The organism is Bacillus stercoris, from assembly GCF_029772985.1.
In the GTDB taxonomy this organism is placed as follows: Bacteria; Bacillota; Bacilli; order Bacillales; family Bacillaceae; genus Bacillus; species Bacillus stercoris.
The window spans coordinates 1,893,229-2,006,816 of record NZ_CP121861.1 but is presented as its reverse complement, the minus strand read 5'-3'; the positions used below and the strand labels follow the sequence as shown (position 1 = coordinate 2,006,816).

At 43.2% G+C, this 113,588-nt stretch carries 127 protein-coding genes, 3 pseudogenes and 2 riboswitches (2 of these 132 only partly in view); of the genes and pseudogenes, 9 read left to right on the top strand and 121 right to left on the bottom strand.

Features of this window, described 5'->3' with window-relative positions; all coding sequences use genetic code 11:
• On the bottom strand, positions 1-950 hold the 5' portion of the coding sequence (locus QA442_RS10590; protein WP_095431529.1) for a DUF2515 domain-containing protein. The gene continues 13 nt to the left of window position 1, outside the view; 950 of the gene's 963 nt are visible here — the first part of the coding sequence; it begins with the start codon at positions 948-950; the stop codon falls past the left edge of the window.
• 40 nt (positions 951-990) lie between these two features.
• On the opposite strand from QA442_RS10590, the gene recU reads away from it, so the two are divergent.
• A complete protein-coding gene (recU, locus tag QA442_RS10585; protein ID WP_014664374.1) occupies positions 991-1,611 on the top strand; it encodes a Holliday junction resolvase RecU in 621 nt (206 codons plus the stop codon).
• Positions 1,612-1,632: 21 nt separating this feature from the next.
• The gene (locus tag QA442_RS10580) at positions 1,633-4,377 is read left to right on the top strand and encodes a PBP1A family penicillin-binding protein (protein WP_095431528.1); all 2,745 of its coding nucleotides are present in this window, start codon (positions 1,633-1,635) and stop codon (positions 4,375-4,377) included.
• A gap of 73 nt (positions 4,378-4,450) precedes the next feature.
• Here QA442_RS10580 and QA442_RS10575 read toward each other — a convergent pair whose 3' ends face one another.
• The 18 genes and pseudogenes from QA442_RS10575 to QA442_RS10490 all read right to left on the bottom strand — a co-directional run bounded on the left by QA442_RS10575 (position 4,451) and on the right by QA442_RS10490 (position 20,669).
• Entirely contained in the window at positions 4,451-4,945 is a 495-nt protein-coding gene (locus QA442_RS10575) for a YpoC family protein (RefSeq protein WP_095431527.1), read from the bottom strand.
• Complete coding sequence (nth, locus tag QA442_RS10570; protein ID WP_014664377.1) at positions 4,942-5,601, bottom strand: endonuclease III; 660 nt, start codon at positions 5,599-5,601, stop codon at positions 4,942-4,944. Before nth ends, QA442_RS10575 begins: the two co-directional genes overlap by 4 nt.
• An 18-nt stretch (positions 5,602-5,619) precedes the next feature.
• Positions 5,620-6,318: a DNA replication protein DnaD gene (dnaD, locus tag QA442_RS10565; RefSeq protein ID WP_014664378.1), complete on the bottom strand. Its 699-nt coding sequence runs from the start codon at positions 6,316-6,318 to the stop codon at positions 5,620-5,622.
• Between the two features lie 92 nt (positions 6,319-6,410).
• Complete coding sequence (gene asnS / locus QA442_RS10560) at positions 6,411-7,703, bottom strand: asparagine--tRNA ligase (protein WP_040083776.1); 1,293 nt, start codon at positions 7,701-7,703, stop codon at positions 6,411-6,413.
• 142 nt (positions 7,704-7,845) lie between these two features.
• Positions 7,846-9,027, bottom strand: coding sequence for an aspartate transaminase AspB (gene aspB, locus QA442_RS10555; protein ID WP_014664380.1), 1,182 nt, complete (start codon positions 9,025-9,027; stop codon positions 7,846-7,848).
• 22 nt (positions 9,028-9,049) lie between these two features.
• Positions 9,050-9,535 carry a cell wall elongation/penicillin-binding protein regulator TseB gene (gene tseB / locus QA442_RS10550; protein ID WP_014664381.1) on the bottom strand — a complete coding sequence of 162 codons (486 nt, stop codon included), beginning with the start codon at positions 9,533-9,535 and terminating at the stop codon, positions 9,050-9,052.
• An 8-nt stretch (positions 9,536-9,543) separates the two neighbouring features.
• Positions 9,544-9,714 (bottom strand): YpmA family protein, encoded by a 171-nt coding sequence (locus tag QA442_RS10545; RefSeq protein ID WP_003225588.1) that lies wholly within the window; start codon positions 9,712-9,714, stop codon positions 9,544-9,546.
• Positions 9,715-9,857: 143 nt separating this feature from the next.
• Positions 9,858-12,653: an ATP-dependent DNA helicase DinG gene (dinG, locus tag QA442_RS10540; protein ID WP_279474341.1), complete on the bottom strand. Its 2,796-nt coding sequence runs from the start codon at positions 12,651-12,653 to the stop codon at positions 9,858-9,860.
• A 125-nt stretch (positions 12,654-12,778) separates the two neighbouring features.
• Positions 12,779-13,162: an aspartate 1-decarboxylase gene (gene panD / locus QA442_RS10535; protein ID WP_003225586.1), complete on the bottom strand. Its 384-nt coding sequence runs from the start codon at positions 13,160-13,162 to the stop codon at positions 12,779-12,781.
• A gap of 1 nt (position 13,163) precedes the next feature.
• Positions 13,164-14,024 carry a pantoate--beta-alanine ligase gene (panC, locus tag QA442_RS10530; RefSeq protein ID WP_024571841.1) on the bottom strand — a complete coding sequence of 287 codons (861 nt, stop codon included), beginning with the start codon at positions 14,022-14,024 and terminating at the stop codon, positions 13,164-13,166.
• A 1-nt stretch (position 14,025) separates the two neighbouring features.
• Positions 14,026-14,859 (bottom strand): 3-methyl-2-oxobutanoate hydroxymethyltransferase, encoded by an 834-nt coding sequence (panB, locus tag QA442_RS10525; RefSeq protein WP_095431525.1) that lies wholly within the window; start codon positions 14,857-14,859, stop codon positions 14,026-14,028.
• Positions 14,860-15,104: 245 nt separating this feature from the next.
• Positions 15,105-16,082, bottom strand: coding sequence for a bifunctional biotin--[acetyl-CoA-carboxylase] synthetase/biotin operon repressor (locus QA442_RS10520; RefSeq protein WP_040082793.1), 978 nt, complete (start codon positions 16,080-16,082; stop codon positions 15,105-15,107).
• A pseudogene (locus QA442_RS10515) lies at positions 16,067-17,252 on the bottom strand (CCA tRNA nucleotidyltransferase). The gene QA442_RS10520 and the pseudogene QA442_RS10515 overlap by 16 nt, the downstream one beginning before the upstream one ends.
• A 4-nt stretch (positions 17,253-17,256) precedes the next feature.
• On the bottom strand, positions 17,257-18,390 hold the full coding sequence (gene bshA, locus QA442_RS10510; RefSeq protein WP_069839233.1) for an N-acetyl-alpha-D-glucosaminyl L-malate synthase BshA: 1,134 nt from the start codon (positions 18,388-18,390) through the stop codon (positions 17,257-17,259).
• The gene (bshB1, locus tag QA442_RS10505; RefSeq protein ID WP_095431524.1) at positions 18,387-19,097 is read right to left on the bottom strand and encodes a bacillithiol biosynthesis deacetylase BshB1; all 711 of its coding nucleotides are present in this window, start codon (positions 19,095-19,097) and stop codon (positions 18,387-18,389) included. The genes bshA and bshB1 overlap by 4 nt, the downstream gene beginning before the upstream one ends.
• Positions 19,090-19,503 carry a methylglyoxal synthase gene (mgsA, locus tag QA442_RS10500; protein WP_014664390.1) on the bottom strand — a complete coding sequence of 138 codons (414 nt, stop codon included), beginning with the start codon at positions 19,501-19,503 and terminating at the stop codon, positions 19,090-19,092. Before mgsA ends, bshB1 begins: the two co-directional genes overlap by 8 nt.
• 15 nt (positions 19,504-19,518) lie before the next feature.
• A complete protein-coding gene (gene dapB, locus QA442_RS10495) occupies positions 19,519-20,322 on the bottom strand; it encodes a 4-hydroxy-tetrahydrodipicolinate reductase (protein ID WP_014664391.1) in 804 nt (267 codons plus the stop codon).
• Positions 20,323-20,333: 11 nt separating this feature from the next.
• Positions 20,334-20,669 (bottom strand): nucleotide pyrophosphohydrolase, encoded by a 336-nt coding sequence (locus QA442_RS10490; RefSeq protein ID WP_014664392.1) that lies wholly within the window; start codon positions 20,667-20,669, stop codon positions 20,334-20,336.
• A 140-nt stretch (positions 20,670-20,809) separates the two neighbouring features.
• On the opposite strand from QA442_RS10490, the gene QA442_RS10485 reads away from it, so the two are divergent.
• Positions 20,810-21,682: a YitT family protein gene (locus QA442_RS10485; protein ID WP_003230635.1), complete on the top strand. Its 873-nt coding sequence runs from the start codon at positions 20,810-20,812 to the stop codon at positions 21,680-21,682.
• Positions 21,683-21,723: 41 nt separating this feature from the next.
• Here QA442_RS10485 and ypjB read toward each other — a convergent pair whose 3' ends face one another.
• The 36 genes from ypjB to QA442_RS10305 all read right to left on the bottom strand — a co-directional run bounded on the left by ypjB (position 21,724) and on the right by QA442_RS10305 (position 53,552).
• A complete protein-coding gene (gene ypjB / locus QA442_RS10480) occupies positions 21,724-22,518 on the bottom strand; it encodes a sporulation protein YpjB (protein ID WP_071578019.1) in 795 nt (264 codons plus the stop codon).
• Between the two features lie 68 nt (positions 22,519-22,586).
• Positions 22,587-23,180 (bottom strand): lipoprotein heptaprenylglyceryl N-acetyltransferase LhaT, encoded by a 594-nt coding sequence (gene lhaT / locus QA442_RS10475; protein ID WP_069839230.1) that lies wholly within the window; start codon positions 23,178-23,180, stop codon positions 22,587-22,589.
• A gap of 110 nt (positions 23,181-23,290) precedes the next feature.
• Complete coding sequence (locus tag QA442_RS10470; RefSeq protein ID WP_014664395.1) at positions 23,291-24,058, bottom strand: menaquinol-cytochrome c reductase cytochrome b/c subunit; 768 nt, start codon at positions 24,056-24,058, stop codon at positions 23,291-23,293.
• A 34-nt stretch (positions 24,059-24,092) separates the two neighbouring features.
• Positions 24,093-24,767 (bottom strand): menaquinol-cytochrome c reductase cytochrome b subunit, encoded by a 675-nt coding sequence (gene qcrB / locus QA442_RS10465; RefSeq protein ID WP_003225560.1) that lies wholly within the window; start codon positions 24,765-24,767, stop codon positions 24,093-24,095.
• 1 nt (position 24,768) lies between these two features.
• Positions 24,769-25,272 (bottom strand): Rieske (2Fe-2S) protein, encoded by a 504-nt coding sequence (locus QA442_RS10460; protein WP_004398062.1) that lies wholly within the window; start codon positions 25,270-25,272, stop codon positions 24,769-24,771.
• A 142-nt stretch (positions 25,273-25,414) separates the two neighbouring features.
• A complete protein-coding gene (locus QA442_RS10455) occupies positions 25,415-25,861 on the bottom strand; it encodes a YpiF family protein (RefSeq protein WP_069839229.1) in 447 nt (148 codons plus the stop codon).
• Between the two features lie 54 nt (positions 25,862-25,915).
• The gene (locus QA442_RS10450) at positions 25,916-26,455 is read right to left on the bottom strand and encodes a ReoY family proteolytic degradation factor (RefSeq protein ID WP_014664397.1); all 540 of its coding nucleotides are present in this window, start codon (positions 26,453-26,455) and stop codon (positions 25,916-25,918) included.
• Positions 26,456-26,526: 71 nt separating this feature from the next.
• Positions 26,527-27,798 (bottom strand): tetratricopeptide repeat protein, encoded by a 1,272-nt coding sequence (locus QA442_RS10445; RefSeq protein ID WP_069149783.1) that lies wholly within the window; start codon positions 27,796-27,798, stop codon positions 26,527-26,529.
• Between the two features lie 349 nt (positions 27,799-28,147).
• Positions 28,148-29,434, bottom strand: a complete 1,287-nt coding sequence (gene aroA, locus QA442_RS10440; protein ID WP_095431523.1) for a 3-phosphoshikimate 1-carboxyvinyltransferase — start codon at positions 29,432-29,434, stop codon at positions 28,148-28,150.
• Between the two features lie 11 nt (positions 29,435-29,445).
• The gene (locus QA442_RS10435; RefSeq protein ID WP_095431522.1) at positions 29,446-30,561 is read right to left on the bottom strand and encodes a prephenate dehydrogenase; all 1,116 of its coding nucleotides are present in this window, start codon (positions 30,559-30,561) and stop codon (positions 29,446-29,448) included.
• Between the two features lie 48 nt (positions 30,562-30,609).
• Positions 30,610-31,692: a histidinol-phosphate transaminase gene (gene hisC, locus QA442_RS10430; protein ID WP_095431521.1), complete on the bottom strand. Its 1,083-nt coding sequence runs from the start codon at positions 31,690-31,692 to the stop codon at positions 30,610-30,612.
• 10 nt (positions 31,693-31,702) lie between these two features.
• On the bottom strand, positions 31,703-32,506 hold the full coding sequence (gene trpA, locus QA442_RS10425) for a tryptophan synthase subunit alpha (RefSeq protein WP_014664403.1): 804 nt from the start codon (positions 32,504-32,506) through the stop codon (positions 31,703-31,705).
• Positions 32,499-33,701 (bottom strand): tryptophan synthase subunit beta, encoded by a 1,203-nt coding sequence (trpB, locus tag QA442_RS10420; RefSeq protein ID WP_095431520.1) that lies wholly within the window; start codon positions 33,699-33,701, stop codon positions 32,499-32,501. Before trpB ends, trpA begins: the two co-directional genes overlap by 8 nt.
• Complete coding sequence (locus QA442_RS10415; RefSeq protein WP_095431519.1) at positions 33,682-34,329, bottom strand: phosphoribosylanthranilate isomerase; 648 nt, start codon at positions 34,327-34,329, stop codon at positions 33,682-33,684. Before QA442_RS10415 ends, trpB begins: the two co-directional genes overlap by 20 nt.
• A gap of 4 nt (positions 34,330-34,333) precedes the next feature.
• Positions 34,334-35,086, bottom strand: coding sequence for an indole-3-glycerol phosphate synthase TrpC (trpC, locus tag QA442_RS10410; RefSeq protein WP_095431518.1), 753 nt, complete (start codon positions 35,084-35,086; stop codon positions 34,334-34,336).
• On the bottom strand, positions 35,079-36,095 hold the full coding sequence (gene trpD, locus QA442_RS10405; protein WP_095431517.1) for an anthranilate phosphoribosyltransferase: 1,017 nt from the start codon (positions 36,093-36,095) through the stop codon (positions 35,079-35,081). Before trpD ends, trpC begins: the two co-directional genes overlap by 8 nt.
• On the bottom strand, positions 36,067-37,614 hold the full coding sequence (gene trpE / locus QA442_RS10400; RefSeq protein ID WP_095431516.1) for an anthranilate synthase component I: 1,548 nt from the start codon (positions 37,612-37,614) through the stop codon (positions 36,067-36,069). The genes trpD and trpE overlap by 29 nt, the downstream gene beginning before the upstream one ends.
• A 216-nt stretch (positions 37,615-37,830) precedes the next feature.
• A complete protein-coding gene (gene aroH / locus QA442_RS10395) occupies positions 37,831-38,214 on the bottom strand; it encodes a chorismate mutase (protein ID WP_014664409.1) in 384 nt (127 codons plus the stop codon).
• Positions 38,211-39,299 (bottom strand): 3-dehydroquinate synthase, encoded by a 1,089-nt coding sequence (gene aroB / locus QA442_RS10390; protein WP_040082766.1) that lies wholly within the window; start codon positions 39,297-39,299, stop codon positions 38,211-38,213. Before aroB ends, aroH begins: the two co-directional genes overlap by 4 nt.
• On the bottom strand, positions 39,299-40,471 hold the full coding sequence (aroC, locus tag QA442_RS10385) for a chorismate synthase (RefSeq protein WP_095431515.1): 1,173 nt from the start codon (positions 40,469-40,471) through the stop codon (positions 39,299-39,301). The genes aroB and aroC overlap by 1 nt, the downstream gene beginning before the upstream one ends.
• 74 nt (positions 40,472-40,545) lie before the next feature.
• Positions 40,546-41,316 carry a protein-glutamate O-methyltransferase CheR gene (gene cheR / locus QA442_RS10380; RefSeq protein ID WP_095431514.1) on the bottom strand — a complete coding sequence of 257 codons (771 nt, stop codon included), beginning with the start codon at positions 41,314-41,316 and terminating at the stop codon, positions 40,546-40,548.
• Between the two features lie 236 nt (positions 41,317-41,552).
• Positions 41,553-42,002, bottom strand: coding sequence for a nucleoside-diphosphate kinase (ndk, locus tag QA442_RS10375; protein ID WP_010886554.1), 450 nt, complete (start codon positions 42,000-42,002; stop codon positions 41,553-41,555).
• A gap of 115 nt (positions 42,003-42,117) precedes the next feature.
• On the bottom strand, positions 42,118-43,080 hold the full coding sequence (gene hepT / locus QA442_RS10370; RefSeq protein WP_176465944.1) for a heptaprenyl diphosphate synthase component II: 963 nt from the start codon (positions 43,078-43,080) through the stop codon (positions 42,118-42,120).
• A gap of 25 nt (positions 43,081-43,105) precedes the next feature.
• Entirely contained in the window at positions 43,106-43,807 is a 702-nt protein-coding gene (gene menG / locus QA442_RS10365; RefSeq protein WP_014664415.1) for a demethylmenaquinone methyltransferase, read from the bottom strand.
• A gap of 6 nt (positions 43,808-43,813) precedes the next feature.
• A complete protein-coding gene (hepS, locus tag QA442_RS10360) occupies positions 43,814-44,569 on the bottom strand; it encodes a heptaprenyl diphosphate synthase component 1 (protein WP_014664416.1) in 756 nt (251 codons plus the stop codon).
• A gap of 163 nt (positions 44,570-44,732) precedes the next feature.
• Entirely contained in the window at positions 44,733-44,960 is a 228-nt protein-coding gene (gene mtrB, locus QA442_RS10355) for a trp RNA-binding attenuation protein MtrB (protein ID WP_003230576.1), read from the bottom strand.
• A 21-nt stretch (positions 44,961-44,981) separates the two neighbouring features.
• On the bottom strand, positions 44,982-45,554 hold the full coding sequence (gene folE, locus QA442_RS10350) for a GTP cyclohydrolase I FolE (protein WP_003225516.1): 573 nt from the start codon (positions 45,552-45,554) through the stop codon (positions 44,982-44,984).
• 187 nt (positions 45,555-45,741) lie between these two features.
• Entirely contained in the window at positions 45,742-46,020 is a 279-nt protein-coding gene (hbs, locus tag QA442_RS10345; protein WP_003153447.1) for a non-specific DNA-binding protein Hbs, read from the bottom strand.
• Positions 46,021-46,394: 374 nt separating this feature from the next.
• Positions 46,395-47,873: a stage IV sporulation protein A gene (spoIVA, locus tag QA442_RS10340; RefSeq protein ID WP_014664418.1), complete on the bottom strand. Its 1,479-nt coding sequence runs from the start codon at positions 47,871-47,873 to the stop codon at positions 46,395-46,397.
• Between the two features lie 182 nt (positions 47,874-48,055).
• Positions 48,056-48,790 (bottom strand): hypothetical protein, encoded by a 735-nt coding sequence (locus tag QA442_RS10335; protein WP_095431512.1) that lies wholly within the window; start codon positions 48,788-48,790, stop codon positions 48,056-48,058.
• Positions 48,791-48,811: 21 nt separating this feature from the next.
• Positions 48,812-49,015, bottom strand: a complete 204-nt coding sequence (locus tag QA442_RS10330) for a DUF2768 domain-containing protein (RefSeq protein ID WP_095431511.1) — start codon at positions 49,013-49,015, stop codon at positions 48,812-48,814.
• A 337-nt stretch (positions 49,016-49,352) separates the two neighbouring features.
• Positions 49,353-50,390, bottom strand: a complete 1,038-nt coding sequence (locus QA442_RS10325; protein WP_095431510.1) for an NAD(P)H-dependent glycerol-3-phosphate dehydrogenase — start codon at positions 50,388-50,390, stop codon at positions 49,353-49,355.
• A gap of 17 nt (positions 50,391-50,407) precedes the next feature.
• Positions 50,408-51,718 (bottom strand): ribosome biogenesis GTPase Der, encoded by a 1,311-nt coding sequence (gene der / locus QA442_RS10320; RefSeq protein WP_014664422.1) that lies wholly within the window; start codon positions 51,716-51,718, stop codon positions 50,408-50,410.
• 153 nt (positions 51,719-51,871) lie between these two features.
• Positions 51,872-52,066 (bottom strand): capping complex subunit for YIEGIA, encoded by a 195-nt coding sequence (locus QA442_RS10315; protein ID WP_004398137.1) that lies wholly within the window; start codon positions 52,064-52,066, stop codon positions 51,872-51,874.
• Complete coding sequence (locus QA442_RS10310) at positions 52,063-52,956, bottom strand: YIEGIA family protein (protein WP_014664423.1); 894 nt, start codon at positions 52,954-52,956, stop codon at positions 52,063-52,065. The genes QA442_RS10315 and QA442_RS10310 overlap by 4 nt, the downstream gene beginning before the upstream one ends.
• Complete coding sequence (locus tag QA442_RS10305; protein ID WP_095431509.1) at positions 52,953-53,552, bottom strand: YphA family membrane protein; 600 nt, start codon at positions 53,550-53,552, stop codon at positions 52,953-52,955. Before QA442_RS10305 ends, QA442_RS10310 begins: the two co-directional genes overlap by 4 nt.
• Positions 53,553-53,632: 80 nt before the next feature.
• Between QA442_RS10305 and QA442_RS10300 the strand changes: the two genes are divergently transcribed.
• Positions 53,633-53,764 carry a YpzI family protein gene (locus QA442_RS10300; protein ID WP_003225499.1) on the top strand — a complete coding sequence of 44 codons (132 nt, stop codon included), beginning with the start codon at positions 53,633-53,635 and terminating at the stop codon, positions 53,762-53,764.
• Positions 53,765-53,806: 42 nt separating this feature from the next.
• On the opposite strand, the gene fni is transcribed toward QA442_RS10300, so the two are convergent.
• The 17 genes from fni to QA442_RS10215 form a co-directional block, all read right to left on the bottom strand.
• Positions 53,807-54,856, bottom strand: coding sequence for a type 2 isopentenyl-diphosphate Delta-isomerase (gene fni, locus QA442_RS10295; protein WP_095431643.1), 1,050 nt, complete (start codon positions 54,854-54,856; stop codon positions 53,807-53,809).
• Positions 54,857-54,868: 12 nt separating this feature from the next.
• Entirely contained in the window at positions 54,869-56,017 is a 1,149-nt protein-coding gene (rpsA, locus tag QA442_RS10290) for a 30S ribosomal protein S1 (RefSeq protein ID WP_014477197.1), read from the bottom strand.
• Positions 56,018-56,249: 232 nt separating this feature from the next.
• The gene (gene cmk, locus QA442_RS10285; protein ID WP_040082757.1) at positions 56,250-56,924 is read right to left on the bottom strand and encodes a (d)CMP kinase; all 675 of its coding nucleotides are present in this window, start codon (positions 56,922-56,924) and stop codon (positions 56,250-56,252) included.
• Between the two features lie 78 nt (positions 56,925-57,002).
• A complete protein-coding gene (locus QA442_RS10280; RefSeq protein ID WP_052438154.1) occupies positions 57,003-57,179 on the bottom strand; it encodes a YpfB family protein in 177 nt (58 codons plus the stop codon).
• A 44-nt stretch (positions 57,180-57,223) separates the two neighbouring features.
• The gene (locus QA442_RS10275) at positions 57,224-57,877 is read right to left on the bottom strand and encodes a cyclic di-GMP receptor DgrA (protein WP_095431508.1); all 654 of its coding nucleotides are present in this window, start codon (positions 57,875-57,877) and stop codon (positions 57,224-57,226) included.
• A gap of 93 nt (positions 57,878-57,970) precedes the next feature.
• Positions 57,971-59,323, bottom strand: a complete 1,353-nt coding sequence (gene ypeB / locus QA442_RS10270; RefSeq protein WP_095431507.1) for a germination protein YpeB — start codon at positions 59,321-59,323, stop codon at positions 57,971-57,973.
• 34 nt (positions 59,324-59,357) lie between these two features.
• Positions 59,358-60,275 carry a spore cortex-lytic enzyme gene (gene sleB, locus QA442_RS10265; protein WP_014664430.1) on the bottom strand — a complete coding sequence of 306 codons (918 nt, stop codon included), beginning with the start codon at positions 60,273-60,275 and terminating at the stop codon, positions 59,358-59,360.
• 152 nt (positions 60,276-60,427) lie between these two features.
• The gene (prsW, locus tag QA442_RS10260; RefSeq protein ID WP_014664431.1) at positions 60,428-61,084 is read right to left on the bottom strand and encodes a glutamic-type intramembrane protease PrsW; all 657 of its coding nucleotides are present in this window, start codon (positions 61,082-61,084) and stop codon (positions 60,428-60,430) included.
• A gap of 119 nt (positions 61,085-61,203) precedes the next feature.
• Complete coding sequence (locus QA442_RS10255) at positions 61,204-62,178, bottom strand: YpdA family putative bacillithiol disulfide reductase (protein WP_095431506.1); 975 nt, start codon at positions 62,176-62,178, stop codon at positions 61,204-61,206.
• A 108-nt stretch (positions 62,179-62,286) separates the two neighbouring features.
• The gene (gene gudB, locus QA442_RS10250) at positions 62,287-63,561 is read right to left on the bottom strand and encodes an NAD-specific glutamate dehydrogenase (protein ID WP_014664433.1); all 1,275 of its coding nucleotides are present in this window, start codon (positions 63,559-63,561) and stop codon (positions 62,287-62,289) included.
• Positions 63,562-63,719: 158 nt separating this feature from the next.
• Positions 63,720-64,304 (bottom strand): genetic competence negative regulator, encoded by a 585-nt coding sequence (locus tag QA442_RS10245; protein ID WP_003230533.1) that lies wholly within the window; start codon positions 64,302-64,304, stop codon positions 63,720-63,722.
• Between the two features lie 158 nt (positions 64,305-64,462).
• The gene (locus tag QA442_RS10240; RefSeq protein WP_095431505.1) at positions 64,463-65,242 is read right to left on the bottom strand and encodes a metallophosphoesterase; all 780 of its coding nucleotides are present in this window, start codon (positions 65,240-65,242) and stop codon (positions 64,463-64,465) included.
• Positions 65,243-65,327: 85 nt separating this feature from the next.
• Positions 65,328-65,771 (bottom strand): YpbF family protein, encoded by a 444-nt coding sequence (locus QA442_RS10235; protein WP_095431504.1) that lies wholly within the window; start codon positions 65,769-65,771, stop codon positions 65,328-65,330.
• Between the two features lie 62 nt (positions 65,772-65,833).
• Complete coding sequence (locus QA442_RS10230; RefSeq protein ID WP_040082752.1) at positions 65,834-66,580, bottom strand: LysM peptidoglycan-binding domain-containing protein; 747 nt, start codon at positions 66,578-66,580, stop codon at positions 65,834-65,836.
• Positions 66,531-67,133: a CPBP family intramembrane glutamic endopeptidase gene (locus QA442_RS10225; protein WP_176465941.1), complete on the bottom strand. Its 603-nt coding sequence runs from the start codon at positions 67,131-67,133 to the stop codon at positions 66,531-66,533. Before QA442_RS10225 ends, QA442_RS10230 begins: the two co-directional genes overlap by 50 nt.
• Positions 67,134-67,159: 26 nt before the next feature.
• Positions 67,160-68,650 carry a RecQ family ATP-dependent DNA helicase gene (locus QA442_RS10220; RefSeq protein ID WP_095431503.1) on the bottom strand — a complete coding sequence of 497 codons (1,491 nt, stop codon included), beginning with the start codon at positions 68,648-68,650 and terminating at the stop codon, positions 67,160-67,162.
• Positions 68,643-69,701 (bottom strand): YpbB family protein, encoded by a 1,059-nt coding sequence (locus QA442_RS10215; protein ID WP_095431641.1) that lies wholly within the window; start codon positions 69,699-69,701, stop codon positions 68,643-68,645. Before QA442_RS10215 ends, QA442_RS10220 begins: the two co-directional genes overlap by 8 nt.
• Positions 69,702-69,967: 266 nt before the next feature.
• Between QA442_RS10215 and QA442_RS10210 the strand changes: the two genes are divergently transcribed.
• Positions 69,968-70,216, top strand: coding sequence for a ferredoxin (locus QA442_RS10210; RefSeq protein ID WP_003225461.1), 249 nt, complete (start codon positions 69,968-69,970; stop codon positions 70,214-70,216).
• Between the two features lie 38 nt (positions 70,217-70,254).
• Here the strand turns inward: QA442_RS10210 and fmnP are convergent, their stop codons facing one another.
• Positions 70,255-70,827 carry a riboflavin transporter FmnP gene (fmnP, locus tag QA442_RS10205; RefSeq protein WP_014664441.1) on the bottom strand — a complete coding sequence of 191 codons (573 nt, stop codon included), beginning with the start codon at positions 70,825-70,827 and terminating at the stop codon, positions 70,255-70,257.
• 153 nt (positions 70,828-70,980) lie between these two features.
• A riboswitch (FMN riboswitch) is annotated at positions 70,981-71,115 on the bottom strand.
• Between the two features lie 208 nt (positions 71,116-71,323).
• Here fmnP and serA point away from each other — a divergent pair.
• Positions 71,324-72,901 (top strand): phosphoglycerate dehydrogenase, encoded by a 1,578-nt coding sequence (gene serA, locus QA442_RS10200; protein ID WP_095431502.1) that lies wholly within the window; start codon positions 71,324-71,326, stop codon positions 72,899-72,901.
• A gap of 40 nt (positions 72,902-72,941) precedes the next feature.
• On the opposite strand, the gene aroD is transcribed toward serA, so the two are convergent.
• From aroD to scpA, 15 genes are all read right to left on the bottom strand, one after another.
• Complete coding sequence (gene aroD / locus QA442_RS10195) at positions 72,942-73,712, bottom strand: type I 3-dehydroquinate dehydratase (RefSeq protein WP_095431501.1); 771 nt, start codon at positions 73,710-73,712, stop codon at positions 72,942-72,944.
• Between the two features lie 110 nt (positions 73,713-73,822).
• Positions 73,823-74,929: a GerMN domain-containing protein gene (locus QA442_RS10190; protein WP_069839197.1), complete on the bottom strand. Its 1,107-nt coding sequence runs from the start codon at positions 74,927-74,929 to the stop codon at positions 73,823-73,825.
• Complete coding sequence (gene sigX / locus QA442_RS10185) at positions 74,865-75,449, bottom strand: RNA polymerase sigma factor SigX (RefSeq protein WP_069149801.1); 585 nt, start codon at positions 75,447-75,449, stop codon at positions 74,865-74,867. Before sigX ends, QA442_RS10190 begins: the two co-directional genes overlap by 65 nt.
• 203 nt (positions 75,450-75,652) lie before the next feature.
• Entirely contained in the window at positions 75,653-77,422 is a 1,770-nt protein-coding gene (resE, locus tag QA442_RS10180; RefSeq protein ID WP_040082745.1) for a sensor histidine kinase ResE, read from the bottom strand.
• Positions 77,419-78,141, bottom strand: a complete 723-nt coding sequence (resD, locus tag QA442_RS10175; RefSeq protein WP_040082743.1) for a DNA-binding response regulator ResD — start codon at positions 78,139-78,141, stop codon at positions 77,419-77,421. The genes resE and resD overlap by 4 nt, the downstream gene beginning before the upstream one ends.
• 80 nt (positions 78,142-78,221) lie before the next feature.
• Positions 78,222-79,397, bottom strand: coding sequence for a cytochrome c biogenesis protein ResC (gene resC / locus QA442_RS10170; RefSeq protein WP_014664450.1), 1,176 nt, complete (start codon positions 79,395-79,397; stop codon positions 78,222-78,224).
• A 19-nt stretch (positions 79,398-79,416) separates the two neighbouring features.
• Complete coding sequence (gene resB, locus QA442_RS10165) at positions 79,417-81,045, bottom strand: cytochrome c biogenesis protein ResB (RefSeq protein WP_095431500.1); 1,629 nt, start codon at positions 81,043-81,045, stop codon at positions 79,417-79,419.
• The gene (resA, locus tag QA442_RS10160; protein ID WP_095431499.1) at positions 81,042-81,581 is read right to left on the bottom strand and encodes a thiol-disulfide oxidoreductase ResA; all 540 of its coding nucleotides are present in this window, start codon (positions 81,579-81,581) and stop codon (positions 81,042-81,044) included. Before resA ends, resB begins: the two co-directional genes overlap by 4 nt.
• A gap of 94 nt (positions 81,582-81,675) precedes the next feature.
• Entirely contained in the window at positions 81,676-82,410 is a 735-nt protein-coding gene (rluB, locus tag QA442_RS10155; RefSeq protein WP_014664454.1) for a 23S rRNA pseudouridine(2605) synthase RluB, read from the bottom strand.
• A gap of 91 nt (positions 82,411-82,501) precedes the next feature.
• Positions 82,502-83,038: a spore maturation protein SpmB gene (gene spmB / locus QA442_RS10150; protein ID WP_095431498.1), complete on the bottom strand. Its 537-nt coding sequence runs from the start codon at positions 83,036-83,038 to the stop codon at positions 82,502-82,504.
• A 4-nt stretch (positions 83,039-83,042) separates the two neighbouring features.
• Complete coding sequence (gene spmA / locus QA442_RS10145) at positions 83,043-83,633, bottom strand: spore maturation protein SpmA (RefSeq protein ID WP_014664456.1); 591 nt, start codon at positions 83,631-83,633, stop codon at positions 83,043-83,045.
• Entirely contained in the window at positions 83,621-84,769 is a 1,149-nt protein-coding gene (gene dacB, locus QA442_RS10140; RefSeq protein WP_040082739.1) for a D-alanyl-D-alanine carboxypeptidase DacB, read from the bottom strand. The genes spmA and dacB overlap by 13 nt, the downstream gene beginning before the upstream one ends.
• 122 nt (positions 84,770-84,891) lie before the next feature.
• Positions 84,892-85,431 (bottom strand): YpuI family protein, encoded by a 540-nt coding sequence (locus QA442_RS10135; RefSeq protein ID WP_095431497.1) that lies wholly within the window; start codon positions 85,429-85,431, stop codon positions 84,892-84,894.
• 54 nt (positions 85,432-85,485) lie between these two features.
• On the bottom strand, positions 85,486-86,079 hold the full coding sequence (scpB, locus tag QA442_RS10130) for an SMC-Scp complex subunit ScpB (protein ID WP_014664458.1): 594 nt from the start codon (positions 86,077-86,079) through the stop codon (positions 85,486-85,488).
• Positions 86,069-86,824: a segregation/condensation protein A gene (gene scpA / locus QA442_RS10125; protein WP_014664459.1), complete on the bottom strand. Its 756-nt coding sequence runs from the start codon at positions 86,822-86,824 to the stop codon at positions 86,069-86,071. The genes scpB and scpA overlap by 11 nt, the downstream gene beginning before the upstream one ends.
• A gap of 213 nt (positions 86,825-87,037) precedes the next feature.
• On the opposite strand from scpA, the gene QA442_RS10120 reads away from it, so the two are divergent.
• Positions 87,038-87,562 (top strand): DUF309 domain-containing protein, encoded by a 525-nt coding sequence (locus QA442_RS10120; RefSeq protein ID WP_071580449.1) that lies wholly within the window; start codon positions 87,038-87,040, stop codon positions 87,560-87,562.
• A gap of 13 nt (positions 87,563-87,575) precedes the next feature.
• Here the strand turns inward: QA442_RS10120 and ribT are convergent, their stop codons facing one another.
• The 11 genes and pseudogenes from ribT to QA442_RS22225 form a co-directional block, all read right to left on the bottom strand.
• Entirely contained in the window at positions 87,576-87,950 is a 375-nt protein-coding gene (gene ribT, locus QA442_RS10115) for a GNAT family N-acetyltransferase RibT (RefSeq protein ID WP_014664461.1), read from the bottom strand.
• Positions 87,951-88,063: 113 nt separating this feature from the next.
• Positions 88,064-88,528 (bottom strand): 6,7-dimethyl-8-ribityllumazine synthase, encoded by a 465-nt coding sequence (gene ribH, locus QA442_RS10110; RefSeq protein ID WP_003223915.1) that lies wholly within the window; start codon positions 88,526-88,528, stop codon positions 88,064-88,066.
• 32 nt (positions 88,529-88,560) lie between these two features.
• Entirely contained in the window at positions 88,561-89,757 is a 1,197-nt protein-coding gene (locus tag QA442_RS10105) for a bifunctional 3,4-dihydroxy-2-butanone-4-phosphate synthase/GTP cyclohydrolase II (RefSeq protein ID WP_095431496.1), read from the bottom strand.
• Between the two features lie 14 nt (positions 89,758-89,771).
• Positions 89,772-90,419 (bottom strand): riboflavin synthase subunit alpha, encoded by a 648-nt coding sequence (gene ribE, locus QA442_RS10100; RefSeq protein ID WP_014664463.1) that lies wholly within the window; start codon positions 90,417-90,419, stop codon positions 89,772-89,774.
• A gap of 10 nt (positions 90,420-90,429) precedes the next feature.
• The gene (gene ribD, locus QA442_RS10095) at positions 90,430-91,515 is read right to left on the bottom strand and encodes a bifunctional diaminohydroxyphosphoribosylaminopyrimidine deaminase/5-amino-6-(5-phosphoribosylamino)uracil reductase RibD (RefSeq protein ID WP_095431495.1); all 1,086 of its coding nucleotides are present in this window, start codon (positions 91,513-91,515) and stop codon (positions 90,430-90,432) included.
• Between the two features lie 129 nt (positions 91,516-91,644).
• Positions 91,645-91,789: riboswitch (FMN riboswitch) on the bottom strand.
• Between the two features lie 121 nt (positions 91,790-91,910).
• Complete coding sequence (locus tag QA442_RS10090; RefSeq protein WP_014664466.1) at positions 91,911-92,255, bottom strand: hypothetical protein; 345 nt, start codon at positions 92,253-92,255, stop codon at positions 91,911-91,913.
• A 232-nt stretch (positions 92,256-92,487) separates the two neighbouring features.
• Positions 92,488-93,042: a signal peptidase I sipS gene (gene sipS / locus QA442_RS10085; protein WP_014664467.1), complete on the bottom strand. Its 555-nt coding sequence runs from the start codon at positions 93,040-93,042 to the stop codon at positions 92,488-92,490.
• A 334-nt stretch (positions 93,043-93,376) separates the two neighbouring features.
• Positions 93,377-93,583 (bottom strand): zinc ribbon domain-containing protein, encoded by a 207-nt coding sequence (locus tag QA442_RS10080; RefSeq protein WP_003230483.1) that lies wholly within the window; start codon positions 93,581-93,583, stop codon positions 93,377-93,379.
• A gap of 117 nt (positions 93,584-93,700) precedes the next feature.
• Entirely contained in the window at positions 93,701-94,009 is a 309-nt protein-coding gene (locus QA442_RS10075; RefSeq protein ID WP_176465940.1) for a phosphatase PAP2 family protein, read from the bottom strand.
• Positions 94,010-94,102: 93 nt separating this feature from the next.
• Positions 94,103-94,663: a DedA family protein gene (locus tag QA442_RS10070; protein ID WP_409196906.1), complete on the bottom strand. Its 561-nt coding sequence runs from the start codon at positions 94,661-94,663 to the stop codon at positions 94,103-94,105.
• Between the two features lie 126 nt (positions 94,664-94,789).
• A pseudogene (locus QA442_RS22225) lies at positions 94,790-95,002 on the bottom strand (hypothetical protein).
• A gap of 639 nt (positions 95,003-95,641) precedes the next feature.
• On the opposite strand from QA442_RS22225, the gene QA442_RS10060 reads away from it, so the two are divergent.
• The gene (locus tag QA442_RS10060) at positions 95,642-95,854 is read left to right on the top strand and encodes a spore germination protein (RefSeq protein ID WP_014664471.1); all 213 of its coding nucleotides are present in this window, start codon (positions 95,642-95,644) and stop codon (positions 95,852-95,854) included.
• Between the two features lie 139 nt (positions 95,855-95,993).
• Here QA442_RS10060 and QA442_RS10055 read toward each other — a convergent pair whose 3' ends face one another.
• Complete coding sequence (locus QA442_RS10055) at positions 95,994-96,425, bottom strand: peptidylprolyl isomerase (RefSeq protein ID WP_003223931.1); 432 nt, start codon at positions 96,423-96,425, stop codon at positions 95,994-95,996.
• 257 nt (positions 96,426-96,682) lie between these two features.
• Here QA442_RS10055 and QA442_RS10050 point away from each other — a divergent pair, with 257 nt between their 5' ends.
• Positions 96,683-97,555 carry a DUF1002 domain-containing protein gene (locus tag QA442_RS10050; RefSeq protein WP_069839189.1) on the top strand — a complete coding sequence of 291 codons (873 nt, stop codon included), beginning with the start codon at positions 96,683-96,685 and terminating at the stop codon, positions 97,553-97,555.
• A gap of 29 nt (positions 97,556-97,584) precedes the next feature.
• Here the strand turns inward: QA442_RS10050 and lysA are convergent, their stop codons facing one another.
• The 21 genes and pseudogenes from lysA to mleN all read right to left on the bottom strand — a co-directional run.
• On the bottom strand, positions 97,585-98,904 hold the full coding sequence (gene lysA / locus QA442_RS10045) for a diaminopimelate decarboxylase (protein WP_095431640.1): 1,320 nt from the start codon (positions 98,902-98,904) through the stop codon (positions 97,585-97,587).
• Between the two features lie 105 nt (positions 98,905-99,009).
• Positions 99,010-100,491, bottom strand: coding sequence for a spore germination protein SpoVAF (gene spoVAF, locus QA442_RS10040; RefSeq protein ID WP_095431493.1), 1,482 nt, complete (start codon positions 100,489-100,491; stop codon positions 99,010-99,012).
• Positions 100,442-101,053 (bottom strand): stage V sporulation protein SpoVABEA, encoded by a 612-nt coding sequence (gene spoVAEA / locus QA442_RS10035; protein WP_095431492.1) that lies wholly within the window; start codon positions 101,051-101,053, stop codon positions 100,442-100,444. The genes spoVAF and spoVAEA overlap by 50 nt, the downstream gene beginning before the upstream one ends.
• A 7-nt stretch (positions 101,054-101,060) precedes the next feature.
• The gene (gene spoVAE, locus QA442_RS10030; RefSeq protein WP_014664475.1) at positions 101,061-101,411 is read right to left on the bottom strand and encodes a stage V sporulation protein AE; all 351 of its coding nucleotides are present in this window, start codon (positions 101,409-101,411) and stop codon (positions 101,061-101,063) included.
• A gap of 1 nt (position 101,412) precedes the next feature.
• Positions 101,413-102,429: a stage V sporulation protein AD gene (spoVAD, locus tag QA442_RS10025; RefSeq protein WP_095431491.1), complete on the bottom strand. Its 1,017-nt coding sequence runs from the start codon at positions 102,427-102,429 to the stop codon at positions 101,413-101,415.
• Between the two features lie 12 nt (positions 102,430-102,441).
• The gene (gene spoVAC / locus QA442_RS10020) at positions 102,442-102,894 is read right to left on the bottom strand and encodes a stage V sporulation protein AC (protein ID WP_003223947.1); all 453 of its coding nucleotides are present in this window, start codon (positions 102,892-102,894) and stop codon (positions 102,442-102,444) included.
• A gap of 12 nt (positions 102,895-102,906) precedes the next feature.
• A complete protein-coding gene (spoVAB, locus tag QA442_RS10015) occupies positions 102,907-103,332 on the bottom strand; it encodes a stage V sporulation protein SpoVAB (RefSeq protein WP_003230463.1) in 426 nt (141 codons plus the stop codon).
• The gene (spoVAA, locus tag QA442_RS10010) at positions 103,322-103,942 is read right to left on the bottom strand and encodes a stage V sporulation protein SpoVAA (protein WP_040083772.1); all 621 of its coding nucleotides are present in this window, start codon (positions 103,940-103,942) and stop codon (positions 103,322-103,324) included. The genes spoVAB and spoVAA overlap by 11 nt, the downstream gene beginning before the upstream one ends.
• 126 nt (positions 103,943-104,068) lie before the next feature.
• Positions 104,069-104,836, bottom strand: a complete 768-nt coding sequence (gene sigF, locus QA442_RS10005; RefSeq protein WP_095431490.1) for an RNA polymerase sporulation sigma factor SigF — start codon at positions 104,834-104,836, stop codon at positions 104,069-104,071.
• An 11-nt stretch (positions 104,837-104,847) separates the two neighbouring features.
• Positions 104,848-105,288, bottom strand: a complete 441-nt coding sequence (gene spoIIAB, locus QA442_RS10000) for an anti-sigma F factor (RefSeq protein WP_071580440.1) — start codon at positions 105,286-105,288, stop codon at positions 104,848-104,850.
• Complete coding sequence (gene spoIIAA / locus QA442_RS09995) at positions 105,285-105,638, bottom strand: anti-sigma F factor antagonist (protein ID WP_040082729.1); 354 nt, start codon at positions 105,636-105,638, stop codon at positions 105,285-105,287. The genes spoIIAB and spoIIAA overlap by 4 nt, the downstream gene beginning before the upstream one ends.
• A 95-nt stretch (positions 105,639-105,733) precedes the next feature.
• Positions 105,734-106,903 carry a D-alanyl-D-alanine carboxypeptidase DacF gene (gene dacF / locus QA442_RS09990; RefSeq protein WP_040083771.1) on the bottom strand — a complete coding sequence of 390 codons (1,170 nt, stop codon included), beginning with the start codon at positions 106,901-106,903 and terminating at the stop codon, positions 105,734-105,736.
• A 154-nt stretch (positions 106,904-107,057) separates the two neighbouring features.
• Positions 107,058-107,871: pseudogene (locus tag QA442_RS09985) on the bottom strand (purine nucleoside phosphorylase I, inosine and guanosine-specific).
• Positions 107,872-107,883: 12 nt separating this feature from the next.
• Entirely contained in the window at positions 107,884-109,068 is a 1,185-nt protein-coding gene (gene deoB, locus QA442_RS09980; protein WP_071580438.1) for a phosphopentomutase, read from the bottom strand.
• Positions 109,069-109,227: 159 nt separating this feature from the next.
• The gene (gene xerD, locus QA442_RS09975; RefSeq protein ID WP_071580437.1) at positions 109,228-110,118 is read right to left on the bottom strand and encodes a site-specific tyrosine recombinase XerD; all 891 of its coding nucleotides are present in this window, start codon (positions 110,116-110,118) and stop codon (positions 109,228-109,230) included.
• 7 nt (positions 110,119-110,125) lie between these two features.
• Positions 110,126-110,353 carry a YqzK family protein gene (locus QA442_RS09970; protein ID WP_014664484.1) on the bottom strand — a complete coding sequence of 76 codons (228 nt, stop codon included), beginning with the start codon at positions 110,351-110,353 and terminating at the stop codon, positions 110,126-110,128.
• A gap of 124 nt (positions 110,354-110,477) precedes the next feature.
• The gene (gene fur / locus QA442_RS09965) at positions 110,478-110,927 is read right to left on the bottom strand and encodes a ferric iron uptake transcriptional regulator (protein ID WP_003223972.1); all 450 of its coding nucleotides are present in this window, start codon (positions 110,925-110,927) and stop codon (positions 110,478-110,480) included.
• Positions 110,928-111,039: 112 nt separating this feature from the next.
• Positions 111,040-111,684, bottom strand: coding sequence for a stage II sporulation protein M (gene spoIIM / locus QA442_RS09960; protein WP_095431489.1), 645 nt, complete (start codon positions 111,682-111,684; stop codon positions 111,040-111,042).
• 33 nt (positions 111,685-111,717) lie between these two features.
• A complete protein-coding gene (locus QA442_RS09955) occupies positions 111,718-111,999 on the bottom strand; it encodes a hypothetical protein (RefSeq protein WP_231516496.1) in 282 nt (93 codons plus the stop codon).
• Between the two features lie 88 nt (positions 112,000-112,087).
• The gene (locus QA442_RS09950; protein ID WP_040082725.1) at positions 112,088-113,407 is read right to left on the bottom strand and encodes a malic enzyme-like NAD(P)-binding protein; all 1,320 of its coding nucleotides are present in this window, start codon (positions 113,405-113,407) and stop codon (positions 112,088-112,090) included.
• A 16-nt stretch (positions 113,408-113,423) separates the two neighbouring features.
• A protein-coding gene (mleN, locus tag QA442_RS09945) for a malate-H+/Na+-lactate antiporter MleN (protein WP_014664488.1) crosses the window boundary here: on the bottom strand, positions 113,424-113,588 show its end. 1,242 nt of this gene lie beyond the right edge of the window; the window shows 165 of its 1,407 coding nt (coding positions 1,243-1,407); its start codon lies beyond the right edge, outside the window — the gene reads right to left on this strand; the stop codon is at positions 113,424-113,426.

Sequence of the window (113,588 nt, the reverse complement as noted above, 5' to 3'; positions counted from 1 at the left end):
CAATGTTCCACCGCAAAAAGCGCATGAAGCTGGCGCTTTTTATGTAAATACCAGTCTGTCACTTCAATCTGCTTTGGCAATTCCTCGCGCCTAAAGAACGTTTTCTTTATCTTTCCATGAAACCAATCTGTTTTCGTTCCGTCTAATGAGTGGATTACCTCAGGGTAGCATGTCCTTAGCATAGGAGATGTTCTCTTTGTAATCCCGATCATCTTTTCCATATCAAAACGGGAACCTGTGTGCGGCACTGTGTGCAAAAAGTGATAAAAAGCGGAAAACAATTCTGGCTTGAACAGCAATTCAGACAGCTGCTTTCCCAGCCTTATCCTTTCCTCCGCCTTTGAAAAGCGTTTCACTGAAATGCCGTAAAGGAACCCGTCTGAGGAAGGAAAAATAACGGTGTTAAAATGAAACCAGTCACTTAAATAAAAAGGAATCGTGTCAAAAACATTCTTTTTAAACGAAGGATTTTGTATAATAGGTGTTTGGATAGTGTTTTGTTCATTTATAATGAGGGCATACATTAGCCGCTCTGTGTTTCGCTCATGCCAAAAACGGGCCCATTCTTCCGACATAAATTGTGAGACGCCAAACACATGCAGAAGATGAAACAGCGGTTTCCCGACTTTTTTTGACCAGTGGTACAAAAGAAGCTGCGGATAGGCATCCGAAAAAATAAGCCAGTTCGCTCTTTCGTAGGCTAAAAAGAACCATTCTTGCTGTCTCTCACGGAGTCCAAGCTGAAACAGACTGCCTTTTAAGTCAGTCATTGACCAGCCGGCATTACGAGAAACGAAAGAAGCCAAGAGTGACCATTTGATTTCCGGATGACGGTCATAAAATGCTTTATATGCATTTGTTCTTGAAATGTTATCCGCGTTTTTTGTTTTTGTTTGCCGCTCAATCCGGCTCAGAAGCTTACTGATGGTCTGTTGTTCTTGCACGTTCAATCACTTCCGTTATGAATAGTTTAATAAGGAGGATGAGAAAGTGATTCGGTATCCTAACGGAAAAACATTTCAGCCGAAACATTCGGTTTCATCCCAAAGCAGTCAGAAAAGGGCCCCGTCATACAGTAATCGCGGAATGACCCTCGAAGATGACTTAAACGAAACGAATAAGTATTATCTGACAAACCAAATTGCCGTTATACACAAAAAGCCGACACCTGTTCAAATTGTAAATGTCCATTATCCAAAAAGAAGTGCCGCAGTGATTAAAGAAGCTTATTTTAAACAATCATCGACAACAGACTACAATGGGATTTACAAAGGACGGTATATTGATTTTGAGGCGAAAGAAACGAAAAACAAGACCTCTTTCCCCCTGCAGAATTTCCATGACCATCAAATCGAACATATGAAGCAGGTAAAGGCTCAAGACGGTATTTGTTTTGTTATTATATCCGCTTTCGACCAGGTTTATTTTTTGGAAGCCGATAAGCTGTTTTATTTCTGGGACAGAAAAGAAAAAAACGGCAGAAAATCAATTCGAAAAGATGAGTTGGAGGAAGCGGCTTATCCGATTTCTCTTGGATACGCACCTAGAATTGATTATATTAGTATTATTGAACAGCTTTATTTTTCGCCATCATCTGGTGCGAAAGGTTGATTAACGAAAGGTTGAGATGTTATGTCAGATCAATTTAACAGCCGTGAAGCTCGACGAAAAGCGAACAGCAAGTCGAGTCCTTCACCAAAAAAAGGAAAAAAACGAAAAAAGGGCGGATTGTTTAAAAAGACCCTTCTCACTTTACTCATTCTGTTTGTTTTAGGCGTTGTCGGCGGTGCCGTTACATTTGCCGTCATGGTTTCAGATGCGCCAAAACTGGATGAAAGTAAATTGAAGACGCCTTATTCATCAACAATATACGATAAAAACGGAAAAGAAATCGCTGAAGTCGGCGCTGAAAAACGGACCTACGTGCCGATAGATCAAATACCCGATGTTGTGAAAGAAGCCTTTATCGCGACAGAAGACGCTCGTTTTTATGAGCACCACGGGATTGACCCTGTCCGTATCGGCGGCGCCTTAGTTGCCAACTTTACAGACGGCTTCGGAGCTGAAGGCGGAAGTACGATCACCCAGCAGGTCGTCAAAAACTCCCTTCTTTCACATCAGAAGACGTTAAAACGGAAGGTGCAGGAAGTTTGGCTTTCAATTCAGCTGGAGCGCAATTACTCTAAAGATGAAATTTTAGAAATGTATTTAAACCGGATTTATTTTTCTCCTAGAGCATACGGAATCGGAAAAGCGGCGGAAGAGTTTTTCGGCGTCACAGATTTAAGCAAATTGACTGTCGAACAGGCTGCCACACTGGCGGGCATGCCGCAGAGCCCAACAGCGTACAACCCGGTTAAAAACCCGGATAAAGCGGAAAAAAGACGGAACATCGTCCTCAGTCTGATGAAAAAACAAGGATTTATTTCTGATTCTCAATACAACAAAGCGAAAAAAGTGGCGGTGAAAGACGAAGGCATTGTGTCACAGAAGGAATATGAAAAAACAAACTCAAATAAATACAGCGCGTTTGTTGAAGAAGTCATGAAAGAAATTGATGAAAAATCTGATGTCGATCCATCTGCTGACGGATTAAAGATTTATACAACATTAGATACAAAAGCACAAGATAAACTAGATGAATTAATGGACGGAGACACTGTCGGATTTACTGAAGGTATGCAGGGCGGCGTGACGCTTCTCGATACAAAAACCGGAGAAGTCCGCGCGATTGGTGCGGGAAGAAATTCTACGGTTGGAGGCTACAATTACGCGACCCAAGCTAAGCGACAGCCTGGATCTACCATTAAACCTATTCTCGACTACGGTCCAGTTATTGAAAATAAAAAATGGTCAACTTATGAGCAAATTGATGACTCAGCTTACACGTATTCAGATGGAACACCTATTCGAGACTTTGACCGCAGATATAAAGGACCAATGTCTATGCGTGAAGCACTGGCACAATCTCGTAATATTCCAGCTTTAAAAGCATTCCAAGCAGTCGGAAAAGATACAGCGGTAGACTTTGCCAATGGACTTGGGCTGGGATTAGATAAAGATACTGTATATGAATCCTACTCTATTGGAGGATTCGGAGAAGGGAATGTCGGTGTCTCTTCACTTACAATGGCAGGAGCATACAGCGCCTTCGGAAATAACGGAACATATAATGAACCGCATTTTGTAAAGTCTATTGAATTTAACGATGGCACAAAGCTTGATTTAACACCAAAATCAAAGTCAGCCATGAGCGATTATACTGCGTTTATGATTACAGATATGCTGAAAACAGCTGTTAAGACAGGTACTGGACAGCTCGCCCAAGTTCCGGGAGTGGAAGTTGCAGGTAAAACAGGTACAACAAACTTTGATGAAACGGATATGCAAAAATACAATATCGCACAAGGCGGTGTACCAGATTCATGGTTTGTAGGATATACACCTCAATATACCGCTGCTGTTTGGACAGGTGTAGATTCTCAAAATAAGATAGGGAAAAAATCTTTAAATAAAACAGAGCAACAGATTGCAAAGCGCATCTTCGCCCAACTCATCGCCGATGTCGATGACGGAAGCGGATCATTTGAGAAGCCTGACAGTGTAGTGGAAGCCACTGTAGAAAAAGGCTCTAATCCGGCAAAACTGGCAGGGCCAAATACGCCAAGCGATAAGAAGCTCACAGAGTACTTTGTTAAAGGCACAGCTCCTTCTACTGTTTCTAAAACATATGAGAAAGAAGAAAAAGAGGAAACAGCTAAATTGTCTGGTTTAAACGTGAAATACGATAAAGACAATCAATCTCTAACGTTAAGCTGGAATTACGACGGAGATGCGACCTTTGCTGTTAAGCAATCTGTTGATGGCGGCAGCTACTCGGAAATTCAAAACAGCTCTGCAAAAGAAGCAGTCATTTCGGGTGTGCAGCCAGGATCTGTGTACAAATTCGAAGTAACAGCCGTCAGTGATGATGGCAAAAGCACAGCTTCCACATCCTATGAGGTGCCAAAAGCTGAAGACGATGAAGATAAAAAAGACCAGCAACAAACGGATGATGAAAAACAAGATGATGAGAAGACTCAGGATGATACACAAACTGATGATTCTCAAAAAGATGACGGTCAGACGGATCAAGATCAGACAGATGATTCAACAAACGATCAAGACAATAAACAAGACAACACGAACACCAATCCGTCCGACAACAGTAACCAAGACCAATCAAACGATAACGACAACAGTAACAACCAGGATACGTCGGATGGTGATTCGAACTCTGGTAAAAATGATTCATCAGGTTCTGACACGAATAAAAATAAAACAGACACATCTAATAAAGCACAAACAAACTCATCATCAACTCAAAAAACAAATTAAACAAAAAAGCCGTCACCCTTCGGGTGATGGCTTTTTTTGTTCATAAATAAACCTCCCCTTTTAAGAGAAGGTTTTATCGATTCATCGCATGATATTTATAAAAATGCTTTTTCATTTCAGTAAACAGCTCATCAAGCTGAATAAAGCAATGATATTGAGTCGGCTTGAGGAGGATAAATTCCACTCGTTCGGCCCAATTGATCGGCATTACGGGAAATGATTTCTCCGTCAGTTCTGCCCAATCAAGAGATTTCACCCGCTCACCTGCTGTCCAATGAAACGAAGCAAGCAAACACACAATGCCCTTCAGCATGTCATTTTGATCGCATCTCGATTTTCGTGTTTGAAAGACAGGCAGAAGTGATTCTTTAATGTCTTCCCACACATTAAATAAAAGCGGAACATACTTACCTCTGTCCTCCCATGGCAAAACACCTTGAGATTCCGTGCTGAAATCAAAATACACAGGGCTAACCAGCAAGACATCTTTCATATCCGGGGAGATCACCGGGCCAAGACTGCGCAAGTATTCCTCATAGGAAGCCAACACTTCTTTCGCTTGCGTCATCGTTTCACCAGTCCTTTTTTATCTCTCTTCTGCCCTTCTCTGCATAAAGAAAGCAGCGGACATTCCGCACAGCGCGGAGATTGGGCTTTACAGTGATATCTGCCGAAGAAAATAAGACGGTGATGCGTAACGGACCAGTCTTCTTTTGGAACCTTGCGCATCAGCGTCTTTTCAACTTCCAGCACTGAGTCCTTCCACCGGCAGATACCCAACCGTTTGCTGACCCTCTCCACATGGGTATCTACGGCGATGGCCGGCACACCAAAGGCAACCGATACCACTACGTTAGCAGTCTTTCTTCCGACCCCTGGCAGCTTAACAAGCTCATCACGGTCCCTCGGCACTTCTCCGCCGTACTCTTCGATAATCATTTTACTCAGTTTTTGAATATTTTTCGCTTTATTACGATATAAACCGATTGATTTAATATCTTGCTGAAGCTCTTCCAGCGGGACAGCCAAATAGTCTTCCGGCCGTTTATATTTTTGAAATAATGTTTTGGTCACTCTGTTTACAAGTGCATCTGTACATTGAGCAGATAAAGCGACAGCCACCACTAATTCAAAAGGATTGGAATGAACCAGTTCACACTCCGCATGAGGAAACATGTCACCTATCTTGTCCAAACAGAATTCAATTTGTTTTAGATTTAACACGATTGTCACCTTTTCACTTTATTGTTCAAGCCAATTGTAAAAAGGAACCTGCCTTTTATACTCTTTTTGCGGTTCATTCTGCTTTGCTTGTACCCGCCGGAATTTTTGGCTGTGTATTTTTGCCTGCTCCACAGTTTTCAGCCCGTTTTTCTTCCATTCAAACAAAATCCGGTCAATGTAGCGGAAACTGAGTTTTCCTGACAGTACAGCCTCTTTTAACGCGTGTTTGATCAGTTGTGCGTCATGCTGATCCTGGTCCTGCCAGATCGCCAGCGTTTCACACTCTAAAGGTGATAACGGCCTTGCGAACTCTTCCTCAAAAATGGTATAAAGGCTTTTTTGTTCCCCTTCTGCTTTTCTTTCCTGTGTTTGATTCTGTACAAGCTGAATATACTCGTACAGCTTGCCCCATAAAGGCTGGAGAGAATACTTCTCAAATTTGATGCCGTTTTGATCCTCGCATTCTTCAATAAACAGAAAGCCTTTTTGAATAAACATGCGCAATCTGTTTGTACATTCCTCAACAGAAATTGACATACCTTCCTGCAGCTGATTCGGTGTAGGAAAATATGATCCTTTTTCTAAATGCATTTTAATTTTTAACAGCAGAATAAGTTCTGTTTCATTAAGTCCAAGCTGTTTATAATGCGTGAGCAGAAGATTGGGGATTGTTGATGTTCCATGCTCCTGCATATCAATAAATTGCTGTTTTTTCATCGTCACACCTCTTACTGTAAAGGATTGTGATTTCCCCTTTACTGTAAAAAGTCTCCCTTGCAGGAGACTCTTTTTTGTTTCATTTGAATGTATTACGGATACAGACGGTTTAATAGTCTTGGGAACGGGATCGTTTCACGAACGTGAGGCGCTCCGCTAATCCAAGCTACTGTCCGCTCTAATCCAAGACCGAAGCCTGAATGAGGAACTGATCCATATTTTCTAAGTTCAGCATACCATTTATATGCGTCAGAATCCAGTCCATGTTCTGTAAGACGCGATTCCAAAAGTTCCATATCGTGAATCCGTTCAGATCCGCCAATGATTTCTCCATAGCCTTCCGGTGCAATCAAGTCAGCGCAAAGCACGACGTCCTCACGGTCAGAAGCCGGCTGCATATAGAACGGTTTTAAAGACGTCGGATAGCGAGTGATGAATACCGGTTTGTCATAGTGTTCAGCAATTGCTGTTTCATGAGGCGCTCCGAAATCATCTCCCCACTCGATATCGTCAAAGCCTTTTTCTTTCAGAAATTCAATCGCTTCATCATACGTGATTCTTGGGAAAGGAGCTTTGATTTGCTCAAGTTTTGACGTGTCTCTTCCCAATGTGTTTAATTCAATTTTGCAATTCTTAAGAACGGATTGCACGATGAAAGAAACATAATTTTCCTGTACTTGAAGGTTTTCTTCAAACTCTACAAACGCCATTTCCGGTTCAATCATCCAGAATTCGATTAAGTGGCGTTTTGTTTTAGACTTTTCCGCTCTGAATGTCGGTCCGAAAGAGAATACTTTTCCTAAAGCCATTGCCGCAGCTTCCATGTAAAGCTGGCCGCTTTGAGACAGATACGCATCTTCATCAAAGTACTTTGTCGCAAAGAGCTCTGTTGTTCCTTCAGGTGCACTTCCAGTCAAAATCGGCGGATCCACTTTTACAAAGCCTTCGTTATTAAAGAATTCGTAAGTCGCGCGAATGATTTCATTACGGATTTTCATGATCGCATGCTGGCGCTTTGAACGAAGCCATAAATGTCTGTGATCCATCAAAAATTCCGTACCATGTTCTTTTGGTGTAATTGGATAATCAGTCGCTTCGTGAATGACTTCAATATCTGTCACAGCTAGTTCATATCCAAGCGGGGAACGCTCGTCCTCTTTGACAATCCCTTTTATATAGAGTGACGTTTCTTGAGTCACTGATTTAGCTGTTTGGAAAATGCTTTCTTCCACTTCCGCTTTTACTACGACACCTTGAATAAAACCAGTACCGTCCCGAAGCTGTAAAAATGCAATTTTCCCGCTTGAACGCTTATTAGCGACCCAAGCTCCGATCGTTACTTCCTCACCTACGTGCTTGTACACTTGGTTGATTGTTGTTTTCAACATATTTCCCTCCAAAACAAGAAAGACATTCGGAAGCTCATTGCCCCGCGAACTCTTTTATCATCACTTTATTATACCCGCTCTTAACTAACCGGGTCAATGCAGATAAAAAGCGGCTTTCTGTCAGCCGCTTTTTTCACTATTAGCTATGTTTTTCGACAAAACGTTTGATTCTTTCAATCGCTTTTTCAAGAAGATCTAGCGAGGTGGCATAAGAAAGACGGACATTTTCAGGAGAACCGAATCCGGATCCAGGAACAATCGCAACTTTTTCCTCCTCGAGAAGCGCTTTAACAAATTCATCTACATCTTTGAAACCGCAAGATTGAGCCGCTTCTTTTGCATTCGGGAACAAGTAAAAAGCACCCTCCGGCTTCACACAGCTGAACCCAGGGATTTCTACGAGCTTTGCATAGATCGTGTTTAATCTATGTTCAAAGGCTTCTCTCATTTCTTCCAATGGCTCAGAAGGTCCGTTATAAGCAGCAATCGCCCCGTACTGTGCGATTGATGTCGGATTTGACGTGCTGTGGCTAGCAAGGTTCGTCATCGCTTTTATAATGTCTTCAGCTCCAGCCGCATAGCCAATTCGCCAGCCCGTCATGCTGTGTGACTTCGATACGCCGTTTATAATGACCGTTTGCTCTTTCAGTCTGTCAGACAGCTGTGCAATGGAAACATGTTTCTTTCCGCCGTATGTAAGTTTTTCATAAATTTCGTCAGACACAATTAGGATGTCATGTTCAAGGCATACTTCACCAAGCGCAGACAGTTCTTCTTCCGTATACATGACTCCAGTCGGATTGCTTGGAGAGTTAATAACGATTGCTTTTGTTTTTTCCGTAATCGCATTTTTTAGCTGCTCAGGCGAAATTTTGAAGTGATTTTCTTCAAGTCCTTGTACATAAACAGGCTTTCCGCCAGCGAGTTTCACCTGCTCCGGATAGCTTACCCAGTAAGGCGTCGGAATAATGACTTCATCTTCTTCATCCAAAATCACTTGGAAAAGGGTGTACAGAGCATGTTTGGCACCAGTGCAGACAATAATTTGAGACGGTTTGTATTCAATATTCTGGTCGCGTTTAAATTTCTCTGCAATGCTGTTTTTCAGTTCAGCCAAGCCACCTGAAGGCGTATATTTCGTATGGCCTTCGTTCATCGAACGCACAGCGGCATCAATAATGTGCTGCGGTGTATTGAAGTCCGGCTCGCCTGCGCCTAAACCGATGACATCATGGCCCGCGGCTTTCAGTTCTTTCGCTTTCGCTGTGATTGCCAGTGTAGTTGATGGTGTTAATGCGGATACTCTTTTTGCCAGTTTCAACTTGAACTCCCCCTAATTCGTCTTAAGGCGTGATATTTTTGAGAATCTTTCCAGTTGTAAAGTCCACATAACTTAAACTGTATTGACCTTCTTTGTCTAAGTACGTCACTTCCCATAGCAGAACGTTACCTTCTCTTGCCAGATGAACCTCTTTTTGTTTTGAAACCAGCCCTTCATCCTGTATGATTTTCGCCGCTTTGTCTTCCGAGATTCCCTCTTTTGCTTCTTTTGAGAGAATTTTTGCTTTTTTATTAGCAGGAACCCAGACATATAAGGCAGTGCCTTTTTTATCCGTACCCTTGACAACATAATATTTTTCTTTTCCGACAAATGTTTCGACTTGATCAACATTGGCGAGATCGGTTTCTTTTTTAGCTTCAGCAGCTGCTGCTTCGTGCCCCTCTTCCTTTTGTGCCATGGCTGATTTATAAATGCTTGCCGAGACAAGAAGTACTGCTAAAAAAATAATACCAAAAATGACGGTAAATATTAATGCTTTTTTTCTCATCTTCTCACCTACGTACGATAAATGGTAAAAACGGCTTGGTTTTTGTTTTCTTCATCAAGTGCAAGACCGAACATTAGATTGTCTCTTTTCAGCGTCCGATTCAGTGTGTCCACAATTTTATACAGATCATCAGAATGCTCTACATTAATTGTTGAAAGAATCTCGATTTTACTTTCCATTTTTTCATCCTCCATTTTGAACAAATATTGTTAGTCATACTCCATTTCAGGACACGCCATACTAGTATCACAGAGCGGGAATAACCGCTTTTAAATAAAACATCATCCTACTCCCACACCGCAAAAGCCGCTTTATGCGGCTTTTATTTATTTTTCCCTGCAACATAAGCTTCAAGCTCGCTGTCAGTCATTTCGGATACTGAGGTTGTCGGCAAGGCATCAAGAAACAGCCGGCCGTATCCAGCGGTTTTAATCCGTCTGTCCAATATCATAATCGTTCCTTTGTCTCCCGCAGTACGCAGCAAGCGTCCGACTCCTTGCCTGAAGGTCAGTACAGCCTCCGGTAATGACACTGTTTGAAATGGATTCTTTCCTTTTTTGCGGGCAAGCTCACATTTTGCAGCATGAAGCGGGTGATCTGGGGATCGGAATGGGAGCCTCACGATCATTACTGTTGTCAGCTCATCACCAGGGAAATCAACGCCTTCCCAAAAATGATTTGTTCCAAGCAGGATCGCCTGATTGGATGTTTTAAAAGTTTTCATCAGTTTGCCGGGACTTCCGCCTGTAATCCCTTGTGCCAAGAGCTGAATGCCGGAAGCACTCATGATATGCTTAAGCTCCTGGTGGACCTTTTTCAGCATCTCATGGGATGTAAACAGCACAAGGATTTTGGGCTGTTTTTCCTTTGCCATCAGTTCGATATAACGAGCCGTATCCTGGATAAATTCAGTTTGTCCTGTATCCTGAATTGACTTCATTTCCTTTGGAATCATCACCTGCATGCGCTCATCATAAGAAAAGGGCGACTCAATTCTCATTGTCCGCGGGAAAAAGTCACTCAGTCCCAGTCGTTCAATCATAAATTGAAAAGAGCCTTCGACTGTAAGGGTTGCAGACGTTAGCACCACACTATTTTTGCGCGCGAAAAACTGATCAGCCAGAAGTTCCCCAGGTTCAAGGGGCTGTGCGTAAATGGCCACTGCATTTTTCGCACCTTTAGCATCTATTTCAATCCAAACCGCTTCATCGTCATCGCACCTAAAGAACAGCTTCTGCAACGTCTGACAATAATGCTGCAAGCCTTTCATGCTTCTTTGGTATTCATCGGCCAAAAAGACAGTTTTGCTCTTCATACCCTTCAGATGTTTTTCTATCAGGGACGACTGTGCCTCAAAAAGCTGCTGCAAATGTGTCAGCATGGAACAAAGCCTCTCCGCACCATCCGTTAAGATCGACCAGCTTTTATCCTGGCTTTCTTTGTTCACCTTAAACACTAGACGGTTCAAGTCTTCTTTAGGTTTTCTTCGTTTGACAAAAGAATGTACAGAGCTGAAGAAAGCATCACTTTCTGCTTGAACGTGCTGAAGCCACTCTTCCAATTCGAAAAATGAATCAACCGGCAGGCTGTTTCGCTGGAATAACTGTCTCATCTTTTTTAGAAGTCCCTGCTCCTTCAGAGTGCCGATTCTGCTCAATTTCGTATGCAATTCTATGTACGTGGCTCTTTTCCCTAAATGTTCGCTTGCCGCACGTTCAAAATGATGTGCTTCATCAATAATAAATGTGCCGCTTTCGGGTAGCCTTTTTTTCTGGCTGCCTTCATCGGTCAGCAAAAGGGAATGATTGGTGATCACCAAATCGGAACGTATAGCGATCTGTTTGGCCCGCTCGTAAAAGCCGGTCACATGCTCATTGCGGCTTCTTTTATAGGAGTCATCGTCATACGCCAATCTGTCCCACAGCAACTTTCCGCCTGAAGGCAAATTCAGTTCCGCTACATCCCCTGTATTTGTCTCTGTCAGCCAAACGAGAAGCTGTGCCTTTGTCAGTACCGCATCATAATTATCATCTTCTTCATGAAGCACCTGCTCGAATTTATACAGGCATAAATAATGCGATTGTCCTTTTAAAATCGCCGCTGTTACCGGAAATGGAAACAGTTCTTGGACAATCGGCAAATCCTTTGTTAGAATCTGCTGCTGTAAAAGCGTCGAATACGTGCTGATTATGACCGGCTTTTTTGATTTCTTGGCAAAAAGCGCAGCCGGAATCAGATAGCCAATCGTTTTTCCGATTCCCGGAGGAGCTTCAATCAGCGCATGCTCACGATTGGCAAACGCATCAGCCACCTCTCTCATCATCATCATTTGGCCGTCTCTTTTTTCATACCCAGGCATTAACTCTGACAGCGCTTTTTCATTTCCCGCTTCCCAGCTTTCGATCTCAAATGAGAAGTTCTCGTCCTCATTTATACGAACATCGATAGCTTCAGGTTCTCTGACAGAAAACGAAGAAAAGCGCGTATAGCCCGGTATCTCGGTATGTCTGTTTTCATTAATGAACATATCCAACAAATGCGTCAGATCACTGATGAAATGCTGCGAAAGCCTTCTTAACTGCTTTAATGTCGGATAAGGAAGCTGCCGCAGCTTTTCAAGGATTTCCAAAAAAATAAGCCCTGTCACTTCAGCATCGCTGTCAGCCCGGTGCGGCTGATCATGCCGCAGCTGAAGCTCCTCGCTTAATTCCGTCAGCTTATACCCTTCAAACCCCGGAAAAACAATGCGTGAGAGCTCGACAGTATCAAGCACTTCACAATCTGGGAGCTGAAAGCCCGCCTTATGCAGCTCATACTTGACAAATCCAAGGTCAAAATGGATATTGTGGGCGACAAAATAAGCGCCGTCAAGCAATTGGAATACTTCTTCAGCAACTGCTTCAAATGGCTGTTCATTCTCGACCATTTGATTAGAGATTCCAGTAAGCTGCTCAATAAAAGCAGGGATTGATTTATTTGGATTAATGTATTTTGAAAACCGCTCAGTAATTTGTCCATTTTCGATTACAACCGCTGCGATTTGTATGATTTTATCGCCTTTCTTCGGCGAATTCCCTGTTGTCTCTACATCTATAACAACGAACCGTTGCTTATTCATTAAAATGGACACCTCAATTCTTGCATACGACAAAAGTGTAACACGTTTTGTACGGAAATGGAGCGGCAAAACCGTTTTACTCTCAAAATCTTAAAAGAAAACCCCCGATAAAGGGGGCTTTTCTTCTACAAAATTGTACGGGCTGGTTCGTTCCCCAGCATTTGTTCAATTTTGTTTTGATCATTCAGAACAGCCACTTTCGGCTCGTGGCTTGCCGCTTCTTGATCAGACATCATTTTGTAGGAAATAATAATGACCTTATCTCCTTCCTGCACAAGGCGTGCGGCTGCACCGTTTAAGCATATGACGCCGCTTCCCCGTTTACCAGGAATAATATACGTTTCAAGACGTGCTCCATTATTATTATTCACAATTTGCACTTTTTCATTAGGAAGCATTCCCACCGCATCAATGAGATCTTCATCAATTGTAATGCTTCCCACATAGTTCAGGTTTGCTTCCGTAACAGTTGCCCTGTGAAGTTTGCCGCTCATCATTGTTCGATACATATTATATTCTCTCCATTTCTCGAATATCAATAATGATATTATCTATTAAACGCGCTTTTGAAAAAGCAACTGCAACAGCGAGAATCATCTTTCCAGCAATTTCATTCACAGGCTCGAGTTCCGGATAGGAATAAAGCTCTACATAGTCTATGGTTCCGCTAGTCGTTTCAATGATTTCTTTTGCAGCTTTTATCACCGCTTCAGGATCTCTTTCACCGGCTTGGATCAGTTCCGCACTTGTTTGAAGGGCCCGATACAGCTTAGGCGCTTCTTTTCTTTCCTCAGCTGTTAAGTATACATTGCGAGAGCTTTTGGCTAAGCCGTCTTCCTCTCTGACCGTATCGACAGGAACCAATTCAATATCCATGAAGAAGTCACTGATTAACCCATCAACAACAGCTACCTGCTGCGCATCTTTTAAACCGAAATAGGCACGAGTCGGCTTGACTAGATTGAAAAGCTTCGTCAGTACGATCGCGACCCCGTCAAAATGTCCTTCTCTTGAGCGCCCGCATAACACGTCTGTGCGTCTTTCTACATGAATCGTGACATTCTTTTCACCGGGATACATATCATGAGCATCTGGGGTAAATAGAATATCGACTCCGGCGTTTTCTGCAAGAGCTGCATCCCGCTCAATATCGCGCGGATATGCTTCAAAATCTTCATTCGGGCCGAATTGTGCAGGATTGACAAAAATACTCATAATAACAGCGTCGTTTTCTTGTCTTGCTTTGTCTGCTAAGGTTAAATGCCCCTCATGCAGAAACCCCATCGTCGGAACAAATCCGATTGACTTGCCCTCTGAATGATATTGTTTTATGGCTTCTTTCAGCTGTGAAATATCAGTAATCTGTCTCATCTTATTTTCCCCCGTATAAGCCGTCCAGCACTGTCTGGTTCATTTGAAAGGAATGCTTTTGTTCAGGGAAAGCACGATGTCTTACATCCTGAACATATCCGCTGATTGCTGTTTCGATGTTTTCATCAATGCGCGTATATTGCTTTACGAATTTAGGTGTTCTCTCAACACCGTGGCCGATTATATCATGATAAACGAGAACTTGTCCGTCCGCTTTCACACCAGCCCCGATTCCGATGACCGGGATGCTTAGCGTCTCGGCAATTTTGGCTGTTAGTTCCGCCGGTACACATTCCAGCACAAGCATCATAGCTCCTGCCTCTTCGCATTTTATACTGTCTTCTATTAATTTTTTGGCGCTTTGTTCATCTTTGCCCTGTACTTTATATCCACCCAATACGCCGACTGACTGCGGAGTTAAACCTAAGTGGCTCACCACTGGAATGCCTCCAAGCGTTAATGCGCGAATGGATTCAAACACGCCTTCTCCGCCCTCAAGCTTTAGTGCGTCTGCTCCGCTTTCCTGAACGATAGCCGCTGCATTTTTCAGCGTATCTTCCTTGGAAAGGTGATAAGACATAAACGGCATATCTGTCACAATAAAGGTATTCGGCGCACCCCTTTTAACGGCTTTTGTATGATGAATCATGTCCGCTACTGTCACACCGACAGTTGAATCAAGGCCGAGAACGACCATTCCGAGTGAATCACCGACTAAAATCATGTCAACTCCCGCTTGTTCAGCAAGTTTAGCTGCCGGATAATCATAAGCGGTCAGCATGACGATCGGTTCTTCAGATTCCTTCATTTTTAGAAAATCCAGTTTTGTTTTCATGTTTTCTCCTCCTCATGTTTAGAGGAGATGAGCTGCCGTTTTCTTCTGCAAGCAAAAAAACCTTCCGTTACAACGAGAAGGATCCTTCACTTTCTAAAGTTCGGCGAGTTTCATCCCTCTGTCCCAGTCCTTTTTTGGATCAAGGCAGACTGCTGCAATGTCTATCTATTTTAATAATAGGTGCAGTTCGCAGGCGATACTGCCCAATGGAAGTATACCAAAATCAACGGGCTTGTACCAACACATTAGCCCAATTCAATATCGGCAGAATAGATTTTTTTCATGCCTTCATTCGTTTCTAAAAGCAGAACGCCTTCATCATCTATACCTAACGCCTTCCCGTAAAAGGTTCCGTTTAACGTTCTGGCTCTCATATTAGCGCCAATTCCGAGCGCATAGCTTTCCCACAAAAGCTTAATCGGCGTAAATCCGTGTGTCATATAATCCCGGTACCGTTTCTCAAAGCAAAGTAAAATTTGCTGGATGACGCCAGCCCGATCGACTTTTTCTCCAGCGGCTTGGCTGAGGCTTGTCGCGATGTCCTTCAATTCATCTGGAAAATCATCGGGCTGCTGGTTAACGTTAATGCCGATTCCAATGATCACTGAACGTACGCGGTCTTCTTCAGCCTGCATTTCTGTTAGGATGCCGACTGTTTTTTTTCCGTTAATTAAAATATCATTAGGCCATTTAATATCCGTTTGGATGCCTGCTGCCTCTTCTATTCCCTGCACAACAGCTACTGCAGCAAGCAGTGTGAGCTGGGGTGTTTTTTGGAGCGGGATATCTGGACGCAAAATCAGGCTCATCCAAATGCCGTTCCCTTCTTGAGAATGCCATACCCTAGACATTCGGCCCCTTCCGGCTGTTTGTTTGTCAGCCACCACGAGGGTGCCTTCCGGTGCATTATTATTCGCAAGCTCATGAGCCGATTTTTGCGTGCTTGAAAGAACGTCATGATAAATAAGATGCTGCCCCATCATGTCCGTTTTTAATCCAAAGCGAATTTCGCTTTCACTGAGTTTCCCGGGCTTTTTGATGAGCCGATATCCTTTTCTTCTTACGGCTTCTACTTCATAGCCCTCTTTTCGAAGCTCTTCTATATGCTTCCATACAGCAGTTCTAGAACAGCCGAGTGCATCACTGATTTTTTGGCCGGAAATAAATTCTTTGCCGGCCTGAGCAAATAATTCAATAAGGTCTTTTCTTAATGTTGACCGCATGTCTTCAGCCACTCCTCTATGTGTTTCTTTTGATTGGAGAGCTTTCCTGTCACAACAGCCTGCTCGATCCTCTGTAATTCTTCCGACACCCATTTTCCGGTTTCGAAGCGCAAGCAAATCCTTACCCGTGAGATCAAGATCCTTAAGGCTTTTGATCGGCAGGTTTTGATAAGCGTATTGAATGTCCTTCAGTTTTTTTTCATCCAGTGTTTTGTTTTGCCGCAGCTGCGATATTTTGGCCGCTGAGAGCAGTGATTTTTCCCCAGCTCTGTACATTGACATTGCGTCAAGGCTCTGGCCAAACGTATCGGCAATGTGAATGGCTTCCTTCATCACTTTTCCCGGGAGCTTCCAGGCTTTCAGGAAAAGAGGCGCGTCTTTCAAGACGATGTCGAGGTCAATTAAAAGAGCTGCCCAAAGCTCCTCACGTGATGTTAAAGAGAAGAACGGAAACTCACTCGCTGAAATCAGGTTTTCTCGTTTATGATACAAACCAGGCAGCTCTTCATACAGCCTCGTTTGAATAAGCGTTTGAAGCGCCTGGCGGGAAGCTCTTCCCTGCAGCAATTTCTCGAACTCTATTGTTTTTCGTTCGACTGAAACATGGGAGAGGAGAGATTTTTCTATCGAAATGGCTTTTTCTGTTTCCGGTGAAAGCGTAAAGCCAAGCTGGCTCATAAAGCGTACGGCTCTCAGCATACGAAGCGCATCTTCTTGAAATCTGTCCTCGGGCTTTCCAACGGTTCGAATCACTTTCTGATCAATATCTTTCCTGCCGCCAAAATAATCAAGCACCTTCCCGTCCGCTGTCATGGCCATCGCATTGATCGTCAAATCTCTGCGTTTTAAATCCTCTTCTAATGATGAGATAAATTGCACTTCTGACGGTCTTCTGTAATCCACGTAATCAGACTCAGTCCGGAATGTCGTGACTTCATAGGTTTCATCTTCCCAGAGCACAATGATGGTCCCGTGCTCTTTGCCTACATCAACAGTCCGCTGAAACAGCCGTTCTACTTGATCAGGTGCGGCATCTGTCGCGATATCAACATCTCCGATCGTTCGTTTCATATAACTGTCACGAACTGCGCCCCCGACAAAATAAGCCTGATGGCCCGCTTCGATTAAGGTGCGGAGCACGGGAAGTGCTTTGATAAAAACTTTTTCCATGTGATCACTCCGGTTCTGCTAAATCGGCATAAATCTGTTCATACTGACTGACAATTTTCTTGGAGGAAAATTCATTTTCAAGCATCTCTATTGCCGCCTTTGTAAAACGACTGCTTAGCTGTTCATCTTCTAAAATGCTCATCGCGCGGGCTGTTGCGCCTGCAACATCACCGACATCCACCAAAAATCCGCTCACATTGTTTTTAATAACCTCCGGGATACCGCCAATGTTCGTTCCGATACAAGGCACCCCGCAAGCCATCGCTTCCAGAAGGACAAGGCCAAAACTTTCTTTTTCAGACAGCAGCAGCTTCAAATCACTAATAGAATAAAGTTCTTCAACACGGTCTTGATTACCAAGCATTAAGACTTGGTCTTCCAAGCCATATTTTCTGATAAGCTCGCAGGCTGTCGATTTTTCCGGACCGTCTCCGACTAAAAGCAGCTTCGCTTTCGTTTTACCGGCGATATTACGGAACACACGAATGACATCCTGCACGCGTTTGACCTTTCTGAAGTTGGACACATGGATGACGACTTTTTCATCTGGTAAGATTCCATGTTTCTCTTTAATTGTTGTTGTGTTTTTCTTCAGATACACGCGCTCGTCTATAAAGTTATAAATCGTTTCGATTTTTTTCTCCGGTTTAATTAAATCATATGTTTCAGCTGCAAGCGCTGAAGAGACGGCAGTTACCCTGTCTGATGACTCGATGGCAAAACGGATCAGATCTTTTAGAGACGGGTCATAACCTAATACCGTGATATCCGTGCCGTGCAAAGTTGTGACGATGCCGATATTGCGTTTCAGCATCTGTTTTGCAAGATAGGCGCAAACAGCATGCGGGAGAGCATAGTGAGCATGGATAATGTCTAAATTCTCCCGCTCCGCCACCTCAGCGATTTTGCTTGCCAATGTCAAATCATACGGAGGATACTTGAAAACAGCATATTGATTAACCTCAACTTCATGAAAATGAATATTGGGATGATATGTATTCAGTCTAAACGGAATGCTTGATGTGATGAAATGGATTTCATGTCCCTTTTCAGCAAGCTGCTTCCCCAGTTCTGTCGCAATGATACCTGAGCCTCCGACGCTCGGATAGCATGTGATCCCTATTTTTAGTTTTTTCATTGTTCGCCCCCAAGAACATCATGATCTAGCATCAGCATCCGTTTGGAAAAGAAACCTTCGGCATACTCCACGCCCGCTTCTTTACCGTAAAGCTTTTCTCTCGCTTCGACGATCTCGATATAACCATTCGTCAGTGGAGTAGAAACTGAATCCTTTGACGGGATAAACTGGCTTTTATAGGCATTGAGGCTTTGTTTTTTTGCCTCTATTGTATCCGAGATATCAATGACAAAATCCGGCTGATGAAAACCATTTATCATATAATAGTAAACCTTGCTGACTTTATGCGCCGGAAGGCTTTTTTCGTCTTTATATTTATGGATTCCAGCGGAAAAAATCGCTTCTTCCACCAGTGCAGCCGCATTGCCGTGATCCGGATGGCGATCCTTTTTATACGGCATAAAAACCGCTTTTGGCCGGTTGGTTCTGATCACTGTAACAATCGACCGAATTGCCTGATCGCTCATCATTAGGCCGCGGTCCGGAAGCGTCAGCTGAATTCTTTTATCTGCGCCTAATATGCGTGCTGCTTCAGCTGCTTCTTCTCTACGCAAACTGATCGTACCGTTAGAAGAGAGTTCCGCTTCTGTCAAATCGCATATCATTACTTTTTTTCCCTGTTTGACAAACTTCGCTATTGTGCCGCCCATTCCGATCTCGACATCATCACTGTGGGCGCCGAAAGCAAGAACGTCAGCATTATACATTCGGCTCTTCTCCCCGAAGAAGGTCGCGGAATTCGAAAACACCTTCATCAAGTGTCCGGACAAGAATTTCCGCAGTACCCATATTTGTGGCGAGCGGAATGGAATACACATCACACAACCGGATTAATGCCGAGACATCCGGTTCATGCGGCTGCGCGGTCAGCGGGTCGCGCAAAAAAATGACAAGATCGAGTGCATTAGCCGCGATCAATGCTCCGATTTGCTGGTCTCCCCCTAGAGGACCGGATTGAAAACGTTCAATTTGAAGGCCTGTCGCCTCTTGAATTTTCAACCCTGTGGTTCCGGTCGCGTACAGATCATGATGCTTCAAAATATCCCGATAGGCAGTCGTAAATTGAACCATATCCTGTTTTTTCTTGTCATGCGCGATTAAAGCAATTTTCATCGTTTCTCCCCCCGTCTAATCAATGATATTTTCTAGTCCGTACACAAGCTGATCAATCTTCATGACTTGTTCGACTGACAGCTTAACACCTGACATGAAAGAAGCGCGATTATAAGAATCGTGTCGGATCTGAAGCGTTTGGCCATCCATGCCGAACATGACCTCTTGATGTGCGATCAGCCCCGGAAGACGGACGCTGTGCAAGCGAATACCGTTTTGCTCCGCTCCTCTAGCTCCTGGGAGAATTTCTTTTTCATCTGGATGTCCTTGCTGCTTTTCTTTACGGACTTCTGAAATCATTTCCGCTGTTTTAAGCGCAGTTCCGCTTGGTGCGTCAAGCTTCTGGTCATGATGAAGCTCAATAATCTCTACATCTTCAAAATAGTTGGCAGCCATTTTTGAAAATTTCATCATCAGCACCGCGCCAAGCGCAAAGTTTGGAGCAATGATGGCTCCGATCCCCTTTTCTTCTGTTAAGGACGTGAGCTCTTTTAAATCAGCTTCTGAGAAACCGGTTGTTCCGACAACTGGACGGACGCCGTGCTCTAATGCAATTTTTGTATGTACTTTTCCGATTTCGGGCGTTGTTAAATCAATCAAGACATCCGGTTGTGTTTCTGTAAAGCAGGCATGGATATCTGTGTAAATTAAAGCATCTGACTCAACAGGCATCACATCAGATAATTTTTGCTGATCGTATGTATGGTCTATAGCACCGACTAGGTCAAAATGAGGTGTTCGTTCTGCCAATTTAACAGCTTCCTGCCCCATTCTTCCACGCGGTCCTGCAATGACTACTTTAATTGTTTCGTTTGACATCTTGATCTCCTCTACTTTCCTTCTTCTTTTCTGGTCCAGCGATCTTTATCTCTTGTATTAAATTTATGCATGACTCGGTCGTGGGCTTCCTCTAAAGAGATATCAAGAGAGTTGGCTAAACAAACCAATACAAATAGCACATCGCCCATTTCCTCTTCCATGCTTTTATCGTCTTCAGTCGCTTTTTTTGGTTTTTCTCCGTAGCGGTGATTGACTTCTCTGGCAAGCTCGCCCAGTTCTTCAGTCAGCCTTGCCACCATGGCTAGCGGGCTGAAATATCCTTCTTTAAACTGGCCGATGTAACGGTCTACTTCAGCCTGTATGTCTTTCATTGTTTTATCACTCACTGAAACGAAACCTCCTATCATCCTCTTACATGTTAGCTAATTCAGATACGTTTGACAAATGTTTAAGCACGTTTGCTGTTTTCTTTTTCATCCACTATAATATAAACGCTATCTAATGGAAGGAAAAGGGGTTTTGTGTGATGCTTGGAGAAATTAGATTAAAAAACATATTTTTCATTTTAATCGGAGCGGCAATTTTTTCATTTGGCTTGGTTCATTTCAATATGCAGAACAATCTGGCTGAGGGCGGTTTTACAGGTATTACACTTTTGCTTTATGCTCTTTTCCACATCAGCCCCTCTATCTCGAACCTGGTGTTAAACATTCCGATTTTTTTTATTGGCTGGCGTTTGCTCGGCAGGACAATGTTTGTTTATACCCTTGTCGGCACTGTGGCCTTGTCTTTGTTCCTCAGCATCTTTCAGCGATATGAAATCCATATGCCCCTTCAGCACGACTTAGCGCTCGCCGCTTTATTTGCCGGCGTATTCATTGGAGCCGGACTGGGAATTATTTTCAAGTTCGGCGGTACGACAGGCGGTGTTGATATCATCGCACGTTTAGTGAATAAGTATTTTGGAATCCCGATGGGCAGAACGATGTTTGCTTTCGATGCCTGCGTCATCATTTTGTCTTTGCTTACTTATCTCTCCTATAAAGAAGCGATGTATACGCTGGTAGCTGTATTTGTAGCGGCAAGATTAATCGATTTTATTCAGGAAGGCGGCTACGCTGCTAAAGGCGCTACGATCATCTCTTCGAAAAACGACCTGATTCAGAAAAAGATCCTTGAAGAAATGGAACGGGGCGTCACTATTTTGAAAGGACAAGGTTCCTACACAAAAGAGGATATAGATGTACTTTATTGTGTGGTGCCGAAAAACGAATTGGTGATGCTGAAAAGCGTGATTAACTCCATTGACCCTCATGCCTTTGTAGCCGTAAGCGATGTCCACGATGTGCTCGGAGAAGGATTTACGCTTGATGAAAATAAAAATCCGCTTCCACGCTGACATGTAATAGAAAAAAGGCGGCTGACCGCCGCCCCTCATCCTTATTTAGGGTAGTCCCGTTTTTTCAGCTTGTTTTTTTCCGCCTTGTACTTTCTGTAGCCGACATAGGTGAGGGCTGTAATGATGATACTGCCGGTTGTAATCATCACCCAGAGTAAAGACGGATCGGCATCATCCTCCTCCGCCCTGTCAAACAAATTTTTCAGGTCATGCTGAAGAAGGGAAAGCCGTTCAAGCTTCGTGCTCTCTGTCATTTGTTGAAATTCCCCTTGTTCAATAACATCTATATGTTTTCCGACTGTTTCAAGCTTTTCCTCTGATACATCGATTGTAAGACTTGGGTAAATCAAATCATATAAACTGATAAATTCATTCCATTTTTCATGGAAGCTAGTGCTTTCATTCTTTTGGACATCTCGCTTCAGCTCAGTAAAGGCTTCCATAATCGGTTTTTCCAGTGAACCCCAAAGCGGGTCAGATCGGTTGTCAACCGCATCCATCAGCATTCTGAACTGCGCGGCTGCTCTGAGTTTTTGCGTGTCTGATGTATCAGCCTGCTTTAAACTTCGAACCATATCATTATAGCCCAGTGTGATTTGACGGATTTGGGCTCCTGTTAGCATGGAATCTTGCTGTTTTTTCTCAGCGGATTTTAATGTTTTCTCAAAATAACCCAAGACTTGCAGCGCCTCTTCATATTTCGACTGACGGGTCATTTGAAAGACCGTATCGGATAAATCATTCAATTCCTCGAGGCTTCCCCGCTCTGCAGCCTTGGCATTTCCATTATAAAAAATAAGAGCAATCAACAAACAGATCGTCAGCTTTCGTTTCATGCAGGTCCCTCCCACTCTCTCTCCTTACAGAATATGAAGAAAGGGACAAGGATAGACCAACATTGTCTTCACATCAGCTCAAGCTTCGTTTGCTTTTTCGAGATCACAAGGAAGTAAGCAAGCCCGATTGAAAAGATGCTTAGCCAAAATGTTCCGTACCCTATTTCAGTCATATAATTAGAAAGCATAGAGTACTGCGGCATCATATTAAACAAGTAGTCAATGACATCGTTATGCAGTGTCCAGACTGCAGCAATTGAAAGATGCCAAAATGAAAAACGAAAATACGGACTGTATAATACGCCTTGCACTGCCATTGCAAAATGCGAAGCAATTAGCATGTAGCCCTCCCAAGGCAAGTCACCAGTTACTGCAAGCACAAGAAAATTCATAGCGACCGCCCATAGGCCATACTTTACGAGAGTAACTAGCGCAAGCGCTTCAAAGAGCGGAGCATTCCGTTTCATGATAAAGGCAAGCAGCACAAACAGAAAGAAAAACGTTGCTGTCGGACTATCTGGAACAAAAACCAGGAAACGGGCCGGTGTCTCTAGGAGCTGCGGCAAGTACCAATAGTAGCCGTAAACCGTTCCCAGAAAATTAATGGCTAAGACAAGAATAAGCATCGGCCGCTGTCCTAATACATATTGAAACCATTTCACATCAAATCAACTCTCAGTCTGTAAAAATAATGTGTCCATATAAAAAAGCTGACGCCGGGTCAGCTTTTGATAATAAAAGTATATCCTTCCATTTGACAATTCACAATACGTTATTTTGCGGTTGTTTCAGAAATAAATTTCGCAAGTTCTTCGAGCTGCTTATCATTTCCTTTGAACACACCCGCCGGCATTTTGCCTTTCCCTTCTACTGCGATCTTTTTGATTTCTTCCGGTTTCAGCCCGCTGTCAACCAATGAAGGTCCAGCCGCTCCTCCCTGAAGGTTATCCCCATGGCAAGAAATACAGCCTTGTTCCTTAAAAATCTTATATCCTTCTGTATTGGTGTCAATGTCGGCCTCTTTTGTGATTTTCCCCTGTTCCTCTGCCTTGGCCCAGTCATGAGTAGCCACTGACTGCCACGTCAAAAATACAGCTGCGGAAATGGCCAGAAGCATCATACCGACAGCGACCGGACGCTTCCACGGCCTTCTTTCTGCCCCTCTGTCTAAGAATGGAGCCAAAAGCAGGGCTCCAAAAGCGAGACCTGGCATAATCATGGCGCCGACCACTGTAAAGCTTCCGGCGGCGTATTCATACTTCAACAGCTGGTATAAGAAAAGAAAATACCAATCCGGCAGCGGAATATAACCAGTATCAGTCGGGTCAGCCATCCGCTCTAAAGGCGGCTGATGCACAATCGTCAAAACAAGAAAACCGATGAGAAAGACAGCTCCAACCATCCATTCCTTTAACAAGAAATTTGGCCAGAAAGCCTCTGTTTTACCGGGATACTCCGAATAATCCTTCGGTATATTCGGCTTTTTTTCAGCCGGTATCCTTGAGTCGCCTACAAATTTCATCCCTTTGCCCCGGTGCATGTCATTCCCTCCCTTTTATTCGCAGATCAAGAGTTTAAAGCGGTCCTGAAATCCCCTGCTTCCGGATCATAATAAAATGTGCTGCCATCAGCCCGAACAATGCGGCAGGAAGAAAGAATACATGGATCGCAAAAAATCTAGTCAGCGTTTGGGCGCCTACAATATCCGGATGCCCTGCAAGGAGCGTTTTAACTTGCGTCCCGATCAAAGGTGTGGCTTCGGCGATCTGCAGCCCGACTTTTGTTGCAAACAGTGCCTTCATATCCCAAGGAAGCAAGTAGCCTGTAAAACCAAGACCGAGCATGACAAAAAAGATCAGCACACCGACAATCCAGTTCAGCTCGCGCGGCTTTTTGTACGCACCTTGGAAAAAGACCCTCAGCGTATGTAAAAACATCATCACAATGACCAAGCTCGCACCCCAATGGTGCATCCCCCTGACAATCTGGCCGAAAGCCACTTCATTTTGCAAATAATATACCGATTCCCAGGCATTTTTGATATCAGGCACATAATACATCGTTAAAAACATTCCAGATAATACTTGGATAACGGTTACAAAAAACGTCAGTCCCCCAAAGCAATACACAAACGCAGAGAAATGATGGGCGGGATTCACATGTTCCGGTACTTCGTGATCGGCAATATCCCTCCACATCGGTGTAATATCAAGCCGCTCATCTACCCAGTCATAAATTTTGTTCAGCATGTCACCCTTCCCCCTTAGGCTTTGCTTTTCCAAGATACAGGAAGCCGTCTTTTACTTCTTGCTCGTAATGATCAAGAGGCGAAAGCGGCGGCGTGCCAGGGACATTGGTGCCGTCCTTTTCATAGAGTCCGTAATGGCATGGACAAAAGAATTTATTCGGGTTTTTAGGATCACTATTCCAGTTCACCGTACACCCTAAATGTTTACAAATTGGCGAAAGTGCTACAATTTCATCCCCGTTTTTGAAGACCCAGGCTGATCTTGACTCTTCGGACTCATACCAGGCATCGACTTGATTAATTTTGAAATCAAAGCGCTGCGGCTCTTTTGTCAACTCATCAACGCTGACAACCTGAACCATGTCCTGCTTCCCTGTCGATTTTAATACCGGGTCGAGTGCAAAGCGAACCATAGGCATGAGCATACTAGCCGCCATAAAACCTCCTACGCCTGTGAGCGTATAATTCAAAAATTGACGTCTGGATATATCATGTTTTCCGCCCATCTCTTCTCCCCCCTCTAGGTCACCCCTGCAAACTGACTAAAATAGAAAATATTGCAATAACTCTAGACACCCTCATAATATATGAATCTCTCAGCAAGGTCAATATAGCCAAAATATTGTTTATGAGGAAATGTAAGTGTTTTTATGAAGTGCTCCATAACTGTAACAAAACGTTCAAAATTTCAGCAGTGCGTTCATCCAATATTTTTCTTTTTAAAGAGTCATTTAAATGCTCTAATGGAACAGACGGTGTTACAATCATTTTGCCTAACGTATCCTCAGTTCTCCAATTTTCGTCAGATGTGAGCAGGACAACATGCGAAAATTCCGTTAGCAGCTCTTCCCGCAAATCCTTAAGCCCTTGAACGGTTATGTCATTTCTATCAACATATGTATAAGGAGGCAGTAAATATACCCGTCCCTTTAACTGCCTTTCCAATTCCTCTGAGAGAAGCTGTGTAAACTCGCCTTTCTCCGCCGCCATTTTAAAATGGTTATCCACCTTTATGTTAATTAATGGAATGACAGCGGTATCAATGTAATCCTTAGCTTGTAAATAGTCCTTGGCATCAGTGATTCTCCACCTCATTGTTCTCCCCCTTTACGGCAACAAGCCTTGCAATACGCTGCAAGGCTGGTCATATTATGTGAGCTGATTCAACTGGCGCGATAATTGTTCAAATGCTTCTTTATCATGACGATCTAACGCGTCGTCAATGTCTTTTAATAATTTTTCTCTTTGGAATGTGGAAATGGCGTGCTCCAAAATCTGTTCCGCCAACCCCTGGTCTTTTTTATTCTCAAAAAGATCTTTCGGCATATGCGGATTGGACTCCAGCACCGCCGCATACTCAGGTGAGCTGTAGGCCGAACGGAAATTAAGCTGGATAAACAAATCCTGCTGTTTATTTAATCTAATATCATGAAAAGATTTTTCCGCGTCGGTAGTCATGACATTCTCTTTATAGAACCGAAACGGAACTTCTTCAACACAATGTGTTGACATTATAATGCCTCTCGGGCAAAATTCAGCCTGCTCCACAAAATGAACCTTTTCCATGAGAGAATCATGGCTCATTAAGTAGTTCAAGATCCAAACGCACTCTCGGCGCTTTAACTGATAATGGTTTAAAAACCAACGGATAAAATCCTTTTTCTCATTGACAGAAACAGGGGTCTGCATGTAATTCCCTCCTCTATCGTTCGTATAATCTATATACTTATATGTTCCACATGAACGGTTAATATTCCTGCTTATCTCGAAAATTCATCCTCGATTCGCAAAATCGTTTCTTCCAGCTCTTCATTGGCTCCGTCCATTTCAAGAACCTTTTTCAAAAGCGGCAGCGCTTCTTTTTGAAGGCCTTCTTCTAATAGGAAGCTTGCGTATTCATATAAGAAATCTCTATCCTCCCGGTAATGAAGATAGGCAGCCTCAAAGGATTGTTTTGCTTCCTCGTATTGCTCTAATTCAGTATATGCGCTTGCAAGATACCAATTGTATTTCGGATCTTCTTCACCGTAGCTGCGAACCTCTTGAATAAGATCAATGATCTGTTCATAATCCTCTTCTTTATGATACACGGCAAGAAGTGTATGAAGGGCTTCGACGAATCCCGGATCAAGCGCAAGCGCCTCCTGTAGCAGCTTTTTCCCCTCTTCTGACTTCCCGATTTTCAGGGCCATTTTAGCGGCATAAAGGAAAAGTTCTTTGTTATATTCATCAAATCTGATACCCTCTTTTGCCGTTTTTAATGCCTCTTCATACATTCCTTCAGCTTCATAGCTTTTTGAGAGCGGCATATACAGTGAAGAATAAGATGGATCAAGCTCCTTTAAATCAGACAGCTGCTTAATAGCCGTTTTTACAAGCCCCGCCTGTAAGGCTGTAAACCCATAGCCGAAAATCGTATTAGGATCAGGACTCTCATCAACAGCTTTCTCGTACCATGGAATGGCATCCTCAAATTCACCTGAGGCACTTAACGATTCTGCCAGTCTTTGATGGACATTAACGCCTCCGATCTCACTCTTCTCCTCAGCCGTTGTTTTAAAATATTGAACCGCTTTTGCATAGGCTCCCTGAGTAAAGTAAAGTTCCCCCAGTGCAAAATCAATAACGGGTTCATTGGCCAGAATGGACTTTGCCTGTAAAAGCTTTTGTTCACTGACTTCGAATAATCCCTGCATCTGATAAAGATCCGCCATAAGCAGCAAACTTTCCGGATATGATGGATCTGTTTCCGGAATAGTCTCCAGCACAGCAAGAGCTTTTTCTTCTTCGTCAATATCTATTAAAAGTTCAGCGTAGAAATTCGTCAGTTCTGTTTCATTTGGGTATAAATCATGTAAATCACTAATCAGTGAAATGGCTTTTTCTACATCGCCCCACTCGTAATAAAGCTGGGCTGCAATCGCTTTATCTTCATCATGCAGCTGTTTTTCGGCTTTCGAGAGCGTATTGAGACCTTTTTCTGTTTCACCTGCTTCAACTAATTTTATGGCTTCTTGAATTAATGTATTCAAATCGGACCGGTCCTTTCTTTTCCTATACAACATCAACCATACAAAAAAGCTTTATTTGTTCGGGTTAATCTTATCATAATTCAGACGAATGCCCCCGGCAAATAAGATGCTTGCTGTACGGAAGGGAATTATTGAGTCTTATTAGTTTACCAAAAGATCTTGAGATAGAAAATGAAAAAAAGGAAGATCGCCCTCTGTACAGTAAAGCAGCTCTTTGACCTGCCGGCTTGTCAGTAAAGCGCATCCCCCCTTTTCGTTTTTCTTTCCTCTCTATAAGACAAGCTATGTTTTTTTGCCTCGAATTATGATTCTTCCAGTCAATCTGCAAAAAAAATCCTGAAGTAAAACTTCAGGATTTTTTGGAAAGCTTATTTAAATGTTCGAAGAAGGTTGGATAAGAAACGTGAATGGCATCCGTGTGCTCGATGTCAATCGGCTCCTCTGTTATACAGGAAGCAATACCAAGCATCATTCCGATTCGATGATCTCCGTGGCTGGACACTGCTGCGCCGCCTTTCAGCGTTTGTTTGCCATAAACCTTCATTCCATCTGCTGTCGGTTCAATTTCAGCACCTAGCTTGCGAAGTTCAGAAACAACAGTGTCAATGCGGTTTGTTTCTTTCACTTTAAGCTCTGCCGCGTCCTTAATAACGGTCGTTCCTTCCGCCTGAGTCGCAAGAAGCGCGATGATAGGGATTTCATCAATTAAACGCGGAATGATATCTCCTCCGATTTCAACTGCTTTGAGAGAGGACGTTTCTATAATCAAATCTCCATAAGGCTCTGCACTGCTGTCAGCAGATGGTTTGATTTCAAGTTTTGCCCCCATGTTTTGAAGGACGTCAATAATACCTGTCCGAGTCGGATTTAACCCAACGTTTTTCAATACAATTCTGCTGTTTGGAATCATCGCGCCAGCAGCAAGGAAAAACGCGGCTGAAGAAATGTCTCCAGGAACAAAAATATCAGCAGCTGTCAGTTTCTGGCCTCCATCAATGGAAACACTTGTTTGATCTTCAGAAAGCTTAACGCCAAAAGCAGAGAGCATCCGCTCAGTGTGGTCGCGGGATTTATGGGGCTCTGTGACAGTTGTTGTGCCCGCAGCCTGTAATCCGGCCAGCAAAACAGCAGATTTAATTTGCGCGCTTGCGACAGGTGATACATAATCAATGCCTTTTAATGAGGCGCCGCTCACTGACAGCGGTGTAAATTCTCCACCGGCTCTGCCGTCGATTTTAGCCCCCATTTTTTTCAAAGGCTCAGTAACACGCTTCATTGGACGCTTCGCAATGCTCTCATCTCCTGCTACCGCGCTGTAAAAAGGACGACCCGCCAATATTCCGAGTATCAGGCGAATTGTTGTACCTGAATTTCCGACATCTAAAAGGCACTCTGGCTCTTCCAGGGCATCGATTCCTTTTCCGTGAATCACGACATCGCTGCCGCTTTGCTCAATTTGAACACCCATTTTTCTAAAGCAATCGATTGTGCTCAGACAATCTGCTCCCGGCAGAAAGTTTTTAACTGTTGTTGTGCCTGTCGCTAACGCGCCAAACATAACAGAGCGGTGAGAAATGGATTTATCACCGGGAATATGTATTTCTCCGTGTAAAGCCTGCACCTTTTCTTGTTTCATTTTTTTCCACCTCAATCAGCATAAAAAGTTTCATATTCCGCTCGGGCTTCAATGCATTGTTCTGCCCGTTTGCGATCGTCATCAGACTGAAAACTGATCCTTAAAATCCCGTTAATATCCTCTCGTGTTTCAATAATGCGGATATTCGTGATGCTGATGCGCTCCGCAGCTAAGATCGCCGTTATCTCGGATATCACACCCGGATGATCGGGAACATCCACATATAAATCATAAAATGCCGGTATCGCTCCTTTCTGCCGAAGCGGCAGCCCGTCGCGATAATCCTTAGCTGTTTTAAAATAACGAAATAGATTTTCTGCATCTTCTTGTTCTACATATGTACGGATCTTGTCAATTTCACGAATCCACTCATCAAAACGATCCAAGATTTTATCTTTATTATGTAGCAGAATATCCCGCCACATTGCCGGGCTGCTCGATGCAATCCTTGTAATATCTCTGAACCCGCCGGCAGCAAAACGCTTAACAAGCGGATAAAGGTCTTCCGAATGGTAGGTTTGGTGAACAAGGCTTGCTGCGACAATATGCGGAAAATGACTAATAACACTCGTGACGCCATCATGTTCCTCTGGTGACATTTCCACAAAATGGGCATTTGTCCCCTTCAGCAGGTTTTTCAATTGTTCTACCGCTCGTCTATCCGTTTTCTGGCCTGGTGTTAAAATATAAAATGCATTTTCAAATAGGAATTCTTTCGCAGCGGCCACCCCTGATTTATGTGAACCCGCCATCGGATGCCCTCCGACAAATTGGTAGCGGCTAGGCAGCACTTGATCAGCATAATCAACCACTTTTTGCTTTGTGCTTCCCACATCCGTAATCAAAAGCTCATGTTCAATTCCTGAATGAGCCAGCTCTTCAAGCATAACCAGCGTTTGTTCGACTGGTGTCGCAATGATGACTGTAGATGCCTCTTTAGCACCGCTCATAAACGAATCAGCACGATCGTCTATCACACCTAATTTTAATGCGGCAACCGCCTGTTCATCAGAGATGTCGATTCCGATAATCCGTTTGCCGGGATGATTTTTTTTGATCGCTAGCGCAATCGAACCGCCTATCAATCCGAGACCGGCGAGCAATATTGTATCTTTCTTTTGATTCATACGTCATCACCTGGTTTATAGACTAAAGAGGTGATATTTGATCACCTCTTATAAAATTTCAGCTAAAATGGCAAGTATTTCTTCGTTTTGCTCTTTTGTTCCGATCGTAATCCGGAGTGATGTCGGGAAACCTAACGCATTTCCTGACCGGACGATATAGCCTTTTTCCAGCAGAGCCTGAAACAGTTCATCAGCAGGGCGTTTAAAGTCCATTAACACAAAATTTGTCTGTGAAGGGTAGCACTTTAAACCATGAGTCTTCGCAAAATCATAATACTGCTGAAGGCCTGCATTATTTTGCTCGACACAGGAAGCAATAAACGCTTGATCATCAAGTGCTGCGATCGCCGCAGCCTGGCCCAGACGGCTCGTATTAAACGGCTCTCTCGCCGGCTCAATCTGGCGAATCAGATTCTCGTCAGCAATTCCGAAGCCGACTCTGAGCGCTGCCAGACCATATGCTTTTGAAAATGTGCGCAAAATCATCAAATTGGAATACTTGCTTAAGAGCGGCACGGTTTCCGGGTAATCCTCGGCTGTTACATATTCATAATATGCTTCGTCAAGGACGACAAGGACACGTGAAGGAACGCGCTCCAGAAATGCGAGTATTTCTCCTTCAGATGTATAAGTGCCAGTCGGATTATTTGGGCTGCATATCCAAACGACTTGTGTCTGTTCGTCGATCGCTTCTAACATGGCGTCTAGATCATGTGAGCCGTCAGGACGAAGTGCGATTTCACGTACTTCAGCACCTTCAATGACCGCATTATGTTTATATTGCGGAAAAGTGGGGGCAGCAGTTACCGTGTTTGTTTTATCGTTTAAAAATGCCCGACAAATGATTTGAATGATTTCATCAGAACCGTTGCCGAAAATAAGTGATGTTTCGCTGACATTAAGGTGCTTACTGAGCCTTGTCCGCAAAGCGGCGCTATACCCGTCTGGGTAAAGGGCAAGCTGTTGAATTTCATGATGAAGCGCCTCTTTTGCAGCCTCCGAACAGCCGTACGGATTCTCGTTTGAAGCAAGCTTCACAACTTTATCCAAGCCATATTCTGATTTCACTGCTTCGATTGGCTTACCAGGCTGATAAGGCTTCAGCTGTTTTAAATGTTCTTTGATACGCAAATCAGTCACCTCATTTTAAACTGTACAAGCCGCCAAACGCCATTGCGTACTCCTCAAATTCCTGCAGCGCTTGTTTTCTCTTTTCAGCGCTGGTGAGCCGGTCCTTTAATTCTTCTATCTTTCTGACGAGCGCACTTCCTACTACGACACCGTCACAAATTTCATTCATCTTTAGGACCTGTTCACGGTTTGATATACCGAACCCTACAGCGACCGGAACAGTGCTGAGATCCTTCACAGTCCGAATGAACGGGTACACGGATGAATTGAACTCATTGCGGACACCGGTCACACCCAGAGAAGATACACAGTAGACGAAACCCTCGGCTTGTTCAATAATGGTTTTCAAACGGCTTTCACTTGTCGGCGCAACCAAAGAAATATACGTCACCTCATGGCTTTTACACTCCTCTTGAAGGCTGGCGCTTTCTTCTAGTGGCAGATCCGGAACAAGCAGACCGTCAATATGATTTTCCCGCAGTAAAGCGAAAAAGTATTCTTTGTTCAATTGTAACACAGGATTATAATACGTAAAGAGGATAATCGGAATATTCACTCCGTTTTTTTTCATTTCTCCGCCTAATTGGATTGCCTTTACGATATTCATTCCTTGATCAAGCGCCCGCTTTGAAGCCCGCTGTATCACCGGGCCGTCTGCAAGCGGGTCAGAGTATGGAACACCAAGCTCCAGTGCTGTGGCGCCTGCTTTTTGGAGAGACTTCGCCAGTTCAATCGAAACCTCAGGCACTGGATCGCCAGCCGTAATAAACGGGATAAACAATTTTTCTGATGGTTGAAGATCTAATTTAAACATGGGCTTTCACCTCATTTTTCATTACATTCATTAATGTGTTGACATCCTTATCTCCCCGTCCTGATAAACAAACGAGAATGATTTGACCGCGATCCATTCCTTTGGCGAGTTTGAATGCCTTCGCTAACGCATGGGCAGATTCGATTGCCGGCAAAATCCCCTCTTTTTCTGACAAGAGCTTTAATGCATTCACCGCTTCTTCATCTGTAATACTGTCATAAGTGACACGGCCGCTCTTATGCAAGTAAGCGTGCTCAGGACCGATCCCCGGATAGTCGAGACCTGCTGAAATAGAGTAAGGCTCAATTATCTGCCCGAACTCATCCTGAATGAGATATGTCAATGATCCGTGAATAACCCCTACGGTACCTTTCGAAATAGTGGCGGCATGAAGAGGAGTATCTATTCCTTTTCCTGCAGCTTCAGCTCCGATCAGTTCAACATCTTCGTTTAAAAATGCCTGAAACATCCCCATCGCATTGCTTCCTCCGCCTACACATGCCACTACTTTATCAGGCAGAGCGCCTTCAATACGTTTCAGCTGATCCTTCGCTTCCTCTCCGATCATTTTTTGAAATTCGCGGACCACTTGCGGATAAGGGTGCGGACCGACAACCGATCCAATCATGTAAAAATGATCCTCGCAATGCTGTACCCAGTAACGGATCGCCTCATTTGTAGCATCCTTCAATGTTCCGTTCCCGCTTGTTACAGGCACTACTTCCGCACCAAGAAGCTTCATGCGAAAAACGTTCAGAGACTGGCGGGCAACATCCTCTTCGCCCATAAACACAATGCACGAAAAACCGAATTTGGCTGCGACTGTTGCAGCGGCAACGCCGTGCTGTCCGGCGCCCGTTTCAGCAATGATTTTCGTTTTGCCCATTTTTTTAGCAAGCAGCGCTTGGCCTAACGCATTATTGATTTTATGGGAACCTGTATGGTTTAAATCTTCTCGTTTCAAATAGATTTTCGCGCCGCCTAAGTATTCAGTGACTCGATCAGCATATGTTAATGCAGTCGGCCGTCCGGAATAGTCCTTTAACAGCTTATAATATTCTTCACGAAAAACAGGATCATCCTTGATTTGTTTAAATGCTGTCTCTATTTCATCTAACGGCTGCATGAGTGTTTCCGGAACAAACTTCCCGCCAAAATCACCGTATCTGCCTATTTCATTCGGATATGGATACATATCGGTTCATCCTTTCTTCTAAAAGCCTCATCAGATTTTTATCTTTTTGCCCGTTTTTTTCAATTCCGCTGGCAAGGTCAATTCCTGCCGGCTGCCATTTCAATAGGCCTGTGACGCTATCCGGATTCACCCCGCCAGCGATAAAACAGCGTTTACCAATCACCGCCCGCTGATATTCCGGCACACAATCCCATGAAAATGCAACACCAGTTCCGCCTCTAGCCCCTTTTACAGATGAATCAATCACAAAGCCGTCCACATTATCTATAAAGCAGGCTATTTCTTGAGTTGTATTATGATGATGGTGAAGCGCCTTCCAAATTTCACAATCTGTCAGCTTGCGAAGCGCATCAGCATCCGCCGGGTTTTCATCACCATGAAGTTGAATGACGTCAAGCTTCAAGTCCTTAGCAATGCGTGACAGCCTCTCTATTGATTCATTAACAAAAACACCTGCAACTTTTTTTTCGACACGAACCTGGTTCAGCCACTTTTTCACATCTTGCGGAGATACTTTTCGTTTGCTTTCAGCAAATATAAAGCCAAGATAGTCAGCCTGTGATTGCGCCGCAAGCTGCAAATCCTTTAGTGACCGAATACCGCAATATTTTAATTCCGGTTTCTCCACAACCTCACTCCCCAAACAAAGCATGGATTGCTTTTCGCTGAGAAGTTTGTCTCATCAATGATTCACCGATAAGTACAGCTCGCGCCCCATGTTCGTTGACAAATGTTAAATGTTCTAAAGAACCGATTCCGCTTTCGCTGACAAGCAGAGATTCTTTCGGAACGAGAGATGCGATTTGTTCTGTCTGCTTTACAGATGTTTCAAACGTCTTTAGGTTTCGGTTATTTACGCCGAGAATATCAGGTGTGAACACTTTCAATATTTGTTCTAGCGTTGATGCATTATGAACCTCCACTAACACGTCCATCCCCTTTTCGCCTGCCTCAAGATATAATTCATAGAGGTGTAAGGGGTCAAGCACCTCGCCGATTAACAATATGGCATCCGCACCGATTCTCCTTGATTCCTCCACTTGAAGAGAATCAATAATAAAATCTTTTCTGAGTACAGGAATCGAAACAGCGCGCTTTACATCTGATAAATAGCTGTTTTCCCCTTGAAAAAACGGGGTGTCTGTTAAAACGGAAAGCGCATCTGCCTTCGCAGCTTCATAGTCTTTTGCAATCCGCACAGGGACAAAATCCTCTTTAATCAGCCCTTTTGACGGTGATGCTTTTTTCACTTCGGCAATCAGCCCGATAAACCGATTCGGGCTTGCCAACGCATCTTTAAATGAACGTTTTTCGAAAGGCTGCTCTACCGGCAGAACCAGCGTTTTCACTTCTTCTTTCTTTTGTTTGATGATATTTTCAAGCATAGATCTCTTCCTCTTTCTGTTTTAGTCGTTCAAGCTGCGCAGCTGCGCCTCCGCTTGTAATCGTCTCTAAGGCCAGCTCCGTTCCTTCCTTCAGTGAGTCGGTAATTCCCGCCGTGTAAATCGCAGCACCCGCATTAAAAGCCGTTATAGATAAAGCGGAACTGCTGCTTTTATTTTCAAAAATATTCAGAATGAGACAAGCGCTCTCTTTCGGTGACTGCACCTGTAAATCTTCAAGTCTGCCATTTGCGAAACCAAAATCTTCGGGTGAAACCGTATATTCCAGGCGCTCTCCGTCCTTTAATTCAATCACGTCGGTCGGCGCTGTAATTGAAAGCTCATCTAAACCGTCACGGCTTGATACGAACATGACATGCTTCGGCTGAAATGACTCTAGTGCGCTTGCCATCAGTCCAGCTTTTTCAACGGAATAGACCCCGATCACCTGACGCTGCGCCTGCAAAGGATTGCTTAGCGGTCCGAGCAGATTAAATACCGTTCTGAAACCTAGCTCTTTTCTAGTACCTGCTACATGTTTCATAGACGAATGATAAAGCGGCGCAAATAGAAATCCCATATTATTTGTTTCAATGCTTGATTTGACCTTCTCAGGAGTAGTTTGAATTGAAACCTCTAGCTCCTCTAAAACATCAGCGCTCCCGCTTTTAGAAGAGACAGAGCGATTGCCATGCTTAGCGATTTTCGCGCCAGCTGCCGAGGCAACAATTGCCGATGCCGTTGAGATATTAAAAGTGGAAATACCGTCTCCCCCGGTTCCGCATGTATCAACGACATCAGGAAGTCCATCGACTGTAAGAGCGTGTGCCCGCATTGCCTTCATAAAACCCGTAAGCTCTTCTGGCGTCTCGCCCCGATAAGCAAGAATAGACAATATACCGCCCATTTCAGAAGGAGTCATTTCCGCTGCCATCATCATATTCATCAGCGCTTCAGCCTCACCGGCTGTAAGGGTTTTTCCGTCAACGCACAATTGTAGAAATTTGTTCATCAGCTTTATCCTCCTTGCTATGAAACATGTCTTCTGCAATATGAATCGTTTTCAGCAGCGCACCGGCTTTATTACAGCTTTCTTCGTATTCGGTTTCCGGGACAGAATCAGCAACAATGCCAGCACCTGCCTGTATCGATGCAACACCGTTCTTTACACTCATCGTGCGAATCGTAATACAAGAGTCGATATTCCCGTCAAACCCAATGTAGGCAATACACCCTCCGTATGTCTCTCTCGGTGTTGGTTCGAGCTCTTGCAAAAGCTGCATGGCACGGATTTTAGGTGCTCCTGTTAATGTCCCCGCCGGGAAAGCAGACATCAGTGCATCAACGGGATGGACCCCTTTTTTCAGTTGGCCTGTAACCACCGAGATAATGTGCATGACATGTGAAAAGGAGACAATTTTTGTGAACTCCGGCACAGAAACAGACCCATACTCTGCTACTCTGCCGATATCGTTTCGGGCAAGATCAACGAGCATGTAATGCTCCGCCTTTTCTTTTTCATCCTTCATCAGCTCAACTTTCAGTCTCTCATCTTCGGCTTTGTCTGCACCGCGTTTTCTCGTACCGGCAATCGGATGGATTTCCAAGTGCCCGTCCTGAACGTGGATTAACCGTTCCGGAGAACTGCCGACTATTTCTCTGTCTTGCAGTTTCATATAATACATATACGGAGAAGGATTGACGATCCTAAGCACTCGGTATAACTCAAAAGCATCTGCTTTTATCGGAACCTCAAATTTCTGTGACAAAACGCCCTGAAAGATATCTCCTGCTTTTATATAGCCTTTGATTTTTTCTACATCAGCCATAAAAGCAGATTTTTCATAATTAGAAGATACTGTCTCAAAGCTGGGTGTCTTGTATGAATCAACAGAGAGAAACAGCTCTTTTATGTTTTTTTGGTCCATCATTTTTTCGACGAGATGTTGGAGCTCTTGATGATTTTGATGGAACACATCAATTTTTTCGTTTTCTGTTTCCTCTCCATTGAGCCTTGCATACTGGATAAAGTGGACGTTTTTGGTTTCATGATCATACGCAATTAATGTCCGGCAAACAAACAGCATACACTTTTCCATTTCTGTTTCTTTTGTATGCGAAGGAACAGAAGGCTCAATCAGCGGGATCATATCATAACTTAAGTACCCGACAGCTCCGCCGACAAAAGGAATGCCAAGCTCAGGTGTTTTGATTTTGTATGTGGCATTCATCCAGTTCAGTACGTCTTTTAGTTCATTTCCCGTGTAAAGAGATTTGCTGTCCTGATCAACGGCAGCAAAACGGCACTGCTCTTCTTTAATTGTGAGAAATGGATTCAGGCCGATAAACGAATATCTTGACCAAGCGGATGTATCGTCCTTGCTTTCAAGAAGATACGTAATCTCCCTGTCAAGCTTCTCTATCATTTGAATGGGTGTCAGTGTATCGACTGTGAAGGTCTCCACAATCGGTATCGTGTGGTGGGACAAGCTGTCCTCTAAAAATGCGGAAATGTTTGATTGGAAATTCAATGTTCTCACTCCTTATGGCAAGGAGAATGAGAAGATGGCATGAGAGGATAAAATATTATATAACAAATAAACCCAAAAGAAAGACTTCTTTTGGGTAGAATAAACATGCATGTCTCAGCTCAACTAAACTCATTCTCTGCTACCCTATTCTCTAACTCAACTCATTCTAATCGCTTTATACACACTCTTGTGTATTTCTAAGCTGTTCTTATCGTATTACAATTCAGTATTTTTTGTCAATGATAAATCGGGCCTCAATACGACGGCTTTTTCTAAATATACATGTCTGATCTGATCCTGAGGGACATCTGTCTGGACCGTCATCATGACTCTTATGCACTTTTTTAGACCGCCTGTTACGTCCATTTCCTGCATACATGTTACCGGTACATACTGCCATCCTGAAAGCTCGCGAACAGCTTTTGCCGGGAAAACAGAGTGCAAATCAGGTGTAGCCGAAAGAAGCATTTGAACAACATCTTCCGGTTTTGTTTGATTTTCTTCTATGATTTTCTCTAACAGCTGTTTTGTTTTTTGTAAAATTTCTTCTTCAGTATCCCGTTCAACTGTAGTTGCTCCGCGAATTCCGCGAATCATCATGATGTCTCCTCCAATCGCCATTTGTTCAGCCAGCTCTCAAGTTCATTTCTTGAAAATGTGTGATCAGCAACTTTCCCTAATTCGTTGAGCACAATAAACTGAATCTTCCCGCCTCGGGTTTTCTTATCATTCATCATACGGTCCAAGAGAACCGAAGTTTCCGTCTCTTTTCTGATTTGAGTTGGATAACCCAAACGTTTTAGCCAGCTGACCAAACGTTTTCTGTCCATTTCACAGCCTGCAGTCTTTTCGCTTATATATAAAGCAAACTGCATTCCGAGGGCTACTGCATCACCGTGAGTGATTTGCCCGTAGCCATATTCCGCCTCAACGGCATGGCCGAGCGTATGCCCAAAGTTTAAGTAAGCTCTTATCCCCTCTTCTTTTTCATCCTGCTGAACGACAGACGCTTTAATTGAAATGCCTTTAAAAATCATGTCATTCAGCTGATCATTAGTGATATCACGAAGTGAGCGGACATTCAGCAGCTCTTCCAGAAACGCTCTGTCGTAGATAAATGCGTGTTTAATTACTTCTGCCATTCCGGACCGAAGTTCTTTTTCAGGCAGAGAACGCAGGAACTCTGTATCGTAGAGCACGGCTTTCGGCTGGTAAAACGCACCGATTAGATTTTTTCCAAGCGGATGGTTCACGGCTACTTTTCCTCCGACTGCGCTGTCATGCGCCAAGAGCGTCGTGGGCATTTGGATGAAATCAATGCCGCGCATAAAAGTGGCAGCCACAAAACCGGCAAGATCCCCTACAACACCGCCTCCGAATGCGATGATACAAGAGGAGCGATCCAGATGAAAACGAATCGCTTCACTCTGCAATTTCGTATACATGTCCATGGATTTCGCCTGCTCTCCACTCGGTACCGTCACTTTTTTCACAGGCCACTTTTCTTGCAGCAAATGAAGCATTTCATCGCCATACAGGCGGTCCACCTCTTCATCCGTAACAAGCATGATCCTTGTTAAAGGCCTGTTTAAGGAGGTTAATAGATCGCAAGCCTTTTTTCTGATGCCTTGTCCGATAAAAACAGGATACGACGAAGAAGCAGTTTGAACATGCAGTGTCTTCATTAAAATTCCCTCGACAGTTTTCTCATATTCTCCACATTTTCTCTAATGCGGTCGATTTGATCTAAGCCGAATTGTTCAACGACTGCGTTCGCAATTTCCCAAGCGACAGCCGCTTCAGCTACTACACTTGCCGCAGGAACAGCACAGCTGTCAGAACGTTCAATGCTGGCGGAAAACGGTTCTTTCGTTTCAATATCGACACTTTTCAGCGGTTTATACAAAGTCGGAATCGGCTTCATGACTCCGCGGACAACAATCGGCATCCCTGTTGTCATGCCGCCTTCCAGTCCTCCAAGTCTGTTGGTGGCACGGGTGTAGCCTTTTTCCTCGTCCCAAATGATCTCGTCATGGACTTCACTTCCATTTCGGCCTGCCGCCTCAAATCCGATCCCGAATTCAACACCTTTAAATGCGTTAATTGACAGTACAGCTGCAGCAAGCTTGCTGTCCAGTTTGCGGTCATAATGGACATAGCTGCCCACACCTACTGGCATTCCCTCGACAATGACTTCCACAATTCCGCCGATGGAATCTCCGTTTGCCTTCGCTTCATCAATGGCAGCCATCATTTTTTTGCCTGCCTCTTCATCGTAGCATCTGACAGGAGACTCCTCCGTTACACGCTGCAGGTCTTCAATTGACGTATATGCTGTTTTATCAGCTTTAACTGCGCCAATTTGCAACACGTGTCCCGCCACCTTAATGCCGAGCTCAGAAAGAATCTTTTTCGCAACAGCCCCTGCCGCCACTCTGACAGTTGTTTCCCTTGCTGAAGAGCGCTCAAGCACATTTCTCATATCACGATGATTGTATTTAATCGCGCCATTTAAGTCAGCGTGCCCAGGTCTCGGTCTGGAAATTTGGCGCTTCATTTCCTTTTCTTCATCTTCTGTAATCGGAGCGGCACCCATGATTTTTGTCCAATGCTTCCAATCGTTATTTTCAACAACGAGAGCAATTGGTGAGCCGAGTGTACGCGCATGGCGCACCCCACTCATAATTTTGGCCTGGTCTTTTTCGATCTGCATGCGACGGCCGCGGCCGTGGCCTTTTTGGCGTCTGGCAAGCTCAAAATTGATATCTTCCTCCGTTATGTAAAGCCCGGCAGGCACACCTTCAATAATGGTTGTCAGTTGGGGGCCGTGTGATTCACCGGCTGTTAAATATCTCATGACTTCTACTCCCTTCATCGCATTAACGCTTTTAAGTAAGACTACTATAACATATTTTTCAGCAAAAAGTCAGTCTATCTTTTTTGATAAAAGAATGTATCGGCTGGAGCCAGGCCGAATTTCTCAGGGTTGAAGATTTGCTCGGTGCTGCCGACAAAAAGAACTCCATTCTTTTTCAAGCTATTTGCCATTTTTAAATAAAGCTCTTCCTTCGCGCTTTCTGTAAAGTAAATAAATACATTGCGGCACACGATTAAGTCAAAGTCTTGTTCATAACGATCCGCCAGCAGATTGTGCTTTTTGAATGTAATATTCTTTTTGATTCCCGGTTTTACTTCATAACTTCCATTTGTGTTTTGAGTAAAATAACGATCCTTCACTGATAACGGCACTTCCTGTAAAGACCGCTCCTGATAAACGCCTTTTTTCGCTTTTTCCAATGCTTTTTCATCAATATCCGTTGCCAAAATCTGATAGCCCGGAAGACCTTTTTGCTGGTCCAAAAGCATGGCAAGCGTGTATGGCTCCTCCCCCGTTGAGCAGGCGGCACTCCAAATCTTTAAAGGTCTAGAGGTCTTGATTAACGGCAGAATTGCAGTCTCAAGAACTTCCCATCTTTTATAATTACGATAAAATTCTGAAACATTGATCGTCATTCTGTCCAATGTTTCATTTAAGAGAGCGGGATCTTTTTCCAATGCCGCCGCAAAGTCCTTAAAGCTTTGGAACCCCTTTTTCTCATAAAGTGATGTTAGCCTTCTCTTCATTTGTGACTCTTTATATAGTGTCAAATCGACTCCGGTTAATTGTTTCCATTTCGTTGTAAAAACGCTGTATGTATCCATCTCTACTCTCCCAGTCTCGCTGTCTTTTTGTCCTAGTATAGCTTGTTTTATCAGGAAATTGTATTAATTCAATAAAAAAATCAGCTTTTCAGCTGATTTTAGATCATTGGGAAAGGCAGAGGCCTGATGCACACTGCCATTGAACCCTTTATTCACTTTAATGTAAACCTTTACAAAACAGTTCAAAAACCGGCGGCGTTCAATAATGCCGGCTCTGTTACATATTTTCACAATGATTAATAGATCCAGCCTGCCATAAGCTGCTGATATGACACTAATTCTTCATTCTTAAAGAAAATGTTAATCTCGCGTTCTGCACTTTCGAGAGAATCAGAGCCGTGGATGATGTTTTTCCCGACAAACATGCCATAATCTCCCCGAATCGTACCAGGTAAAGCTTCTTTAGGATTTGTCTTTCCGATCAGCTGTCTCGTCACTTCAATGACATTTTCGCCTTCCCACACCATTGCGAATACAGGTCCTGAAGTAATAAACTCAACGAGCTCTCCGAAGAAAGGCTTCCCTTGATGTTCGGCGTAGTGTTTCTCAGCCATTTGTTCAGTCACTCTCATTAACTTGGCACCAGCTAATTGTAAGCCCTTACGTTCGAATCTAGATAAAATGTCCCCAATGAGCTGACGTTGGACACCGTCTGGTTTCACCATGATAAAAGTCTTTTCCATCATATTCTCCACCCCATCATTATGTATGTATAGGCTTTCACACTGCACACCGAAATCGTAACATCTTTCTGATAATTAATCAATCCGGGGCGGAGAAATTTCTTAATATCTACAAAAATTAAAATTTTCTTTTACCGATATATTTTGCGATGGCTGCAAGAGACGAGCGCGCGCGACCTCTGGGAAGCGTATTTAATTTCTGGAAAGCTTTCTGCAAATACATTTCGCTTACTGCCATAGATGCTTCAATGGCATCCGTTTTTTTGATTTCTTCAATGATTGGTTCAAGCTGTTCCTGCGTTGTCTCACTGTTAATCAATTTAAGCTGGTTCTTTAATGCTGGATTTTCCAGGGCATACAGCACTGGCAGTGTGACGTTCCCTTGAAGCAAATCTCCTCCAACGGGTTTGCCCAGCTCTTCTTCAGTTGAAGTGAAATCAAGAATATCATCAATAATTTGGTAAGACATACCGACGTAATATCCAAACCAGTACAGCGCCTTATGAATCTTCTCATCAGCGCCAGACGCAATGGCACCGAGCTGGCAGCTGACCGCGATCAAGAGAGCCGTTTTTCTTTTAATACGGCGGAGATATGTTCTGAGGTTTTGTTCCATGTTGTATTTGTCTTTGATCTGCTCGATCTCTCCTAGACAAACTTCAACGATCGTCTGCGACAAAATCCTATGGGCTTTCGGTTCGTTAATTCTCGTCATCATTTCAAGAGATCCCGCAAGCATATAATCGCCTGTGTACATCGCAATACGATTGTCCCACTTTGCTTTGATTGTCGGTTTCCCTCGGCGAAGCTCCGCATCATCAATGACATCATCATGAACCAGAGATGCCATGTGAATCATTTCCAGAGTGACAGCCACATATTTAATCTTATTAATATCGTAATCGCCAAACATGCCTGAAAGCAGTACGAAAACAGGCCGAATACGTTTACCTCCGGCCTGCAGCAGGTGAAGCCCCGCCTCGCTTAAAAGCGGATAATCGGAACGTACGGTTTGTTCAAGTTCTCTTTCGATTACATCAATATCGTCATTTAAAAAAGAGTAGGCCATTTTAAATTTCATATCATTCACCCAAACATCTGTGTTTTCATTTCCATCCGATATGCGTGGCAGCGACTCCGCCAGTAAACGAATGATATTTAACATTTTTTAGGCCCGCCTCTTCAAACAGGCCTGCCAGTTCCTTCATTCCAGGGAAATCTCTGGCTGATTCTTGAAGCCAAGAATATTCTTTATAGCTCTTCGCAAACAGTTTTCCGAAAAACGGCATAATGTACTTAAAGTACATAAAGTAAGCCTGTCTGAATCCGAACATTTCCGGTTGAGACGTTTCCAGACATACAACCTGGCCGCCCGGCTTCACTACACGTCTCATCTCTTTCAATACAGTCAAGTAATCAGGGACATTGCGGAGTCCGAAGCCAATGGTGACATAATCAAATGTATCATCATCAAAAGGAAGCTCCATCGCATTTCCATGCAGCAGTTCGATTTGGCTGAATCCGCCGTCTTTTACTTTCTGCTGGCCGACACTCAGCATATTTTCACTGAAATCCAAGCCCTTGATCTCGCCGCTTTTGCCGGCCGCTTTCGCAAGAGCGATCGTCCAGTCAGCTGTTCCGCAGCATACATCGAGTGCTTTGGCGCCTTCTTTTACATCCATGATGCGCATCGTTTTATCGCGCCATTTTTTATGCTGCTGAAAACTGATGACAGAGTTCATTTGGTCATAGTTTTTATATATTTTTTCAAATACTCCGTGTACGCGCTGTTCTTTTGAGTCCTGCATAATGGTTTACCCTTCTTCCACTTTCTGATGATAGGTTTGATCTTGGCTGATTGTCTTCAGACGGTTTAATAAAATGTTCTGAATAGGAGAATTTAGAGGCAAAAGTGACTCAACGCTGTTTTTCGCTTTTTTAAAACAATCTTCTAATATCTCTTCTTTTGTTTTTCCAAGCTGTATAAAACTGCCGATCACATCCAGAAATGTATCATTCCCGTTCATAAGCCGCTTAAATACAAAAAAATCACTCGACAGCTTTTTCCAGCGCGGAAGGTTGAAGTGTTCTGCCACACGATGGAATAAAGCTGATTCAACGATGCCGACACTTTCGAAAAAATCGTTTTCGTCCTTGAAAGAACGGTCATATAGGCGAATTTTATGTTCATTGATTTCTTTGATAGCTGTAGCAAGCGTCCGAATCATGTAGATATCCTTCATTTCAGATAGTAAAGAGTAGTACAGCCCGCTGAAATAATCGCCCGCGAGAACAGTCAATTGGCGGTTTTTGTTTTCGTCTCGTTTTATGACTCTAGCTGTCGTCACTTCATCATGGGTATCAAGGGCGCTTTGTACAAGCATCGCTGTTACAATATAATTTTCTCTGTCGTTGTTTTTTATGTCAGCTTCTTCAAATAAAGCATGAAAAAGAAGAAGCTTATCCTCATCAATTTTCGGCGCAGAAATATGCTTCGCTAAATAAGGATGAGACAGCTTTTGTTTTAATTTTGTGTTCAAATTGGCTAAAGTTCCGTAGATGTCTTGCAAAAATATCACCCTTGTCCCCAAATTCACATTTATTTCTTAATCTATGTAAGAGTCTTATCTTTTCATTCGCTTACGCAGATATCATTATAGCATAAAAAAAAGAAATTGGCTGTATCCTCCCGCTGTTTGCGAGCATTTGCTTTTAACAGCGGGGACAGCCAGCTTATTTTTTTTCGCTTTTCATTTCTCCGTACGCGGTTTGAATCAGTGCCTCTCCTCTGACTTTGATGGCAGAAGTATGCTCTGTAAACTGAGCGATGATCACTTCTCCCTTGTCGAGTTTTTCGGAATGGTGAAACTTTGTGTCTGTTCCTCTTGTCAGGCCGATCACATTTACTCCATCCTCAACCGCTTTAATGACGACAAAATCACTTGAATGCTTTTGATTCATTTATAGCACCCTCTATCTTTATTAGTCCTGACGTTTAATATGCTCCAGTACTTCTGCACGGGCAGCGGCATCATCTTTAAAAACGCCTCTGACTGCTGAAGTGACAGTTTTCGCACCCGGTTTTCTTACACCGCGCATCGTCATGCACATGTGTTCTGCTTCAACCACAACCATTACGCCATGCGGGTCAAGCGTTTCTACGATGCTTTCCGCGATTGTCGAAGTGATGCGTTCCTGAAGCTGCGGACGCTTTGCAACGGCTTCAACGGCACGTGCCAGCTTGCTGAGTCCTGTGACCTTTCCGCCTCGCGGTATATATGCAACATGTGCTTTTCCATAAAAGGGAACCAGGTGATGCTCACACATAGAATGAAACGCGATATCTTTTACAAGAACAAGCTCCTCATGGTTTTCACCGAAGATAGTCTGGAAATGTTCTTTTGGATCTTCATTCAAGCCGGAGAATACTTCGGCATACATCTTTGCGACTCTTTTCGGAGTATCAAGAAGCCCTTCTCTATTCGGGTCTTCTCCGATCGCTTCTAAAATTTGACGAACAGCTTGTTCGATTTGCTCTTTATTAACTTCTTTCATGTTCTATGTCCTCCACCAATGAATACATTTAATTTCGATTCTAGCACACATGCCCCGCTAAAAGCAAAGTGAATGCCCTATCAGGAAGCCCATGCTCTTGAAATATGAAAAGCCCCTTAGAAAGGGGCTTTTCTGTGAAGAAATAAAGTGTATGTAAGCTAGATGCATACACGATCTATATTCACAATTATTTTCCGGCAACTGCGTCTTTAAGCGCTTTACCTGGTTTGAAAGCAGGTACTTTGCTTGCAGGAATTTCGATTTCTTCACCTGTTTGAGGGTTGCGTCCTTTACGTGCAGAACGTTCACGCACCTCGAAGTTACCAAAACCGATCAGTTGGATTTTATCACCGTTTTTAAGTGCATCTAAGATCGTATCAAAAACAGAGTCAACTGCTTTTGTAGCGTCTTTTTTAGACAATTCGCTTGCTTCTGCAACCGCATTGATAAGTTCTGTTTTGTTCATGCCTTTCACCTCCTCCCAAAAGGAATACATTCAGTTCGTTTATTATCATTTCTTCACAGTTCAGTCTGATTCTAAACCTGTCTCAGAAAAAAATAAGAGCAGGCAAGAGAAAGACAATTAAACGGCTTTTTAAGAAAAACTGCACTCTGAGGAATGTTTGTCCAACAAAGTGAAGAATTTCTGTATGTAGAGTAACACATATAAAAAGCCATATCAAGCATTTTAAAGCGTCAATCCCTTGCTCGTCAAGGATTTAACGTGATTTATCGAACAAATATTCCTTTTTTTACTTTTTTCATCCTATTCCTTGATCCTTTTCCATTATTAAGAGCAAAGAAAAAAGACCTCCCATTCTATAAAGAGGTCAACCGGTATTACAGGATAATGGCGATTAAGCCGCCAGAGCCTTCGTTTATGATTCTTTCTAACGTTTCTTTTAATTTATACCGTGCGTTTTCAGGCATGAGTGACAGCTTCGCCTGAATCCCTTCTCTCACAATTGAGCTCAGTGACCTTCCGAATATATCGGAATTCCAAATGGAAAGCGGATCATCCTCAAAGTCCTGCATTAAATAACGTACAAGCTCTTCACTTTGTTTTTCCGTTCCAATAATCGGGGCGAATTCGCTTTCGACGTCAACTTTGATCATATGGATCGACGGAGCGACAGCTTTCAGCCTCACACCGAATCGCGAGCCCTGTCTTATAATTTCCGGCTCATCAAGACTCATATCAGCTAAAGCAGGCGCTGCGATGCCGTATCCCGTCTGTTTGACCATTTTTAAGGCCTCAGACACTTGATCATATTCTGTTTTCGCATGGGCGAAGTCTTGCATGAGCTCAAGCAGATGGTCTCTTCCTCTGATTTCAACGCCCACAACTTCTTTTAGGATTTGATCATATAGATGATCAGGCGCGTACAAATCAATTTCTGCCACCCCTTGACCCAGCTCAATTCCGGCTAAGCCGGCACTTTCAATGAACTCAAACTCGCTAAATTGGCCGACAACCCTGTCTACGTCCCGGAGCCGTTTAATATCCTTAACCGTTTCCTTCACAGACTCCTGATAGCTTTCACGCAGCCAATGGTTTTCTTTCAGCACCATTACCCAGCTTGGGAGATTGACATTCACTTCAAGCACCGGAAACTCGTAGAGGGCCTCTCTGAGCACACTCAGCACATCTGATTCCCGCATGCTCTCTACACTCATTGCCAATACCGGGATATCATATTTTTCGCTTAAATCCTGGCGCATAGCCTCCGTTTCCGGGTGATACGGCCTGACTGAGTTGATGACCATAATAAAGGGTTTGCCAACCTCTTTCAGCTCTTCAATGACTCTTTCTTCAGCCTCTATATAGTCACTTCTGGCAATATCTCCAATGGTGCCGTCTGTCGTAATGACAACTCCTATGGTCGAGTGTTCTTGAATGACTTTTCGTGTGCCGATTTCAGCAGCCTCATGAAATGGGATCGGTTCTTCGTACCAAGGCGTGTTGATCATCCGCGGCCCGTTTTCATCTTCATACCCTTTAGCGCCGGGCACTGTGTAACCTACACAATCTACTAATCTTATATTCACATCGAGTCCGTCTGACACATGAACAGACATCGCCTGATTCGGAACAAATTTAGGCTCTGTAGTCATAATTGTTTTGCCGGCTGCGCTTTGCGGCAGTTCATCCTGCGCTCGGGCCCGGTCTGCTTCGTTACTGATATTCGGGAGCACCACAAGCTCCATAAATTTTTTAATAAACGTGGATTTTCCTGTACGGACAGCACCTACGACTCCTAAGTATATATCGCCTCCTGTTCGTTCAGCGATATCCTTGAAAATATCGACCTTTTCCAAGTGATCCCCTCCCGGACTTCCTATCCTTATCAATTTTATTAAGCTCTTTCAATCAAACACAGGACACTATATGTGTATGACGTTGTCCTATTTGAATATGACATCTTTAGAAAATTTCTCATCCTCAATCTATTAAAGTATAAAAAAACCTTTCTCCCTATTTGTATGCAAGGGAGAAAGGTTCATTCCTTTTTCATATCATTTTCTAAAAAAACAGGTTCCTGCTTGTCATTTACCGTATATTTCACAGAAAACGCGGGGACAAAGGGGGTTTCTTGCCAAATTATATCCTGGATTTCAGTCCCGGGTTTAAACGTTTTTTTGTTTTTTTTCAGGCAAGAAGCCAGCTCAGTCCGGTAATCGGCATATATTTCTCCGTCTCCATCAATCATAAGCGGCAAGGAATTCCCTGAGATTGGGCTTGTCACTGTAAGAGAGCTTCCATCCCCCAGCTTCTTCTCATCGAGTGTAAATAAATCATGTGATAGCACATCCTTGTAAGGCGGATATTGATGCTCTTGACGGTACATCTGGATACGCAATTTCACATCGCGAATTTTTTCAGCCATCTTCAGATCAATTAATTTAACAGTCGGATCGTTCTCTACGTCAACAAGCACGTATTGATAGTCTCCCCCGCTTTCATATGCCGTACTCGGAGGTTCAGCTATGTATCTTGGCGCTAACCGTTTAAAGTCTATCGGATATTTTTGATATAGCGGAGTCGACATATCTTTGGTTTGAATTGGAAGCAGCCCTCCATTTGCCTTTTGAAATTCATCAACAGCAGACTGAACCTGCTGTAGCTGGTCATGATAAGGAATGGCATGCACACTGCTTTTCCGTTCATTTGGATACAAACAACCGGATAAAAACACGACTGCCGCAAAAATGATAGCGCACTTCAGTTTACCCATACAGCACTTCCTTTTACAGCTTTATTCATTGACAGGGCCGCTAAAAACCACGACAAACACAATAATTCCAGATAGGAGCATACACATGTAAGCGAATGATGAAATCGTAATCTTCAAAAAACGGTTTTGGCACTTAAAGCGACTGAAATAGATGGAAGCGACAGCCAGAAACATCAAACCCATGGACCCTAGAGCAAACCACATTTTCATCAATGCCAGATTCAATGACGTGCGCCTCCCCGATATGTATGATGTAAGCGTTATATTTTATTTTAATATACAGCACCGGAAAAGATCAACCAGATTTTCCATCCTTTGATAGAACAAAAAAACTGAAGCAAAGAGGGGGACCTTCGCTTCAGTCAACTTGACTATATTCACCTGCACGTTTAAGAAACACTCTCTTGGACTTCGATGCTATAGTATGCGACTTGGCATACAGATGCATCCTCTATTGCCTAAATCGGCAAAATGTTTCAGGAGATCCCAAGACTTGGGTATTCTTCTGTTTTTCGGGCTTTCGTTCAATTAAGATATGCGATTCATTATACGATTGACACTTTTACTTCACTTGATTTTCAAACGTATTTACTAAATCCTCCATCTCGTGGGTTTTCCCTCTCGCCATTAAAGATTCAACAGCGGTTTCCACTTTTTGTCCGTTGAATAGAACCTGATGGAGCGCCTCTGTAATCGGCATTTTGACATCATATTTCTTCGAAAGCTGGTAAGCCGCTTTCGTCGTTCGGACGCCTTCGACTACCATTCCCATCTCTTCAAGAACGTCTTCAAGCTTGTACCCTTTTCCGAGCAAATTGCCCGCACGCCAGTTTCTGGAATGAACACTTGTGCATGTCACAATTAGATCGCCTACTCCTGTCAATCCAGAGAACGTCAAGGGATTCCCGCCCATTTTCGTTCCAAGTCTCGCGATTTCGGCAAGTCCGCGTGTAATCAAGGCAGCTTTGGCGTTGTCGCCGTACCCTAAACCGTCTGTAATTCCTGCAGCAAGGGCGATAATATTTTTTAAAGCCCCTCCGATTTCAACTCCGATAACATCAGGATTTGTGTACACCCGAAAATTATGATTAATAAATAAATCCTGCACCTCTTCCGCTGCTTTCATGCTTTTTGAAGATGCAGTAACAGTTGTGGGGTGCCGCAGCCCTACTTCTTCCGCATGACTCGGACCAGAAAGGACAACGATATCTTTTCTGACATCACTCGGAAGCTCTACTTCCATAATTTCAGAAATGCGCAGGAGTGAATCCGGCTCTATCCCCTTGCTGACATGGACAAAGACTGCCTTTTTCGTTATAAAAGGGACAGCCTGCCTCAGCACTTCCCGAATCGCTTTTGTCGGAACCGCAACGATAATGACATCTGCGTCTGAAACAGCCTCTTTCATATCTGTTGTTCCTTTAATGGATGTAGACAGCTTAACATTCGGCAAATAATCCTTGTTTTCATGCAACTCATTAATTTGATGAATTAAATCTGCACGGTGAGCCCACACACACACTTCATTTCCATTATCAGTTAGAACTAAAGCCAGTGCTGTTCCCCAACTCCCCGCTCCAAGCATTGTGACTTTTTTCATGTTTGATTCACACCTTTTTATTTTCTAGCTCTTGCAAATATTTTGATTGGTGTCCCCTCAAAACCGAACGCGTCTCTGATTCGGTTTTCTAAAAACCGTTCGTATGAAAAATGCATCAATTCCGGATCATTTACAAACACAACGAAGCTTGGCGGCTTCACCGACACTTGGGTCGCATAGTAAATTTTCAAACGCGAACCGTTATGAGTCGGTGTCGGATTCATTGCCACAGCATCCATGATGACATCATTTAAGACGTTCGTTTGAACTCGAAGTGAATGATTTTCACTTGCTTTGATAATTGCAGGCATCAGCGTATGAATCCGTTTTTTCGTTAAGGCAGACATAAATAGGATTGGCGCATAATCCAGAAATTGAAAATGATCGCGAATATTTTCTTCAAATTCTTTCATCGTGCTCTCATCTTTGTCAACAGCATCCCATTTGTTTACGACGATTACGACGGCCTTGCCCGCTTCGTGTGCATAACCGGCGATACGCTTGTCCTGTTCAATAATGCCTTCTTCGCCATCAAGCACAACCGCCACGACTTCTGAGCGGTCAATCGCTTTCAGCGCCCGCAGTACACTATACTTCTCAGTCGTTTCATAGACTTTCCCTTTTTTTCGCATACCTGCAGTATCGACAATGACAAACTCCTGCTGGTTGTAAGTAAATGACGTATCAACAGCATCTCTTGTCGTTCCAGCCACGTTGCTGACAATAACGCGTTCTTCGCCGAGCATGGCGTTCACAAGTGAGGACTTTCCGACATTCGGACGTCCGATCAGACAGAATTGAACAACTTCCTCATTGTATTTCGTTTCTGGAATGTTTTTAAAATGCTCTGCAACGGCATCCAGTAAATCACCCAGTCCGAGTCCGTGTGTTCCCGAAATTGGATATGGCTCGCCAAAGCCTAGCGAATAAAAATCATAAATATTCGCTCTCATTTCTGTGTTATCCAGTTTATTAACCGCTAAAACAACAGGCTTTTTTGTGCGGTACAAAATTTTCGCTACTTCTTCATCAGCAGCTGTCACGCCTTCACGGCCGTTCACCATAAAAACGATCACGTCCGCTTCATCCATGGCGATTTCAGCCTGCTGGCGAATTTGAGCTAAGAACGGCTCATCACCGATATCAATACCGCCCGTATCAATCAAATTAAAATCATAATTCAGCCATTCAGCCGAGCTGTATATCCGATCCCTTGTCACGCCAGGGGTATCTTCTACTATTGAAATTCTTTCTCCCGCAATCCGGTTAAAGATTGTGGATTTTCCTACATTTGGTCTCCCGACAATGGCTACGACAGGTTTACCCATAGTACCCTTCCTTTCGATCCAGCCGCTTTCATTTTTACATAAATTTTCAACCGGTTATTAAAATCATTTTATTCACTTTTATGAAAAGAAACCCTTCTGAGGAAGGGCTTAACTCATTTATTATATCAGTTTTTACTGGGATCACAACTATTCTTAAAAATGTTTCACGATCAAATACACGTCATCTCCGATTCTATGCGCTATTCCATCAAGGATCGCCTCAAGATTTTTAGCGAAAAGCTCCATCTCCTTTTGGTCATTGCAAAAAAAGACAGGCGCTCCCCCTGCAGCCCGGTTTCGATTTGTCGTAATCACAGACAAAATCACTTTCGTGAGAGATTCACTCATCCTATCACCTTATCCTGATTCTTGATAAACTCTGTCGGCATTCTAATCGCATTTTCCAGGGTTGGAACATTGCTAATAATCTGTACTGCCGTTTCGGGGTGGTGAATTTGCGGCAGAACAAAAACTGCCACTCTCCCGTCATTTAAATCCCGTTTTGCAATTGGGGTCAGAGACGGCTCTCCTGAATCTCGATAAACCCCGAGCACATTGGAAACATCAAATAAAATCGCCTGACGCTGCCCTAAATTGGCTATCGTCGCTGCTGAATTAAAGTTTTTTGGCGTCAAAATAAAGCCCATGCCATGCTTTAAAATCAGCTCCTGTTTCTCTGGAAGCCCGATATTCATCATATAAATATTATCAACAAACAAGCCCGGACCGTCAAAGCGTGGCTTTATGTACTCGATGTCTACAATATCCTTTAATACACTGCCCGACATAAATTTCATGGCCAGTAAGAAACAAACGACAGCCGCTATGACTGCAGCCCAGATGGATAAAAACACATACGCGGAGGTTGTCAAAAGCGCTGTAAAGATCACAATATAATTTCTGCTTTCAAACGCAATGGCAATCCCCTCAATATATGTGCTTCCCCTCGAGACAAGTTCATACGAATCCATTTGCGTCAATGTGTTCCGCTCCATGTTTCGAACATCTCTAAATTGCGTCGCTGCCAACGTTAAAAATGTGATGGCCGTAAATTCCTGCTGCAAAAGCGCCGGCATAATAATTGCACCTAAACCAGCCGCTATCATCCCCAGAGCGATATGAATCACTTTCCCATGAATATAAGTCGGATACTGGCGATAATCCGTTTTCAGCATATAAAGCCTTGTTGCAATACCGGCGATGACCCCCGCAATAATCGGATAGATGTAATCACTCATGACATTTTGGTAGCTCCTTTGTTTGATCTTTTGCTTTTCTGACCAATCTGGCTTGCGAGCTGTTCGTATTTAGATATGCCAAACAGCAATATCATCCCCGCAGAACACGCATTCAGCCATTGAAAGCCGCCGACAGCCAAAGCCCCGGCCAACTTCTGAATCACAAATGAATACACCAGTTCGCCTTGGCACATTCCGAGGACAAATAAGGCAAGCTGCTTCTCAAAATCCCTTTCAACAGAAGCTGTCAAAAGCACTATTAATATAACGGCAGCCCACTCAGGTTTTATGATGAACCAAACCGGGTCATATAATGCAAAAAGATAAACAAACGCATAAGCGGCAACAAGCGTCAGACAGACTAGAATGTAACGGAAACGATACATTCTTAAATACCCGGCATAGACACACCCGCAAACGAAAAACATTATATATGCAGCGTTAAGGGAAAAATATAAAGCGATGTCATGTATGCTAAGAATAATATTAGTTAAAATAAAGACAGAGACGGCAAATCGTCTTTTTGTCTTTTGGATAATAAATGTTGTCAGAACCCACAGAAACCACATTGACCAATAGTAATAAAATTGTTCCATTTTACACTTCCTCCATATTTCCAGTATGGAGTCAAAGCGCATTTTTTAAACAATCTCTCTCACAATTAAGGAGTATGATCATGGGAAAAGACAGACAGGAAAAAAAACTCAAAGCTTCAGGAAGAGTCGAATCAGACCGCGACCAGTCCATTCACTATGACGGAGCGACAAGCCTTGAACAAAACGGAAGATTCAAAAAACGAAAATCATAATGCAAAAAGCCCAAACCACATATGGTTTTGGGCTTTTATCATTTATCGCACACTATAGCTTGATGTATTGACCCCTCTTTCTGTGAGCCAATGATGGGTTTCACCTTTGATTACAAGAGGCGCCTTTTGTAAATCGGCAATCGTACTGGCGCCCAGCACGGTCATAATCATCTTTAATTCCTCAAGAATCAGCTGAATCTCCTCAAGCAATCCTTCCTCACCACTGTCAGTCAGCGCTTTTAAAAAATGCCCTGCCATTCCGGTACAAGAGGCCCCCAGCGCAATTGCCTTTGCCACGTCAAGTGCATCCTGCAGGCCGCCAGAGGCGATCATGGTGCTTGCGGGAAACTCAGAGCGGATTTCCGCCAAACTTGCAGCTGTTGAAATGCCCCACGAATTAAAAAAGGTGATTTGCCGCTGCCTTCGGAGATTTTCAATTTTGGAGAAATTCGTCCCCCCATAACCGCCAATGTCAACAGCTGTAGCACCAGCTCCATACAGCTTCCCTGCTGATTCTTTGCTCATACCGAATCCGACTTCTTTCACAATGACTGGTACACTGACATGACTGCAAATTTGTTCAATACGTTCCAGTGCCCCTCTAAAGCTTCTGTCTCCTTCAGGCATCACAATTTCCTGAATCACATTGAGGTGGATCTGCAGTGCGTTTGCTCCAATCATCTCAACTGCTTCCTTTGCCTGAGCAGCCGTTGCCTCGCTTCCCAGGTTGGCAAAAATCAGCCCGTTTGGGTTTTCCTTTCGAACAATTTCATAGGAAAGACGCTCTGATGGATCTTTTAATGCTGACATTTGCGATCCCACAGCAAGAGGAATTCCAGCCTGAGAAGCCGCTCGCGCAAGCGATTTATTAATCTCATATGTAAGTTTTCCGCCGCCGCCAGTCATTGCATTGATAAAAATCGGCGAACTGCTTGAAAGTTCGCCGATTTTTGTGGAAATATCTACTTGTTCTAATGCAAGATCGGGCAGACTGACGTGAACAAACGTAATATCATCAAGACCTGTTTCCCGCTTTTGGCCGGTGGACAAGGCATGATTGATGTGTTGTCTTTTTCGTTCTGCTCGAGTCACGTTTATCACCAATTATTTTAGTTTATTCAGCTTATCTCCGATCAGATCTCCAAGCTGGAAGCCAGTGCTTGTTTCTTCCTTCGCTTGATATTGACGGTAATCTTCCTGGTCAGCTTTAGGCGTTTCTTCAAGTTCACGCATACTTAATGAAATGCGCTCCTCATTTTCATTCACATCAAGAACCTTCACTTTTACAGTCTGTCCTTCTTCAAGGACTTCATGCGGCGTGCCGATGTGTTTATTGGAAATTTGAGAAATATGAACGAGACCTTCAACACCTGGAAGGATTTCAACAAAGGCACCGAAGCTTACAAGACGCTGTACAGTTCCTTCAAGCACATCGCCAGGCTTCACTTTTTCGCCGATTTGGCTCCAAGGTCCAGGCAGTGTATCTTTGATTGATAATGAAATACGTTCATTATCGCGGTCAACCGATAGCACTTTCACTTTTACTTCTTGTCCCTCTTCAACAACGTCAGACGGTTTCTCTACATGAGAGTGAGAAAGTTGTGAAATGTGCACAAGTCCGTCGATGCCGCCGATATCAACAAACGCGCCAAAGTCAGTCAGGCGCTGCACTTTGCCATCAAGTACACTTCCAACTTCAAGAGACTGAAGAAGTTCCTGTTTTTTATTCGCTTGTTCACTTTCAACAACGGCACGGTGTGAAAGGATCACGCGGTTTTTATCACGGTCAAGCTCTACAACAAGCAGAGACAGTGTTTTTCCTTTATAGTCAGTGAAATCTTCAACGAAATGTGCTTCAACAAGCGATGCCGGAATAAAACCGCGAACGCCGATATCAACGACAAGGCCGCCTTTCACGACATCTTTTACTTCAGCTTCAAACACTTCTTTTGTTTCAAATTTTTTCTCAAGGTCTTCCCAAGCGCGGTCTGCATCAACAGCACGTTTAGATAAAATCAAAGCATCGTCTTCCACTTTTGTTACTTTCAGGTCAAGCTCGTCGTCTACTTTAACAACATCCGATGCTTTCTCTACATGAAGACTTGATAATTCACTGATTGGAATAATACCGGATTGTTTAACATTGATAATTTCTACATCTACATGCTTGTCCTCTACCTTTGTGACAATCCCTTTAACTACATCTCCAACCTCTGGCACTTGAACATCAATTTGATTCATTTCCTCTGTCATTTGAATAACCTCCTTGGTCCAAACCTACACAGCTTAATTAAAACGGTTTGAAAGCTGAACATATAACATGCCCGCTTTTAGCCGAATATGTATTAAAGAATCATCCAAAAAAGTTTTTTGAATGATCAATAAAAAGTTTTATTAGTATTAACTTCTAATAAAAGGACAGGTTTGTCAAGCAATAACATTCTATCTTCGTTGAAAAATTCAAAAAAAGTGGCATTTGCCATCCTCAGCGGGACTTTTGCTCCACCGCCTCGAGGATTTTATCAGCTACCTCTTGAATGGAAAGCGATGTTGTGTCGATTTCAAGAGCGTCTTCTGCTTTACGCAGTGGAGATACCTCACGCTCTGAATCAAGCTTGTCTCTTCTTGCAATTTCCTCAATTAAAGTTTCGTAGTTGACATCAAAGCCTTTTTTTACATTTTCTTCATAACGGCGTTTCGCTCTCTCTTCAACAGATGCCAAAAGAAAGATTTTCACCTCTGCATTTGGCAGCACGTGAGTTCCAATATCACGACCATCCATGACAACGCCGCCTTTTTCCCCAAGCTGCTGCTGGCGTTTCACCATTTCTTCTCTGACACTTCTATGCTTGGCCGCAATTGAAACCTGGTTGCTGACTTCATCTGTTCTGATCGCCTCAGTTACATCAGTGCCGTTTACAAGCACTTTTTGTCCTTCTTTTGTCGTAATCAGTTCAATGTCAGTCCGCTTTAATAGCTCAGCCAATTTTTCTTCATTTGTCAGCTCAACGTTTTCTTGTAAAGCCGCGTACGTTATCGCCCGGTACATTGCTCCTGTATCAATATATATGTACGATTTTTTCTCAGCCACAATTTTGGCGACAGTGCTTTTCCCTGCAGCTGCCGGGCCGTCGATTGCAATCGATAATTTCTTTTCCATAATTCCTCTCCTTGCTCTTTTCTCCTCTATGGATTGTATCATGAACTTTATGAAAAAGGGTGAAAAATTGATGAATAATTAATGTTTGAACGTTTCAATCCTATTGTTTTCCGCCATTTTATCCACCCCTTCATATTGAATCACTTTTGATACGTATGGTTCAATATGCTGATAGTGAAAAAGAAATTGGACACCAAGTAAAATGATGGCCTGAATGAACACTAATTTGATCAGCAGCCGTTCAAATGTTTTCATTGGAGCACCTCCATTACTAATAGTATGGAAGTGTTTGACGATGTTTATTCCATTCGGGCTTTTCTTCTCTTTTTTAACTGGCGCCGAATGCAGTATTGAAGCAGAGCCTGCTGGTCACTTGCTGCAATTTCTGAATACTCTAAAGTCATTTTGCGTTTTCCTGACTTTGGGTCATCAAAGAGACGTCTGACAACCGCTTCTGTTTCTATTTGACGTGTGTGCTCCTCTTCAGAAAGACAGATGATCAGGCGCAGTGATTCCCCGGCTTGAAAAGAACGTCCATCAGCTAAAACCACGGCGATGCCGCCTGCACTAATGTTATAGGATAGTGTGCGGAATTCTTCTTCATTTGCCGGCTGAATTTGCACATCTAATACCGCATCAGTTCTTACATACTGGCGGCGCTGGATTCTTTTCATTTTTTCACGGGGAGGCACTTCAAGACAGATCATTTGAAGTTTGTCCTTCACTTTGCCTTTTATACGGCTTGTAAAGCGGTAAGGAACTTGGTCTTTACCCACAAACTCTACCGTTATCTCCATATCATTATGTAAAATCACAGTTCGCCCTGTAACTACATCAACCGGATACGCGATCAAAAGCTCATTGTTTTCGATACTTACCGCCTTAGTTTTTGCCTTTTTCAATTCATTTTCTTCTATATATTCTAAAAGTACATTTTCTCCAATCTCTATCATTGACTTCACTCTTTCGTATTCATTATACTCACGTTTTTATTAAAGCACGTAATGAAAAAAAGGAAAAGACATTTAGTCCTTTCCTCCTGTTTTTTATAGGTCTTTATATATAGGCTCTGCATTTTTTAATTTTTCAACCTTTTCTTCTGTGCCATCATTGGCATTTATATACATTCTAAATGTGTCATTTTCAATGGTTCCGAGCATTTCATAGCATAACACTTCTTGACCAAGTTCATTTGTAATTAAAGCGAGCCTTGTTTCTCTCACTTGTACATTTTTATTTAATTTAGATTTTGCCTCTGCTTCAGTAATTGCCGGCTTAGGTATAGTTCTTTTTCTATGGGATGTTAGGAAGTCTCTTGCTGAAAAACCGACAACCTCACCGTCATCCAAGGCCACTTTCATGCGGATTGCCTCCGGGTACATCCGGACTTTATTTTCAACAGGAACATATGAAAATACGCCGATTTTATCATATTGGGCACTTTCATCAATTTCCAAATCATCTGTTTCAAATCCGTTTTTCTTTAAAAATGCGAGCGCTCGGTTCGATCCGTCATTCAAACTGATTTTCTGGTTTTTCACTTCTCTGTTTTGGATCAAATATACCGGATGCCCGCCCTTCTTCGTGATATCCATATAAATCGCTGCTTTATGGTCTGGGTCTTTCATGCTGATGCTATATACATCGCGATTTGTTTTTTTTCCGCTCTTTACCACCTTAATTGAATAATTGTCATCAGGGGCAAAGCGCTCAGCAATTTGTTTTGCTTCCTGTTCGGAAATTTGTTTTCCCTTCAGGTGGCTGAAACCCTTTTCTTCTTTTTTCGTGCTGGTGAAACTTGGGCCAAGGTCAGTGTCGGTGGAGAATGCACCAACATTCTTTTCGACAGTTTTAAAGCTGTTGATAATTGTATTGTCACTTTGTTTTTCGTCTGAAGCCAGTGCCATTTCTACGTCCATCCAGCGAAGGTTTTTGCTCATGACAAGGTGCTGAACATGGCGCAATTCATTTTGGATATCTTCAGACTGCTGATATAGCTTATTTAGTGATGTATACTCGTTTTTATCAAGCGGCTTCTGGTCCAAATCTCTGACTGACGTTTTATAGCTGAAATCACCGATCTTTGATAATAGCTCTTCCGTTTTATTAAACGGCATTAATGTAAGCGGCAGCTGACTGACGCTGTTATGTGCTTCAGAAGTAATCCTCCACACATCAATCAATGCAGGCGACAGTGATTTTTGGCTGTTCATGGCAAGTGTTGTTCCGATTTTATCATGAAGCTGATCCACCTGATAGGTAAGCTCATGAAACGCCCGCTGATAGTTATTTTCAGCATGAAGAAGAACTGCGTCTTTTTCCTGGTGTTCTTTGTATCCCCAGTAGCCTGTACCGACTATTGCAATACCAAGCACGGCGATTAAAATTCCTCTGATCATTTATCACACCTCTTTTTATGCTTTCTCATATCTGCTACTCACAGAAAATGTGTTTACCGATTCTTTTAATCTGAGGACGCCCCCAAATCCACGGACTTGTAGCCGTATCCGGATTAAAGTAGTAAAGTGCTTCCTCTGACGGGTCCCAGCCATTAATGGCATCCAGCACCGCTTCTCGAGCCGTTTCATTCGGCTGCATGTAAATTTGCCCGTCGGCTACTGCTGTGAAGGCAAGCGGCTCAAAAATAACCCCCGCCACTGAATTTGGAAATAACGGGCTGTTCAAACGGTTCAAAATGACTGCTGCAATCGCAACCTGCCCCTCGTATGGCTCGCCCCGGGCTTCGCCATAAACCGCTTGAGCAAGCAGCCTGATATCGTTGTTGGAAAATCCACCAGGCATGTTCGCTGCTACTGCATCCTGTTTTCTTGCTTTTGCTGGTGTATTGTTTTGCTGTTTATTCGCATTCGCTTTAGGCTGCTGCGTTGTTTTTTCCGCAGGCTGTTTCTGCCTCGCTTCCGCTTGCTGTCTTGCTTTTTGTGTTGCTGCTTTTGACGGTTTCGTCTGATACTTCAGCGGAATTTTTCCGTAATGCGTGAATGTGTTCCCTTTATTGAGCTGTTCCATAACATATTCACGATAATACTTAGATTTGCATATTAAGGTATGCTTTGTTTTAGCCCCGACAAGGCCGTCAACCTCTTTTAACCCGAATTGATCCTGAAAATTTCGAACTGCCCAGTATGTTCCCCATCCATAAACCCCGTCAATTTTTCCGTTATAATATCCGTTGTATTGAAGACGCGCCTGAAGCTCGACCACATCATCCCCTGTTGCCCCTCTTTGAATGACCTGATTCGAAAAGGCAGAGATCGTTTCAGTATTAATAAACGTCGTTATTGTAAAGGAAAAAAGGATGAGACATGCCATAATCGATCCTTTGGACTTCATCTTTTCAAGCCTCCTACAGCAAATTTTTAAGTGTAATCGTATTTTCTGTAACGAGGTTATTTTTATACACTCTTTCCTTGTTATCCCTCAGAACATAAAATCTCTTTTGTAAAAACTGCACACAAAAAAGCCGCACGATTGCTGTGCGGCTTCTATACTTGCATCATATTAACGGAACGGGCTTTTTTCGCTTTACGTAAACCAAACCACCATAAAAATACCATAAATGGAAGCATGTAATAAATCCAATTACTAAGCGCTGTCAGGATAAAATCATATGATCCATGCAAAAGGGATGGGAGAACTAAAGAAAGAACAAGCCACTTCACACGCGCCTTATCAGCGGAAAAGCGCGCTTTTCCGAGGTAAAATCCCATTATCACACCAATCAAGGCATGGCAAGAAACAGGCAGGAGCGCTCTGACAAACGCATGCTCCACACCGTGTCCAATTAAATAAAGAATATTTTCGAGGGTTGCAAAACCGAGTGATACACTTGCACCGTACACAATCCCATCATAATGCTCATCAAAATGGGCGTGCGGGTAAACACTGATCATCAGTATAAACCATTTTAATGATTCCTCTAAAAACCCTGAAGATAAAAAAGAAACGAAAAAGCTTCCGCCTCCTACATTCTCTTTTTCAAGTACATACTGGATAAACATTGTGGGAAATACAAGAACAACCCCGAGAAAAAACGACCGAAGCACCATATGTACAGGTTCATTATCATACTGATCTTTTAAATAAAAATAACTTAACAGCGCGATGCCGGGGGCAATTCCTGCAGAGATGATTGCAAACATCAGGCAACCTCTTTCCTTTATATTCCTACGTCTATCCTACCATGTTGTTTATCATTTTACATCTGTCTGCACGTAAAAAAACAAAAAGAGCATACGAATGCATCATATGCTCCTCATCTTTAGTGGTTTTCTCTTTTGGCGATTTCCGCTGCGATTTGCCCTCCATGAAACCTGCCGTTTTCAATAAATATTTCATTTGCATTGTTTCCCGCAGCAATAACCCCGGCAATAAAGACACCTTCAACGTTCGTTTCCATTGTTTCTTCATTGAAAAATGGACGTCCTGTTTCTTTATCAATCTCCACACCAATTTTTTCAAGAAATTGATGGTCAGGATGATAGCCTGTCATGGCAAACACAAAATCATTTTTAATGGTAATGAGCTCTTTCTCTCCGGAACGAAACACAACTTCATCCTCGGTGATTTTTTCGACACAGGCGCCAAATTCCATACGGATTGTACCGTTTCTGACGAGCGCTTCAAATTCGGGCAAGATCCACGGCTTAATACTTGGCGAATACTCATTGCCCCTATATAAAACTGTGACACGCGCTCCAGATTTCACGAGTTCAAGGGCGGCGTCCACACTTGAATTTTTCCCGCCGATGACCACAACATCTTTATCAAAATACGGATGGCCTTCTTTAAAATAATGAAATACTTTCGGCAAATCCTCACCGGGTATATTCATATAGTTTGGATGATCATAATAGCCTGTGGCGATGATACAATATGGCGTCGTGTAGATCTCTTTTGACGTCTCAATAACGAATGCGTTATTTTCCGTTTTCGTCACTTTATGCACCATTTCAAACGCATTAACACGAATGTTTTTCCGTTTAACGACTTCCCGGTAATACGATAAAGCCTGAATTCTGACAGGCTTCCTGTTTTCTGTAATAAATGCCACATCTCCGATTTCGAGCTTTTCACTTGAGCTGAAAAAGGTTTGATGTGTCGGATAATTGTAAATACTGTTAACGACATTGCCTTTTTCGATGACGAGGGCATCAATGCCAATTTGTTTTAGGTGAATGGCAGCAGATAGTCCACAAGGTCCTCCGCCTATAATAATTGCTTTTTCTTGAATCATTTCTGTCAACTCCTGCGATTGGCATTTCACTTCATATTTTCTATTTCCGAATAAAAAAATCTCCTATTTTATCATAGGAGATTTTTTATTTTTATGCAAATCATCAACTTATATCCAGCCTCTAAAACGCGAAGCTTCAGCCATTTTGCGTACGCCGACCATATATGCAGCTAGCCTCATGTCAATTCTTCGGTTATTAGCCATTTCGTAAATATTGTTAAATGACTTGATCATCATTTTTTCTAATTTTTCTTCTACCTCTTCTTCACTCCAGTAGAAGCCTTGGTTATTCTGAACCCATTCAAAATAAGAAACTGTTACGCCACCGGCACTTGCCAGCACGTCTGGCACAAGCAGAATGTCTCGGTCTGAAAGAATTTTTGTTCCTTCAAGCGTTGTTGGCCCGTTCGCCGCTTCAACGACAATTTTAGCCCGGATATTATGGGCATTTTCTTCTGTAATTTGATTTTCAATCGCAGCAGGAACGAGAATATCACAATCAAGCTCCAGCAGCTCTTGGTTCGTAATGGTATCGTTGAAAAGCTTTGTTACAGTACCGAAGCTGTCGCGTCGGTCGAGTAAATAATCGATATCAAGGCCTTCCGGATCATAAAGTCCGCCATATGCATCTGAGATGCCGACAACCTTTGCTCCCGCATCATGCATGAATTTTGCCAAATAGCTTCCCGCGTTTCCGAAGCCTTGGACAACGACACGCGCACCTTTAATATCGATGCCTTTTTTCTTGGCCGCTTCTTTAATACAGATGGTTACACCTTTTGCTGTCGCAGATTCTCTCCCGTGAGATCCGCCAAGCACAAGCGGCTTGCCTGTAATAAATCCAGGCGAATTAAATTCATCAATTCTTGAATACTCATCCATCATCCAAGCCATGATTTGTGAGTTTGTAAATACATCTGGCGCCGGCACGTCTTTTGTCGGGCCGACAATTTGGCTGATCGCTCTGACATACCCTCTGCTCAGACGCTCCAGCTCTCTAAACGACATATCCCTTGGATCACAAACAATTCCGCCTTTACCACCGCCATATGGAAGATCAATTATGCCGCATTTTAAACTCATCCAAATTGAAAGCGCCTTCACCTCTTTTTCTGTTACGTTCGGGTGAAAACGTATCCCGCCTTTCGTCGGACCGACAGAGTCATTGTGCTGCGCACGATAACCTGTGAAAATCTTTACTGAACCGTCGTCCATACGAACAGGTATTTTTACCGTTAATAACCTCATCGGCTCTTTTAACAGTTCGTATACCTCTTCGGGATACCCCAATTTTTCCAGAGCCTTATGTATTACGGTTTGGGTTGATTTTAATACATCAAGTTTGTCCTCTTCTGTATGACCGGTGTTTCGATCGGCTGCCATTTGAGTTAACCTCCTAGAATCTTCTGTTTCTCACATGCTCCCTTTCAGAGAATAGTATACACCTTCATCTGATCTGTGCATAGAATAAACGTTATGTTTTTCCATGTTTTTTACCGAAAAAAAAACTGCTGTGAAATCAGCAGTTTTCCGTTGCATTCTTATGAAAAATGAGTTTGTATCGTCTCAACGGCATTACCGTCCATAATGAGCTTACCATACTCTTGCAGGCGATAAATTGTTAAAGTTGTCGGATTGCCGTATTCAGCCAGAACCGCCACAACCCCCTCAGCCGTATGTGACCCCAGATCTTCAAGGCTTAAAAAGTACTGCCCGTCATAGTGGTAAACAGTTCCCCCTGTGATACCGATTCGCTGTAAGCTTTCTGAAAGCTGAATGATATCTTCAAAGGAATGGAATTGATATATGATGTCCGCGCTTTCATCAAGCTTGACTTGCATTTCGATGTAATCATCATCATACTCATCGTCTTCTGAATCGGCGTCTTGGTTCTTTGTTACGATCACGACCATCCCTTGTGCTTGGAGAGAATACACTTCCACTGCAATCGGTCCATTCGCTTCAAAGCCGAGCTCTGTATTTGCTTCATTCATCATATCTTTAAATAACTGGTGGACTTTAAATGAGTCCTTCCAGAGGTCTTCTTTTGTCAATCCCCGGTCTGTCAAATCATCGAGGGTTAAAAAGATTTTGATCTTATTATAATTCAGACGCTCAAGCCGCATAACGTTCCCTCCTGCCTCTACTTGCACACAAATCATATAACACATTATATGAGATGATGAGTCATAGGTTCTTAATTGTTATCAGTTTACACTGAGTTCACTAGTAAGACAAGCACAATGCAGTTTTTATTGCCATATGGATTTTTGCTTTTTAGAAGTTACTCTGGTCCGCAAAGAGTCACAATGTGTGTTTCAGGCTCAGCACCTAAACGCAGAGGCACTTTTGTCGTGCCGTAGCCGTTGCTGATCAGATAAGCCGCATTTTTAACAATGCCTGTTTTCCCCAGTTCATAAGGGCCAAATTTCCCAAACCTGATCTGACCTCCATGGGTATGTCCGCTGAATATCACATCAATACCGTCACCTTCATTGATTTGCTCATGAATCTCCGGATTATGACAAACTAGAATATTCAGCTGGCTTTTGTCGAGTTCTTTAATGGCTTCCTCATAATGATCCATCTCCATCCTGATATCATCAACCCCGGCAATCGCAATCGTATGGCCGTTGTGCGAAAACGGAACTGACTCATTCCTCAGAGTGATGACGCCGTGCGCTTTGAATATGGAATACAGCTTATGCTGTTTGACTTCATAATCATTATTCCCCCACACAAATACAACAGGAACTCCTAAATCAGCGAGCCTTTTGATGTTTTCCTCGATTCTCGGAATAGGCACCCCGCCCTCAGCTAAATCTCCGCCGATGATTACGAGGTGAGGGGCATGGCTTCGCGCTTTTTCCAAAAGGTCTTGATCGATAAGACGTTTGTGAATGTCCGAAATAAAAAAGATGGTAAGTGGCGGCTTGCCCTTCATTTTTGATAAAGGAAACGTATGTGTTTTTAAATGGTTGCCTTTTGCAGTTGAATACATTTTTGCCGTCATTGCCGCTGCCGCAACAGTCAGCACACTGGCAATTTTCACTGATAGCTTCATAAAAACTCTCCATTCTTTTTTAGAACTTATCAATAAGACGGACAATAAAAAAAGACGTTTCTACCGTTTGAGAAAACGCCCGATTTTATTTACTTTCAAAATATAGATTAATGTCATATCTGTGCTTCATCATTTGAAAAACAGACTCTCTCGCCTTCCATTTATCCGGCTGCGGCCAAAGATCAGTGCTTTTCTGAATAATTTCGCATCTCAGTTTATGGAAATCACTCTCAGCTTTTTCTTCCTTTTTCTTAAAGTAATATGAAGTGCAGTATGCAAAAGCAGTTGCCATCATCCAAAATAAATAAAAGGTATGGCTGAGCATTTCTTGAAGTATGAGCTGAGGCGCCGGGCTTTTGACCATAATCATAAGACATAATAAGCCTAAGCAAATAAGTGAAGCCCATCGCCATCTGCGGCATTGCAACGCATAATTTTCAAATTTTTGTTTTCGCTTCACCAGCGCTTGGAGCATCTGTTTGGTCGGCGCGTCTGTAAACTGATCCAGCTGATTCCATAAGGATTCCATACGCTTCACACCTTGTCCATTTTCATTGCTACAATATATGAACGTAAAAGAAAAAAAATGCTCTATTCATCCATTAAGGGGATGTCCAAAACTTGTCCGGTGTAAACATCATTTCCATTCAGATGATTATACGCCCGAATTTTTTCTTCTCCTGTCCGGCTTTTATAATACTTCATGGAAATGCGGTATAGCGTTTCTTTCTTTTGAACGGTGTGCTTGACAATGCGATTCGGCTCAGGTTGAGCTGGCTCAGCCGGCTTCTGTTGCTGTTCTTGCCGTTGTACTGTTGATTGGGAAGAGGAAGCAGCCGCGGCGGTTGCTTCCTCCTTATTTGCCGAGTCTTCTTTTTCCGCTACAGCAGTCTGTTTCTGATCAGCAGCTGATTTTGCCGGCTCTTTCGCCTTTGAATCTTCAAGCTTTTTTTTTGACTCCTTTTGCAGTGCTGTCTCTTTGGTGTCTTTAGTGTCGGCATTGTTTTTATCCTCTGATTTCGGGACAACCTCGTATTTGCTTTGGCTGCTGTCGATAAAAACATCTTCATAATCGTCATGATTATCCGGGTGGCTCTTTAAATAAAATAAGGTAACTAAAACGATAACCGGCACAAATACAAATAGTACAGCGAGTACTGTAAATAATGGCGTTTTTGTTTTGCCTTGCTTTTTTTTCTGTTCTCTTTGATTTTTTACGGATTGTCTTGTCGGGAGGCTTTCACCATCATCATCGACATAATCGTCCGCCAATGCGGCATTTTGATCTTCATAAAGATTCTGGGCTTTTCTTCTCTCTACTCTCGACATGTTCGTCATGTTTATCCCTCCTCACATGTTCAAAACGAATCTGACAGGCAAACACGGCATCAATGATAAAATGTGCCGTCATCGGAACAAATAAGTTACCGGTCCATTCATACATCAGACCAAGTAAAAAGCTGATTGCTGTCACCATAATAAATAACAGCCATTTTGACAAATACCGAAAGTGCAGAACGGCAAAGATAAGGCTGGCCGCCCATAAACCGATATGAGTCTGCAGCACTCCTCTGAATAACATTTCTTCCGCGAAAGCAATCAGAAGCGTTAAAAATATAATATGAGGGATTGACCTCTTACTGAATATTTTTTTATTGATTCCGCCGTCATCATATAAATGATGTGGGCACCATTTCATTATTGCCATATCGGCTAAAATAACAATAACCGCTATAGAAACACCATACCAGATGATTCGCATATCGTGAATGTCCCAGAGCTTTAGTACATCTCGTATATCCTCAAAAAAGAACAGCCCTGCTGCAGCTGCGGCAAAGATAATGAGTAACTGCGTCAAATATAACTGCTTCAGCATATCACGGTCAGACATATGCTGAATATAATCTATTTGCTGTTTCAGTTCAGCTCACCTACAGTCTGCAAGCTGAATATCCGGTGCAATTCCGAACTCCAGCTGTCTAATGGCGCCATTTTACTCCGTTCCCCTATTTGTTCATACAAGGATAAATCAAAACCACAATGAGAACAGCACGGGAAGTTTCCGGCATCTGGCTCGTACGATTCATCAAAGTAGGTTAACAGCGACTGCCTTAAACAGCCCTCACGCTGAAGCAGAAAAGAAACACGGCGCATTTTTTCCAGCTTCAGCTCCATGCGATATGAAATTTCTTTCTTCATCAGTTCAACTGACGTTTTCCCCTGCATAAAGAGATGAATCATCGTACGGGCCTGTGTCTCTCCGGCGCCATACTGCATTAATACGTCACGCAGTCTTCTCTCATCCCGCTCCTCCGTCTTCTCTAGCACACCAATCACGTCGGCGATTTCTTCAGCTGTGACACTCTCCATTTGGATAATCTGCTCCTGCAATTCAAAATCCCCTGGCGCCCGCAGCAAAATGCTGACACTCGGCTTTCCATCGCGGCCCGCTCTGCCGATTTCCTGCATAAAAGCTTCAGCCGTCTGCGGAAGGTGAAAATGAATCACATATCTGATATCAGGTTTATCGACACCCATTCCAAACGCATTCGTACAACATATCACATCAAGCTGGTTATGAATAAACTGCTGCTGAATTAAAATTCTGTCACCTGACTCCAAACCGCCATGGTAAAAGTCTGCTCTGCTGCTTGTTTTGCTTTTAATTTCACCAGCTAATTCCTCGGCCCATTTCCGTGTCGGACAATAAACAATTCCCGGACCTTGCAGGTTTTCAACCAGCTGAATGACCCTATCTATTTTTTCGGCCGCATCCGCCGCATTTTCAACCTTAAGTGCGATATTCGGGCGGTTGACTGAGTTGAGATGCTGGTCAGCATGCTGCAGCTCCAGCAGGTTCATGACATCTTGCAGCGTATCCTTTGTAGCCGTAGCAGTCAATGCCAAAACGGGCGGGTGTCCCAGTATTTTTCTCAGTTGTCCGAGCTTTGAATAGTCAGGCCTGAAGTCGTGGCCCCATTCAGATATACAATGTGCTTCATCAATAACAAAAAGGCTGATCGGAACGTTTTTCAATTTTTCCAATACATATGGAGACTGCAGAGCCTCAGGAGACAAGTACAAAAATTTATATTGATGAATATGTTCTAAAACAAATTGTCTTTCCTGCCTGTTAAGCATGCTGTTCAAAGCGGCCGCACGCTTTTCTCCTCGGGCTTTCAGCTGCTGCACCTGATCTTCCATTAAAGAAAGCAGTGGAGAAACGATTAATACCATGCCGTCAAGCATATAACCAGGCAGCTGGTAGCAAAGCGATTTCCCTCCCCCAGTCGGGAGCATTGCAATGGTATCCTTCCCGCTGAGAATACTTCTAATAATGTCCTCCTGCCCTTTTTTAAAGGAAGTAAAACCAAAATAATGATGTAACGTTTGCTGTAATCTACTCATATTGCTGCACCTGCTTTGTCAATGCCAGTCTGATTTGAAAGTAGCTGAACCGCTGCCCCAGACCGTCACGAATTTGTTTGATTTTGTTCGTCTGCATCCGTTTGGCAAACGCTGCAATTTGGATTTGATCTTCTGCTGATACATAGTCATTAATTATAAACGCAGGCTCGTGAAGAGAAATCTCAACAATATGGTCTTCGATCGTCGCTGTTTTCAGCTTTCTGATTTCGGCAATTCGATGTATCGGGAACCCTTGTTTGACCATCTGCCATGTTTTCCTCGTTGACTCTGTCAGGGCATTATCTAAATGCACATCAGAAAGTAGATCCTTTAACAAAGCATCTTCACACTCGGGAAGAGAATGAATAAAATAATGTACCGAAGCCCAAAACATGATATAGACATACCATTCATCTTCTTTCAGCGTGTCAGCAAGCTGCCTGCTCGTATAACCGATCCGATCGTGCGAGGTTAAGGAGTAGACAAAAATTTGCGCTGCTTTGTCTTCGATCTTTTTCAAATGCGCCTCAAGCATGGCAAAAAGGCTCCTTGCCATCTCTTTATGATCCGTATGCCGGGACAGGTATTTCTTTACCCAGTGAAGTGTCTTGTAATCCTTTGTGACAGGAATATATCGCCTGCTCCCTTGCTGCTTATGGGATAAGACCTGCACAAGCAGCGAAAGCCTTTTCCAAAGCACGCTGGCAGCCTGCTGATAATGAGCACCGTGGCAATGAACGGGCCAAGGCCGCTCACTAAGGGCATGCCTCAAAACTCCTTCGCCGCTGGCTGTTACTTTGTATGTATCTGTTTCAGACAAAGGTGCGAGATATGAATGCTTTTCAAGCTTGTCAAGCGACGCAGAAATATCGTTTCTCGAACATTGCGCCGCCATTCCAAAGTATTTTGCAGTCTGAAATAAGCCGGCATCTTGAATGGTTTGTGACGATCTCTTGCCTTTGAATAGGTGAAAAACAGCGCTTCCCGACCGTTCCCCATTTATTTTGCAAAGGCAATCGAGAACCATAATATCGAAGTAATTTAATGACAACCTATTCACCCACATTCTTCCTGACAAAAATCGTTGATTTGCTCTTTTTATTTTAACAGATTTCAAACAGAAATCGACGTTTAAAGTCATCATTAAGGGGGATGTTATGTAGATAACCCCTTATGTGATAAGCATTCTCAATCATTTTTCTGTTGAAATGTGGCAGCAACATCATTACAATAAGTAAGAGGAATAGGTGTTAAATTGATTAAATTATAAAGATTGATCCATTTGTTCCACCAAGAACAATCTGGGAGGTTTTATTCATGGCAAAGTACACAATCGTAGACAAAGATACATGTATTGCATGCGGCGCTTGCGGAGCTGCTGCACCAGACATTTACGATTACGATGATGAAGGCATCGCGTTCGTAACGCTTGACGAAAACAAAGGTGTCGTCGAAGTTCCTGAGGTACTGGAAGAAGATATGATTGACGCATTTGAAGGATGCCCTACTGATTCCATCAAAGTGGCGGATGAGCCATTTGAAGGCGACCCGCTTAAATTTGAATAGAAGTAACAAAAAAAGCTCCCCGGCGGGAGCTTTTTTATTTAATGGATATGTGCACTTCGCTGCTGCTCAATCCATGGCTTAAGCTTGATAAAAATAAGTGAGAAAACAACCGTAATCACAATACCTTTTATCATGTTAAACGGCAGGATACCCGCGACGACTGCTGTTTTCAGCGCGCTGTCGGATAATGCCGGTGAATGTAAAAACCACGTGTATGCAGGAAGAATCAGAACATAATTTAAAATGCTCATCAAAATGGTCATCGCTGCAGTTCCCAAAAGCAGGCTGACAGCCAAACCCTTTGCTGAGTTGAGCTTTTTAAATAAGAAAGCAGTCGGCAATATAAAGAGTGTTCCTGCAATAAAATTCGCAATTTGCCCTACAGGAACTCCTGCCATGCTTCCCTGAATGATATACTGAAGAACATTTTTTATCGCTTCTACGGCAATACCCGCCAAAGGTCCGTAAATCAGAATGGCAATAATAGCAGGAACGTCGCTAAAATCGATTTTCAAATAATCCGGAAGACCCGGAAACGGGAAATTTAACAGCATCAAAACAAATGCAATGCTGCTCAGCATACTGACCACAACTAATTTTTTTACTTTCACTTCACTCTCTCCTTTTCGATCACATCTTACTCGAAAACGGAAAGGTCCTTTTCCAGCCAATAAAAAAACCGCTTCATATATAAAAGCGGGGTTTCGAAAATGAGGCTAGGCAAAGAAACGTTTGAAAACTTTAATTTCAAAACGCTTATGAACCTCCATCTTCTCCCATCCAGACTGTACTGTCGGCTCCGGAATCTCACCGAATCCTGCTGTAAAAACAGCTCGCGGGCTTAGAGCCATTGGCTCATCACCGCCGGTAGGGAATTTCACCCTGCCCCGAAGATTGATCATATGAAATTTAGTTCCATTATAAACGATAACTGGTTGGCTGTATAGAGAATTGCTTCAAATTATAAATATTGCCTATAAGCTGTCAGAACATTGATATATTAGGCTTTACTTTTATCCTTTACTGCGTCAATACACGTTGACACTCTTTTGAGAATATGTTAAATTATCAGATATTTAGTTTGTCAATTTAGGAGGAAATCTAACGATGTTTCGAGTATTGGTCTCAGACAAAATGAGCAACGACGGTTTACAGCCACTTATTGAATCAGACTTTATTGAAATCGTTCAAAAAAACGTAGCAGATGCAGAAGATGAATTACATACTTTTGATGCTCTTTTGGTGCGAAGTGCGACAAAAGTAACAGAAGACCTTTTCAACAAAATGACTTCTTTAAAAATTGTCGGAAGAGCCGGTGTCGGTGTCGATAATATCGATATTGATGAGGCAACTAAACACGGGGTAATCGTGATCAACGCTCCGAACGGCAACACCATTTCAACAGCTGAGCATACATTTGCGATGATCTCTTCTTTAATGAGACATATTCCTCAGGCTAATATCTCAGTGAAATCCAGAGAGTGGAACCGTACAGCTTACGTCGGTTCAGAGCTTTATGGAAAAACGCTTGGTATTGTAGGATTAGGCCGAATCGGAAGCGAAATTGCACAGCGTGCGAGAGCGTTCGGTATGACTGTGCACGTTTTTGATCCTTTCTTAACGGAAGAAAGAGCGAAAAAAATCGGCGTAAACAGCCGTACATTTGAAGAAGTGCTAGAAAGTGCGGATATTATTACCGTTCACACGCCTTTAACAAAAGAAACAAAAGGCTTATTGAATAAAGAAACGATTGCAAAAACGAAAAAAGGTGTTCGCTTAATTAACTGTGCGCGAGGCGGTATTATCGATGAAGAAGCACTTCTCGAAGCTTTGGAAAGCGGGCATGTTGCCGGAGCGGCGCTTGACGTTTTCGAAGTTGAACCGCCAGTTGACAACAAACTCGTTGATCATCCATTAGTCATTGCCACTCCTCACCTGGGAGCATCAACGAAAGAAGCACAGCTCAATGTCGCGGCACAAGTGTCAGAAGAAGTTCTGCAGTTCGCAAAAGGTCTACCTGTTATGTCAGCTATTAACCTGCCTGCTATGACAAAAGATGAATTCGCTAAAATTAAACCCTACCATCAAATTGCAGGAAAAATTGGCAGCCTTGTATCACAGTGCATGAAAGAACCGGTACAGGATGTTGCCATTCAATATGAAGGCACAATTGCCAAACTTGAAACATCGTTCATTACAAAAGCCCTTCTGTCAGGCTTTTTAAAACCGCGCGTTGACTCTACTGTTAATGAGGTCAATGCCGGGGGTGTCGCAAAAGAACGCGGCATTAGCTTCAGTGAAAAAATTTCCTCTTCTGAATCTGGATACGATAACTGCATCAGCGTAAAAGTGACAGGAGACCGAAGCACCTTTACTGTAACGGCTACGTATATTCCTCATTTCGGGGAACGTATTGTCGAGATCAACGGATTTAATATCGATTTTTATCCGACAGGTCACTTGGTATATATCCAGCATCAAGATACAACAGGTGTTATTGGCCGAGTAGGACGTATTCTCGGGGATAACGATATTAACATTGCAACCATGCAGGTTGGCCGTAAGGAAAAAGGCGGAGAAGCCATCATGATGCTTTCCTTTGACAGACATCTGGAAGATAAAATTGTGAAAGAACTAACAAATGTCCCTGATATTGTGTCTGTGAAGCTCATTGATCTACCATAATCAAAAAAACTCAAGCTATATAGCTTGAGTTTTTTTTGTTCTATTCTCGTGTGTTGTTTTTATGCAAAATGTCTAAGACACTCCTTAGCTCAGAAACAGGTATTTGGCCTGGCGCCGACGCCTCTTCTCCCGCGCCAAAAGTACAGGCCGATCCAAAAATCTCACCGCTCAGCCTGCTGATGAGCCCTGTGGCAGCCATTGACATTGTAATAATGGGACGGTCTGCATATTTTGTTTTCATTGTATACGTCGCATCAAGCAGCGTTAAAAGATCTCCAGTATCATTCGGCATGACAGCCATTTTTGGAATATGCGCGCCTAAATCCTGCATTTTTCGAAGTCTGGAAAGAATTTCATCTTTTGCAGGTGTTTTTTCAAAGTCGTGATTTGACATCACCACATAGACGTTGTTTTCTTCCGCCAGTGACACTAACGATTTTACATGTGCATCTCCTGTAAATAATTCGATGTCTACCAGATCGATGTCTTTTGTTTGGATTGCCGATTCCAGCAAAGCAAGATAGGAGCTTTCGTCTATTTCCAGGCTTCCTCCTTCTTTATGGGTTCTGAATGTAAATAGAAATAGCTCGTCCGCTAAAGACTTACGAAGCTTAGAAATCATCTTTGTGACCGCTTCTCTGTCATTCGCTTTTTCAAATACGTCAACTCGCCACTCTACAATATCCGGATTCAGAAGTTTTACAGCTTCTGCTTCATTCAAAATTTGTTCTTCCGTTTTTCCCATCAGCGGAACGATGATTTTCGGCATCCCTTCTCCGATGGAAACTCCTTTAATCGTTAACACGTTCACTCGTCTCAAATCCTTTCAATCGTTACCTTGTTTTATTATACACGCACAACTTTTTTTTGAAAATTTCTATTATATGAACAGCAACTAAAAAAGAGCCCAAAAGGCCCTTTTTAGTTTAAGAAAATCGGATTTGGAGCAGCTGGCACCGGTATTGCATCTGATATGTCATATTTGCCGATTTTTTTCGTTCTGGTTTCCGTAAAGGTCACTTCTGTGAAACCAAACTCTTTTGCAGTTAAAAGTAGTCCCTCAATCATTAAAATACCGGCAATAGAATCATCAACTTCTGAGTCCTTTGAGAAGCGGATATATAAGTGTTTCTGTTTCTTCGTTACAGATTGGACAGCACCCGCTTGAATAAGAGGTCTCGTATCTTCTTGACTGCTCGAGTCCATTTCCATAATTGCTTCTTTTACTGTATCAAAAGAATTTTTTGACGGAACGAGAAAGTCTTGTCCCTGTTTATTTTGGTACAAGTAGTAGGATCGTTTTGACTGTTTGGGAATCGAAATTTCCGTAAAAGTGCCATATGAGCCAAGCCGAACCCCAGGCTCATTTTGATCCGAAAGAAATTTTATTTTTTCATAAGGACTCCATTTTAAGGATTCTTTCAGCAATTTTTTTAATAGTGTATCATCTTTTACAGAAAAAGCCGTAATAGGCTGATGGACTCGTACACTTAATTCCTTCTGCTTTGGGTTTTCCTTTATTTCTACTTCATCTATGAAGGATGGAATCGTAATGGCATGATCAAAGATATCCAATTCACTACTTACAAACAGCATATCCTGTATCGTTTGGTATGCATTTGTTTTTTGGATGCTGATGGGTATGATTGCGGATGTATCGGCATCAGCAACCGCTACAGTGATGTAATTGTCTTGTTCCTTTTCAGGTACAACATACGATGTCTGATCCAGGGATGATGTAGCTTTTGGGCTGTCTTCTGTCTCAGTTTTCGTTACTGCGTGCTCTTGGGACGCTTCTTTTTGTTGAGGCTGTGCCTGATCAAAGAAATGAGGAGAAATAATGAAGGCGATATAAACCGCAATTGCAGCGGCACACGCGGGGCCAATCCACCTGACAGCGGGCTTTTTTTTACGCTTTGCCATCGTCAGCCGCTTGTAAATATCCTGAGGCGAACGATGGTCTTTAACTGCCGGAAGTTGACTTAGCAACTCCTTTATCTGTTCTTCGTTCCATTCTGACTTCATCATCCATTAGCTCCTCCCTCAAAAGCTCCATATGTTTCCGAAGTACTTTGAGCCCTCTGTGTTGGGTCGTTTTTACTTTGCTTTCCGAGAAGCGCAGAGCCTTGGCTGTTTCCTGTATTGAATATCCCTGAATAAACCGCAAGATAATCACAGCTCTTTGATCGATCGTACATTGATCAAGTGCAGCATAAATTTCCCGGGCATTTTCATGTTGAACCGCAAGTTCGTCCGGAAGCAATTGCTGATCCCTGACATCCTGTGTATCCCAGTCAAATGTGCCAAGTATACGCTGTCTGATCGTTTGCTGTTTACGGAACCAGTCTATCGCTACATGGCGTGCGATAGACAAAAGCCATGTTTTTTCACTGCTTCTTCCTTCAAACGTATGATAAGAATTTAATACACGGATATAAACCTCTTGAAGAAGATCTTCTGTCTGGTTTTTATCCTTTACCATATAAAATAAAAATTGGTACAAATCTTGATGATATGTATCATATAATAATTGAAAGGTTTCTTCCATTTGAAACCCCTCCGTTCACTTTTTTGTCGTATGAATAGCTTGAAAAGTTACATTACAACTATATTACGAGAAACTGGAATTTGGAAGGGAATTTATATTAACATATCCTTAAATTTTATTAATGTTGGCTATTAAAAAAACACCCGCTCAATCAGCGGGTGTTTCTTATGGAACAAGATTCTTCGGCAAATTCAGACTCGATTTTACCGTTTTGTCGGAATATAAAAAGTAAATGTTGTTCCTTTATCTATTCGGCTGTGCACAGTAATCGATCCGTTGTGGGCTTCCACGATATTTTTAACGATAGCCAGCCCTAGACCGGTTCCTGCTCTGCCCCTTGTCCGCGCTTTATCTGCCTTATAAAACCGCTCAAAGATAAATGGCAGATCTTCTTCTGGTATGCCGGATCCGGAGTCTTTGATATCAACTTTCAATCCATCCTTTACAGAATGGACTGTAATGGAGACACTGCCGCCAGATGAAGTATGACGCAGCGCGTTATCGATCAAATTGGTAAATACCTGCTCCATCTTGTCTTCATCAAACATAAATTCCTCTTCTGCGAGAGAAATGTCATGATGTAAAGCAATATCTTTTTCTTTAGCAACACCGGAAAACTTCCGAATAATCTTCTCTAAAAATTCATTGACATTGATTTTTTCATAATGCAAACCTGTATGGCCTGATTCCATTCGGGCTAAATCAAGCAAATCATTAACTAGTCGGCCCATTCGGAGCGATTCGTCATAAATGATTTGGGCGATTTCTTTCCGGTCTTCTTCAGAGCTTGCAATGTCATCGACAATCGCTTCACTGTATCCCTGTAGCATAGAGATCGGTGTTCTCAGCTCATGACTGACATTTGCGATAAAGTCCTCCCGCAGTTTATCAAGGCGGCGTTCTTCAGTCATGTCACGCAGTACGGCAACTGCTCCTCTGACGTGCGATTCCGCGTAAAGCGGCGACATCAAAAGCACCCATGATCTGCCTTGCAGCGTCATCTCAATCATTTGTTCTTTTTCAGTGCTGACAGCATTTTGGAACAGTTCTTTTGCTTCAGGCGGAAGGTTGTCGCCTTCTTTGATATTCATGTTCTGCTCATAATACCAAGCCTGAAGAAAACGTTCAGCAGGCGGGTTGGTCACAAGAATCGTACCGTCAATATTAATGGTAATAACCCCGTCAGCCATACTGCTCAAAATGTTAGAAAGCTGCTCTTTTTCTTGATTGAGCGCATTGATATGAAAGTTAAGCTGCCGGCCCATTTGATTAAAAGCGGTCGCAAGTTCACCGATTTCATCCTGGGTTAAAATCGGGATTTTTGTATCGAACTTGCCCTTCGCCAAATCTTGCGCGCCTTCTCTCATTTTTCGGAGCGGGTACGTGACCCTGCTTGATAAAAAGAATGCGAAAAATGTGGTCAGCACAATCGCGATCCCCGCGGCAAGAAAAATATAGCGGGTCGTATGTTTTGTTGTATCTTTCACGGCAAGCAAAGACTGGGATAAAAAGACCATGCCTTTCTTTCCGTCTTTTTCATACGGGACACCTACAATCAAGCGTTCATTATCCGTATCTGTATCACTCAGTCCCGTTCGTTTGCTTACTTTTTTATGGTCTCGGAGAGCTTTATTTAAGTCTTTGTCATGCTGTATTTGCTCAACCGTAATAGACGACAGGCGATTTTTGTCATTGGGAGAATACCAGTACTTTTTCTCATCCTGGATGATGGCAATGCTTGTTAAGTTATCAGCGAGCTCCCAAGTGATTGATCGTGCCAGTGCCTGGTCCTCGTGATTTTCCAAGATGACAGCTACTTTATTCGCAAGCTGTGTTAAATCATTCTCAGCTTCTTCCACATGGTAGTTTTCAATAAACTCCAGCAAAAGAACCGTTAAAATGAACAATACGATCAAGACGAGTGAAAGGATCGTAAACCACAGCTTGCCTACTACGCTTTTCCAAAATTTCATTCAGCGCCGACCTCAAATTTATAACCTACACCCCATACGGTGACAATTTTTTTCGCAGCTTCCGGAGATACCTTGTTCAGCTTCTCTCTCAGGCGTTTGACGTGAGTGTCCACTGTCCGTAAATCACCAAAAAACTCATATTGCCACACTTCTTTCAGAAGCTTTTCCCGATCATACACCTTGTCAGGCGTTTTCGCTAAGAAGTATAGAAGTTCATACTCTTTTGGCGTCAGGCTTACTTCCGTTCCATCAGCCGTTACGCGGTGAGCATCATGGTCAATAGACAAATGTGAAAACACGAGCACATTTTTCGTCGGTGTATTGGCATTGAAATAAGAGGTTTGGGATGCTCTTCTCAAAAGGGCCTTTACCCGCAGCACGACTTCTCTCGGACTAAACGGCTTAACAATATAATCATCTGTTCCTGCTTCAAACCCCTGCACCCGGTTTGCTTCTTCTCCTTTTGCGGTCAGCATGATAATGGGTGTCGCTTTTTTTTCGCGAATTTGCCGGCACACTTCAATTCCGTCAGTTCCCGGCATCATCAGATCAAGCAAAATCAGGTCATAATTGGCTTCAAGCCCTTTGGCAATGGCTTCATCACCATTTTCCGCTTCATCTATAACATAATTTTCACGTTCAAGATACATTCTTAAAAGGCGGCGAATTCTGGCTTCGTCATCAACTACTAATATTTTTGTTTCGTTCGTTTGGTCCATGTTTTCCCCCTGCTTTCCTTCTGTTACTTTCATTTTATCAAATCGTGAGAAAGTTTGAGAACTGTGTCGCTTTCAAAGGACTATGCATAAGAATGAAGTCCGGCAAGCACTAGATTTACGAATATTAAATTAAACATAATAATAGCAAAACCGATTACGGCCAGCCATGCTGACTTCTCACCGTGCCAGCCTCTTGACAGTCTTAAATGCAAGTAAGCGGCATAAAACAAAAACGTGATCAGCGCCCATACTTCCTTAGGGTCCCAGCCCCAAAATCTCGTCCACGCGAGCTGAGCCCAAATCATCGCAAAGATCAGTGCGCCGAGCGTAAAGACCGGAAACCCGATTGATACGGCCCTGTACCCAACCTCATCCACCAGATCAAGATTGACGTTTTTCACAAGCGGATGTAAAAGCGCGCTGATTCTTTTTCTGATGATCAGACGGAGAGCCCCATACAACACAAGACCTGCTCCAAATGACCAAATGACAGTGTTCACTTTTCTTCCTGAGAAAAGCGCGGGAAGATCAACAAGCGGTTCCATTCTCCCCTCGGTCAAAAGCTCTCCCTGATGCGGACCGACAAGCGCAGGCATTTCGTACACCATCACGCTTTTTTCTTTATTTTTATCCACCCAGTTAAACTCCGCTTCATAGCCCGCAAGACGAAATGCTGATGTAATCGCAATAAAGGCGACGGTTGTGACCAGGATAAACATAATCGCTTCAAGCCAGAAGGTTTTTTTACTTGGTTTTGTCTGGTCTACATGCTTTAAAAGAAAGATGACACCAGCGACAAAGCTGATGGCAAGTATAGCTTGCCCAAGCGCGGCCGTTGTTACGTGAATATACAGCCAATTGCTTTGGAGCGAAGGAATTAAAGGCGAGATATCTGTCGGGAACATGCTGGCGTAGGCAATCAGCAGTAAAGCGATTGACAGCGTAAACAGGCCTAATGAAGGCAATCTATAAATAAAATAAAGAATAATAAACGCCAAAACAAGCATCATGCCAAAAGCGGTGGTGAATTCAAACATATTGCTGACCGGCGCATGGCCGCTGGCAGCCCACCTTGTGATGAAATACCCAAGGTGGCAAATAAACCCGACAACTGAAAGGGTGATTCCAATGTTGGCCCATCGGTTTTGCCTGCCCTTTTTATCTTTATTTCCTCGTATGGCCCCGCCGAAAATCGGGACAGCGATTAAATACACAAGAAAGGCCGCATAAAGAAAATTTCCGCTCAGCTCTGCCATGACATCACTCCCTTTTCGCCTATTTCTGTGTTTTGATTAATTCTTTTTGGTCCGCCGGTTCAGTCAGTCCGGAATCATCCAATATAAATGCTATATCCTTCTTCAAGCCAAACCAGTTTTTATTGGTATGCCCCGCCACCATGACTGCGCCGTCCTGTGAGTGCAGCCAGATTCTTCGATGCTGCCAGTACATACCTTGAATGACACCGATCATAAAAATGGCTCCGCCGACAGCAAGCACCCAGAGTGTCAGATCCTTTCTGACTGTAAGTCCCGTAATGTTTTTCGTTTCGACATGGTCAAATTTCAGCTTGTATTTATTGCTGCCTGATCCTTCGATGGTTTCTTGGATGGCGACAAAGCTCTTTTCACCCTTTGGTTTATCCGGCGTTATGATATTAAAGACAAAAGCCGGATTGTTAGGGATTTTTGTTTTCGTGCTTGGTTGTCCGTCCTGATTAAAATAGAAGTCTGGCAGATAGCTGGCGATTTCCACTTTGTAACCGTTGCCAAGATCATAGACCGAATCTGGATCCAGAAGGTTAATCTTCAGGCTTCCAAAAGATTTTTTTGTTTTTTTATCAATCAGCTGGAACACCATTTGGTCAAGCTGATTTTCTTTATAATCCACCTGGTAAACGGAAAAAGAATCAAAGCGCAGCGGCTGATTGACACGGATGTCTTCTTCTGTTACTTTTTTCAGCTTCGGCTTCTCGCCATAAACAATTTTTCCTTCTCTCTTGTAGAGAACGGCATCGGTTTGAAAGTTCTTTGCCACTCTCCCGTCCCCGACTCTGTCAATGGCATCTGCAAATACCTTTTTTTCCGTTTTGCTGTTATAGGTCTCTACGCTGAATTGATTGTTTTTCAAGTAGTATTTCCCGTCTGTACCCGGAATTGCTGCGGTTTCGCCTTCTCTGACCCAAAGCGTCTCATCGACGTACATGCCTGGCACAAATCTCAGCATCGCACCAATCAGAAAGATGATCAATCCAATGTGGTTGACATACGGACCCCAGCGGGAAAAACGCCCTTTTTCAGCAAGAATGCTGCCCTCTTTTTCTCTGATTCTATAATGTTTTTTCTTTAATAGGGCAACTATCTTTTCTTTTGCTTCTTCGGTCAGTACAGTAGCCGTTTCACTGAACAAGCGCTGCCTTCTTAAAAAAGCTGGGTTCCTTCTGATGCCCTGGTTTTTTAATGCTCTGTACAACGGAATGACACGGTCAAGGCTGCAAATCACGAGCGAAATGCCGATCGAGGCAATGAGCAGCAAATACCACCAAGAACCATATAAATGATGAAACCCGAGCAAATAATAAAGCTGGCCAAACACGCCGTACTGCTCCTTGTAATAAGTCTCGGCCTGTGCGCCCGGAGGCAGATAGGCTTCCTGGGGAAAAATGGTGCCGAACGCTGATGCAGCAAGGGTTATGACAATAAGCCATATTCCCACTTTAACCGAAGAAAAGAAATTCCAAATTTTATCGATAATTGTTTTGTTATAGGTTTGCGAACGTCTTGCGCTTCCGTCATATCTCATATCAGCGAGCGGAGGCTGGGTTTCCTGGAGAGCCCTTCCGCATGATTCACATAAAACGGTTCCGACCGGGTTTATATGTCCGCATTCACATTTGACTTGCTTCATCCCGAAGCTTCTCCGGGTTTTATGAGATTCATATAATCGTGTATCATGCTTTCTGTCATAGTGCCGGTCACCACCTTGACAACTTTTCCTTCCGGATTGATCAAAAAGGTTGTCGGAAGCGGAGATACGTCGTAGGCATCAAGCACTTGGCGATCTGTATCCAGCACAACCGGGAAATTGACTCCGTAGGATTTCATAAAATTATGTACTGCTATCTTTGACTCCCCAACATTTACAGCGACAATTTCAACGCCTTGATCTTTAAAATACTTATATTGGTTTGCCATATAAGGAAATTCTTTTTTGCATGGTTCACACCATGTACCCCAGAAATTCAAAAAAACACCTTTCCCTTTTAAGTCACTGAGCTCGATACGTTTCCCATTCGTATCCTCAAGGACAAAATTCGGTGCGTCGGACCCTTCGGATATACTCTCTTTATCGGCAAATACAGCGTTGTAAATGGTATAGCCAAGTGCGCAGATTAAAACGAGAAGGATGCCGGTCCGAATGAATAATCGCCTTTTTTTCTTCATTGTCCACTGCCCCCTTCCCCCTATTGCAGATCCATTCAATTATATCATTGCAAGTTCATTTCACATTTCTTACTTTTTGAAGTTTATGTGAAATTTAGAAAGCGTTTTTACCGTGCTCCGCCAGTGCTCTGAGTCTTTTTACTTCATGAGGCGTAAGTTCTCTGGCATCTCCCGTGTGCAGGCCTCGCAGGTTTAAAAACGCGTATTCCTCACGCTTCAGCTTGATTACCTCATGTCCGATCGCTTCAAACATGCGGCGCACCTGTCTGTTGCGTCCCTCATGGATCGTCAGTTGAATAATGCTTGTCTGCTTTTTCTTATCCAAAGACAATAGCTTCGCTTTAGCAGGCGCTGTTTTGCCTTCTTCCAGCCTAATTCCACGCTCTAACTTTCTGAGCAGCTCTTTAGGCGGGATTCCTTTTACCTTCGCCACGTATGTTTTGTCTATTTCATACTTAGGGTGCATCAGCTTATTGGCGAATTCGCCGTCATTGGTTAAAAGCAAAAGACCGCTCGTATCATAATCCAGACGCCCAATCGGATAAATGCGCTGCGGAATATTTTTAAAAAAGTCCGTCACCACTTTGCGTCCTTTATCATCTTGCGCTGCAGAAATAACGCCTCTCGGTTTATATAAGAGAAAGTAAACCGGCTCTTCGCGTTCAACCTTTAACCCGTTTACCTCAATCTGATCAGAACCGGTGACCTTAACACCGAGCTCTGTTACTACTTTGCCGTTCACCTTTACTTTTCCTTCTTTAATCAGCTCTTCTGCCTTTCTGCGCGATGCAACTCCGGCATGAGCAATTACTTTTTGCAGTCTTTCCATGTCTTTCACCTCAAGTATTATCTTACTTTTTTCAACCATAACAAACAAGCTTTTTCAAATCTGTATGCCAAATCTAAAAAAAACGCCGTTTTCAGGCGCTCCCAAATAATAACGTAACGATGATGATTGATGCAACTACGCCGATTAAATCAGCAAGAAGTCCCACCTTTAATGCATCACCCATTTTTTTAATACCGACTGCACCAAAATACACTGTCAATACGTAAAGCGTTGTATCTGTAGATCCCTGCATGACGGAAGCCAGCCTGCCAATAAAGGAATCGGGCCCGTATACTGCGATTAAATCGGTCGTCATTCCGAGTGCGGCCGTACCGGAGATCGGGCGGATCAGAGCAAGCGGGACCACCTCAGCAGGGATGCCGATAGCGGAGAAAACCGGTTTTAAAATATCCATTATAAAATCAAGCGCGCCTGATGATCGGAAAACAGTTATCGCGACAAGCATTCCGACTAAATAGGGGATAATAGAGAAGGCGATTTCTATCCCCTCTTTGCCCCCTTCGACAAACGATTCATATGTGGGAACCTTTTTGATCGTCCCATAAAGAAGTATGCCGGCAATGATGATCGGAATCATCGCTAAAGACATCCAGTTGATGATTTCCATCCGCTTACCTCCCCTTCTTCTTGCGGCGATAATAAAAATACCGGTCAATGATAATAGCGCCGATTCCGGAAATGAGCGTTGCCAAAATGCTTGGTCCGACGATATCTGTCGGCGTTTTGGAGGAATAAGCCATCCGGACAGCGATCACCGTTGTCGGAATGAGTGTAATGCAGGACGTATTAACAGCTAAAAACGTAATCATCGACCGGCTTGCTTCCGATCGGTCTCCATTCAGCTTTTTCATTTGCTCCATTGCTTTAATGCCAAGCGGAGTTGCTGCATTTCCGAGGCCGAAGAAATTCGCCATAAGATTAGATAAAATGTAGCCCATCGCCGGGTGATCCGGTGGTATATCAGGGAACAGCTTAGATATAAAAGGCCTGCACATCCGGCTGAAAATATCCAAAAGCCCTGACTGCTCAGCTATTTTCATTAAGCCAAGCCAGAAAACAAGCACGCTCATCAATCCAAATGAGATCGTAACGGCTTCTTTCGCACCCTTAAACACGGCTTCATTTACATCTTGCAGAGTTCCGTTGCACATCGCAAAAACAAGTCCGATCACAGTTAAACTGACCCAAATTATATTGACCATTTTGCTCCGCCTGCCGCATTCAGAAAGATTGACTTAAACGTTTCAAAAAATTGTTTCTTCGGTTTTTGATGACGTTCATTTTCATAATAGATTGGCACTTTTGCAATGGTTTCATTGTTGAACATGATCTCCATGTGCCCTACGATGTCAGGAATTTTTGAGGCGTCTTTTTCCCATGCTTTTTTTGGCTTGAGCAGCGTGGTATTAATTTTCACATCTTCTTTTTCCTCTTCGTTCAGCAAATAGGTGATATCTCGTTTGATAAAAGCCTTCGATTCATAAAATGTGCCTTTCAGCTTTGGAATGTCCCCTTTTTTTGCAATTAAATAGGTTTGATAGTGATCAAACACATAATTAAACATTTTCATATGGTCATCCCAATCATCAGGGTCATTAATGGTGACGGCTATCAGGTTAATGCCATCCTTTGAAGCCGTTGAAACCAGTGTCCGTTTTGCAAGTTTTGTATAGCCTGTTTTTCCTCCTGTGCTGTATGGATAAAGCATGGTAAGCAGTTTATTTTTGTTTTTCCATACGCTTTCCATCGTTTCCGCTTTATATATTTTTGTGCCTGAAATCTTTTGATAGTCTTTCAGCTTCATAGCATATTTAGTTAAAATGGCCATGTCATAGGCTGTTGAATAATGATTTTCATGGTCGTCCAATCCGTGCGGGTTTTGAAAACGGGTGTTCTCCATACCAAGCTGCTCGGCTTTTTGATTCATCATATAAACAAACCCATCGAGGCTCCCACCGACATGCTCAGCAATCGCGACAGCGGCGTCGTTTCCTGATCTTAGCATCAGGCCATACACAAGATCTTTTAATTTCACTTTTTGACCTTCTGTTAAATAAATGGCGGAGCCTTCTGTTCTGACAGCATTTGCCGAAACCGTCACCGTTTGATCCATTTTGCCGGATTCGATAGCGAGGACGGCGGTCATAATTTTTGTGATGCTGGCAATACGCCTTTTTTGATGCTCATCCTTGGCAAATAACACTCTGCCTGACGCTCCGTCGATAATGATCGCGCTTTTTGCACTGACATCTATAGCTGCATGTGCTGTATTCACATTTACAGTGGCAATCAGAAAAGAAATCATAATCACGAATACTGCTTTTTTGAAAATGCGCATGTTTGCTCACGTCCTTGTGGTGGTTTGTACAAGTTTATGCGCATGTCCATCAGTTATGAATAACAATTCTATTTCTGGAAGCAAACATAAAAAAACTCTCCCTTAAAAAGGGAGAGTAAACGTTATCTGATTGGCGCCATGCTTGATCCGGACGCTTCGTAATGAGCCAGCTCTTCCCTCATCTTCAGAAAGGCCGCGCTCAACGGCAATAGTAATTGCTCAAGCGACGCAGGAACAGCATGATAAAACTCAATTGCGCTGCCCCCGGTATAAGACGCCCGGCTATTTTCACACCACGTGTCTTTTTTCGGCATAAAGAACTCTTCAATGCATTGGTGATACACATTATAAAGTGTTTTTTCCGCTCTGGCTTCCTGAAAAGGCTCCTGCATCAGGAGACGGCGGCACGCTTCTGCGCCTCCTTCACAAAATACTGCCATTCTTCTCAAAGTGCTCAGCACATCACAGCAGTATCCTTTTTCAATAGGCAATTCAGCCTGTAAGGACTCAAGCGTCGTTTGATTTAGGTAATCGTTCACGGTATTGACAACCATTGATAAGAATTCGCCTGTTTTTTGAGTCTGCGCTCGCACAATCGAATGTCCCATTTCGTTTGGTATCTTCCCCTCATGTCTTTGTCTCTCACATTTTGCTTCTTTCATGATAGCTTCTTCCTTATATCTTATGATGATGAAAAAGCGCGATTCATTAAACTTCTATTTTATATCTTCGAAGGTTTGGTTAAAGTTTTCAAAAAATAAATCTGCTTCTTCTTGAAGAACGTCTTCTTCCGCATTTTCAGGCAGCGGCGGAAGCTCGTCCAATGTTTTCAGACCGAATTGTTCAAGAAAAGTCGGCGTTGTACCGTATAAAATGGCACGTCCCGGACCGTCAGCACGTCCCACTTCACACAATAACGCCTTCGCGACGAGACTGTGTAAAATCCGCTCTGATTTTACTCCTCTGATTTCTTCAATTTCTGCTCTCGTAATTGGCTGTTTGTATGAAACAATGGCCAGCACTTCTAAAGATGCTTGAGAAAGGCCCTTGGACGGCACTTCAATCAGTTTTTTCAAGTAAGGTGCAAAGTCTTTTTTGGTAGAGAGCATGTACGTATCTGCATACTCAATCAGTTCAATGCCTCTTGTATCCCCGCGGTATTCATCCGCCACTTCCGCCATGATGGTGTTCAGTTCAGGCTCTTCGATTTCAAGCACTGTTAACAGCTGCTTTTTTGTGAGCCCTTCATCGCCTGCCGCATAAAGAAGGGCTTCCACTATAGCTTTCCAATTCACGATATCAAGCCCCATGAATGGATTCACTCCCCGTAATGTAAATATCTGAAAAATTTTGCTCCTGTTCAATGAGAACCAGCTGGTTTTTCATCAGCTCGAGAACGGCTAGAAAGGTCACTACTAAATGTTCTTTTTGCTCATATGGAAAAAGGTCCATAAAGTTGATTCTCGTTCCTCTTGATTTCAGGCTGTGCACGATTTCGTTCATTCTGTCTTCGATTGGTATGTCCTGTCTGGTAATCGTCGTTTCCATCGGCCTGTTTATTTTTTTGCGTTTCAGCACTTTTTGAAAAGCACCGATCATATCATAGACCGTAACAGAGAGCTTTTGCTCAGACTGTTTTATTTCTTTTGCGTATTCACTCAAATCACTCGGCGGTTTCGTGAACGATTTTTGTCTTTCTTCTTCCCGTTCTTTTAAATCCTTCGCCGCATCTTTATATTTTCTATACTCAATCAGCTTTTCAATCAGTTCCTCACGCGGATCCTCTTCTTCAAGTAATTCATCTTCAAAAAGCTCCTCCTCTTGCTTCGGAAGCAGCATTCTGCTTTTAATGCTGAGCAGCGTGGCGGCCATAACCAAATACTCGCTGGCAATATCGAGCTCAAGCACGCGCATTGTATGTACATATAATAAATATTGTTCAGTGATCTTCGCCACAGGTATATCATATATGTCAATTTCAAGACGATTGATTAAATGAAGCAACAGGTCCAATGGGCCCTCAAACGTATCAATTTTCACTTGATATTCTTCCATCATCTCACCATTTTCAAGTATCACTCTCATTGCCGGTAAAACTGGCTACCCTTTAGTATAAGCCACCAAAAAGCTCTCGTCCAATACTATTTCATTTCCTGTTTTGAAGCAGTTTGTACAGAATATTCAAAACGCGAAATGCGTTGGCTGAGCGTTCTTTTTTCCTTTTATCCTTCCTGTGTTACACTAAAAGACATTAAAGGAGGAAGCACCTTGTATCCAAAAGCTTATATAGATTATCTCGTTGAGTTTCACGCGACACGGGATTATTTTGAATGCCATGAAATATTAGAAGAATATTGGAAGGAAGATCCGCCAAAGAAACGAAAACGCTATTGGGTCGGCTTTATTCAGCTTGCAGTTGCTTTATATCATCACAGAAGGCAGAATACAGCCGGGGCCAAAAGACTGATGGCGAACAGCATCCGGGTTCTTCAAGCAGAACACCAGGCAGTCGAAGACTTAGGGCTCGATCATGGGCGTTTGCTCGAGCTTATGCAAACGGTTTATGAACAAATTGAAACCGGCTCTGCCTATAAAAGCATTATGCTGCCGATCAAAGATGAGAAATTAAAGGAAGCTTGCCGGAACGAATGCAAGAATAAAAAGTATACATGGGGGCAGCCCAGCACACTTAGCGACACATTTCTTATCGACAAACACCGTTTGCGGGATCGAACTGACGTCATCCGCGAACGTGAAAAAGAAATAGAACGCAGAAAAAAAAGCAGAGGCTGATCACAGCCTCTGCTTAATTATTGTATGAAATGTCTTGATCCTGCTGATCTTGACAACGTTCGAAAAAGCTCTGCGTTAATTCATTTGGAACCAGCACTTGCGTTTTGAATAAATGCTTTAAAGCATCCATCATCTGTTTTCCGATTCCTTGATGGCGATGAGAAGGATTCACACTGATATGCCGGATCTCTACCTCAGAATCCTTTTTTTCGACTCCGATTGCTCCGACGATATCCTCGTCCTCTTTCCAAAGAAAGAGCTGGCGGTCTGTATCCGTTTCGTAGTCCTTAATTGTCTGCTGAAGCTGCTTAAGGTCTTTTTCATTCGGCATAAACGAAAGAAGTCCCATCGCAATCTTTTCAAACGATTTTTTATAACGAATTAACATAAAAACCCCTCTATATCCAAAATGTCCAGTCTGCTATTAAACGGATACGAATAGGTGATCCGTTTTCTCACATTATATCATTTTCGCCATATTTTTAAACTGTTTTCAGCAAATTATTCAAATGAGCGGTTTAAATTTGCCATTTCTATGGCAGAAACAGCACAATCTACACCTTTGTTGCCCGCTTTTGTGCCGGCACGCTCGATAGCCTGTTCGATGTTTTCAGTTGTCACAATTCCAAAGATGACAGGAACTCCAGTAGTGTTTGCGGCTTGCGCGATGCCTTTTGCAGCTTCATTGCAGACATAATCATAATGAGTCGTCGCGCCTCTGATGACAGTGCCTAGTGTGATAATAGCGTCATATTTTTTTGTTTCCGCCATTTTTTTCGCAGCAAATGGTATTTCAAATGCGCCTGGAACCCAAGCCACATCAATATCATTTGTGTCTACGCCGTGTCTGAGCAACGCATCTTCTGCACCGCTCAGCAGCTTGCTCGTAATAAAATCATTAAATCTTCCTACTACGATTCCGATTTTAAGACCTGTACCAACTAAATTTCCTTGTATGATATTCATATGATTCCCATCCTTTTTTGTGATATTTGTGATTAGAAATGAAGTAAATGACCCAGCTTGTTCATTTTGGTTTGCAAATATTTTTTATTATGCTCTTTCGCCTCCATTTGAAGCGGCACTCTTTCTGAAATACTGAGTCCGTAGCCTTCTAGGCCTGCGATTTTCCGCGGATTATTCGTCAAAAGCTTCATATTCCGCACACCGAGGTCGCGTAAAATTTGTGCACCGATGCCATAGTTGCGAAGATCCGGCAGGAATCCAAGCGCCTCATTGGCTTCGACGGTGTCATAGCCTTGTTCCTGAAGCTTATAAGCTTTTAATTTATTGATTAAACCGATGCCTCGTCCTTCTTGACGCAAGTACAGAAGCACTCCGCGGCCTTCTGCGGCAATTTGGGTCAGCGCGGCGTGAAGCTGCGGACCGCAGTCACAGCGATGAGATCCAAACACATCACCTGTGAGACATTCTGAATGCACCCGGACCAATACCGGTTCTTCTCCGAACGGCACATCCCCCATCACAAATGCGACATGCTCTTTTCCATCTACCTCATTTGTGTATCCGTAAACCTTGAATGTGCCAAAATCAGTAGGCAGCGTAATGTCAACTTCACGCTCGACTAGTGTTGTCAGATCGTAACGGTATTGAATCAAATCTTTAATCGTGATCATTTTCAGCTGATGCTTTTTCGCAATTTCAATGAGCTCAGGCACTCTCGCCATCGTTCCGTCTTCATTCATAATTTCACAAATGACGCCGGCTCCTTGAGATCCGCAGGCTTCAGCAAGATCAACAGCAGCTTCTGTGTGGCCCGCTCTTTTCAGGACACCTCCTTTTTTCGCAATCAGAGGAAAAATGTGCCCGGGACGCTGAAAATCAGATGGCACGGATTTGCTGTCCAGCAAAGCTTGGACAGTGAATGATCTTTCTTGAGCGCTGATACCTGTTTTCGTTTCACGATGGTCTATGCTTACGGTAAAGGCAGTATGGTGAGAATCTGTATTATGCTCAACCATAGGGTGAAGATCAAGCCTGTCTGCAATTTCCTCACTGAGAGGCGTGCAGATCAGTCCTCTTCCGTGTGTCGCCATAAAGTTAATCACTTCCGGCGTTGCATACTCGGCTAGAGCCACAAAGTCTCCTTCATTTTCTCTGTCTTCATCATCTACAACGATGATGACTTCACCTTTTTTTAAAGCGTCAAGTGCTTCTTCTATCGGATGAAACATGCAAATCTTCCTCTCTAAAAGCCGTTTTCGCTTAAGAAGGCTTTTGTAATGGTTTGTTGGGTCTTATTTTCATTGGCTTTATGCAAAAATCGATACATATATTTTCCGATCATATCGCATTCGATATTCACTTTAGAGCCGATCGTTTTTTCTGAAAAGATCGTTTCGCTGATCGTATGCGGTATTAAAGAAATCGTCACTGTGTCTTCTGTCAGGCCGAAAATGGTTAAGCTCACGCCATCCACGGTAATTGACCCCTTTAAAACCAATGTTTTGGTTAAAGACGGGTCCATTTTTAAATCATAGTAAACTGCGTTGCTTTTCTCTTCAATTCGTGTGATTTCCGCAGTTCCGTCGACATGGCCTGAGACGAAATGGCCTCCGAAACGGCCGTTTGCCGCCATCGCTCTTTCCAGATTTACTTTGCTTCCTTTTGATAAATCATTCAGTGACGTAGCTTTGACTGTTTCAGGCATAACATCCACAGTGAATTGATTTTTTGTAAAATCAGTGACAGTCAGACAAATACCATTCACTGCAATGCTGTCGCCAAGATGAACATCCTCTAAAATCTTTGAGCATGTAATTGTTAAGGCCATTGAATGCCCTGCTTTTTTCATGGACTCGATTGTGCCTGTTTCTTCGATAATTCCTGTAAACATGGTCACCATCCTACTCGTTTGTCGGTTTGGCCGTCAGTTTGATATCACGGCCGATTTGGGTTATATCAGTGAATTGTAATAAGGGGACATCTTTCATTGATTGAAAACCTTCACCGGAGATTAAGCTGGGAGCAAGCGTTCCTCCGATTAGTTTAGGGGCAAAATAGAAGATGATTTCTTGAAAACAGCCTTCTTTGACAAAGCTTCCGTGAACAGCTGAACCGCCTTCCACATACACCGACATGATGCCTTCTTCCGATAGGGTTTTCAAAACATCGGGAACTTGAATGCGCTCTGTTTCCAGTGTAAATATGTTCACTCCGAAAGCGGAAAGCCGTTTTTTCTTTTCCTCGTCTGCGCGTGCCGTTGTAAAAATCCATGTCGGCGCTAATTGATCGCAAATCACTTTAGCGTCCTCAGGAATCGAGAGTACGGTATCAAGTATAACCCGAACCGGCTGTTTTGTTACATTCGGCAGTCTGCAAGTTAAGCTCGGATTGTCGGCTTTCACCGTGCCAACTCCGACTAGAATGCTTTGGTGTGTTTTCCTGTATTGCTGAGCATCCTGTCTTGCAGCTTCTGATGTGATCCATTTGCTGTCACCTGTGCTGGTAGCTATCTTGCCATCAAGGCTTGCGGCCGCTTTTAGTGTGACGTACGGAAGGCCTGTCCTCATAAAGTGCAGAAATTTTTCATTCAGCTTTTCCGCCTGGTCTGGCAGGATGCCTTCCTTTACCTCAATGCCGGCTTCTTTCATCATGCTGATCCCTCTTCCAGCCACAAGCGGGTTAGGATCTCTCATCGCCACGAACACTCTTTTGATGCCAGAATTGATAATCAATTCTGCACATGGCGGTGTTTTTCCGTAATGGCTGCACGGTTCGAGTGTAACATAAATGTCGGCCCCCTCTGCATGTGCTCCAGCCATATGGATAGCATGAACTTCTGCATGAGCTTCCCCATATTTTAAATGGGCGCCCATTCCGACAACTTGTCCGTCCTTTACGACAACAGCGCCGACGAGCGGATTTGATTCGGTCTGTCCTTCGCCCTGCTTCGCAAGATCTAATGCCAGCTTCATATAATACTCTTCCATTTGTTTACCTCCCCTCTTTTGTTATTTACCGTCAAAAAAAGCCCCGAATTTAGAAAAATCCGGGGCTTTAGGTATTTTACGCAATAGGAAATAACACTATGCATTTTTAAACTTTTTGCATAGCGGCTCATCATCCTTCTCCCATCCAGACTTTCACTGTCGGCTTCAGCTTAAACTGAATCCACCGCGTGCTTATGCACACGGGTCACGGGCTCTAAAGCGAATTCGCTTTACTACCGCCGGTCGGGATTTCCACCCTGCCCCGAAGGATACAATCTTTATTCATTTGTCCTTATTGGCTATTATAGCGATCCTTCTAAAAGTACGCAATGAAATAAACTTACAATTTGAGAAAAACAAAAACATCACCCTTCGATCTGAAAGGTGATGTTTTGTTAATCATTCACTTTTGCAACCTTGATTAATCCATCGATCCGCTTTGATTTGCTGAAGTACGCCTTAATCTTGTCACCTTCTTTTATATCAGATAAATCCTGATTTAATTTTTTTCCGTTGAAGATGATTTTCGTTCCGTTTTCTGCTACTCCATGATACTCTGAGCCGTCGATTGCCGTTACTTTATATTCTTGGATGGTGTATTCCTCTTCTTCCGAGGACAAGGTTTGTCCGATTGCTGTCGGGACATCCTTCAGCTCAACATCATTTATGTACATATAACCGCCTGCAAGTAAAAGCAAAAGCACTAACAGAATGGTAATCTTGGTTTTTATTCTTCCCATATCTAAACCTCCAGCCAATATGAATCTATTCATTCATATGAGTTATTCCTTTTTTTCATGAATAAAAAACCGTTAATTCTCGTAAATTATTAATATAACGATGCATAACGGGAATATGTTTCACATTTCTGCAAAAATTTCTTTTCTATAGATATACGAATTTATGTTCTGGTTTTGGGGGATAACCATAAAAAAGATATAAAAAAAGCAGCCCCAATGGGTCTGCTTGACTCTAATTTGTTTTGCGCATTTCGTTAAACGGGTAGAAAACAAACTTTGACGTACCCGCAATTTGTTTTTTCGTGAAGAGGCCAAGTCCGTTACGGCTGTCCATGGAATTCCGACGGTTGTCACCCATCACAAAATACTTGTTATCAGGCACTTTAACCGGGCCGAAATCATCGGTCAAATGGTCAAAACCGTCCTGTTTCGCTCTCTTTTTATTAGCTGCCAAATAAGGTTCGTCCACCTTTTTCCCGTTGATATAGAGCTGGTCATTTTTCATCTCAACTGTATCGCCGGGAAGGCCGATAATGCGTTTGACGTAGTGAACATCATCTCCGTTTAACACAACGATGTCTCCTCTATCAAACTCGCCGATGTATTTGACTGTCATATTGACAAAGACCCTTTCACGGTTGTGAAGTGTAGGATACATAGAGTCACCATCAACGACATACGGCGCAAAAATAAAGTTGCGGATGAGCAAAGCAAGAATGACAGCTATCACAATTGCTTTAACCCATTCTAAAATGGATTTTTTCTTCGAAACATTTTCTGATTTCAACTGATTTCCTCCAATAAACAACGGTCTTCAATTTATGTTATCACGAATCGAAAAGAAATCCCATTAGGACCATTGAAGTGATTTTACAAACTGTTAATCTTCATCTTCTTCATGCCTATTTTTTTCTTGTCGATCACAACCAGGCCTTCCTCAAATGTCGCTTGAGAAATTGAACTTCAACTTCATAGTTCTACATAACCTGGGCGGCATCAACGTCAGCATCCTTATCCTGCACAGGGACAGAGGTTACGGGCAGCTTATTTCACAGGTGACATAACAGGCATCCGTTTTGCTTTCATGATATGTTTAAATCAGTGAAGCTCGAAAAACATTGTCAGCCTCCAAAAAATAAATCCAATATATTCCCGGCAGTTGAAGACTCTTTATTATAAAACTCTGAATATCCGCAGTTCTTACAGTAAACCACTAGAAATCGGTTATGCTGCACGTCAAACAGCTTTGATAAACCCGTGCCGGTTGTGGCTATTTCTTTTTGTCCGGCTTCAGTGCTGCCGCATTTTATACAGCCTTTGTTGTCCATATAAAGAACCCCTTTTCATACATCACGTTTGTTTTGATTTATTTTACTACAAAATACCAATCTCAATGAATCGTACAACTTTAAAGTTTTCTTAATTTTAATCACCCGTCCTACATACTAATCGGGTTCGTTTCTCAGCTTGCTAAATATTCTGGAGAAACGGAAGAGCTCCATGACGAAAACATTCAAACTGAGCCAAACACCGCCGAAGGCGTAGCCCCCAACAACATCACTAGGATACTGTTCATGAAAGTACACACGGCTCAGCCCGATGAGGAACAAAACGACAAGCAACGATAAAAATGTAACAGTTTGCAGACGAGCTTTGTGAGAATGACGCACAAAGAGATAAGCGCAAAAACCAAAAATGACAAATGCCGTTAACGTCTGTTCGCTTGGAAACGGGTATAAGACGTGACTTTCCAAAGGAGCATGGACAGGATGAAGGGAATGAAAGAGACGCCTGATTCCCTCTTCATAAAGCTCTCCGCCAATGACTAGGAAAAATAAGAAAGAGAGTTAGATTTTCCGGTCTTGCCCTTTGAATACTATCCAAAGAAAAGTTACAACAATAACGGCTAATAGAACATCTCTTGACGCAAAAACCCCGAATACTGCCATCCAATACTGCCACTGTGAGTTAAAAAGAACTGTCACAACAAGTGTAACGATCGTATCAAACGGCTTAAATTCATTATTGATATAATTTTCAACCAAGCTTCCCATTAACAGCACAAACATCAAAAACAATAAAGCTGTGAACACGATCAGAAGCCTTAAACGGCGAAGGGTGTGAAATTGTCTTGCCCCCTTCACCAATCCCGCTATGATCAACTCTCTGATCTTGCTTTTTTGCGTCTTGACCAGGTAGAAAAGCAAGATCAGAATAGCAGCAAACAAACTCACGATCAATACATACTTTTTGATTGCGGCATGAAACTGTTCCCAGTCCGGTCCGAGTAACTTTCCAAGTGAAATGAATGTGCCGGTCCAAAGAAATGCACCACAATACGCATAGATGGCATACTGTCTAAATCGGATATGAGTAATGCCTGCAGCATAGCCGGCGACATGGCGCACACCTGGTATAAAGTAACAATAAGAAATAATTTGTTTCCGTAATGTGCAAGCCAGCGTGATGTTTTTTTCATCCTGTCCTTTCCAAAATGAATTCGTTCTCCATATTTATAAATGGCAGGGCCCAGTCTATACCCGATCCAATACGAAATGCTCACTCCCGCACAGCTTCCCAATCCTGCCGCTAACATGCTTAGCGCCCAGTTTAACTTATCTTGAAACACGAGAACACCCGCATAGCCCATCAGAAACTCTCCAGGTCCAGGTAAAGCGATAAGCTCTAAACACAATAAACAAGACGGCATATCCATGCTGTTCAAGTAACCCCGTCAAAACTTGCATGTGTTTCTCCTTAACCTTTTTTGTCCTTTTATCATTCCCAATCCACTTTTGTATAATCAGCTCAATTTTCTTTTCAGTAGTTCCGACGGGATCTTATCTGGATAAAAAAACGCAACCTATCCTTGTCCATACATATTGATGCAGATTGTTTGCCAAGGGCGGTTCTGGTCAACGTCCAAGTCAGGTGTTTGTTTGGTTTGAAAAATCTAACATATACGGTTAAGGGAGTGACTACCTTATCTCCCCCATGTTTTCATTTGAGGGTCATCATAGCAAATTATTAAATTTAGGAGAAACCGTTCTCTTACAAGAAAGGAACATTTTCAGCAAACGGGACATCACGGCTTCAGCATGCGTAATCACTGGTTTGAAGAGCCGCTTGTAATGTATATCTATTTGTAGTCAACCAGAAGTTGATCTTATTGCATTATCTAGAAAAGCCGCCATTTTCAGAGAGAATAAAAGCACAGACAAATACTTGGGTTTCGGGAAGCCTTAAAGAAGCTCTTTTTTATGCACATTTTTCAAAAACCGAAAAAAAGAGGCTTCATTTAAATATTTTTACCAATAAGTTTATGCTTATTGACTCTAGCACTAATACATATAAAAAGTAGAATAATATGAAAGGAGATTAATGGTATGATTGATTATCCTATTAATATAAACAACATTTCCGGCAACGGCGTAGTTAACGTAGGCGGCGCTTTTATGATCAGGCCATTAACTTTGTCCAAATCTGTGTTTGGCTCCGGAGGTTTAAACACAGGTATTGTTTTTGAAAATAACTTCGTAAGCAAGGCTAAAATGATTAATCATCAATTTACTGATCAGAACGTCACCAAAACTTTTTAATGTATTTATTTGGGGATTGAGAAACTCCTTCCTTTAACACCTGGTTTGCCAACCGCCATCAGCATTCGGCGGTTTTTTATTGACCATTTTTGGCCAACAAAAAAGCTTCCTCTCTAAGAGGAAGCCTTTTGCCTGCCGATTAGCCTTCTACGCGAACTTCTTTCATGACATCGCCGTTAGACATGTTTTTCGCGAATTCTAATCCGCTTGTTACTTTACCGAATACAGTGTGAACACCGTTCAAATGAGGCTGTGGCTCATGAACGATGAAAAATTGGCTGCCGCCAGTGTCTTTTCCGGCATGTGCCATAGAAAGTGCGCCCGCCTCATGTGTATGCGGGTTTCCTTCTGTTTCACATTTGATTGTGTATCCTGGGCCGCCAGTACCAGTTCCGTGCGGGCAGCCGCCTTGGCTGACGAAGCCAGGAATCACTCGGTGGAATGTAAGGCCGTCATAAAAGCCTTCGTTCGCAAGCTTTTCAAAGTTTGCGACAGTACCCGGTGCAGCTTCAGGGTAAAGTTCAAATTCAATTTTGTTGCCGTCTTCTAATAAAAAGTAACCTGTTTTCAATTGTATGCCTACTTTCTTTATTTTAATTTTCAAAGGAGATTATGTATGATAGGTTATAGCCTGTCTCTCCTTGTCGCGGCTATTATACCACACCTTTCGGGGGAAAACGAATCTCCCGGCTTTACTAAAAAATAAAAATGAAACCTGAATCTCTTTATCTCCGTCTAACCTAACGGAACTGTATTTTCATTATGATTCAGGTCCTCACTACGCAGCTCTAGCCAGCTGCATGTGAAGTTGAAGGAGGTCAAACTGCTTTGAAGAAAATTTGGATTGGAATGCTGGCAGCGGCCGTTTTGCTGCTGATGGTTCCGAAGGTCAGTCTCGCGGATGCCGCAGTTGGAGATGTCATTGTAACACTTGGTGCTGATTTGTCAGAATCCGACAAACAAAAAGTGCTTGATGAAATGAATGTCCCTGATAATGCCACAACGGTAACCGTGACCAATAAGGAAGAACATGAATATTTAGGAAAATATATATCGAACGCGCAAATCGGATCAAGAGCGATTTCTTCATCGTCCATAACGATTGCCAAAAAAGGCTCTGGACTGAATGTTGAGACACATAATATCAGCGGCATTACAGATGAAATGTACCTGAATGCGCTGATGACAGCCGGTGTTAAAGATGCAAAGGTGTATGTTACAGCGCCGTTTGAAGTATCCGGGACTGCGGCTTTAACCGGATTGATTAAGGCGTATGAGGTTTCTTCCGACGAAGCGATCTCGGAGGATGTTAAGCAAGTCGCCAACCAAGAGCTTGTCACGACATCAGAGCTTGGAGACAAAATTGGTAACGAAAATGCGGCAGCCCTGATTGCAAAAATCAAAGAAGAGTTTGCTAAAAACGGGGTGCCTGATAATAAAGCTGACATCGAAAAACAAGTGGACGACGCAGCTTCTGATTTAAACGTCACACTTACAGACAGCCAAAAGAATCAGCTTGTCTCCCTATTCAATAAGATGAAAAACGCTGACATTAACTGGGGACAGGTCAGTGACCAGCTTGATAAAGCGAAAGATAAGATTACGAAATTCATAGAATCAGATGAAGGCAAAAACTTCATCCAGAAAGTCATTGATTTCTTCGTATCTATCTGGAATGCGATTGTATCTATCTTCAAATAAGAAAAAGCGCCGAAAAATCGGCGCTTTTTTTATTGCTTTACACTCGTTTTAAATGGCAGATCAAGTTTTACAATATCTTCGTATGTTTCTCGCTTCACGACTAAATGAGCCTCACCGTTTTCGACAAATACGACGGCAGGTCTCGGAATACGGTTATAATTGTTGGCCATGCTGTATCCGTAAGCGCCTGTACAAAAAACGGCAAGAAGATCGCCTTCTTTAACTTCCGGCAGGTCAATATCCCAAATCAGCATATCTCCGCTTTCACAGCACTTTCCAGCAATCGATACCGTTTTGTCATGCGCTTCTCCGATCCGATTGGCTGTCGCAGCTTCATATTTAGCTTGGTAAAGCGCAGGACGAATATTGTCGTTCATGCCTCCGTCTACTGCCACATACTGGCGGACACCCGGCACTTCTTTTTGTGAGCCAACCGTATAAAGGGTTGTGCCTGCGTCTCCTACGAGAGAACGGCCTGGTTCGATCCAAATTTCCGGGATATCAAAACCGTAACGGGAAGCATTTTCTTTCACAGCTTCGATAATTTTTTCGACGTATTCAGTGGCGTGAAGCGGTTCATCCTCTTCCGTATAACGGATGCCGAAACCTCCTCCTAGATTCAACACCTTGGATATAAATGAGTATGAATCTCTCCACTCGTCTAGTTTTTTGAAGATTTTTTCTGCTGCTAACACAAAACCGGCCGTATCAAAAATTTGCGATCCGATATGGCAATGGACACCCAGCAGCTGAATGTGTTCCGATTGTAGTACTTGTTCAATCGCCCGCTCAGTTTGTCCGTTATGAAGATCAAAACCAAACTTTGAATCTTCTTGCCCCGTCGTAATGTAGTCATGCGTATGCGCTTCTACTCCGGGCGTGATCCGAAGCAGAACATCGATGGAGTGTCCCGTTTCTTTACATAGGTCTTCAAGTAGCGCAATTTCATAGAAATTATCCACCACAATGCAGCCGATACGGTGCTCAAGCGCCATCCGCAGTTCTTCCCTGCTTTTATTGTTTCCATGAAAGTGAATGCGTTCTGCCGGAAAGCCTGCCGCAACAGCCGTATAAAGCTCTCCTCCGGATACGACATCTAAAGAAAGTCCCTCTTCCTCAGCGAGCTGAATCATTGCAACTGATGAGAATGCTTTGCTTGCATATGCCACCTGTGCTTTCAGCCCTGCGGAAATAAAAGCCTGCTTAAAGCTTTTAGCACGCTCACGTATTAAAGCCACATCATATACGTAAAGAGGTGTACCATATTTCTCCGCTAAATAGAGAGCATCCACACCTCCGATTTCTAAATGACCATGTTGATTTTGTCTGCTTGTGCCGTGTAAGAACAATGTCATTCCCTCTTTCTCCGCTTATGGATGAAAGGACAGTTTTACGGACTGTCCCATCATAATTAAGACATACATTATCATACTCTTCAGTCAGTTTCAATGCGATTATGAATTGGTAGGCTGTCTTAAGCGATTTTTGGGGTGAACGATACTGGGCCTAACTTTTGCGCCAGGTTTCGCTGTGCGGACAAGAACCTGCCACAGCGCCTTTCCGTTAAAGGGAATCAGCGGCCATAAGTACGGTGTCTGAAGGGATTTGATGCTTGCCATAGCAATAATTAGCACTGTAAATCCAATAACGAGCCCTTTTATATGAAATAAGGCAACGAGTATCATGAGGACAAGGCGGCTCATTTTGTTTGCCAAGCTTAATTCATAACTAGGCGTCGTAAAGGTTCCAATCGCCGCAAGTGAGACGTACAGAATCACCTCAGGCGAAAAAAGGCCGACTTCAATCGCAATCTGCCCGATCAGAACAGCGGCAATTAAACCCATTGCTGTCGATAAAGCTGTCGGGGTGTGAATGGCAGCCATTCTGAGAAACTCGATTCCTAAGTCCGCTAAAAATATTTGCAGGATGATCGGGATATGTGTATCTTTATTTAAACCGATAAATTTCATATTGTCCGGAAGCAGATCAGGCTGGAGCACAAAGAGAAACCAGATCGGAAGAAATAAAGTAGAAGCAAGAATACCGAAAAATCTTACCCATCTTAAAAAGGTCCCGACTGAAGGCGCCTGCCTATATTCTTCCGCATGCTGCACGTGGTGAAATAAAGTCGTCGGGGTAATGATCACACTAGGCGATGTATCCACTATAATGACAACATGGCCCTCAAGAACATGATTCGCGGCCACATCCGGTCTCTCTGTGTAGCGCACGAGCGGAAAAGGATTATAGTTTTGATTAACAATGAATTCCTCGACAGTTTTGTCGGCCATTGTTAATCCATCGACATCAATGGATGCAACTTCCTTTTCCACGATCTCAACCAGATCCGGATCAGCTATATCTTCTATATAACAAATGCTTAAATCCGTCTTTGACCGCTCGCCAACTTTCGTCATCTTGACTCGAAGGCGTTCGTCTCTGATCCGCCTTCTGAGAAGGGCCGTATTGACGACGATATTTTCAACAAATCCGTCTCTGGCTCCCCTGACTACCTTTTCCGTATCTGGTTCTTCCGGATTTCTGCCCGGATAGCTCCTGACATCAATGATAAATGCGAAGCCTGCGCCTTCAACAATGACTGCGACGAGCCCGGACAGCACTTGGTCGGTGGTTTCATCCAAGGTTTTTACTTTTTCGACCTGGGCGTTAAGCAATCTGTTTTCGACGATATCTACCAGCTCATCAGGATCTTCTTTCCGATTGTTAATGGCAACAAGCTCTCTCATTAAATGAATAATATAAGCCGTATCGCATAATCCATTTAGATAGTAAAGCTGGATCTCTTTGTCTAAAATAATGAGCTTGCGAACACCTACATCATAGCTTGTCCCCATTCCGACACGTTTTTTGAAGTACTCTTCATTTTTAGCTGGATTCCGATAAACCCGAATTTTCTCTTCCTTGTGGTCCGCCATGATATCCGCTCCTTTCTAAAATAAACTCGACCGCTTTCATGGTGATTGGCGACCCTTTTGAGATATCGTCTTTTCTGCCCATTTTCCCAATATCCCCGATACCGACAATAAGCGGGAGATCAAGTTTATCAAGGCAATAGACAGTATCTCCACTCATTCTGTGGTCATCAAATTCTCTTTCCCCGACTTTATCGACGCCATATTCAGTTACTTCTCCATTGCGGTCAATGCTTACATCGACCCTGGTCCATTCAGCCTGATGTGTTTTTGACGCGACCGCAATCACACCGAGCACTTCAATAGACGGATGGGTCGCGACATAGGTCAGAGCGGCTTCTCCCGGACCCTCTCCTTGAAGGCCGGAGTCGTCAAACATGACAAATACAGGATCATCCGGTGCTGAGGCGATCAGCTTGACGAGCTCGGCGCCGCTGCGGGTGGAGGGGTTCCCTTTCGATTGTGAAATACATCGGCCTCCTACTTTTCTTGCGGCGTATTCAATTGTTTTAGCGGCATACACATCCCCGTCTGTTACCAGTATGACCTTGCGTTTTGTTGTCATGTCGGCATTATCCTTTCGGTTTGAAAATAACAGCTACGATAAAAGCGAAGAGAATGGCGGCTGAGATACCGGCAGATGTCAGTTCAAAAATTCCCATGCCGATTCCGATAAATCCGTGTATATGCGCCTGATGCATGGCACCGTGTAAAAGACTGTGACCAAAGCTGACGATCGGAACGGTGGCGCCTCCTCCGGCAAATTCAATAAATTTATCGTAAATGCCGAAACCATCTAATATGGCACCGATTACAACGAATGTTGTCATGACATGAGCTGGCGTCAATTTGAAAATGTCCAAGAGCAGCTGGCCGACGATACAAATGGCACCGCCACATACAAAAGCCAAAAGATAATCCATGTTAAGATGCACCTCCTGCACGCTCAAATACAACCCCGTGGGCGATAGTCGGGATGCTTTCTTTTTGCTGGATCATCGTCGGGCTTAACAGCGCACCGGTCGCCACGACAAATACACGGTTTAATTTTCCTTCTCTCAGCTGCTTAAAAATATGAGAGTAGGTGACAACCGCTGAACAAGCACAGCCGCTCCCCCCGGCAAAGACCTGCTGATCCGGGGTATAAATCAGAAGCCCGCAATCATCATGCTTTGTGCCGACTGGATATCCATCTTCTTTTAAGATGTCTTTTACGATTGGAGAACCGACGCCTGACAGGTCACCTGTCAGGATAAGATCGTAGTCATCCGCTGTCCGGTTTAGATCTTTAAAGTGCTGCTTAATCGTATCAGCTGCAGCCGGGGCCATAGCCGATCCCATATCAAAAGGATCTGTAATTCCTAAATCAGAAACCTTTCCGACAGTCGCACTTGTGATTTGAATATCACTCGGTGTCTGACTGATGACAACTGCACCGCTTCCGGTTACAGTGGAGGTAGCAGTGTCCGGTTTTTGGCCTCCGTATTCTGTCGGATAGCGAAACTGTCTTTCCGCTGTTGCATTGTGACTGCTGGTAGCAGCGAGTGCCCTTTTGGCAAACCCGCCGTCAACTAACGCTGATGCGACAGCCACTGTTTCCATTGATGTTGAACAAGCGCCAAACATACAAAGAAACGGGATTTTTAAATGTCTTGCCACATAGTTAGCCGTCACGTTTTGGTTCAGCAAGTCGCCTGCCAGCAATAGATCAATATCATCTTTTGTCAGATTGTTTTTTTGAAGCGCAACATTTATAGCGTCTTCCATTAGCTGCCGTTCCGCCATTTCCCAGCTTTTTTGATTGCAATGCATTTCGTCATAGGTTTTATCAAATAAAGAGCCGAGCGGTCCGTCTTTTTCCTTTGGTCCTGCTGCCGTTCCCGCTGAGTTCACAAATAAGGGATGTTCAAATACCCAGGTTTGCTTTCCTGTTAATTTCATTTTCTTCTCCTCCTATGACATCAGTTTCTCAAAAGCAAACCGAATCATTCCAACGATGTATGCAGCAACAACTCCGAAAACAATAACATTTCCTGCCAGTTTAAACATATTTGTCGCTACTCCAAGCACTAATCCTTCACTTTTATATTCAAGAGCCGCGCTTGCCATACTGTTGGCAAAACCTGTGACAGGTACGGCTGAACCTGCGCCTGCGAATTGTCCGATTCTGTCATAGATGCCGAACCCTGTAAGCAGGGCAGAAATTAATATCAGCGTTGCAGCCGTTGGATTTCCCGCAGTTTTTTCATTAAAATCAAAAAAATGGATGTAGAAATTTTGCAGACCTTGCCCGATTGCACAAATCAGTCCGCCCACTAAAAAGGCTTTTACACAGTTCCAGACGTAAGGCGGCTTAGGCTGATATGTTTTTACTTTTGATTTGTAATTTTCTTTAATGTTTGTCATCTTGAAACCTCCTTATGAATGGTCAATAAAGTATAGCCAATGAAATAAAGATCCCGCGATTTTCCCAATCACGATGGCCATTAACAGAATAATGATTTTACTTCTGAGCCCGATTCGTTTTGCCAAAATCGGCAGGACATTTAAAACCTCTGTAAGGGCAGCCGCTAGCATCCCGACAAACAAACCTGCCAGAAGTCCAACCGGCACAGCTATCCATTTTGTCAGATAAAGATGATTCATATGAAGCGTCTCCCATCCCCCGCAAACCGCGCCAAGAATAACAGCCGCTTCATAAGCCTGGACAAATCTCATTGTTTTGGTGAGCTGCATCAGCCGCGGAATGATCCCCATTACGGTTAAAAAAGCAACGAAACCTGCCCCCACCGTTATGCCTCCGCCGAGCCCGACAAAAATAATGAACAATACACTAACGATCATGCAGATCCTTTATGGTTTCTTGATTCTCGTGCATGGCCACATATTGATCGAGATCAAGCTGATAGTTAAACATCTCAACCTCCAGCGGGCTGGGCTCTTCATTTAGGCGCTTTTTAAATATGTGGTTGAAAAACACGATCATCCCCAGTCCCAAACCGATGCTGTATGGGATTTGAAGCAAATATGGATAGTCATTCCTCTCTCCGGTTATGATTTCATATAGTGCGATATGAACATCTCTCATGCTTACATCCTCATGAAAGTTCATGATGGCAAGACACGATCCGATAAACAGAAGCAGCCAGACACCGATAAACAGAACCGTTGATAATTTCCGTTTTCGATACTGAATTTCAACAATGGCTTCTGCTCCGCCTACTGTTTGAACATCAAGTGTCGGATCTTGTAAGTGAATGGCTTTGAGGACCTGTATGATATCCAGAATTACGATATTTTTATCTTTTTCGCTCACTTGATAAAGCGGCATAGCCGAAAGTTTCTTTTTCAGCTGAAGCTGCCCTTCTATTTGCGCGGCATCTCCAACGGTAATGATATCCCCTGGATGTGCCAGCACCCGGTGGCGAAGCCGGATAAATATTCGTCGTTCCATCATTGATCACCATCTTTCGGTGGTTATATATGTAGTATGTGGTTCGATTTTGTTCTCATTCATCCGCTCGAAAAGACCATAAATTACCACGCTTTTGCACACAAAAAAGCTAGCCTGCACTGCAGACTAGCCATCCGTATGATCCATTTGAACCTTAATCTGTTTTAATATTTTCTTTTCAAGTCTGGAAACCTGTACTTGAGAGATCCCGAGCCGTTCAGCCACCTCGGACTGTGTCTGGTCCTTATAATATCTGAGATAAACGATTAATTTTTCCCTTTCCTCCAAATCGTTGATCGCTTCTTTCAGCGCAATTTTGTCAAACCATTTTTCTTCTGAGTTGTCAGCGATTTGATCAAGCAGGGTAATCGGATCTCCGTCATTTTCATAAACGGTTTCGTGGATTGAAGATGGAGCCCTTACCGCCTCTTGGGCCAGTACAACATCTTCTGCTTCAATCTCCAAATGGTCAGCGATCTCCTGCACCGTCGGCACTCTGCCCAGTGTTTTCGAAAGCTCATCCTTGGCGCGCCGAATTTTGTTTCCGAGCTCTTTTAATGACCTTGATACTTTTACGGTTCCGTCATCACGGATAAACCGCTGGATTTCTCCGATAATCATCGGCACTGCATACGTTGAAAAACGCACATCATAGGTTAAATCAAATTTGTCAACAGATTTTAACAGCCCGATGCAGCCGATCTGGAAGAGATCGTCAGGCTCATATCCTCTGTTTAAAAACCGCTGTACGACAGACCAAACAAGACGCATGTTTTTTTCTATGAGGAGGTCTCTTGCCTGCTGGTCGCCATTTTGGCTTTGTTTGATTAACTCCTTTACTTCATGATCCTTCAGCTGAGCGTTTTTGCCGTTTTTCTTAACCTCCACATCCATAACAAATCTCCTTAATTACAAAGCGCTTTGCTTTTTGATAAGTGCTTTGTTAAGCGAATCGTTGTTCCCATTTCAGGCGATGAATCGATACTGACATCATCCATGAAATTTTCCATAATGGTAAAGCCCATTCCAGAACGCTCAAGCTCAGGCTTAGTCGTGAATAAAGGCTGGCGGGCTTCATCAAGATCTGTTATGCCCAAGCCTTCATCACGAATGGTCATATAAACGACATGATCCTCCAGCGTTACAGAAATGTAAACTTTTCCGTCACAGTTTTCTTCATATCCATGGATAATCGCATTCGTGACAGCCTCTGACACGACTGTTTTGATTTCAGTCAATTCATCCATTGTCGGGTCCAGCTGAGCTATAAATGAAGCAACTGTCACACGGGCGAATGATTCATTCTGGCTGAGGGCAGAAAACTCAAGGTGCATTTCATTTTTCATGATGCCACCCCCAGTGTAAGCAGAGCCTTCTGCTCAGATTGTTCAAATCGGATAATTTTAAACAGACCTGACATATCAAACAACCGCTTCACCGCAGGAGAGATAGCGCAAACGACCATTTCTCCGCCAATTTGCTTAATTTGCTTGTATCTTCCTAAAATGACGCCAAGCCCCGAGCTGTCCATAAAGGAAAGGTCCTCCAGGTTCAGCACGATATGACGAATATCATCCTTCTCCAATGATTGAGTCACTTTTTGTTTCAGGGTTTCAGCCGTATGGTGATCGAGTTCGCCTGTTAATCGAATACAAAGCACAGATTCTTTGACATGCATGTCAATTCCAAGGCTCATGCTCATTCCTCCTTGATATGATCGGATAATGAGTGTTTCGATTTCGACGGAATGAATTCCTTCACCGTGACAAAACTAGTGGTCATTCGGCATAATTACTTAAATTTTGTCCAGTCTCCCATCGTCCGCTTCAAGAATGTGATAAACCCGGCTTTCTTCATATCTTCTTTTGCAGCAACTGGACTTTCAGCGAGTACTTCTCCATCCTTTTTCAGAACAAGAGTGCCAAGCTCTTGGCCTTTTTGAATCGGAGCACTGATATTGTCCTTCATCTTGATTTCTTTCTTCACATTGTTCATATCCTCGCCTTTTTTCGTCAATATTGAAATCGGCTCAGATGTAGTGAGTTCGATCAATTTTTGTTTCCCTTTTTTGACCTTTACTTTTGCTACTGTTTCATTTCGTTTATATAAAGGATGCGTTTCATATTGACTAAAGGCGAAATCAAGCATCTTTGTCACTTGCGCGTTTCTTTCTTTAGGTGTGCTCGCTCCAAATACAACTGCGATGGCCCGCATGTTCCCTTTTTTAGCCGAAGCAGTCAGACAATATTTCGCTTCACCTGTATAGCCTGTTTTGACGCCGTCTACACCAGGGTAAAACTTGATCAGGCGATTCGTATTCACAAGCCAAAACTTTTTATCTGTATTTTCACGCAGGTAATCTTCATACGTGCCGGTAAACTTCGTAATTGATTCGTATTTCAATAATTCCTTAGCCATGATTGCCATGTCATAAGCAGAGCTGTAATGTCCTTCCTCTGTCAATCCGGTCGGGTTTTTGAAGGCTGTATTTTTCAATCCCAGCTCTTTTGCTTTTTTGTTCATTTTCTGAACAAATTCTTCTTCAGAGCCGGAAATAAATTCAGCCATGGCTACAGAAGCGTCATTTCCTGAAGCGATTGCGATACCCTTCAGCATTTCTTTGACAGTCATTTCTTCGCCGGGCTCAAGGAAGATCTGTGAGCCGCCCATTGACGCCGCATGCTCGCTTGTACGGACCTTATCACTCATTTTGATTTTGCCTTTATCTAAAGCTTCCATAATCAAAAGCATCGTCATAATTTTCGTCATGCTTGCAGGCGCCAGTCTCTCATTGCTGTTCTTGTTGTAAAGCACTTTTCCCGTGTCACGTTCTATCAGCACCGCAGACTTCGCTTCATGAGCAAGCTCCGATGTGCGTTTTCCGTCTTGTTTTGCAAATGCAGACGGTGCAAATGTAAGCAGCATTATACCAATCAACAAAGTGGATAAAAGACGTTTCATCTCAAAAGCCCTCCATTTCATAATCCTTTTTATTTTTTCCAAGCGGGATGGTTTTATACGCCACTGATGGAAAATGTTTCGAATTTTGGGCACAAAAAAAGACAGCTGTGTGATATCCGACACAGCTGTCTTTTGGTCTTGCTTCGATTCTTTTTTATTCGTATTGAGCGACGACCGCTTTAACAAGCTTCAAAAATCCAGCTTTTACTTTTTCGGTCACTTCCATTACTTCATCGTGACTTAAAGGCTGATCCAGAATTCCGGCTGCCGCGTTAGAGATGCAGGAAATGCCAAGAACCCGCATTCCCGCATGATTCGCCACAATGACTTCCGGAACAGTAGACATGCCGACTGCATCAGTGCCCATCGTTCTTAAGAAACGGACTTCTCGGTGTTTCGTAAGAAGGTCCTGTCACAGCAGTATACACGCCTTTTTGAATTGGAATATTAAGGTCTTTCGCAATCTTTTCAGCCAAGCTGGATAGCTCTTTGTCATAGGCTGAAGACATATCTGGAAATCTGGCGCCGAAATCTGCTTCGTTTGGCCCGATTAACGGGTTTGTCCCCATAAAGTTGATATGATCGGTAATAATCATTAAGTCTCCCGCACGGAATTCAGTGTTGACACCGCCTGCGGCATTTGTCACAATCAATGCTTCCACGCCGAGCGCTTTCATCACGCGTACTGGGAATGTCACTTTCTCCATTGAGTAGCCTTCATAGAAATGAAAGCGGCCCTGCATTGCAATGACGGAAACTCCTTCAAGAGTGCCCAGCACAAGCTGTCCGGCATGCCCTTCAACAGTAGATACCGGGAATTCAGGTATGTCTTCATATTTCAGCTTGACCGGATTTTCGATTTCGTCCGCCAAAATGCCAAGACCTGAGCCTAAAATAAGGCCGATCTTCGGAGATTCCGGCAGGTTTTGTTTAATAAAAGCGGCTGCGCGTTCAATTCTGTCCTTCAAGAAACAGTCCCCCTATTGTAATAAAGATAAAAAGCTTTTCCCGTATTTCGGTTTATTTGTTTGGAAATTATCAGCGATCGTTGCGCCGATATCGGCAAATGTATCTGCGAGCGGCAGCATTTGCGCTTTTTTATGTTTTTTGCTGTAAGCGAGAATCGGCACATACTCGCGTGTATGGTCAGTCCCATGATGAATCGGATCATTGCCGTGGTCTGCTGTAATAATCAACAGATCGTCTTCCTTCATTTTTTCAAGCACTTCCGGAAGCCGCGCATCAAATTCTTCAAGCGCGCGTCCGTAGCCTTCAGGGTCACGGCGGTGTCCGAATAAGGCGTCAAAATCAACAAGGTTCGCAAAGCTGAGACCCGTAAAGTCTTCTCCCAGCGTATCGATCACCTTGTCCATTCCATCCATATTAGAAACCGTTCTCCGTGAAGAAGTAATGCCTTCTCCGTCGTAAATATCAGAGATTTTTCCGATTGAAATCACATCTAAGCCGCTGTCCTTCAATTCATTCATGACAGTGCGGTCAAACGGCTTAAGCGCATAGTCATGGCGGTTTGGCGTCCGTTTAAATTGCCCCGGCTCTCCGACGAACGGCCGTGCAATAATGCGGCCAACCATATACTTCGGATCAAGCGTCAGTTCTCTCGCCGTTTCACAAATGCGGTACAGCTCTTCAAGCGGCACAACCTCTTCGTGAGCGGCAATTTGCAGAACAGAGTCAGCAGACGTGTAAACAATTAAAGCTCCTGTTTCCATGTGCTCCTGGCCAAGCTCATCCAAAATCGCCGTGCCTGAAGCCGGCTTGTTTCCGATTATTTTGCGTCCAGATCTCTTTTCCAGCTCTTGAAGCAATTCATCAGGAAAGCCTTCCGGGAACACTTTAAAGGGTTTATCAATGTATAAGCCCATAATCTCCCAATGGCCGGTCATTGTATCTTTGCCGTTTGACGCTTCTTGCATTTTTCCATAATACGCAAGCGGATGTTCTGTTTTTTCTACACCTTTGATATCTTCGATAAGACCAAGGCCGAGTTTTGCCATATTCGGCATATGTAATCCGTTCATATGCTCGGCAATATGCCCGAGCGTATGAGCGCCTTCGTCATTAAAGTCAGCGGCATCCGGCGCTTCGCCAATTCCGACTGAGTCCATCACAATTAAAAACACACGATTATATTTGTATGCAGGCATCTTGAAAGCCTCCTTTTTTTCTATACGTCTATTGTATCGCTAAGAGGTCTGACAACTCAAGTATAAACCGTTTTCATTACCGTTGACAATGCATTTGGAAATAATGAGAAACTTCAATATTTTCTGTCGCTCTAAACAAAAAGCCGCAGCCATCTGCGGCTATGCACGCGGATGAAACTGCTTGTACACATCCTTCAGCCTTGTTTTCGTCACATGCGTATAAATTTGCGTCGTGGATATATCCGCATGACCGAGCATTTCCTGAACCGCTCTTAAATCTGCCCCGTTCTCAAGCAGATGCGTCGCAAAGGAATGCCTGAGTGTATGCGGAGTCAGCTCTTTCTTAATCCCGGCTTCCAACGCGATTTTCTTCAGGTTCTTCCAAAATCCCTGGCGGCTGATCTGTTTGCCGTGATGATTTAAAAAGAGGGCATCAGACACATTGTTCTTTAACAATTTCCCCCTGGCTTTTGTCATATATTCCTCAATGGCGGAAGCGGCTGCTTCACCAATTGGCACGATCCTCTCTTTTCTTCCTTTGCCGAAGCATCGGACAAACCCCATAGATAAATGAACATCAGACGTTTTCAATTCAATCATTTCACTGACTCGTATACCTGTCGCATATAGCAGTTCCAGCATTGCTTTATCCCGATAGCCGAAAGGGCTCGTCAGCTTAGGCGTGTCCAATAATCGCTCGACCTCATTGAGTGCGAGCACTTTCGGAAGCGCCCGTTCCGTCTTTTGTGTTTCGATATGAACGGAAGGGTCCTTGTCCGTCACTTTTTCCCTGAGCAGAAATTGATGAAAAGAGCGAATGGATGCCAAATGCCGCGCCGATGTCTTCCCGGATTTCCCCGAGTCCTTCAAGTGCTTTAAGTATTGGATAATATGTATGCGGGTTGCGTGATTCCAATCCGTAACATGAAGGGTTTCTGTTAAGTAGAGAGAATAGCTTTTCAAGTCACGTTCATAGGATACGATCGTATTTTGAGAGAGCCCTCTCTCTACCATGACGTAGTGGATGAAATCCTTTATTTGATCTTTCACTCTTGATCTACTCCCCGTTTTGGTAAAAAAAGATCAACCGGTCGAACCATCCGCCTTTTTCATCCTGATCCATTTCCACAACTTTTACAGCGGAGCCTTCCGGTTTATCGTACCGATGATAGTTTTCATACTCTTGATTCACCCATATCATAGCATAATAGAACAAAGCGGTAAAACCGGTAAACAGGATGAAAACTTTCAATGCATCGACAGTTGTTTTCAGGAATCTTCCCATGTCCTAATCGATCCTTTCCCTATGGTTCCAGTTATATAAACCATATGCCAAATCAGAAAGGTTTTATACATGGAAACAGCAAAAAACCCTTTCCCCATGAGAAAAGGTTCGCGCTCGGCACCGTCTATTCAGTTTCTTTTCCGTTACAGCGATGGCAAATGCCGTGAAACGTTAATCTATGATCTTTAATCTTAAATTTCCAATCACGTTCAATGATTTCTTCCACGTCTTCAAGCAAATCTTCTTCAATTTCATCAACGGCCCCGCACTCCATGCACACCAAGTGGTGATGAAAGTGGGCTGCGCCCTCTTTCCGAAGGTCGTAACGGGATACGCCGTCTCCAAAGTTAATTTTATCAACGACTTTTAATTCAGTTAATAATTCAAGCGTACGGTATACTGTAGCGAGACCGATCTCAGGAGATTTCTCTTTTACGAGGAGGTATACATCTTCTGCGCTTAAATGGTCTTCTTCGTTTTCAAGCAGCACTCTTACTGTCGCTTCACGCTGAGGCGTAAGTTTATAGCTGGATGAGTGCAGTTGTTTCTTAATTCGATCAATACGGTTTTCCATGTCTTTCCCTCCTACGCCGCATTCCATGACTCATTATAACAAAATAAGCGCAGAGTTCCAACTATAATTATTATAAACTGATAAATAAAACGATTTTCTTTTAATAATTATTTTAAAAAAGTTTCGATGTAAGCTTTTCCATTAATACAGGAGATAAGTATGCTTCAAAGAGAGACGAAATCAGCGCTAAAAGCAGAATAACCAGCAGCACAAAGGCATACCGTCCGAACCATTGAATCGGCGCGTCATGCAGGCTTCGTTTCACGAACAGCTGCCTGATTAACTTTAAAGAAAACGCAATCGCACACGTACCCATAATGAGATACGCCGGAATCAGCAGCACATTTTGCGGCAAAACGGAGACAAATGATAGGAAAAACCCGCTCACTCCCATCTGATTGACAAGGAACCCGACAGTAAAGCCGACCACGATCCCTTTCAGAAAGATCATGATGAAAATAACCGGCATGCCAATGACAGAAATCCCCAGTATCCACATCAGGCCTAAATACTTTGCATTATGAAAGATACTTTGTCCAAACATATCAGCTGAACTTGCCTGTTTTCCATCCGAAAGCTGTCCGAAAAATTGACTTAAATAGTAGTATAAATCTTCTTTCTGGCTGATCGTCATACTGTTGACAATGATCGCGCCAAAGATGACACCCATGAAAAACAGCACTGCAACAAATATATAAAGAGAGAGATGATCTTTGACGTGCCTGAGAAACATGTCCTTATAAGAGATTTTTCGCATACCGTTTCCTCCCGCCCGCTCTATTGATTTGATTTAATAGATTGTATGAAAGAAACACAAAAAGATGCCCCTTTTCAAAAAGAAACGATAGAGAAGAATGCTAGGGGTTTTTTTGGACGAAAAAAAATCCTTATCATCAACTGCCGTATGATCATAAGGATTCTTATGCTTGCGTTTATTCAAAATCTCTTTTTTGCTTTTTGTCATTCTTTCATGTGTGCTGAAAGATGGTGTACTGCCTCTTGATGATGAGACGTCACGTCCGCCGTTTCTCAGTCGATGCTCCCGCTTCTTTTTTGCCTGGCTTTTTGCCATGTGATCACTCCCTTATTTAGTAATGATAACAAAATTGAACACGGATAAGAAAAAAACAGCACCCTGCTAAGGTGCTGTTTAGCTACTTTTATTTTACTGCTGTAAGAGCTGCATGCTCGACAGCTGCTGCTACCTCATGATGGACTTTTGAATCAAGCGGCTGAGGGACCACATCGCCTTGTTTTGTGCAGGCTGCGATGGCCTCTGCTGCTGCGACAAGCATATCATGATTAATTTCCTTGCTCTTTGCGTTAAGCGCTCCTCTAAAAATTCCAGGAAAACCGAGTACATTATTAACAGAACGCCCGTCAGCTGCATATGCAGCGCCAGCCTGCAGTGCGGCCTCCGGCTCAATTTCCGGCTTCGGATTTGATAATGCCAAGATCACCTGGCCGGAACGTACAAATGCCGGTTTGATTAACCCCGGAACTCCAGTTGTAGCAATGACAATATCACATGTTTCCATGAGCTCCTCAATACTGGAAACTGCATGTCCGCCGTATTGTTCAAGACGGTTCATTGCCGCCTCTGATTTGTCTGTTCCGTACACGGCTTTCACGCCATAGGCCATGAACATCCGGCAGATGGCGACGCCTGCTGCGCCCAGGCCGATTTGCCCCACTTTCGCTTCCTTGAGGTCAACCCCCGCACTCCTGCATGCCGAGATGGCAGCAGCCAGCGTCACTACAGCTGTACCATGCTGGTCATCGTGCATAACAGGGATGTTCAGCTCCTCTTTTAGGCGGTCTTCGATTTCAAAGCAATGCGGCGAACCGATATCCTCTAAAAGGATACCGCTAAAACCAGGAGAAATATGTTTTACCGTTTTGATGATTTCTTCAGGATCACTCGTATCAAGCAATATCGGAATGCCGCTAATACCCGCCAGCTGATCAAATAAAGCAGCCTTTCCTTCCATGACAGGCATGCCTGCGACAGAGCCGATATTTCCAAGACCTAAAATAGCGGTTCCATCGGTTACAATCGCGACAGAATTGCTGATCGTTGTATATATAGAAGCCTTTTCAGGTTCTTTTTCAATCAATCGGCACACATCTGCAACACCTGGTGTATAGACACGCCCCAGCTCTGCAAGTGAACGGATCGGCATTTTGCTTTTCATTTGGATTTTTCCGCCTTCATGTGCGGACAGAACTTCATCAGATACGGTGTGAAGTCTGATCCCTTCTCCGAGGGCCTGGACAGCCGCGATCACTTCCTGAAGCTGTTCTTCATTCTCCACTTGAACGGTAATATTCCGCATTGTGTAATTGGGGCCGACTTTTACAGTCTCCACTTCACCAATATCCCCGCCCAGAAGGCCGATTGCCGTAGCCACCCTTCCAAGATTTCCGGGAACCGAAGGCGTTTCGATCATCAGTGTCCGAATCATGTGTTTCGCTATCATTCAGTATCCTCCCCTATTAGCCTAGTTTTTCAGCTTTAACTGTATTGTTTTTCGTATACCATATAAATTTTCCTGTATAACCATAGATAATGGCAAGACCTATTGCTACAAAACTGAGCCACATAAACGGCAGATATGAGAAGGTAGAAACTCCTAGTATTCCCGCCATGTAAATCCCGTT

What these genes read in the sequence shown, in the direction of transcription:
- QA442_RS10580 (WP_095431528.1), top strand. Translation starts at nt 1,633, where the DNA reads ATGTCAGATCAATTTAACAGCCGTGAAGCTCGACGAAAAGCGAACAGC.
- QA442_RS10575 (WP_095431527.1), bottom strand. Translation starts at nt 4,945, where the DNA reads ATGACGCAAGCGAAAGAAGTGTTGGCTTCCTATGAGGAATACTTGCGC.
- dnaD (WP_014664378.1), bottom strand. Translation starts at nt 6,318, where the DNA reads ATGAAAAAACAGCAATTTATTGATATGCAGGAGCATGGAACATCAACA.
- tseB (WP_014664381.1), bottom strand. Translation starts at nt 9,535, where the DNA reads ATGAGAAAAAAAGCATTAATATTTACCGTCATTTTTGGTATTATTTTT.
- QA442_RS10545 (WP_003225588.1), bottom strand. Translation starts at nt 9,714, where the DNA reads ATGGAAAGTAAAATCGAGATTCTTTCAACAATTAATGTAGAGCATTCT.
- dinG (WP_279474341.1), bottom strand. Translation starts at nt 12,653, where the DNA reads ATGAATAAGCAACGGTTCGTTGTTATAGATGTAGAGACAACAGGGAAT.
- panD (WP_003225586.1), bottom strand. Translation starts at nt 13,162, where the DNA reads ATGTATCGAACAATGATGAGCGGCAAACTTCACAGGGCAACTGTTACG.
- panC (WP_024571841.1), bottom strand. Translation starts at nt 14,024, where the DNA reads ATGAGACAGATTACTGATATTTCACAGCTGAAAGAAGCCATAAAACAA.
- panB (WP_095431525.1), bottom strand. Translation starts at nt 14,859, where the DNA reads ATGAAAACAAAACTGGATTTTCTAAAAATGAAGGAATCTGAAGAACCG.
- QA442_RS10520 (WP_040082793.1), bottom strand. Translation starts at nt 16,082, where the DNA reads ATGCGGTCAACATTAAGAAAAGACCTTATTGAATTATTTGCTCAGGCC.
- bshA (WP_069839233.1), bottom strand. Translation starts at nt 18,390, where the DNA reads ATGAAAAAACTAAAAATAGGGATCACATGCTATCCGAGCGTCGGAGGC.
- bshB1 (WP_095431524.1), bottom strand. Translation starts at nt 19,097, where the DNA reads ATGTATAATGCTGACGTTCTTGCTTTCGGCGCCCACAGTGATGATGTC.
- mgsA (WP_014664390.1), bottom strand. Translation starts at nt 19,503, where the DNA reads ATGAAAATTGCTTTAATCGCGCATGACAAGAAAAAACAGGATATGGTT.
- dapB (WP_014664391.1), bottom strand. Translation starts at nt 20,322, where the DNA reads ATGTCAAACGAAACAATTAAAGTAGTCATTGCAGGACCGCGTGGAAGA.
- QA442_RS10485 (WP_003230635.1), top strand. Translation starts at nt 20,810, where the DNA reads ATGCTTGGAGAAATTAGATTAAAAAACATATTTTTCATTTTAATCGGA.
- ypjB (WP_071578019.1), bottom strand. Translation starts at nt 22,518, where the DNA reads ATGAAACGAAAGCTGACGATCTGTTTGTTGATTGCTCTTATTTTTTAT.
- QA442_RS10470 (WP_014664395.1), bottom strand. Translation starts at nt 24,058, where the DNA reads ATGCACCGGGGCAAAGGGATGAAATTTGTAGGCGACTCAAGGATACCG.
- qcrB (WP_003225560.1), bottom strand. Translation starts at nt 24,767, where the DNA reads ATGCTGAACAAAATTTATGACTGGGTAGATGAGCGGCTTGATATTACA.
- QA442_RS10460 (WP_004398062.1), bottom strand. Translation starts at nt 25,272, where the DNA reads ATGGGCGGAAAACATGATATATCCAGACGTCAATTTTTGAATTATACG.
- QA442_RS10455 (WP_069839229.1), bottom strand. Translation starts at nt 25,861, where the DNA reads ATGAGGTGGAGAATCACTGATGCCAAGGACTATTTACAAGCTAAGGAT.
- QA442_RS10450 (WP_014664397.1), bottom strand. Translation starts at nt 26,455, where the DNA reads ATGCAGACCCCTGTTTCTGTCAATGAGAAAAAGGATTTTATCCGTTGG.
- aroA (WP_095431523.1), bottom strand. Translation starts at nt 29,434, where the DNA reads ATGAAACAAGAAAAGGTGCAGGCTTTACACGGAGAAATACATATTCCC.
- QA442_RS10435 (WP_095431522.1), bottom strand. Translation starts at nt 30,561, where the DNA reads ATGAATCAAAAGAAAGATACAATATTGCTCGCCGGTCTCGGATTGATA.
- trpA (WP_014664403.1), bottom strand. Translation starts at nt 32,506, where the DNA reads ATGTTTAAATTAGATCTTCAACCATCAGAAAAATTGTTTATCCCGTTT.
- trpB (WP_095431520.1), bottom strand. Translation starts at nt 33,701, where the DNA reads ATGTATCCATATCCGAATGAAATAGGCAGATACGGTGATTTTGGCGGG.
- trpC (WP_095431518.1), bottom strand. Translation starts at nt 35,086, where the DNA reads ATGCTTGAAAATATCATCAAACAAAAGAAAGAAGAAGTGAAAACGCTG.
- trpD (WP_095431517.1), bottom strand. Translation starts at nt 36,095, where the DNA reads ATGAACAAATTTCTACAATTGTGCGTTGACGGAAAAACCCTTACAGCC.
- aroH (WP_014664409.1), bottom strand. Translation starts at nt 38,214, where the DNA reads ATGATGATTCGCGGAATTCGCGGAGCAACTACAGTTGAACGGGATACT.
- aroB (WP_040082766.1), bottom strand. Translation starts at nt 39,299, where the DNA reads ATGAAGACACTGCATGTTCAAACTGCTTCTTCGTCGTATCCTGTTTTT.
- aroC (WP_095431515.1), bottom strand. Translation starts at nt 40,471, where the DNA reads ATGAGATATTTAACAGCCGGTGAATCACACGGCCCCCAACTGACAACC.
- cheR (WP_095431514.1), bottom strand. Translation starts at nt 41,316, where the DNA reads ATGGATACATACAGCGTTTTTACAACGAAATGGAAACAATTAACCGGA.
- ndk (WP_010886554.1), bottom strand. Translation starts at nt 42,002, where the DNA reads ATGATGGAAAAGACTTTTATCATGGTGAAACCAGACGGTGTCCAACGT.
- hepT (WP_176465944.1), bottom strand. Translation starts at nt 43,080, where the DNA reads ATGAAATTTAAAATGGCCTACTCTTTTTTAAATGACGATATTGATGTA.
- menG (WP_014664415.1), bottom strand. Translation starts at nt 43,807, where the DNA reads ATGCAGGACTCAAAAGAACAGCGCGTACACGGAGTATTTGAAAAAATA.
- mtrB (WP_003230576.1), bottom strand. Translation starts at nt 44,960, where the DNA reads ATGAATCAAAAGCATTCAAGTGATTTTGTCGTCATTAAAGCGGTTGAG.
- folE (WP_003225516.1), bottom strand. Translation starts at nt 45,554, where the DNA reads ATGAAAGAAGTTAATAAAGAGCAAATCGAACAAGCTGTTCGTCAAATT.
- hbs (WP_003153447.1), bottom strand. Translation starts at nt 46,020, where the DNA reads ATGAACAAAACAGAACTTATCAATGCGGTTGCAGAAGCAAGCGAATTG.
- QA442_RS10335 (WP_095431512.1), bottom strand. Translation starts at nt 48,790, where the DNA reads ATGGGTAAACTGAAGTGCGCTATCATTTTTGCGGCAGTCGTGTTTTTA.
- QA442_RS10325 (WP_095431510.1), bottom strand. Translation starts at nt 50,390, where the DNA reads ATGAAAAAAGTCACAATGCTTGGAGCGGGGAGTTGGGGAACAGCACTG.
- der (WP_014664422.1), bottom strand. Translation starts at nt 51,718, where the DNA reads ATGGGTAAACCTGTCGTAGCCATTGTCGGGAGACCAAATGTAGGAAAA.
- QA442_RS10315 (WP_004398137.1), bottom strand. Translation starts at nt 52,066, where the DNA reads ATGAGTGAATCTCTCACGAAAGTGATTTTGTCTGTGATTACGACAAAT.
- QA442_RS10310 (WP_014664423.1), bottom strand. Translation starts at nt 52,956, where the DNA reads ATGAGTGATTACATCTATCCGATTATTGCGGGGGTCATCGCCGGTATT.
- QA442_RS10305 (WP_095431509.1), bottom strand. Translation starts at nt 53,552, where the DNA reads ATGGAACAATTTTATTACTATTGGTCAATGTGGTTTCTGTGGGTTCTG.
- QA442_RS10300 (WP_003225499.1), top strand. Translation starts at nt 53,633, where the DNA reads ATGGGAAAAGACAGACAGGAAAAAAAACTCAAAGCTTCAGGAAGAGTC.
- rpsA (WP_014477197.1), bottom strand. Translation starts at nt 56,017, where the DNA reads ATGACAGAGGAAATGAATCAAATTGATGTTCAAGTGCCAGAGGTTGGA.
- cmk (WP_040082757.1), bottom strand. Translation starts at nt 56,924, where the DNA reads ATGGAAAAGAAATTATCGATTGCAATCGACGGCCCGGCAGCTGCAGGG.
- QA442_RS10280 (WP_052438154.1), bottom strand. Translation starts at nt 57,179, where the DNA reads ATGAAAACATTTGAACGGCTGCTGATCAAATTAGTGTTCATTCAGGCC.
- QA442_RS10275 (WP_095431508.1), bottom strand. Translation starts at nt 57,877, where the DNA reads ATGATAGAGATTGGAGAAAATGTACTTTTAGAATATATAGAAGAAAAT.
- ypeB (WP_095431507.1), bottom strand. Translation starts at nt 59,323, where the DNA reads ATGATCAGAGGAATTTTAATCGCCGTGCTTGGTATTGCAATAGTCGGT.
- sleB (WP_014664430.1), bottom strand. Translation starts at nt 60,275, where the DNA reads ATGAAGTCCAAAGGATCGATTATGGCATGTCTCATCCTTTTTTCCTTT.
- prsW (WP_014664431.1), bottom strand. Translation starts at nt 61,084, where the DNA reads ATGTTTGCAATCATCTCTGCAGGAATTGCCCCCGGCATCGCGCTGTTA.
- QA442_RS10255 (WP_095431506.1), bottom strand. Translation starts at nt 62,178, where the DNA reads ATGATTCAAGAAAAAGCAATTATTATAGGCGGAGGACCTTGTGGACTA.
- gudB (WP_014664433.1), bottom strand. Translation starts at nt 63,561, where the DNA reads ATGGCAGCCGATCGAAACACCGGTCATACAGAAGAGGACAAACTTGAT.
- QA442_RS10245 (WP_003230533.1), bottom strand. Translation starts at nt 64,304, where the DNA reads ATGCGGCTTGAGCGTCTGAATTATAATAAGATCAAAATCTTTTTAACC.
- QA442_RS10240 (WP_095431505.1), bottom strand. Translation starts at nt 65,242, where the DNA reads ATGAAGCTATCAGTGAAAATTGCCAGTGTGCTGACTGTTGCGGCAGCG.
- QA442_RS10235 (WP_095431504.1), bottom strand. Translation starts at nt 65,771, where the DNA reads ATGGAATCCTTATGGAATCAGCTGGATCAGTTTACAGACGCGCCGACC.
- QA442_RS10230 (WP_040082752.1), bottom strand. Translation starts at nt 66,580, where the DNA reads ATGACGAACATGTCGAGAGTAGAGAGAAGAAAAGCCCAGAATCTTTAT.
- QA442_RS10225 (WP_176465941.1), bottom strand. Translation starts at nt 67,133, where the DNA reads ATGTCTGACCGTGATATGCTGAAGCAGTTATATTTGACGCAGTTACTC.
- QA442_RS10220 (WP_095431503.1), bottom strand. Translation starts at nt 68,650, where the DNA reads ATGAGTAGATTACAGCAAACGTTACATCATTATTTTGGTTTTACTTCC.
- QA442_RS10210 (WP_003225461.1), top strand. Translation starts at nt 69,968, where the DNA reads ATGGCAAAGTACACAATCGTAGACAAAGATACATGTATTGCATGCGGC.
- serA (WP_095431502.1), top strand. Translation starts at nt 71,324, where the DNA reads ATGTTTCGAGTATTGGTCTCAGACAAAATGAGCAACGACGGTTTACAG.
- QA442_RS10190 (WP_069839197.1), bottom strand. Translation starts at nt 74,929, where the DNA reads ATGATGAAGTCAGAATGGAACGAAGAACAGATAAAGGAGTTGCTAAGT.
- sigX (WP_069149801.1), bottom strand. Translation starts at nt 75,449, where the DNA reads ATGGAAGAAACCTTTCAATTATTATATGATACATATCATCAAGATTTG.
- resE (WP_040082745.1), bottom strand. Translation starts at nt 77,422, where the DNA reads ATGAAATTTTGGAAAAGCGTAGTAGGCAAGCTGTGGTTTACGATCCTT.
- resD (WP_040082743.1), bottom strand. Translation starts at nt 78,141, where the DNA reads ATGGACCAAACGAACGAAACAAAAATATTAGTAGTTGATGACGAAGCC.
- resC (WP_014664450.1), bottom strand. Translation starts at nt 79,397, where the DNA reads ATGGCAGAGCTGAGCGGAAATTTTCTTTATGCGGCCTTTCTTGTGTAT.
- resB (WP_095431500.1), bottom strand. Translation starts at nt 81,045, where the DNA reads ATGAAGCAAGTCAAATGTGAATGCGGACATATAAACCCGGTCGGAACC.
- resA (WP_095431499.1), bottom strand. Translation starts at nt 81,581, where the DNA reads ATGAAGAAAAAAAGGCGATTATTCATTCGGACCGGCATCCTTCTCGTT.
- rluB (WP_014664454.1), bottom strand. Translation starts at nt 82,410, where the DNA reads ATGGAAAGACTGCAAAAAGTAATTGCTCATGCCGGAGTTGCATCGCGC.
- spmB (WP_095431498.1), bottom strand. Translation starts at nt 83,038, where the DNA reads ATGGAAATCATCAACTGGATGTCTTTAGCGATGATTCCGATCATCATT.
- spmA (WP_014664456.1), bottom strand. Translation starts at nt 83,633, where the DNA reads ATGGTCAATATAATTTGGGTCAGTTTAACTGTGATCGGACTTGTTTTT.
- dacB (WP_040082739.1), bottom strand. Translation starts at nt 84,769, where the DNA reads ATGCGCATTTTCAAAAAAGCAGTATTCGTGATTATGATTTCTTTTCTG.
- QA442_RS10135 (WP_095431497.1), bottom strand. Translation starts at nt 85,431, where the DNA reads ATGAAAGAAGCAAAATGTGAGAGACAAAGACATGAGGGGAAGATACCA.
- scpB (WP_014664458.1), bottom strand. Translation starts at nt 86,079, where the DNA reads ATGGGGCTTGATATCGTGAATTGGAAAGCTATAGTGGAAGCCCTTCTT.
- scpA (WP_014664459.1), bottom strand. Translation starts at nt 86,824, where the DNA reads ATGGAAGAATATCAAGTGAAAATTGATACGTTTGAGGGCCCATTGGAC.
- ribT (WP_014664461.1), bottom strand. Translation starts at nt 87,950, where the DNA reads ATGTTAATTCGTTATAAAAAATCGTTTGAAAAGATTGCGATGGGACTT.
- ribH (WP_003223915.1), bottom strand. Translation starts at nt 88,528, where the DNA reads ATGAATATCATACAAGGAAATTTAGTTGGTACAGGTCTTAAAATCGGA.
- QA442_RS10105 (WP_095431496.1), bottom strand. Translation starts at nt 89,757, where the DNA reads ATGTTTCATCCGATAGAAGAAGCACTTGACGCTTTAAAAAAAGGTGAA.
- ribE (WP_014664463.1), bottom strand. Translation starts at nt 90,419, where the DNA reads ATGTTTACAGGAATTATCGAAGAAACAGGCACAATCGAGTCCATGAAA.
- ribD (WP_095431495.1), bottom strand. Translation starts at nt 91,515, where the DNA reads ATGGAAGAGTATTATATGAAGCTGGCATTAGATCTTGCGAAGCAGGGC.
- QA442_RS10090 (WP_014664466.1), bottom strand. Translation starts at nt 92,255, where the DNA reads ATGGGAAGAATAAAAACCAAGATTACCATTCTGTTAGTGCTTTTGCTT.
- QA442_RS10080 (WP_003230483.1), bottom strand. Translation starts at nt 93,583, where the DNA reads ATGGACAACAAAGGCTGTATAAAATGCGGCAGCACTGAAGCCGGACAA.
- QA442_RS10060 (WP_014664471.1), top strand. Translation starts at nt 95,642, where the DNA reads ATGATTGATTATCCTATTAATATAAACAACATTTCCGGCAACGGCGTA.
- spoVAF (WP_095431493.1), bottom strand. Translation starts at nt 100,491, where the DNA reads ATGGCGGACCACAAGGAAGAGAAAATTCGGGTTTATCGGAATCCAGCT.
- spoVAEA (WP_095431492.1), bottom strand. Translation starts at nt 101,053, where the DNA reads ATGACAACAAAACGCAAGGTCATACTGGTAACAGACGGGGATGTGTAT.
- spoVAE (WP_014664475.1), bottom strand. Translation starts at nt 101,411, where the DNA reads ATGGATTATCTTTTGGCTTTTGTATGTGGCGGTGCCATTTGTATCGTC.
- spoVAD (WP_095431491.1), bottom strand. Translation starts at nt 102,429, where the DNA reads ATGAAATTAACAGGAAAGCAAACCTGGGTATTTGAACATCCCTTATTT.
- spoVAC (WP_003223947.1), bottom strand. Translation starts at nt 102,894, where the DNA reads ATGACAAACATTAAAGAAAATTACAAATCAAAAGTAAAAACATATCAG.
- spoVAB (WP_003230463.1), bottom strand. Translation starts at nt 103,332, where the DNA reads ATGATCGTTAGTGTATTGTTCATTATTTTTGTCGGGCTCGGCGGAGGC.
- spoVAA (WP_040083772.1), bottom strand. Translation starts at nt 103,942, where the DNA reads ATGGAACGACGAATATTTATCCGGCTTCGCCACCGGGTGCTGGCACAT.
- sigF (WP_095431490.1), bottom strand. Translation starts at nt 104,836, where the DNA reads ATGGATGTGGAGGTTAAGAAAAACGGCAAAAACGCTCAGCTGAAGGAT.
- spoIIAB (WP_071580440.1), bottom strand. Translation starts at nt 105,288, where the DNA reads ATGAAAAATGAAATGCACCTTGAGTTTTCTGCCCTCAGCCAGAATGAA.
- spoIIAA (WP_040082729.1), bottom strand. Translation starts at nt 105,638, where the DNA reads ATGAGCCTTGGAATTGACATGCATGTCAAAGAATCTGTGCTTTGTATT.
- dacF (WP_040083771.1), bottom strand. Translation starts at nt 106,903, where the DNA reads ATGAAACGTCTTTTATCCACTTTGTTGATTGGTATAATGCTGCTTACA.
- deoB (WP_071580438.1), bottom strand. Translation starts at nt 109,068, where the DNA reads ATGCCTGCATACAAATATAATCGTGTGTTTTTAATTGTGATGGACTCA.
- QA442_RS09970 (WP_014664484.1), bottom strand. Translation starts at nt 110,353, where the DNA reads ATGGGAAGATTCCTGAAAACAACTGTCGATGCATTGAAAGTTTTCATC.
- fur (WP_003223972.1), bottom strand. Translation starts at nt 110,927, where the DNA reads ATGGAAAACCGTATTGATCGAATTAAGAAACAACTGCACTCATCCAGC.
- spoIIM (WP_095431489.1), bottom strand. Translation starts at nt 111,684, where the DNA reads ATGCGAAAAATCTCTTATAAGGACATGTTTCTCAGGCACGTCAAAGAT.
- QA442_RS09955 (WP_231516496.1), bottom strand. Translation starts at nt 111,999, where the DNA reads ATGGCAAAAAGCCAGGCAAAAAAGAAGCGGGAGCATCGACTGAGAAAC.
- QA442_RS09950 (WP_040082725.1), bottom strand. Translation starts at nt 113,407, where the DNA reads ATGATAGCGAAACACATGATTCGGACACTGATGATCGAAACGCCTTCG.